This window comes from Chryseobacterium sp. CY350, assembly GCF_027945075.1.
Classification (GTDB): domain Bacteria; phylum Bacteroidota; class Bacteroidia; order Flavobacteriales; family Weeksellaceae; genus Chryseobacterium.
The window spans coordinates 3,287,273-3,402,615 of the sequence record NZ_CP116034.1; the positions used below are offsets into that span (position 1 = coordinate 3,287,273).

Here is a 115,343-nt window from a genome sequence, read left to right on the forward strand (position 1 = left end):
TCGTTTTCAGCATTAAATTCTATCCAGACAAATTTTTGCGAATGATTTTGAAGATTGATCTGAATTTGCTTTAAAATTTCTTCCTCAGATTTCAGTTGTTCTTCAAAAATAGTTTTCCGGTCTAGAATTTTTTCAATTTCCTGATATTTTTTCTGAATTTCCTGCTTTTGAGCTTCGAGATTTTCGATTTGCTTTTGCAATTCATTCAATTCAGAATTCACATCATCAAACTCCACAATATTCGGATGTTCCAGCGAGCCACAAAGCGGACAAGTTTCTCCGTCATGCAGTTCACTTGCAAAATGTGACAGCTTTTGCTGAATTTCTAATTGTTTTTGCTTCTCAGTAAGTTGTTTTTTCTGAGTTTCTAAAGCATCAATTTGAGTTTTAAAATCATTTTTAAAACTTTCAGTACTGATTTCAAAAGGTTTTAATTCTGCTGAAATCTTTGCAATTTCGGCTTTCTTTTGATTTGTTTTTTCGCTTTGTTTTTGATAAGATTCTGTCAGATTTTTCTTATCTAAAAACCAGTTTCCAACGTCAATTACTAATTTTGAATTTAATTTTTTGGGTTTTAAAACGTCAGTTTCTTTTGCTAGTTCGGTAAGTTTTTTTTGAATCAGTTGAATGTTCGCTTCAACTTCCTGTACTTTTTCCGAACCCTTTTTTGTTCTTTCTTTCAGAATTTCAATTTCACCAGAAAACTTCAGCATCTGCAATATTAAATTCAAATCATTTTCCTGAATTTTTGAATGATCTAATGCTTCAAATTTTGGTAAGATCGCAGAAAGTTTTTCCGTTAAAGATTTAAATTCAGTTTCCGTTTCAGATAAAATTTTAGTCTGATCTTCTTTGTCTTTCTGATGAGATTCAATTTCATTTTGAAGTTTGCTCTTCTCAATAATTAATGGATTAAAAATGCGAAAAACCTTGTCAAATAATTCAGTTTTTGTTTCTAATAGATCAACTTCAGTTTTCTGCACAGACAGTTTTTCCAAATCTTCTTTTTTCCTTTTTAAAAGTTCGAAATCTTCTTTTAAATTTTTGAGTTGCTGATATTTTTCGCCAATCTCTTGAAACTGAATCTTTATTGCTTCCAGTTTTTGATTTTCGGTCGATAATTCTTCTTTTTTTAATGAAATCTGTTCTTCATTTACTTCTTCAAAACCTTTCAGCTGACCTTCCAGCTGATCCAGTTCTGATCTGTTTTTGGCATTTAAAGTCGAAACATTATTCTGGAGATCAAAACGCTGAAGATTAAAAATCTCCTTCATCATATTTGTTCTTTCGGTTGCTCCAAGTTCCAGAAATTCTTTGAACTGACCTTGCGGAATAATGATTGTACGTTTAAAATTGGCATAACTTAAACCGATTATTTCCTCGCAATTAGAATGATCCAGAGGAATCCATTTTTCATTTATTTTTTCATAAAATGTAACAGAAGAAGGTTTTACATCATCAAATTTTTTAGAATTTCTTTTAAAATCACGAGTCGCACGAAAGATTTTGTTCTCATGATTGATAAAATCAAACTGAATGTAAGAAGAGTTAGATTTCAGGTTCATCATGTTGTACGCTCTTTTGTCGCGCATATTCAGGCGTTCCGTTTCCCCATAAAGTGCAAACGAAATCGCTTCTAAAATTGATGATTTTCCCGAACCGACAGATCCGAAAATCCCGAACAATCCGGCTTCCGTGAGATTTTTAAAATCAATGGTCTGTCGTTCCTGATAAGAATATAAACCCTCAATGGTTAATTGAATAGGAATCATTTTTTTTATTGGTTTAAAATTTCATTAAACAAACTGATAAGTTCTTCATTGGCTTCCTGACCGCCATTTTTAGATTTAAAATAATCTTTAAACAAAAACTCGATATCCTGATTGAGATTGATTTCGTGTAATTGATTTTCATTAAAACCCTGGCTTTTAACCTTTGGAATAAGATATACAATTCCGCTGTGAGACTGATAAATCTGCTTTCTTTCTTCGGCTTTCAAAAACGTTTCGCTTTCTAAGGTGAGTTCCACAAGTGTATCTTGATTCTCGCGAAGCCATTGTATTGTATTTTCCACAGAATCAAAAGACTTTCTGGAGAGACATTTTCCGTTTTGTATGGCAATCTTTGCGAAGGCAACCGGCTGATTGGGTTCTGCTTCAATTATAGATATATATTTTGTCTGTCCGGCTTCACTGAAGCTGTAGCATAATGGGGAAGATGCGTAGACGACAGGCTTGTCTGCCGTTCCGATATTTTGAAAACCATGCAGATGTCCCAAAGCCGTATATTGTATTTGTGAAGGAATAATATCCGAATAAATAAGGTCTGCATTTCCTATTTTAATCGGTTTTTCACCTTCAGGCTCCTCGATAATTGCTACACCTTTTTTGTTCATATATAAATGTGTAATCAGAAGGTTAACCCCTTTTTGATCACAGAATTCATCAGCGATTTGTTTCCAGCTTTCTTTTAAAACATTGTTGATTTCGTCTTCCTTATTTTCTCCAAGATATTCTTTTAAACGAACTTCATTTGCATAAGGCGTATGTAAAATTCTTATGGGAAACTCTTGATTTTTTAATTGTAATTCAATAAAACCAGCGGCTGAATTTGAAATTTTAAAATGCTCCAGTTCGAAAGGATGAATCGTTGCTTTCGGATGACCGATTAATATAATTCCGCATTCTCTTGCCAGCGGATCCGGAGCGTCAATCAGATTTGGAGAATCATGATTTCCTGCAATAGCAATCACAGGGCGTTTTCCGTTTAATGACAGTCGTTTCAATGTTTTGTAAAACAGTTCTGTTGCTTCTACACTCGGGTTGAAATTATCAAATAGATCTCCGGCAATTAAAACGAGATCAACATTTTGTTCATCGGCAATTTCTACAATTTCGTTCATCACCAAAACCTGTTCTTCCAATCGTGAAAAACGGTCGAGGCGTTTACCCAAATGCCAATCGGCGGTGTGAAGGATTTTCATGATGCTTGAGATTCGTCTTCTTGTTCTGTAGTCAGTTTGGCTTTTGTATTTTCACGCATTTCCTTCAAGCGATTTTTTCTTTTCAGTTCGGCTTCCTGAATTTTGCGCTTTTTGTCAGCAATTTTCTTATTATGTATTTTTTTATTTGCGTCTGTATTTCTACTCATCTCAACTTATTTAGGCAAATTTTTACTTTAAAATTGGTATTGCTAAATTAATCTATTCTTTAGAGAAAACTTTATTTCAGATGGTTTTTCAATATTTAATTCTGCAGTTTATTTATTGTAGAAATATTTTCTTTAACAAGTTTTTGAGATTAAAAAGATCTCCGTCGGTTTAAAACAATCTTGTTTATAACTGCTGGAGGTGTATGTTGGTTTAAAACATCCTTGTTTGTAACCGAAGGAATTCTCGGTTGGTTTAAAACAATACTGTTTGCGACTTCCCGAGCTTGAATTTTATTTAAAATCACCCAATTGGTAATAAAATAGAGTTGTGTTTGGTTTGTTTTTTTGTGTTTTGTAATGAAACAAAGAATACTTTTATTTAAAATTACTTCATTTATAATAAAACGCGGTTGAGATGGGCTTGTTTTTATATGGTTTAGAACCACATAGGCATTCAAAACCAATGAGGTTTAGATGACGTTTAAATAATGTTTAGAAATGAAATAATTACCTTTGTCAAATTATGGAGCAACATTCAAAAGATCCTCTACACGGAAAAAGACTAGACGCCATTCTTGAAGAATTGGTAGAGTATTATCAGGGATTTGAAAAACTGGGCGAACAGATCAATATAAAATGTTTCACAGACAATCCGAGCATCAATTCTTCGCTGAAATTTTTGCGCAAAACCGACTGGGCAAGAGTAAAAGTGGAGAGTTTGTATCTGTATGTTTTGAGACAGAAAAAAAAGGCTGAAGCAAAGAAATAATAGATATTAAATGTCATGTAAATGTGTTTTAATGTGTTTTCGGCATTCACTTCTTTCAAAAATAGTATCTTTGTCAGGTTAATCGTGAGCGTAATCACGACAAAAAATAAAAAATATGACAATTGATCAGAAACACGTTGTAGCTGTAAAATACATTCTTCATACCATAGAAGAAGACGGAACTAAAGTTCTTGTAGAGGAAACAACAGAAGAAAATCCGCTGACATTTTTGTACGGTATGGGAATGATGATTCCAAAATTTGAACAGAACATTCTTGGTTTAAAAGCTGGCGACAAAGCTGACTTTGTAATTCAGCCGGAGGAAGCTTACGGTGAAAAACAGGAAGATGCGATTGCACAATTGCCAATCGATATGTTTGGTGAGGCAGGAATTCCTCCAGTAGGAGCAATTTTACCTCTTACAGATAATGAAGGAAATAATTTCCAGGCTTTTGTGGTAGAAGTTACTCCTGAAGCTGTAATTGCAGACCTGAACCACCCGATGGCAGGTAAAGTTTTAGATTTCCAGGTTGAAATTTTAAATACGCGCCCTGCAACAGAAGAGGAACTTTCTCACGGTCATGCGCATGGCATCGACGGAAACGAGGCTCACTAAGAGTTTTTAGATAAATATAAATGTCCGGCAGAAATGCCGGACTTTTTTTTACACATGTGTCACATAAGTTTAAGTTTTTAAACCAAGAAAAATCTTTGTGACTTATGTGTTAAAAGTTTTTGTGATTAGATAAGTCAATCTAAAAACTCACCGCTTACATAATACCAACGGTTTTGAATCATTTTGAAGGTCGATAATTCGTGATGAATATTTTTTTCTCCCTCTTCATCGGTGTAATATGCCTTGAATTCCACCTTATTCATTGATGGTTTACTGACGATCTCCAATTTTGTCCATTCATTGATTTCTCCCCATTCCTGCAGATCTTTTGTATTGTGAAACTGCCTTTTACCGGGAGACGTAGTTTCCATTAAATATTTTCCATTCGGAATAGCAAAGGCAGAAAACCGCGAACGCATCAAAGCTTCTGCGGTAGGAGCATTTTTTTCTCCTGTGTGAAAAGGTTTGCAACATTCTTCATAGGATTTTCCGGAGCAACAGGGGCAATTCATTCTTTTGATTTTTATTTAAACACAAATTTACACGAATATTTTTTGCGCGAATATCACAAAGCTTGATTCAATAGAGCCGGCTTTAGCTTGTGTTATATTTAAATTTATTCCATTGGCTTTAGCCAAAACCTATCGCACATTTGCAGATAGGGCAGATTTTAAGTTAAAAATAAAAAGCTGCTCAATCAGCAAAATGTGCGATATTATTATTTTACCTTTAAAAGAAAGAAGCACTCAAAAATGAATGCTTCCTAAAAATTATTTAATAAAACCTCTGTTTCTCAACAACGGTTTAATATCAGGATCGTGCCCTGTGAAATCTCGAAATGCCTGATTTAGATCAACAGAATTTCCTACAGATAAGATATATTTTCTGAAACGGTCACCGTTTTCTCTGGTCAAACCGCCGTTTTTCGAAATCCATTCCCAAGCATCGCTATCTAAAGTTTCAGACCATAAATACGCATAGTATCCGGCCGAATAACCACCTCCCCAAATGTGTGCAAAGTATGGCGTGTGGTATCTTGGCGGAACGGTTGATAAAGTAAATCCGTGATTATTTAAAGATTGTTTTTCAAAATCTAAAACCGGAAGCAATTGTCCTTCATTAGTTACAGAATGCCAATCCATATCCAGGGCTGCTGCAGAGACAAGTTCAGTGGTCATGTAACCTTGATTGAAAGTCGCAGCATTTTTAATTTTATCAACCAAAGCCTGTGGAATCGGTTGTTTTGTTTCATAATGAAGAGCGTAGTTTTTCAAAACGACCGGATCTAAAGCCCAATGCTCATTAATTTGCGAAGGAAATTCTACAAAATCTCTAGGGACATTAGTTCCCGAAAGTGAAGGATATTTCTGGCTCGCAAACATTCCGTGAATAGAGTGACCAAACTCATGGAAAATCGTGGTTACATCATCATAACTAATTAATGAAGGCTTTCCTGGCGCTGGTTTTTGATAATTATAACAATTGACAATCACTGGTTTTGTTCCCAAAAGATAAGATTGTTCAACAAAATTGCTCATCCACGCACCACCATTCTTAGAATCACGAGTGTAAAAGTCTAGGTAATAAATAGCCAATGATTTTCCGTCTTGGTCAAAAACTTCGTATGTAACGACATCCGGATGATAAACGGGAAGATCAGTTCTTTTTTTGAAGGTCAATCCGTAGAATTTTTCAGCAGCAAAAAAAACTCCTTTTTCCAGAACGGTTGTGATCTCAAAATAAGGTTTAATTTGGTTTTCATCTAAATCAAATTTAGCTTTTCTCACTTGTTCAGCATAGAAATTCCAGTTCCAAGGTTCTAGTTTAAAACCACCTTTTTGCTGATCTATCAAATCCTGAATGTCTTTTGCTTCACGTTTTGCTGTTTCCACAGCGGGAGTCGCCAGTTGGTTCATCAATTTTACTGCCGCATCGGGAGTTTTTGCCATCTGATCCTGCAACTTCCATTCTGCAAAGCTTTTTTTGCCTAAAATCTGCGCTTTTTTCAGTCTTAATCTTGCGAGTTTTTCAATTGTTTCTCTCGTGTCGCTGCTTCCGCCTTTTTCCGCTCTCATCCATGATGCTTTGAAAACTTTTTCACGGGTTGCTCGGTTGGTGAGGTTTTGAAGAACAGGTTGTTGTGTAGTATTTTGAAGAGCTAAAAGATATTTGCCTTCTTTTCCGGCAGTTTTTGCATCAGCTGCAGCTGCCGCAATTTCGTCTGCGGAAAGTCCGTCAAGTTCCTTTACATTGTCGATGATAATTCCGCCTTCCTTTCTTGCTTCAAGCAATTTATTAGAATATTGTGTCGAAAGTGAGGCCATTTCCTGATTTACCTGCTTCAGTTTCTCTTTGTCTGCTGATGAAAGATTGGCTCCGGCGATCTCAAAATTCTGTTTATAAAATTGTAAAAGTCTTTTGCTTTCAGAATCTAAACCGTTGTCTGAAATAGCTTTAATTCTGTTATATAAATTTTCATTCAGATACATCTTGTCAGAATGTGCCGCAAAAATAGGAGCAAATTCTTCATCTAAAGCCTGTAGCGTAGGATTTGTGTTTGCACTGGTTAAATTTGAAAAAATAGTTACCGCTCTTTTCAAAACTTCACCACTTTTTTCCAGAGCAACGATGGTATTGTCAAAAGTTGCAGTTTCGGTATTGTTAGCGATTTTCAGGATTTCGGCATCATGCTGTTTTAAGCCAAATTCGAATGCGGGTTTGAAATGTTCATTTTTAATTTTATCAAATTCCGGGGCTTCATATTGAAGTTTGCTTTTCTTCATAAAAGGATTTGAAGAAAGCGAAGCATCAGGAACCGGAATTTCCTGCGTTATGTCGTTTGTTTTCATTGTGGTACAAGAGTAATTGAATGCTAAAGCAGAAATTAATAATGCTGATGAAATGTTTTTCATAAATAATTATTATTAAAACATAAAGATATTAAAAGTAATTGAAAAATTAAGGTGAACTTCACAGTCCTTTGCTAAAATATAATCAGGTTTCCAATATTTTGAAAACCTGATATAATTACTGAATTGAAATAAAAAAATATCTTACGTTCTTACCACATTTGTCGTTTTTTTGGTCATTAAAACTGCCCCGATTTCTGCTATTCCTACGATCACATGAGGCAAATAAACGTGGTCGCTGAAACCGAACAGCCAAGGAGAAACAATCAGCAATACTCCTGCCATGAAATCTATGATTAAATGGACATTGAAGGTTAGAATCCTTGCGATGGAATACTCATAATTTGTAACGAGGCTGTAAAGAATTGTAGATGCGCCGAGTGCAACCGGTACAATTGTGGCAGCCGTATTATCGGCAAATCCTAAAATCCATGGAGCTGCAATAAGCAATACCCCCACAAGATAATCTAAAATGGCATGTGCTTTTGATGAAATCATAACTAAAATTTTTATTGGTGTGTGAAATTTAGCACAAATTCTGTACCAGTGTAAAGGTTAAGTGATTGATTGTTAATTAAATATATTATTATTTTAATGATATTTCAATATATGAAATTTAACAGTTATGGTAGGTTTTGTTATAATATTCTAAATGATGTAATGTTTTTTATAAATTAGTTGTTATATTTAAATAAACTAAAAAAAATAATTCCATGCGATCTACTGCAATTTTACTTTTAACAGGATTGGTGGCTTTTTCTGCCTGCAACGAAAAAACCGAAAAATCAAAATGGCTTCCTGATGTCACGAATAAAGATCACGGACCTCTTAAACAAAAAGAATTTAGCGGAGATTTTGACGAAATTGAAGTTTCTCAGGCAATAGAAGCAGAAATTATAAAGTCTGATGTCGAAAAAGTAGTTATCTCTGCACCTGCCAATATTATAGACGAAGTTCTGGTAGAGAGAAGAGGCGGAAAAATACATATTCATTACAACACAGGATTTCGTGTGATGAATACCAATAATGTTACAGCCAAGATTTATGCTAAAGATTTTGTGAAAATTATCGCCAATTCTGCTGCAAGTATCAATGTGAAAGATAAATTTACGCAAGAAAAAACTGACGTTGAAGCTTCAAGCGCTGCAAGTATTACAGGAAATTTAGAAGCAAATGATCTTGAAATTTCTGTCGACAGCAGCAGTAGTTTTGACGGGAAAATCTGGGCTGTAGATCTGGATGTGGATGCATCTTCGGCAGCAAGTATTTCTATTTTTGGGAAATCTAAAAATGCAGAGATGAGTTCTTCCTCAGGAAGCAGTATCTACGGAAAAGATGTCCTGGTAGAAAACCTGAAAGCAGATGCTTCAAGTGGTGCAAGTTTAGAAGTTAGCGTAACTTCAGCTGTTGATGCAGAAGCTTCTTCGGGAGGAAGTGTTAATATCTACAAAAAAGGAAATGTCACTATCGTGAAAAAAGAAGAAAACAGTGGTGGAAGTGTAAATATTCAGTAAAATCAATCTTTATTTTCATCATCTTCTTCCTCGGCGGCTGATGAAGAGCCTTCCCAGTTTTTACCGTCAAAATTGAGATTATCATAAGCTAACAGCTCCTCCTCTCTTTGGAGGAGTTCTTTTGTAGTAAACAGGCGAATTTCGTCATCGTCATCAGATTTTGCCAGTTTCCTGATCGAAGCTTTATCAATCGCCATAAAACGCTGTCCCAGACGTCTGGCTGCATATTTTCGCATTCCGGTCTCGTGTAGAACATCAACAGCCATATCCACAGCGGTTCCTAGAGTTTCGCGGTAAATATTATCAATGCCGTTGTTTAGGTATGAGTAAGCATCGATTCTGTTCTTTGCACGTACAAATATTTTTACGTCAGGGTAATTTTCGCTTACCAATTCTGCAATAAATTTATTATCGCCGGAATTATCAAGACATAGAATTAAAATTTGTGCATCTTCAATTCCTGCCGCCCTTAAAACAGGAATTCTCGTAGCGTCACCATAGTAAACTTTAAAACCATAACCGCGCAGTAGCTTTACCCGATCAGAATCTCTGTCGAGAACTGTCGCTTTAATTTTATTTGCCTTCAGTAGACGCCCAACAGTACTTCCGAAATGCCCAAAGCCAACGATAATAATCTTTTTCTGAGCAATATTATTTTCGAGAATATTAAAATCACTTTGCTCTTCTGGGCTGTCCCCAAGAAATTTTGGAGTAATTAATTTATCATTAATAATTAAAAGAAACGGAGTAATACACATTGTGATTGCTGTAACCGCCATCATCTGAGCATTTAATTCGGCACCAAAAAGATATAAATCTGATCCGTAATTGATCAATACAAAGGCAAATTCGCCAACCTGCGAAAGAGCAAATGCATAGAACAAACGCTGTGGATTATCCATCTTGAAAAATTTTCCTATGGAAAAGAGAACGGCAAATTTCACTGCTAAAACGGTGAAAACAGTAGAAAAAATAAACAAAGGATCTGCTGCTATGACATTGAAATTCATTGTAGAACCCACGCTTACAAAGAAAACGGCTAAAAGTAGTCCTTTAAAAGGATCTATCTGTGCTTCGAGTTCGTGACGAAACTCGCTGTTGGCTAACATGACTCCTGCAAGAAATGCTCCCAATGCAGGGGAAAGTCCGATTGAAACCATTAATTCTGAAACTCCGATTACTAAGAAAAGGGATGATGCAGTAAGCAATTCGGTCATTCCGGCTTTTGAGACATACCTTAAAAAAGGTACAAATACATATCTTCCTAACAGAATTAAAATGACTACACCCATAATAACCGTTCCGGCCTGCAGCCAGTCGGGAAGTTTCTGAATTAAAACCTGAACTTCATTTTCGTTATGCGTTGCTTTAGAATGCGCCAGCAAAGGCAGAATGGCCAAAATAGGAATCACGGCAATATCCTGAAACAAAAGAGTAGAAAATGATGCTTCACCGGCAACCGTTTTGAAACTGTTTTTTTCCTGTAAAGTCTGTAAAACTATAGCCGTCGAAGAAAGCGCAAAACACATGGCAACGGCAATCGCTTTATCGACCTTCCATCCTACGGTAACGAAAATCAGAAATAATAAAGAAATGGTAAGAATCATCTGTGTTAATCCGAGGCCGAGAATTTTTTTTCTCATTTCCCAGAATTTTCTGGGTTCCAATTCTAAACCAACTAAAAACAAGAGCATAATAACTCCAAATTCGCTGGCGTGCATAATATCGTCTACGTCTTTTCCTGTGAGTTTCAGAACGTAGGGTCCGATGATAATTCCACCTAAAATATAACCAATAACCGAACTTAAACCCAATTTCCTGGCCAGCGGAACCATAATTATGGCAACGCCCAGAAAAAGCAGGGTATTCATAGCTAGAGTTGTTTCCATTATTGGTCTAAGAGTTTTGCAAATTTCTGTTTGTGTAAAATAATTTCTTTTTTTGAAAGTTTATTGGCTTCGTAAACGATGATTATGTCTTTGATATCTGCTTTAAAAACCTTTAATGAAACAATCAATCCACTAATCAATTCTTCAACAGTGTAATGATAGGTGCCTTCTCTGCTAAAGGATCTTTCTTTTCCGCCTGTGGTCACCACAATGTAAACTTCTTTCCCTTCTAAAGGATTTTCCTGATCTTCATCTAGCCAACTTCTGTCAAAAACTTCGTCAATCCAAAGTCTTAAAAGTGGAGGCATCCCAAACCAAATGATCGGGAACTGAAAGATAAAACGGTCGTAGTTTTTAAGTCGTTTCCGCTCGCGAAATGCAGCAATGTGAAAGTCAGGATATTCTTCGTAAAGATCGCGTAAGGTAAAATGCTGATGACGAACGTAGAAGTTAATCAACTCTACGTTTGAGTTTGAATGTTCCAGATACGGATGCGCAAAAACTACCAGCGTTTTCTTCATAGAACCTGTTTTTAGTAAATATAATGAAAAAATATTAATAAAAACCGTTTTTAAGCCGTTTTATTGACTTTTTGATATGGCGAAATGTGTTCACTGTTAGAAATTAAATAAAGAAATGTAAATGTTTAGAGTTTTAAATTTTATCAAAAAAAGTCGGTCTAAAAATGACCGACTGTGTATTTTTGTTTAAGTGAATTTAATGATTATATAAATTACGTCCAAAGAAAATATTTTGTTATCATTTGACGGAAACAATACTTAGCATTTAAATATAATTTTGGAGATTCCTCGGAATGACAACATTAAATAAAACTTAATTTTACCATCCTCCCGAAGCACCACCGCCTCCAAAACTTCCGCCTCCGCCGAAGCCACCAAAACCGCCGCCGCCTGAGCTTCCTCCACCGAATCCGCCGCCACCAAAACTTCCGGGAAAAGGAAAAAATCCACCGGGATAATTTCTTCGTCCTCTTCTGCTGAGTATAACGTCTCCGTCGTCATCGCCACCGCCTCTGTTTTTAAAAAGGAAGATAAGAATGATGAAAATGATAAATCCGATAAGGATGATTCTAGACATACTGATTTCTCCAGACTTCTTATGATTGGTCAAAGGTTTGAATTTCCCCTGTACCGCTTCCATAATGGCAGATGTCCCTCCGTTGATACCTTCGTACCACTTTCCCTGCTTAAATTTTGGAGTAACAATATAATCTAAAATCTGGCCGGCAACTGATGCAGTTAAGTACTGTTCCACCGCGCGTCCCTGCTGAATAGACATCGTTCTGTCTTGTGTGGCAATAAGGAAAACAACTCCGTTGTCTACATTTTTTTGTCCGATTCCCCATTTTTCACCAAACATTGTTGCGAGATAATTAATGTCTTCACCTTTTGTTGACGGAATGATAATGACTTCAATTTCCGTGGAAGTAGAATCTGCGAATTTGATGAGTTTTTGATTGAGTTCATTTTTTTCCTGACTGGTCAAAAGATTTCCTTCGTCATAGACAGGATATAATACCGCTGGCTTTTCCGGAATCGTGTATTGTGCCGATACAAAAGAGTAAAGGCAAATCAGTAAAAATGAAAACAGTGTTTTAAGAGAACGTAATCTCATTGGGTAGTTCGTTGTGGTTTTCTCCGGTGATGGGAAAATGTTTTTTGAGCTCGAGACCGGTTTCGAGAATAGCACTTTTTAAAGCTTTATAATAATTGCCTTTTGCAAATTCCGAAGTGATAAAATCATGAAGATGATCCCAGTACGACTGCTTTACTTTTGCATGAATTCCTGTGTCACCAACAATCGTCAGGTATTTTTTTTCAAAATTTATATGAAAGAGAACCGCATTTTTTTCCTTGGTTTTGTCTTTACACAATTCATTGAAAACTTCAAAAGCAGTTTCTGCATTGTTAACTTCTGTTGTAGAATCTATGTGTACCCGGATCTCTCCGGTAGAATGGTCTTCTGCCGACTGAATAGCTTCCACAAGGGAAGCTATTTGTTGATCTGTAAGAAAGTGACTCATTATTCTGTAAAAACTTCCGGTGCTTTTTCTGCTCCTGCAGCTGCCTTGAAGTATGGTTTTTCTTTGAAATTGGTAAAATTCGCGAGAATATTATTCGGGAATGTCTTGATTGAAGTATTGTAATCCTGAGCTGCTCCGTTATAATAAACAGTTTCTGTTCTTATACTGTTTTCGATCGCAGTGTATTCTCTCTGGAAGTTGATGTATTGCTGATCAGCTTTCAAATTCGGATAAGATTCTACAACTGCCATTAATCTGCTCAATGCTCCGGATAATTCTCCCTGTGCCGCCTGAAATTTAGCCAAATCGGCTTCGGTCATATTAGTAGGGTCGATATTGATTGATGTAGCTTTTGAACGTGCCTCCACAACTTTGGTTAAAGTTTCCTGCTCAAATTTAGAGTAAGATTTTACTGTTCTTTCCAGATTAGGAATCAGGTTAGCTCGTTTTTGGTAAACGGTTTCAACATTAGACCATTTTGTATTTACCGTTTGCTCTTTGGTGACGAAATCATTGTATCCGCTTTTTCCCCAAAAAAATAATACCGCAACGATAATTAAAAGAGCAATACCGATCGTTCCGGCGCTCAGGCAACCTTTGTTTTTCATATGTGAGTTTTAATTGTTTATTTTAATAATTGTTTAATAAGTTTATTTTAATTCTTAAAAGTTTTAAACCTATCATAAATATAAGATTTAAATTGTTTTTAAATTTCTTGTGCTACCCAAATATACAAATTATGTGCTAATTTTGCAGAAAATTAATTGAATGACAACAATAGTGGTCGCAATGGGCGAGAAAAACGAAATTGGTGCTGATAACCAATTGCTTTGGCATCTTCCAAAAGATTTAAAACATTTCAAAGATCTCACATCGGGACATCCCATTATTATGGGTAGGAAAACTTATGAGAGTATTGGGAAAGCACTGCCAAACCGTACCAATATTGTGATTTCGAGAAAGAAAAACTGGTTTGAAGAAGGTATTTTAATTGTCGGAAGCATCAAAGAAGCTGTAAAATTTGCAAAGAAAATTGATGAAAATATTTTCATCATCGGTGGCGGAAATATCTACGAACAGACAATGGAAATTACTGACCGATTAGAAGTTACTCTCGTGAAGGCTGAGTTGAAAGCCGATACTTTTTTCCCTAAAATCGATCCTAAAATCTGGAAGTTATCTGAAGAGGTTTTTCATGAAAAAGACGAAAAAAATCAGTACGATTTCTATTTTCAGACTTACGAAAAAATAAAGACGGAATAGTAGTGGTAATTCTGGCTTTCTACATCTAGCTTGTACGTCAAAATTCTTTATATTTGCACTTCGAAAATTTTAATAATGAATAAATACATAAAAATCGCAGCAGCAGCACTTCTGATTTTAGGAGGTCTGTATATGATGATTTTCACAAGAAACTTAGGATGGGGAATCGTAGTTTTCCTTTTATCTGCTCTACCGATTTTCTTATTCTTTAAAAATGAAAATATCCTTTTGGCATTCTGGCAATTAAGAAAACAGAATATGGTAAAAGCTTCAAAGTTTTTAAACAATATTAAAGATTATAAAACGGAACTTCATAAAACGCAATACGGTTATTACCATTACTTACAAGGTTTGGTTTTGGCCCAGGATCATCCTACGAAAGTTGAACCTTTAATGAAAAAAGCTTTGGAATATGGTTTAAATATGAAACATGACAGAGCGATGGCTACTTTAAATTTAGCTGCCGGAGCGATCTCCAAAGGTAGAAGACAGGAAGGGCAGAGACTTTTGGATGAAGCAAAAGCGCTTGATACAGCGGGAATGATGACCGATCAAATCAAAATGATGAAAGATCAGCTGAAAATGCCGACGATGCAGAAACATATTCACAATCCTCATATGAGAAACAGAGGGAAGTTTTAATAAAACAACTTATTTAATAATATAGAAATGCACCAATTTGTTTTGGTGCATTTTTTATGTTTTGTACTCAGTTTACATTTCCGAATTACTTTCATAGCCATAAAATTTCGGGATCTGCCAATGGTATTTCACTGCTAAAGTTCTCACGCTTACAATCATTAAAATAGTGAAGATCTGAATAAAAGTGTAAGAAAGATTGGTAAAATGAGTCAGTAACAAAAAAGTCGAACCGCCAATTATACAAGCACTTGCATAGATTTCTTTTCTGAAAATTAAAGGAATTCTATTGAGTAAAATATCCCTTATAATTCCACCAAAACATCCCGTAATAGTTCCCAAACCAATACAAATTAAAGGATGAATGTCAAGATGTAAACCTTTCTGAACACCAATAATCGTAAATAGTCCCAATCCGAAGCTGTCAAAAATAAATAAAGTGACTTTAAAATTTTTCTCAACAGATTTAAATACCATTGAGAAAACACTTGTTGCTATGATTAAACCACACGTCAAAAGATCATGCATCCAAAAAACCGGGATGTCTAAAAGCAAATCTCTCACCGTACCGCCACCAACGGAAGTTACAAAAGCAATAATTAAAACACCAAACGGATCAAGCCTTTTCTGCATCGCAGCAAAACTCCCCGACATCGCAAATGAGATCGTGCCAAGAATTTCTATAATAAGATTGAATTGTTCGTGCATATATTATTAGTGATGATAGATGATTTATAATTGATAAAAAGTTCAGGTTTATATCAATTATCATCGATCATTTATCAATTATTTTTCAACTCGCACGGCTTCGGGAACCAATAATTCATACTCTCCACCATGATTAATGATTTCTCTTACAATGCTGCTGCTGATAAACGATTTTCCTGATGAGGTCAATAAGAAAACGGTTTCGAGTTTTTTGTGGGCTAACGTTCTGTTGGTGTGTGCAATTGCTTTTTCAAATTCAAAATCTGCAGGATTTCGCAAGCCTCTTAAAATGAATTGAGCGTTTTTCTCAAAACAATAATCAACGGTTAAACCTTCAAAATAATCTACTTCAACATTCGGAAATTCTGCAACGGAGTTTTGTATAAATTCCATTCTTTTTTCGATTGGGAACATATATTTCTTCTGAGAATTTTGTCCGATGGCAATAATTACTTTGTCAAAAAGTGCCGCAGCTCTCTCAATAATATCGTAATGACCTAATGTTATCGGATCGAAAGACCCAGGAAAAACAGCAATTTTCATACGTAATTTAATTATAAGTTATAAGTTAGAAATCATGAATAATTGTACACTACAATCTAACTTCTAATATCTAGTTTTTCTTTTGTAAAGCTTTTTCAACTTCATTTCCGCAAAGATCTTTAATTGATATTCCGTAGATTTTTGCCTGTTGAGGAAGAATGCTTGCCGGTGAAAATCCAGGATTGGTATTCATTTCCAGCATATACGGAATTCCATCCATTAGAATAAATTCACTTCTTGAAAAACCACTCATTCCTAAAGAATCATAAGCTCTTTTTGCAATTTCCTCCACTCGTTTTGTGGTTTCAGTATCAATTCTCGCGGGAGTAATTTCTTCTGAAGCACCTTCATATTTCGCTTCGTAGTCAAAGAATTCATTGGTGGGAACGATCTCTGTAATTCCTAAAACGATGGTTTCTCCTTTGAAATCGATCACACCTACAGAAACTTCCATTCCGTCGAGGAAGCTTTCAATTAATATTTCATCATCTTCTTTAAAGGCAATCTCAGTCGCAGCAATCAGTTCGGAAGAATCTTTTACCTTAGAAATCCCTAATGAAGAGCCTGATTGATTGGGTTTTACAAAAACGGGAATTCCAAGGTTTTCGATGATTTCATCAACATTGATATCTTCTCCTTTTCTTAAATAAACACTTTTCGCTGAAGGAATTCCGTATTTTGATAAAACTGCCAAAGTATCTTTTTTATTAAACGTCAAAGCACTTTGGTAGAAATCGCATCCGGTATAGGCTTGTCCTATTGCGTCCCAATATGCCTGTAGAATACCGTTTTCGCCGGGAGTTCCGTGGATAATATTAAAGCAAACATCAAATTTTAAAGTTTCATTTGTATGTAAATTAACCGAAAAATCTCCTTTGTTTACAGGAAGTTTGTTTTCTTTTTCATCAAAAAAAAACCATTCATCTTTCAGAATAACGATTTTGTATACATTATATAGATCTCTGTCTAAAGAATCGTAGATCAACTGCCCACTTTTCATGGAAACTTTGTATTCTTCAGAATAGCCTCCCATCACCACGGCAACGTGTTTTTTGCTCATATCCGTTTAATCATTTAAGGCAAATTTAATGAAATTATATCACGCACGAATTGAATTCTGAAAAATTTGAAGCTAAATGGTAATTCTGTAAAAAAAAAGTACATTCAAAAATTATTAGCTATCTTTGCCGTTATAATTCAAGTATTTTTAAGTATGCTTAAATCACTTTTCAATTGGAAAGTTTTAGTTAATTTATTAGTAGCGATCGCAGTTTTCGTGGGGTTAGTCTGGCTTACATTTCGTTGGCTGGAGTATCATACAAACCACGGACAAGAGATTCCTGTTCCTAATGTTGTTAATAAATCTGTACATGACGCTGTCAAAATATTGGAAGACACAGGTCTCGATTACGAAGTAGACAGTGCAACCTATAACCCTAAATACAGACCTTTTCAGGTTTTAAAGATGTTTCCTGCGCCAGGATCACGTGTGAAAGACGGCAGAGCGATTACTTTAAAAGTGAACCCGCGAAGCTGGGCTCCTGTTGCGGTGCCTGATGTCATTAATAAGTATTCTGGTCTTGCCTTTCAGAGATTAGATCAGGTAGGACTTAAAGTGGGAGATACCATCTTCGAACCGAGTATTCAGAAGGATGCAGTTCTGAGAATTTTATTTAAAGGAAATTCATTGAAACCTGGAACGAAAATTCCTAGATTCTCTGTGATTGACGTTGTCGTAGGCTCCGGACCGATGAGAAATATCACCATACCAAATGTGGTGGGACTTACGGTAAAAGAAGCAAAAGCGTACATCGCGAGAAATCTTTTTGAAGTCGGTATTGTAGACCATGAAGACGGAGGAAATGATGATTCAGATATAGTTTATTATCAGGATCCTGCTGCAGGTGACGCCCGAGATCAGGGTATGCAAATAGATCTTTGGGCCAGCAAGAAGACTCCTGCTGAGCTTAGAAGCAAAATCGATCAGCTAAATTCTATGTATCGAATGAGAGTTGATACTACATTGCCACCGATAAGATATGAGGAAGTTCCTAACTTTGAGGATGATCCTGTAAATGATGCTCCGCCACCGCCGGTTACTCCAAAACCCGTTACCCCGAAGCCTACAGTGTCAGCAAATCCTAAACCTGTAAATAATACGAAGACATCGGAAACGAAGCCTAAAAGTACAACCGGAGATGCAGTGAAATCATCAACGGTACCTGCAACGGAAAAACCAAAAGCAAAGAAAGCTATTATCAGTTAGTAAATAACTTAATTATAAAATTCGGGCTTCAACTTTAATTATGTTGGAGCCTTTTATGTAAAAAGAATATAATGACAGAAGATAACGAAGATTATTTAGACGAAGAATTATTAGATTCTAATAATATTGATATTGATGAGGAAAATAAAGGTCTGTATGAACACGTGAATATCACAGTTGATGGTAAACAGGAACCTTTACGCATTGATAAATTTCTTTTAAATTTCCGTCAGAATTCTTCAAGAAACAAAATTTCGCAGACTTGTAGAGCCGGAAACGTTGTAGTAAACGGTAATCCTGTAAAACAAAATTACCGTGTAAAACCGGGCGATCAGATTTCGTTACTTCTTGCACATCCACCAAGGTTAAATGTAATAATTCCGCAGGATATACCAATCAATATCGTGTACGAAGATGACGATTTGGTTGTGGTAGATAAAGAACCGGGAATGGTTGTGCATCCGGGATTTGGAAACTGGGATGGCACTTTAGTTAATGCTTTAGCTTTCCACTTTGATAAGAAGGGAGAAAAGTCGGATCTGGACAGAGTAGGATTGGTTCACAGAATCGATAAAGATACATCAGGACTTTTAGTGATTGCGAAAAATGAATATGCCCTGAGTTTTCTGGCAAAGCAGTTTTTTGAACGAAAAACCAAAAGAATGTACTGGGCATTTGTCTGGGGTAATGTGAAGGACGATGCAGGTACTATTACAGGTCATATAGGAAGGCATCCCAAAAACCGAATGCAGATGTATACATATGTAGACGGAAGTGCCGGGAAGCATGCTGTTACCCATTACAAAGTTCTGGAAAGATTTAAATATATGACTTGGGTAGAATGTAAATTGGAAACCGGAAGAACGCATCAGATCAGAGCGCACTTCAAACATATAGGCCATACTTTGTTTAATGATGAGCGATATGAAGGAAATATCGCGCTTCGTGGAGTTAATATGCCTAAGTACAAGCAGTTTATAAAAAATGTATTCGAAATTCTTCCAAGACATGCACTTCATGCACACACCTTGGGATTTATACACCCCACAACTAAAAAGGAATTGTATTTTGAAAGCCCAATGCCCCAAGATATGGCGGATGCCGTAAAAAAATGGAGAAATTATTTAGAAAACTAAAAATATATTGAGAATTTTTTTATATTTGTTGAATTGAAATCAAGATTTGTTATGAGAAAACTATATGCTATCGTATGTTTAGCTCTTTTGTCGAATGCATACAAAGCACAAGAATCATTACCATACTATCAGCAATATCTTTTGGATGGTGAATTCCTGTTCAACCCTGCACAATACGGTAAAACGGACTACGTACAACTCAATCTAAACTATCAACAACAATTTTCGAAATTTAGCGAATCTCCAAACGTTCAGTCGGTAGGGATCAACGCGAATATTTTTGACAGAGTGGGAGCGGGTATTTCCGTTTTTAGAGATAGCAACGGTCCTATTTCTGCAGGTGGTATCACCGCAGGTGCCTCTTACTTCATTCCTTTGAGCAGTGAAGGAGACAGAAAAGATCAGTTTTCTTTTGGTACGAGTGTTAATTTTTACAATATGAATTTTGATTATTCTAAAATTAATACAGAAGACGGTTACGATCCTTTATTGCAAGGAAATGAAAGTAATATCTTTATGGCGTACGCAAACTTCGGTTTGGCAGCTACTTACAAAGGGTTATTCGGAGGAGTTTCTGTGAACGATATTGCATTGAGTAATGACGAATCTATCGTTAACAACTACGAACCATCGCCTATCAAATTCTTCTTAAACTTAGGATATGACTGGAAGATTGCAGATAACATCGCCATTACACCTTCAGCTTTAATCAACTTAAATACCAATTCTACGAGAATGATGGATTTAAACTTGATGGCTACATTCTCAAACGATATCAATGCATTCTCTTTCGGAGTAAGCTACAGAGGTGTTCAAAACAGATTTGATAACCAACAGCTGAGTATTTCTCCAATTGTAAAAGTAAGATTCAACAAATTTATGGTGGGAGCTACTTATAACCTCGGAATGTCTGACATTCAGGAATATGGTGGTAACAGCTTTATGTTGGGAATCGGGTATAACTTTGATAACTTTATTAATCATAGAGGATTTAGATATTAATATGATTTAATTTAAATAAATTTGAGCTCTGAATTTTCAGAGCTTTTTTTATGATTTACATTCACATACCGTTCTGCAAACAGAAATGCAGCTATTGCAATTTTCATTTTTCTACGTCTTTAAATTTTAAAGATGAAATGATTACTGCAATTAAAAAAGAAATATTTCTTCGCAAAGATGAACTTCACAACAAAAATTTAAATTCGCTTTACTTTGGTGGCGGAACTCCTTCCATCCTTTCCGGAGACGAAATCAAGTCTATGATTGACGAGGTTTTAAAATATTTTAACTTTAATTCTGATATTGAAATTACTTTAGAAGCAAATCCTGACGATTTAGACAAGAATTTTTTGAAGCAACTTTCAGATTCTCCGATCAATCGATTATCAATAGGAACGCAAAGTTTTTTTGATGAAGATTTGAGATTGATGAATCGTGCTCATAATGCTTCGGATGCTGAAGGTTCCATTAAAAGAGCTCAGGATTTTGGCTTTGAAAATTTAAGTATTGACCTTATTTATGGCTCACCAACGTCAAATTTAGAAATCTGGAAACAAAATTTAAACAAAACTATAGCACTTGAAGTTCCGCATATTTCGTCTTATGCTTTGACGGTAGAGCCAAAAACGGTTCTGGAAAAATGGATCGCCAACGGAAAAGTTTCATATCCGAAAGAAGATGAGCAAAATAGAGAATTTTATTATATGATTGATTTTCTGAAAGATCATGATTTTGAGCATTATGAAATTTCAAATTTTGCCAAAAAAGGCTTTCATTCAAGACATAATTCTGCGTATTGGAAGTATAATGAATATTTAGGAATTGGTCCTTCCGCACATTCTTACAACGGATTTGATCAAAGAAGCTGGAATGTTACCAATAATCAGCAGTATATTAAAAAATTGAATTCGAATCTTTTAGCTAAAGAGACCGAAATTCTCTCCTCTAAAGATCAGTTTAACGAAATGATCATGATCGGATTGAGAACAATCTGGGGTGTAGATCTTCAAAGTTTAAAAAATAAATTTAAAGAAGAAACTTTAGATCAATTTCACAAAGAGATTCAACAAAAATTGGCTGACGGAATTTTAATCAAAGAAAGTAATCACCTCAAAATCCCTGAGAAACATTGGTTTATGGCAGACGGAATTGCTTCAGATCTTTTTCAGGTTTAAAGTCATTAATGTATATTTGAAATTAAATATAATAACCAATGAAGAAAAATTTATTACTGTTTTTATTATTTCTTGGAGTTTTACATTATTCTCAAAAACCCATATTTGTTAAAGCAAAAGTTAATGCTGTGAATGTCTACAGAAGTTCTGCGGAGCTTCAAAATTCTGCAAATTTTTCTATCCCTTCCGGAGCTTCAGAAATAGTTGTTACAAATATTTCTGACGAAATTTTCGAGAAGTCTTTACAGGTAAGCGTTAATAATAAAAATGTTAGTATTCTGTCTGTTCAATTTACAGATGATTATAGCTCTGAATATGATATGGATAATACAAATCCACGTATCAAAAAAGTCACTGACAGCATTACGCTGCTTGAAGATCTTGTTTATAAAGCAAGTATGGAGCTTGAAGCTAACAACAAAACGCTCGAACTTTTAGATAAAAATCAAACTGTTTTAGTTGGAAGTAATACATCAAGTGTAGCTCAACTGATGCAACTTGCAGATTATTATAAAAGCAAAAGGTTGGAAATCAGTACAGCAATATCTCAAATCACTAAAAAGAATACAGACTTGCAGAGAAAACTGAACCGGTTGAGAAGCAGTCTGAAAATCAATTCTGAAATGGAAGAAGCATCTTCGGACGGAGTTTTAATTTTAAAAGTAATGAGCTCGGCAGCTGCAAATGTGAAAGCGGATATTAGTTATTTGGCAGAAAATGCATCCTGGGAACCTTTCTATGAAGTAAGAGGAAATAAACTTTCTGATCCTTTGGATGTTTTGTTTAAAGCTAAAGTCAGACAAGATACAGGTCTTGATTGGAAAGGCGTAAAACTATCTTTAATCAATGGAAGATCAAGCAGAAATAGTACTGCACCAGTCTTAAACCCGTGGTTTTTAAATTCTTATAAAGCTGAAGATCAAGTATCAGTCAGAGGATACAGCACTCAAAGTGATTCTACAAAAACTAAAGAGATAGAAGAAGTTGTGGTGGTGGGATATGGATTTAAATCTGTTGAAAATCAGTTTAACATCAGCTTTGATGTTGAGGTCCCTTATGATATTCTCTCGAATGATCAGGAAAATTTTATTAATTTGAAACAGGAAAAAATTCCCGCAGTTTATAAATATTTTGTTGCGCCAAAATATAGTAAAGATGCTTTCTTAATTGCTAAAATTAAAGATTTTAATAAATATAATCTGATTTCGGCTACGGCAAATATTGTTTTTGAAAATATGTATATTGGCGAAACCACAATTAAACCCAATCAGACAACAGGTGAATTGAGCATTACACTTGGGGATGATAAGAAAATCAGTGTCAGAAAAGAGATGATTGATGATAAATCAAGTGTGAAAATGTTTTCATCTTATCAGGAAAAGACCTTTACATACGATATTGTGGTAAGGAATAATAAAAAAGAGGCTATTGAGATAGAAATAAAAGATCAGTTTCCTCTTAGTAAAGATGAGTCGGTTAAAATAGAATTATTACAAACCGATAATGCAGAACAAGACAAAGAAAAAGGATATTTAACTTGGTATGTAAAAATTTCACCGTCAGAGACAAAAAAAATCAGAGTAAGTTATAAAGTGAGATATCCGAAAGATTTTTCAATTAGTAATCTTAATTAATTACGATTCTATTCACTATTTTTGCATAAAATTTCATTCGTTTGAAAACTAAAAAACAGGATTATTCGCATCTTTCGCCAAAACAGCCTATCGGTATTTTTGATAGCGGAGTAGGAGGTTTGACGGTAGCTAAAGAAATTAAAAGACTTCTTCCTAATGAAGATCTTATTTATTTCGGCGATACAAAACATCTTCCTTATGGCGAAAAATCTAAAGAGGCGATTATAGGATATTCTACGAAAATAACCAATTTCCTGCTAGAACAGAACTGCAAAGCGATTGTAATTGCTTGTAATACGGCAACAGCAAATGCTTTGAATGACGTAATGGAAGCTGTCTCCGGCAAAGTTCCTGTAATTGATGTGATTAATCCGGTGGCCGAAAAGGTTTCTTACGAGATTCATACCAACGTGGGAGTGATTGCGACGAAAGCAACAGTAAATTCCGGTTTATATAAGAAAAGCATTCGTAAGCATAATAAATTTATCAAAGTTGATGAATTGGCGACTCCGTTGCTGGTTCCTGCGATTGAGGAAGGTTTTAAAAATCACCCGATTACCCATTCGATCATTTATAATTATCTGAGTAATGCTAAATTAAAAAATATCGAAACGCTGATTCTAGGATGTACCCATTATCCGCTGTTGATTGATGAAATCAAGCAATATTACGGAAATAGAGTGCGTGTAATAGATTCACCCAATATTGTTGCCAATCATCTTAACATTATTTTAGATAAATATAATTTGTTAAATCAGAATAATCCGAAACCAAAATACCAGTTTTATCTTTCTGATATCACGAAAAACTTCGAAAAAATCTCAAAAAAATTCTTCGGAAAAACAATCGATCTAGAATTGAAAGTTTTATAAATGAAAAAAGACTCAGAAATGAGTCTTTATCTTTGTATTTATTCTGTGTCTAAATTTGTTTCAGTCTCTTCTTCCTCATTTGGTCTAAAAAAACTGAAGCTTACATTTCCGTATCTCCTCGTGTCGACAAAATTAGGATGATCAAATTTTAATCTGCTTTGATGTTCAATCACCAAAGTGCCATTCGGTTTCAGATATTTATTATTTAAGACCAAAGAAATCAGTTCGTAATATTTTTTCTCTTCCAGTTCGAAAGGAGCATCAGAAAATACGATTTCGTATGATTTTTTGTTTCTGAATTTTTTAAGCCAATCAAAAACATCGCCTCGCTGCACGCTTACATTTAAACTAAAACCCAATTCTGAAGCTGTAGAATTTAAAAAAGAAGTATGTTTCGGGTTCAATTCTACTGAAGTGAGATCTTTGCAACCTCTCGAAGCAAACTCGAAAGTGATAGATCCGATGCCCGCAAAAAGATCGAGAACAGAGATCGACTGCATGTCGTAGGTGTTCTCAAGAATACTAAATAATGCTTCTTTAGCAAAATCAGTGGTCGGTCTTACATCAAAATTTTTTGGAGCTGCTATTTTTTTGGCTTTCCACTTGCCGGCAATTATTCTGTACATTTTTTTTTAATTTGAGATGATAGGCGGAAGATCGCAGTTAGAAATTAAATCCTAAAAGCTTCCTACAACCTAGTTGAGGATGAAATTCTTATTCGGAATGTTATCAAAAACGATCTTTATATTTTTTACAAACTTCTGAAGTTCTGAAATAAAGGTTTCGTTTTCTGTTGTTTCGCCGTACACAAAAAAGTTCGTATCGCTGATTCCAAAACCGATTTTACTTAACGTAAACATTACAAAATATAAGAAATCAACTTCCGAATTCACATCCAGATTATTGTATAAAATCACTTTCTTGTTATCAATGGCAAAAAACTCGCACTGATTATGATAAAGGTTGATATGAATTTCCTTTTTGTTCTTATTTTGAATAGAGTTTAAAAACTTTTCTCCCGAGAAATTAAATCTCACAGGAATCGAAAGTTCTTTTATTTTACGGTAAAAATCTTTCGGAAAAGTATAGTAGAACTGTACGTTAAATTTTTTGTTCACAGAAAGCATAAGTTCCTCATTATCTTTGTCAACAGGCGCGTTGAAAGAGATGAGATCATAACCTGCATCATGTTCAGAAAAGCCTTCAGGCATTAATGTAAAGTGATTTAAAGCTGAGATCACAGCAATTTCATCAAATCTCTGTTTCAATAAAACTTCTTCAAGCTTTTGAGCAATATAATCTTTAGGAGATTCTTCATCAACCAGATAAGATTTCTCTTCCAAAACATTTTTATTCTTGGAAATCTGATAGATCAGACCGTCTTTCGTGAAAAGTAAATTTAGTACGTTCATATGACAATTATTGCAAATTTAGTGAAATTCTACCATTACCGCACCCGATTGGTGATGAAGTATTTCTTTGTTATAAAAATCTAGTCCGGTCTGGCTCTCTAACACGTCCCATACTATTTTCTGAAGAACACCGTCACCAATTCCGTGTACGATTTCAAGCCTTTTCAGGTGATTTTTTCTGCAGAAATTTATGGTCTGAATCAATTTTTCTTTCTGAATAAACAGTCTTTCGAAACTAGCGTAGTCATTCGGGTTTTTAACTAAAAGATGAAAATGCAGGTCAAGAATTAAAGGATTTTTATCATGCTTTTTAGAAGTCACTTTTTTCGGCTCTGCTTTTTGTACAACCTTTATGTTTTCGTAGATCGAAGCATTTTTCGGAACCAGCTTTTCTTTTTGATATTGATAAGTAAAACCATATTCGTCTTTGAAAACTACGATATTTCCGTTTACCGAAGTAATTACTCCGCTCAAATCTTCATCTACCACCGAAATTTTATCGCCAATTTTCATATATTTTCTTTTGTCATTTTGAGGAATAGCCTATCATCGATTTCGGGAAAGCAATCTTTTTGTTAACTAAAGTCTATTTTAAAACATTAAAAACTGCTCAAGAAGTTAGACTACATTAAGAAAATCAAATAGATTCAAAAAAAGTATTCTGCTTAAAGCGAAGCTAAATCTAATATTCTCAACTCCTTAATAAATCTTACTGGTTAAATTTAAAGCTTCTCGTTTTTAGTAAATTAACCTTTCGCTCCCAATTCAATAATTTCCAAATCCTTAATTTCCGTATCATCAATTACGAACCGCATCATCGTTCTCATTTTATGCCAACCTTGTTTTCCGCAAGCTCCAGGATTTAAATGTAAAAAATTATTTTTCTGATCAAACATCGCTTTTAAAATATGAGAATGTCCCGAAATAAATAACTTCGGAGCTTTTTCAGAAATTTCTTTTTGCGCCAAAGGAGTATATTTTCCGGGATATCCGCCGATGTGAATCATTAAAACTTCTACATTTTCGCAAAGAAAACGAGTCACTTCAGGAAATTCAGAACGAATTTTTGCACCGTCAATATTACCATAAACACCTTTTAATGGTTTGATTTTTTCAAGCTGTTCAATGATTTCAAAACTTCCAAAATCTCCGCAATGCCAAATTTCATCAGCTTGTTTGGCATAATCTAAAATTCTATCATCAATATAAGAATGTGAATCGGAGAGGAGGAGGATTTTGGTCATTATTAAATGCGAATTTCTTTAAGACGCAAATTTACTCAATAATCCCGAATTGATTAACTTTGAAAAAATTTAAAAATGAAGCAAAAGCTATCTCTATTCTTTATTCTTGTGTCTTTTATCGCATTTTCTCAGGTCGAAGAAAAGAAATTAGATGAACTAATCAAAAGTACCTTAAAAACTTTCGATGTTCCCGGAATGTCTGTCGGAGTCATCAAAGACGGAAAAATAATTTATTCAAAAGGTTTCGGTGTTCGCTCTCTGACGACAAAACAACCGATGGATGATACAACTTTGGTTGGTATTGCTTCAAATTCGAAAGCATTTACCTGTACCGCTTTGGCAATTTTGGCAGACGAAGGAAAACTGAATTGGGATGATAAGGTCTCAAAATATATTCCTGAATTTCAAATGTATGACCCTTATGTTTCTCAAAATGTTACGATTAAAGATTTGGTGACTCACAGAGCAGGATTAGGTTTGGGACAGGGTGATTTGATGTTCTTTCCTGAAGGAGGAAATCTTACTGTGAACGACATTGTTCATAATGTTAGATATCTAAAACCCGAAAATCCTTTCAGAACGACTTTAGATTATAACAATATCATGTTCATCGTAGCGGGAGAAGTGATTCACAGAGTTTCAGGATTGAATTGGGCTGAATTTATCGAGCAGAGAATTATGAAACCTGTAGGAATGAATTCAAGCTTCGGAAGCTACAATAGAGCAAAAGGTGTTACCAATAAGATTGATGCTCATGCTCCTGTTGACGGAAAAGCAATCGCCGTTCCTCACGACTGGAACGAAACAGGAAATGCAGCCGGAGGAATCATGAGTAATATCAAAGATATGACGGCTTGGGCAGAATTTCTGTTGAATGGTTTTACAACAAAAGAAGGTAAGAAATTGGTTTCAGATAAACATATTCAACAGCTTTGGAATTTGCAGATTGCAAGTCCGGTTGCGATGAAAAATCCTTATGATACTGGTTTTTATGGTTATGGATTGGGTTGGTTTTTGAGCGATGTGAAAGGTCATAAGCAAATTCAGCATACTGGTGGTTTAATCGGAACGGTGACTCAATTTACTTTGATTCCTGATATGAAATTGGGAATTGTTGTTTTAACTAATCAACAGTCTGGTGCGGCTTTCAACACGATTACGAATACTTTGAAGGACTCTTATTTAGGAATTGCCGACAGGAATTGGCTGAAAACCTACGGTGACAGAATGTTGAAAGCCAATGCGGAATACGAAAAACAAAAGAAAGATGCCTTTGCCAAATCTGATGCCTTCAAAAAAGAAAAAAATATTCAGCCGAAACCAGAACAATTTGTCGGGAAGTACAATGATGTCTGGTTTGGTGATGTAGAAATTGCTCAGCAAGGAAATACTTATAAAATTTCATGCAAAAACTCTCCGAGATTAAAAGGTGAATTACTTCCGTATTCAAATAATTCTTTTATCATCAAATGGGATGATAGAAGCTATGATGCTGATGCTTATATTATTTTCAATTATGATGAAAACGGAAAAGCAGAATCTGCGAAGATGAAAGCAATTTCTGATATTACAGATTTTAGTTTTGACTTTGATGATCTGGATTTAAGAAGGAAATAATTTGACAAACATATAGTCACTTGTATCAATAGAAACGGGCTTTAGCCCGTTTTCTTTTTAAAAACAATCGGCTGGCTTTAGCCAAAATTTAAAATCGATAATTATCTCATATTTGTTTACTAAATCTTATTTGGTTCATAATAAAACAAAAACTTTTTCTTCGAACCATCAAATTCAGACCACGAATTGCAATCGATTTCAAAGCCTGCGACACCGCACGTTGAGAAATGAAAGATGGTGTCTGTGATATAATTTGCAAAATTTGAAATTCCGTTGTTGTGAGAAAACAAGGCTACAGAGTTGATGTTGTCATCCAAATCGTAAATAACAGAATTGAAATTATTTTCCGAAGGATTATACAACTTATCATTAGTAGAAAGATCCAGACGATAGGTTTGGTTAAAAATTTTGCACGTACTGAGAGCTCTTACCGCAGGGCTAGACACAAATTGGTCAATCAAAACATTTTGACTTTTCAGAAATTTCGACATTTTCAAGGCATCTTGTAACCCTTTGTCTGCCAGTGGTCTATCAAAATCTTCCATTTCTTCCGGCCAGTCGCTTTTTGCATGTCTTACTAAGATAAGATTCTTCATAGTTTAAGTTTAGATAAATAAAATTATAAAAAAAAAAGTTGTGTTGATACATCATTTTAGAAAAAAAACTGCGTTATGGATAAAATCATTAAAATTTCTTAAATTTGCAGACTTATGGGACAAATCCTTGCGATAGACTACGGAAAGGCTCGCTGTGGCCTTGCAGTAACCGATGATATGAGGATTATTGCAAGTGCACTGCAGACTGTTGAAACCAAGTTTTTAATGGAATTTCTGAAGAAATATTTCAATGAAAACAAAGTTGAGGACATTGTTGTAGGTCTTCCGACAGATTTGAAGGGAAATCTTTCTGAAGTAGAAACTGATATTTTGAAATTTATTGACAATTTTAAAATAGAATTTCCCGATATTATCGTTCATCGTTTAGATGAAAGATTTACTTCAAAAATGGCATCGTTTTTTATCTCCCAAAGTGGGAAAAGTAAAAAGCAGAGACAGGAGAAAGGATTAATAGATAAAGTGAGCGCAACTATCATATTGCAGAATTTTTTAGAACAAAGAACAAGATGATTTTACCGATTAGAGCCTTTGGAGATCCTGTTTTGAGAAAAGTAGGAAAAGATATAGATAAAGATTATCCTGGTTTGCAGGAACTCATCGACAATATGTTTGATACGATGAATAGTGCCAATGGTATTGGTCTTGCAGCACCACAGATTGGTTTAGACATCCGTCTGTTTATTGTAGATGTGAGTCCTTTGGCAGAAGATGAAGATTATGAAGATATTGCTGATGATCTGAAAGACTTTAAAAAAGTATTCATTAATGCTCAGATACTTGAAGAATCTGGCGAAGAGTGGAAATTTAATGAAGGCTGTCTTTCGATTCCCGATGTACGAGAAGATGTGAAAAGAAAAAGTACGATCGTTATAGAATATTATGACGAAAATTTTGTTAAGCATAAAGAAACTTTTTCCGATATTAGAGCCCGCGTAATTCAGCATGAGTATGACCATATTGAAGGCACGCTTTTTACCGATCATTTAAGCTCGTTAAAGAAAAAACTGGTAAAAGGTAAATTGGTAAAAATCTCTCAGGGTGATGTATCGATCAACTATAAAATGAGATTTCCGAAATAATTAAATAAAAAATAAATAATAATAAACTGCGGTTTGTCTTAAACAGATTGCTAAAATTTTAAAAAAATAAGATTATGCTGTTAGAAAAAATAATTTCGATTTCTGGTAAACCAGGTCTTTACAAATTAGTTTCGCAATTGAAAAACGGATTTATTATTGAAGACGTTACAACAAAAAAGAAAGTAAGCATTGGTAATTCAAGCCAGGTGAGCTTATTAGATAATATCGCCATGTTCACATTCGATAAAGAAGTTCCTTTGTTCGAAGTTTTTGAAAATATTGCTAAAAACTACGAGTACAAAGAAACTATTTCTCACAAATCTACTGAAGAAGAATTGAAAGAGTTTATGGGAGCATCTCTTCCAAACTACGATACAGAAAGAGTTTATTTTTCTGATATTAAAAAGTTGGCTCAATGGTATAATATTCTTCACAAAGCTGGCTATATTACGCCGGAAAGCTTCGTAAAAGCTGAGCCGGAAACTGTAGAAGGAGAAAGTGCTGAAGGTGAAATCACTGCTGACAAAGCAGCTCCTAAAAAAGCAGCTCCGAAAGCTGACAAACCTGCAACTCCAAAAGTGAAAGCAAGTTCTGGAGCAAAAGCAGCTACTAAAAGTACACACAGAAAAATGGGATAATTTAGTTTATCTGGATTTATACAAAACCTTATCAGCAATGATGAGGTTTTTTTGTTTTTGGGCTAAAAAATTTGACTTAGGAAAATGGAGCGTTAGGAAATCGAAGATTCGACGAAGTCAAAATTAAAAGTTAATCCGATAAGAAATTACCACTGTTTGAAGCGCGACAATGGTTTTGAACTAAAAAACAAATTTAGAACTCGCTCAAGTTTTGGGAATTTTAGGATTTACTTTTAATTTTTAGAGGAAGTTTCCAAATCTTGAACTTTTGGTTCTTTGTTTGACTTCGTCGAATCTTTGATTTCAAGACAAAAGAACTAATAAAGATTTACTTAAATTTGTACCACTTTTTAATTCTCAATTATGAATACCAGACAGGAAAAACTTGAAGCTTTTGGAAGACTTTTGGATATTATGGATGATCTTCGTGAAAAATGTCCGTGGGATCAAAAACAGACGCTTCAGACACTTCGTCATCTGACGTTGGAAGAATCTTACGAACTTTCTGATGCACTTTTGCAGGAAGATTTAATGGAGATTAAAAAAGAACTTGGAGACGTACTTCTACATCTGGTTTTTTATGCTAAAATAGGCTCAGAAAAAGAAAGTTTTGACATTGCTGATGTTATCAATTCTTTAAACGAAAAGTTGATTTTCCGTCATCCTCATATTTATGGTGATGTCGAAGTGAAGGATGAAGAAGAAGTAAAACAAAATTGGGAAAAGCTGAAACTGAAAGAAGGTAATAAATCTATTTTGGGTGGAGTTCCAAAAGGATTACCAAGTATGGTGAAAGCTTACAGAATTCAGGATAAAGTAAAAGGAATTGGTTTTGAATTTCACGATGCTGAAGATGCCTGGAAGAAAGTAGACGAAGAGATTCAGGAATTTCATGAGGAAACCGATTTGGATAAAAAAGAACTTGAATTGGGAGATGTATTTTTCTCATTAATCAATTACGCCAGAATTTCAGGTTTAAATCCGGATTCGGCATTGGAAAGAACCAATCTGAAATTCATTTCGAGATTTCAGAAAATGGAAAATTTAGCCAAAGAAAATAATTCAAAACTTGAAAATATGACTTTGGAAGAGATGGATGTTCTGTGGGAAAAAGCGAAACTTTTAAATAAAAACTAAAATGAGAATGAATATATTTTGTACAGTATCTGCTATTTTATTAATGAGCTGTAACCCAAAAAATCAAAAAGAAAAAGTGGAGAATGATTCATTAAAAATAGAATTTTCTCTTCCAAAAAAACTGAAAGAGGTTTCAGGAATTGCACTTTCGCAAGACCAGAAAACTATTTGGGCAATTGAAGATGCAGGAAATAAAAATGTGGTTTACGGATTGAACCGACAAGGTGAACTGACTACAGACGTTTTGGTGGAAAACGTAGATAACAACGACTGGGAAGATATTACAAAAGATGCAGCCGGAAATATCTACATTGGAGATTTCGGGAATAATGAAAATGACAGACAGAATCTTTCCATCTTAAAGTTAGATTTAAAAAGTGAATCTCAGAAATCTACAAAGGTCATTCAGATGACGAAATTTCATTACGAAGGGCAAACTGAGTTTCCTCCAAAAAAATCAAATTTACTCTATGATTGTGAAGCTTTTGTAGAGAAAGACGGCAATTTTTATCTTTTCACAAAAAACAGAAGCAAAGGTTTTGACGGAACTTTCCTAGTCTTCCAGATTCCGAATAAAGAAGGAGATTTTGAAGCTAAATTGGTTGGTAAATTAAAATTAGAAGGTGGTTATAATGATGCAGCAATTACTTCAGCAACGATCAATTCAAAAAATCAGATTGTTCTTTTGAATCATAAAAAAATTAATTTGCTTTCAGGATTTACAGCGAATGATTTTAGTTCAGCCAAAATTCAAAAAATATCATTGAATCACAATTCGCAAAAGGAAGCGGTCGTTTTTGTTGATGATAAAACCTTGTTGATTGCTGATGAAAAGGATAAACAAACTGGAGGAAATGTGTATCAGTTTTCTTTAAAATAAACATCTAGTTTGTCCATTCCGGAGGAATCTCAGCAATTCATTCAAATGTTGTAAAGATTCTTTCAGAATGACAAACTTTGTTTTATAAACTACAAAATTTAGTTTAAGAGGGTTAAATAAAGCGTTCAACGACCGTTAAAAACTCAATCCCACACCACCGGAAATCCTTCCGCCATCTTCCCCTGTAAAATAATCGACTCTTGCAGAAAACGTTTCCAAGATATTCATCCAAAATCCTGCACCGACTCCTTGATGCCATTTATCGGACTGCTCACCGTCTTTCCAGACTCTTCCCAAATCATAACCAACTAAAATTCCTAAGTTCGTAGGAACGACATTGTTTTTTATTCTTCCGAAATTCCAGCGGATCTCAGAATTGTTGGCGAAATATGATTTTCCTGCAAATCTTTCATTTCTGTAAGCACGCATACCATTGCTTCCGCCGATTGCTGCAGCCTGATAGAATTCAAAGTTATTATTGTTGATGATCATTGCATTGCTGGAGTTGGCAAATACAAATTTCCCTCTCTTATCAATTCTGTGGAATAGGTTTAACCTTCCATTGAAATTGGCGAAGTTTTGTTTAAATTCTGATAGATTGGTTTTCCAACCTGCATTTAAAATCATTTCCAGACCTAAAGTAGGGAAGGCTTTATTGTCTAAATTTTTAAAACTAAATGTATAGTTTGCCCCTGCAAATTGTTGTCCGTTAAAAACTTCAGGATTCACATCCGGAGAAACAGCCACAAAACGGTCATTATTATACTGTACTTTCGAATGTTCAAAATTCAGCTGGAACTGATGTTTTAAATTCAGCCAGCTTGTTTTCGAAATAGATGGCGCGAATTTAATCTGAGAAATACGCACTCTGTTGTAGTCTCTGCTGTCTTCGTCGACATTATTGATGCTTTCATTACCCAAACCGAAGAATGTTCTGGCAAAAAATGGAGTGGTAAACGTCGCGTCAATTCCGGCATCCCAACCTCCAATAGCTTTTTTGAAAATTCCTTTGTATCCCAAATTAAAACCACCCGTTGCCGTATAGAAATTAGCACTTAAACTATGTTTTTGAGTAAAAGGATCGCGAATGAAATTATTGACCGTGTAATTTGATACAATTCCTAAAATCACGCCGTCATCCGGATTAAAATTCGCCATCGGATATCCTGCAAAGAAGTTATATTTCGGGTGCTTCCAATTGTAGGTATTGACATCGTAATCGTCGGTGATATGTTTTGCGGCAGATTTGGCGTTGTAAGTATTTTTTGAAGATTTAAAGTCGTAAATCTTTACCTTCTTTCCGTTTTCTACATTGTAAGTGTCGTGATTGTAACCACCAATTAATCTGATGTTAATCTTAGATTTTCCTTCACCGGAAACTTCATAAAAATCATCGTCTTCCAAACCGTAGATCCAGAGTTCTTTGGTTTTGCTATCATTGTATTTTTTTTCGAAAACCAATCTTTCACCTTCAATTTTGTCTAGCTGATACTGTTTAACTTCAACAGAATTTTCTGATTTAATGATGACAAATTTATCTTTATTTACCGTGCCTGCTAATGGAATTTTTTCCTGTAAAACATCAAAATATTGTGCAGCATAATCTTCTAATTTATCTTTTCTGAGTTTTAGTTTTCTCTGGATATCTTTAATTGTTTCATCCTGAACTTCTTTGGGTAAATTATCAAAAGCACGGTCGATATCGTTATCTGATAAATGTTCCTGAATGTATTTTGCCTGAGTGATCCAGTCTTCCTGATTGGCGTTTTTTAAGAAAATTAAATCGATAGGAAAAGGTTCCATATTCATCCAACGCACGCTTTTAATATCGTCTTTAAATGTTTTCATATGGCGGATCGCGGGGATATTCATGATGACTTTAAAGGCCGTTCCGTCGTAGTTGCTGAATGCCTGATCTCTGTCCCTGGGAATCGGTTTGTAAACTATTTTATTGCCTACTTTATATTCTGCCCATTTCCATTGATCTTCGTGTCTGTCCCAATCGCCGATCAGCATATCAAAAATTCTTGCTCTGATGTAAAGATCCTGATCTACTGAATATTTCCCGTCTTTTCGCATATTTTTCATAACATCTGAAGTTGAAACAATGTCTGTAGCATTATCCAACGACTGCAAGGTTTTGGGATCAGAAGAAAAACGTTCTTCAATCATATACAGTTCGTCACCATAATTTTGATTATACTTTCCTAATGATTTTTGTTTAGGAATATAAAAAAGTTCCGGATTACTGTGAAAAATACCCAGCTTGTCGATCATATTGTTGACGGCAAAGCCCGTAAAAGGATGATTGGTAGTGTAAAAATCAAGCAAAAATCTTTCAGGAAATGTGTTGTTGAGTTCGCTCCCGAAACTATTTTTCTTGAATGCCTGTGCATTTAAAAAACGGACTGCACTTTTCTTGATTCCGCGCATTACAAATTCCTGCCCGTCGTTGGTTTTCAGACGTAAGCTGTTCGACTGGTTTCCGCCACCTTCTCTTACGGGAGAATATCCGGGATTCATGTCTGAAAGATTTTTAGTCTGAACCTCAATCGGAAGTGCGTAATATTTTCTGTAGTGATTTCCCCAAAGCCAACTGTAGAATTTTCCGGCTTTTGTCTGTTTCTCAGAATAAATTGTTGACTTTACGGTTGCAGGTAACGAATCTGGATAATTATTTATAAAATCTTGAGGTTTTTTAAGGACGGAGATCTGCGTCAGTTTTTCAAGCGTATTATTTTTAGTTGAAAAATATTCAACATCAGAACTCAAATCTTTTCTCATATTTAAAACAGCAAATCCGCTTCCACCATAAGAGAAATCAGTTTTCTCAACAATCGTAGCAGGATCGGTTTTAGATGCTGCACCACTGATAATTTGTTTGATATTTTTGTTCTCGTGATACTGAAGATTGTGGTCATGACCTGAAACCAGAATTACATTTTCTTTATCCTGAATAATACTTTTAATTCTATTGGCAAATTCTGCATAATGTGCATTGCTGATGTCTTCCATGCTTGCGCCAGAAGAACTTCGCAAAACATTGATTAAACTTGCAACTCCCGGAACAGGAAGTTTCCCGTGGAAAGAAGAGATATGTGATTTTGCAGAATTAAAACCCGCATGAACTCCCGAACTGATTACAGGATGATGTAAGGCAACAATAATTCTCTTATCCTGATTTTTTGTGATTAAATCTTTGAATTCTGTGTAAAAATCCTCTTTCGTTTTAATATCGCAGCCTTTGTTGATTCCGGGATACTTGTCCCAGTTGATTAAAGCCCATTCAGAATCTATAACGATCAATTTGATATCTTTGGTTAAATTAATATCATCAATCGGACAAGAATTTTTTGGTAGAAAAGCTTTTTTGTCGTTTAAATAAGATTTTACAAATTCTTCCTGAGCTTTCAAACCTTCCAGACCGTGATACCAATCGTGGTTTCCCGGAATGACCAAAGTTTTTCCCTTAAAATTTTTCGTTATAGCCAGTTGGTTTTCCAGTTTTTGTTTAGCTAAAGGATAACCTTTATCACTTTCTTTAGGCATTCCCAACGGATAAATGTTGTCTCCTAAAAACAAAAGCATTGAATTTTTGTCGGCTGAGTCTAATTTGTTTTTAATGAAATTTAAAGTGTTCTGCGCTTGCGGTTCATCTGCATTTCCAGCATCGCCAACGAGGAATATTTTATAATCATTTTCAGTTTTTATTGCAGAATTTCGTATCTCATGCACGTTTTTTCCTTTTTGTACGTTATAGGTTGCACACGAAAACAGAAATCCGGAAAGAAGGATTGTTCTCACGATTGGTAAGAACATTTTTCGATCAAATTTAAAGGATAAATTCATACATTTACATTAAGAAAAATTCAGAAATGAGCGTTTTAAACAAAGCCAAAAATTATGTAGAAAACTTATTCAAAGATAAGTTATCTTCTGTATATTTTTATCATAATTTTATTCATACAACGTACGCTGTCAACAAGGCTGAAGAGATTATCAGTCACTCTGAAGTTTCTGAGGCAGATCGGGAAAAGATCTTGCTTGCATTGTGGTTTCATGATGTAGGTTTCACAGGTTGCGATGCAGAAGGTCATGAGAAAAAAGGAGTGGAGATTCTTACTGAATTTCTTCTTCATGAAAATGCATCGAGAGAATATATTGATGAGGTTTCAAAATTGATTTTGTCAACAGAAAAATATCATCAGCCACAAAACTTTCTTGAGGAAATCATGAAAGATGCAGATTTCAGTCATTTTGCAAGTCCATTTTATCATGATTCTGCAGAAGCTCTGCGAAAAGAATGGGAACTTACAGGTGGAATGTGCTTTTCTAATGACGAATGGAACGTCATGAATGTAGATTTTCTGAAAAACAAGCATAGATATTTTACAGATTATGCAAAAGAAAACTGGGAGCCTCTAAAAATGAAAAATGTAAAAAAGCTGGAAAAAAAGCTTGAAAAAGAAGAAAAACCAAAAAAGGAAAATTCTGATTCTAAAAAAGATAAAGACCAAAAATCTGACAGGAGTGTAGACACACTTTTTAGGATTACTTTAAATAATCATACGAGATTGAGTGATATTGCCGACAGCAAAGCCAATATTTTGCTTTCTGTAAATGCGATTATTATCTCGGTTTGTCTGTCTGTTTTGGTTCCGAAATTAGATACTCCGAAAAATGCCCATTTAATTATACCTACTTTTTTCCTTTTGATTTCGAGTGTTTTAACAATTATTTTTGCCATTCTCTCGACAAAACCAAATGTGACTAAAACTACATTTACAAATAAAGATATTGAAGATCGAAAAGTGAATCTTTTATTTTTTGGAAATTTCCAGCAGATGAAATTTGATCATTATCTGAGTTCCATGCATGATTTGATAAAAGACAGAGATTATATCTACGATTCTATGGTGAAAGATTTGTATTTCCTCGGGAAGGTTTTAGATAGAAAATATAAATTGCTATCAATTACCTACAACATTTTTATGGCAGGAATTATCATTTCTGTACTGTCTTTTGCGTATGCTTTTCTTAGTCTTTAAAGATAAATATTTAAACGAAAGAAACCCTCAAAGCTAACAAACCTGTAATTCCCTGAAGATCTTCAACTCTTAGAAATTCAACATCAGCTTTCAAGACATTTAGTTTTTGAAGTCTGTTGATATATTGTAAATATTCACGTTGGTTTTCCATTCCGAAATAGACGATTGTGATTTTTCCCGGACAAGTAATTCTTTCTGCGGAATCTTTCACGTGAGCTTTCTCCAATCTTTTCTTAATGATTTCAAAATTAGAATTGAAAGCGCCGTCTACATCAAAACGCTTCTCATCCATTCGGAAGCGGATGTCTATTTTTTCGTTATAAACAAAAATTAAAGATGCAATGTCAAGTGAGATTGGGAGATCTTTTTTGAATAAATCAAACTCATGCTCCATTGTACAGATTGTCTCAAGCTGCCAATATCTCAGTTCGTGAACAAACTTTGATGAATATGGCATTTCCGGAGCAATATTATGACCAATGTAGAGATTGTGCTCTACGCCATCAGATTTAAATCTTTCAAAATAATGCGGAAATATTTCCTGAGCAACAGCCTGTTTTTGATCTAAAATATCTGCCAGCTTACGGTTAAGAAGAGTTATAGAATCATCTAAATTTTTTCGGTTGGCATAAAAAAGATCATTTTGTGTAAAAACCTGACTGAAATAGTTTTTGATTTTAGCTTTGATATTTTCATCAGTTTTTATTTCTAACTGACCTTGGAGAAATGGATGAATTTCTTCTCGTAAAAATCGCTGAAATCTCTGTTCGGTATCTGCTTTGATCTCGTTGTTGAGTTCGTTTTCAAAAATATCCAAAGCCAGAGAATATTTTTCTGTTTCTGATGAATTTAAAAGAATCATAACTTCACAAATTCCGTCGATCTGCTGATTAAGATCTTCAAGCATCAGATTGTAGCGCTTTTCTGAAGACGCACGAATATCTGAGAAACTGAATAAAGGTGTCAGATTTTTAAACGAAATCTCTTTTAAAGTATATATTTTTTTTGAGAGAAAAGCATTAAAATAGCGTTCGGCTTCGTTTCTGAATTTCCAGATTACGCTGTCATGAATGGTTGTATATTCCCGTTGGATAATGGCCTCAATCTGATTATTTCTTTCGTAAGAAAACCTGCTGAGGGAGAAAATAATCATCTCGGCTACAAACTCAAGCTTTTTCAGTTTTAATCCGTTGAGACTGTTATGAATAGGCGAAGTAAACTCCATGATCGCGAGCAGTTCACCATCTTTCATAATAGGAATCACCATGAAACTATTGATCTGATTGTCTTTCAGAATGCTAAATGACGGCAGTTTTTTTATTTCATCATCAAGTTTGTCGACATTAGAAACTACAATTGGTTTTGAGTTGTAAGTTATATTTTCAAAAGCTGTTTTGCGAATTTCTTCATCAAAAGTATTTAGCCAAAAATCTAAAAGATAATTGGTGAAAACATTTTCGTAAATCGGAAGTTTTTCGAGTCTTTTATTTTTCGTATTAAAGAGCATTAAACCAAAATTAAGCTCCGCGACGTCGAAGTACGATTTGAAAATTTCCTGCAGATTTTCATCAGGAGCCGGATTTTGAGGATCGATTCTGATGAGCGTAGATTTCAGATCAGAAAGGGCAACTTCCGAAGTGCAGTCTACTAAAGAAATGATGCTGAAACCATTTAAGATCCAGGATTCAAGAGGGAAATGTTTTTTCCAGAGATGTATATCGTCTAAATTTTCTAAAAGAATATCTAAAATTTCTTCATCAGGAATTACTGTGCCTTCAGCCGGATACACATCACTGAAATCTGAGTTGACAGTGATTTTATAATGTTTAATAATTCCGTCTTTGTTAGGAATGTCGTAATAGAAAGGGATCGTAACTTTGATGTCTTTTTTCAGATAGGTCTGCAAAATAAGGCAGCAGCAGAAAACATAATATTCGTCATCGCTGATGTCTCTGAATTCTATTTCAAAATCTTTTCCGGCATCATTTAAAATATTCTGAAATCTTTCGGTGTAATTGAATGTAATATTGGTAAGAGGAATTCCTGCGGCCTTAATCTCATTCCGAGTCAATCCTGTGGGAAAGAGATCTGCAAGCAAAAGTCTGATTAGGTCGCGATGTTTTTCAAATAGAGACAAATCCTGAAAACCGTCTCGTAATTCTTTAAAATTTCTTGTTTTTTCGATCAGGGATTGTGCGTAAGTTGCTCGATATTCCAGCCGATCGTTATATCGAATATGTTCTAAAACATCCAAATATTTTTTGAACGATATAAAAACCTGAAACGGACTTTCTTTCTTGTAAAGATTTGACAAAATGAAAAAATTGTAAAGGTAAAGGTATGAAAAAAGGATTTTTTAAAGAGGTTGCAAAAGCAAATTAAAGTAGTGATATATTAAATCAATCAATTCTAATTTAGTGCTCAGCTAATCGCACTCCTTATGCAATTATAGTGAATTACTTTTTTGGCTTTAGAGAAAAGTTATCAACGTAAACAGCCTGATGAATTCCATTTAATAAAACTTTCAGACCAAGATTTGAATCCTTCTTTAAGTTAATGTCATAAGTTTTTTTTCCTGATGTTATTTTTGAAGGTTTAGTTATAGAAACAAAAGATTTTACATCGCTGATGTTATGAGTTGAGAAAATATCTAGTGTGGTTTCTCCGCCATTATCTGAAATATCAAAAGTTAATATATACTTACCTGCTTTAATTTTTGGGGTGGTTATATACATGTTCTCTTGTGGATTCGTCACTGAGTAAAATACAATTTTCTTGTCACTTGCATACAGCATCGCTTTTCCTTGGTGAGCAGTCCAGCATTTATTAATTTCTTTCCATGCATCGAAATTTTCTGTAATCGAGCTTACCGTTTTGCATTGTGCGTTTGCTGTCAGAAATCCTCCGAAAGCTATTATTCCTGTGAGTGCAATTATTTTTTTCATAGAGAATTTTTAGATATTGTTCGATATATCTTTACTAATATTATCATTTACAGAGACGTTTGCAAACCTGTAAATACTTTGTAAAGATAAAAAAATACGGTCGTAATTAAACTTTGAAAAATACCGTTGATGTAAGAAAATTTTAAATTATTGTTTGTTTCTGTAGATTGTTGTGAATTGGAAATGTTTATTCTAACTCATTTGATCATCATCAGAATGAAGGACAATATTTTGATATTTGTCAAAAAAAAAGCGCAACCTCAAAGATGCGCTTTTATATATATGAAGATAGTTTTTTATAATCCAAACTGTTTTGCAAACAAATCAGGGTAAACTCCCAAAACTACCAATGAAGCGATAATAAGTACTGCTACGATATTGTAAGTTATGGTTACTTTCTCTGAAGTTTTGAAAGTGGTTTCTTTAAAGAAGAACATTGCAATAATCAGTCTTAAATAATAAGCAATAGAAATTGCCGAACCTAAAACCGCTACGATCACTAAGAAAGTATTGTCATCTTTCGTCAACGCCTGAGCAAACAATGAGAATTTACCCATAAACCCTGCAGTCAAAGGAATTCCTGCCATTGATAGTAAAGAGATAGTTGCTACAACAGCCAATAGAGGTTCTGTTTTTGCCAATCCTTTGAAAGCTCCGAAAGAAGTTTCTCGCTTGATTTTTTCTACCCAAATTAAACACATAAAAACTCCAACTGTGGATAGTGAATATGCGAATAAGTAGAAAGCTAATGTGTACGTCGAAAGTGCATTCATTCCGAAGAAAACCAACCCGATATATCCTGCATGAGATACTGACGAGTACGCCAACATTCTTTTTGCATTCGTTTGTGCAAGTCCCATTACATTGGCAAGAACCAAAGTGATGATTAGGAACACACCAAGAATATTAATCCATTCAGCAGTTACGCCAGAGAATCCGATGGTCATTAATCTGAATAAAGCGAAGAAACCTGAGATTTTCACAACACTTGCCATGAAAGCAGTGATTAATGAAGGTGAACCAGCATAAACATCCGGACTCCACATGTGGAACGGTGCTAAAGCTACTTTAAACGACATCGCACAAAGCATTAGGATCACTCCTAAAATCAACATGATGTTTTTAGGATTCGTAATCGTGAATTCCTGAATTCTATATAAATCGAAAGTTCCTGTACTTCCGTAGATAAATGCGATACCAAACAACAAGAAACCTGTTGCAAATGCACCCATCAGGAAATATTTAATCGAAGCTTCGTTTGATCTTAAATCTGTTTTGTTCGCTCCAGCCATTACATACAACGGAATAGAAAGAATTTCAATGCCTAAGAATAAAGTTACTAAGTTTTGGAAACCGAAAAGGATAATTCCACCACAAAGAGCAAAAAGCATCAAGGCATACAATTCTGACTGATGGCTTCTATGATTGCTGAATGCAAAACCTCCAAGGAAGAACAACAGTAATGTCGTTACCAAAGATATTTTAGTAAACAACGCAGTGTTTGCGGTGTAGTCATACATGTGTCTGTATTGCGCAAAAAATGAAGCTTCCGGTAAGAAACTCACGTACAATGCAATGATTAATCCAAAAATCCCAATGTATCTTGCGAATTTTCCTTGCTCAAAAACTCCCGAAAATAACGCAGCAACTGCAGTTAGGAAAACAATAATTAAAACACTCATAATTTATATTTGAGATTGGAGATCGAAAGGTTTAAAAATCAAGTTGTTAGTTTAAGTTTAAAGTTGTCAAATTCAGTCTTTAAAATCTTTATCTATTTTCTTTTCTCTTTAATCTGTACGCTCTCTGAATAATTCTTAATCTTTTACTATTTAAATTTAGTTAATCATTGAAGTAAAAATAAACTTCAGTGAACTACTTACCATATCAATGACCGGCTGAGGAAAAACTCCTAAGACAATTACAAATACTGCAATACTTGCCAATACCGAAAATTCTACTGCTGACAAATCTTTTGCTGTACTTAAAACTGCTTCGTCACCTTGTCCGAACATTGCTTTTCCGTAGAATCTCAATAAATAAACTGCACAAAGAATAACGGTAAGACCGGCAATTACTGAAGCCAGTACATTAAAGTCGAAAATCGATTTAATCAAAATGAATTCTCCGATGAAACCATTGGTCAATGGAACTCCCATTGAACCTAATATGATAATCAAAAACAAAACGGCAAACTTAGGAGCAACTTTCGCCAAACCTCCCATCTGTCGGATGTCTCTTGATTTAAATCTTTTGTATAAAATATCTGCACAGAAAAATAAACCTGCGACGTTAATACCGTGAGCAAATGTCTGTACCAAAGCTCCTTCAGCTCCTTCAATAGTAAATGTTCCTCTCAATGTAAGAACTGCAGAAGAGAAAATACCCGCCACCATCAATCCAACGTGAGAGAAAGAAGAATACGCAATGATTCTTTTCATATCGGTCTGGATGATAGCGATCAATGCTCCGTGAACAATTCCTACAATCGCTAAGATGATTACAATCTGTCCGGAAATTCCGAAGATTGCAGTTGGTGTGATCGGAATCAGATAACGAAGTACACCGTAGATTGCCATTTTAAGCATGATCCCAGATAACAACATAGATCCTTGAGTAGGAGAGTAGGTATAAGTATCCGGCTGCCAAGTGTGGAATGGGAAAACCGGAAGTTTTACTGCAAATGCAAAGAAAATAAACCAGAAAACAACGATCTGTTGAGTTTCACCGAGGTTTGCGTTATACAAATCTGTTAAAGCAAATGATGCTGAATGATTGTAAACGTAGATTAAACCTGCCAGCATAAACAAAGATCCTACGAAAGTATACACGAAGAATTTTGTAGTGAACTCCAGTCTTTTGTTTTCCTGCCCCCAAAGTGCGGCGATAAACCAGATCGGAATCAAAGTAACTTCCCAGAAAATGTAGAATAATAATCCATCTAAAGCGGTGAAAACACCAACCAGTCCGAATTGCATCAGCAAAATCAGACCGTAGAAAGAATTTTTATAGCTTACATTTTCATTAAAAGATGATAAAATAATGATCGGCATCAAAATATTGGTCAGCAATAAAAGAAGCAAGCTCATTCCGTCAATTCCGAAATGAAGGTTACTTTTTATAAATTGTGACCAAGGATAGTTGATCTCGTACTGCAATACGCTGTCTACGGTTGGATTAAAATCAAAATCCGAAACAACGTAAAATGTAAGCAGCATTTGAATCAAAGCAATTCCTAATGCCAGGTATTTGCTGGAAGTATTCCTCCATGCAAAGACCAATCCCGAACCTACTAGAGGTAAAAGTAATAATGTTAATAGTAAATAAGACATTATTGTAATATAAAGTTAACAATTAATATAATTCCCACAGCTAAAGACATGATCAGAATGTAGTTTTCTACATTTCCGTTCTGTATACGCTTCATCGATCTCCCGCTGTCCTCAGCGCCTTCCCCGATGTAATCAACAAAACGATCCAGAACGCCTTTGTCAAACATTTTTCCGCCACGTCCTAGTCCTTCAACAGTTTTCACAATCAATGCATTGTAAAGTTCGTCAACATACAATTTCTTAGCAGATAGTTTTTCCCATCCTGTATAATCGTCTTCAGCGATAGCTCTTTTTTTCTTATTTACATAAGTGTTTTTCACGACAAACCAAACTGCAAAAAACATGGCAACAGTTGCTCCTAAAAGAATAAATTCAGTGCTTTCTGCTACTCCTGTAAGTGTAGTTTCCATTTGCTTAAAGCTTTCTTCTGTCAAAACAGGTTTCAGCCATTCCATTAATTTAGCATAATGACCGTGACCAATGAAGTGTGGAAGGTTTATAAAACCTCCAAGCACTGAAAGAACTGCCAAAACAATTAACGGTAAAGTCATACTTGTAGGACTTTCGTGTAAATGATGTTTTTGATCATCGGTACCTCTGAAATCTCCGTGGAAAGTCAGGTAATACAGTCTGAACATATAAGTTGCAGTAACAGCTGCTAAAATGAAGAGCATTACCCAGTAAATAGGGTTTTTAGCATAAGCCGCTACCAAAATTTCGTCTTTTGAAATCATCCCTGATAATAAAGGGAATCCTGAAATAGCTAAAGTCCCAATTAGGAAAGTTGCGTGAGTGATTGGAATATATTTTTTCAAACCTCCCATGAAACGCATGTCCTGTTCATTGCTCATTGCGTGGATTACAGAACCTGCACCCAAGAATAACAAAGCTTTAAAGAAAGCGTGTGTCATTACGTGGAACATGGCTGTTGTATAAGCTCCCAAACCTAAAGCGATAAACATAAAGCCAAGTTGTGAAACTGTAGAATATGCCAATACTTTTTTGATGTCGTTCTGACGAAGTGCGTAGAAGCCTGCCAATGCCGCAGTTAAAAATCCGATTAATAAAATTCCGTCCTGTACGGTTGGCGCTAAAGTAAATAAGAAATTAGATCTTACCACTAGATAAATACCTGCCGTTACCATCGTCGCCGCGTGAATCAATGCTGAAACCGGAGTCGGACCAGCCATCGCATCAGGTAACCATGTATATAAAGGAACCTGAGCAGATTTTCCGGTAGCACCGATAAATAAACTCGCTGTGATAAATATGATGATCGTTCCGTCTAATTCAAATTTCCCTGCGTTTTGAGCGACCGTTAAATAATCGACTGCATTTGTCTGAGAAGCAATCATAAAGATTCCGATCAACAAAGCAAGGTCACCAATTCTGTTCATGATGAAAGCTTTTCTTGCTGCTTTTCCATATTCTTCGTTGGTGTACCAAAAACCAATCAATAAATAAGAACACAAACCTACACCTTCCCATCCAATGAATAAGATTAAGTAGTTGCTTCCCATTACCAAAAGTAACATTGAGAAAATAAATAAATTTAGATAAGTAAAAAACTTATAGAAACCTTTATCATGACTCATATATCCGATAGAGTAGAGGTGAATCAAAGATCCGATTCCTGTGATGATCATCACCATCATTAATGACAGCTGGTCAATCTGGAAACCGAAATTAATCTGAATTCCGTTGACTCTGAACCATTCAAAAGCCTTTACGATTACGGGCTGGCTTTCAGAATCGAAATTCAGAAATAAGCTTACCGCAATACAGAACGATCCGAAAACAGCAATGGTAGCCAAGCTTCCAACAACTATTTTTGGAATATTTTTTCCGAATAAACCGTTAATAAGAAAACCTAAAAGTGGTAAAAGTATTATTGCATAGACTAAATTCTCCATTCTTTATCCTCTTAATTTATTAAATATACTTACATCCACAGAACGTGTATTTCTGTAGAGCATCGCAATAATTGCTAAACCTACAGCAACTTCTGCAGCAGCAACCACCATAATGAAGAAAACTAAAAGTTGTCCGTCACTGTTCCCGTTGTATGCTGAAAATGCAGCCAACAAAAGGTTTACAGAATTAAGCATAAGCTCCACACAACCCAAAATTACAATCGCGTTTTTTCTCAGCAATACTCCCAAAACCCCAAGACAGAACAATACTGACGAAAGGATAATGAAATATTCCAAAGGGACGCTTTGCATAAAAGTATTTACTTCTCCCATAATTTATAAATCTTTTTTACCGATTAATACCGCACCTACAATACCTGCTAAAATCAGGATGGAAGCAAGCTCAAACGGCAAAACATATTCGTTGAATAAAAGTCTTCCCAGATTCTTTGTAAGACCAACGCCTTTGTCTACGTTTTCTACGACCACATGCTGCTCCTGAACTCCTCTGAAAACACCTAAAACCCCAATTAATAAAAGACCTGCTGTAAAAACTCCAACAAACTTTAAAGTATTGTTCTTCTTACTTTCGTCTTCTTTATTAAGGTTAAGCATCATCAGGATATAAAGGAATAAAACCATGATCGCACCTGCGTAAACGATGATCTGTATGATGGCCAAAAACTGAGCATTCAGAAGAATGTACATGCCGGCGATTGAAAACATTGTAACAATTAATGACAGAATAGCGTAGAGAGGATTTCTCGCAAATACGAAGTAAACCGCACTTGACACTGCTAAAAATGCCACCAAGAAAAATAAAAACTGATCCATTATTTTACCGCATTTTTTTGTTTCTCGGACTGTCTTTCTGTGATGTCAATCCTTTCATTAATTTTTTCAACCAATTTATCTTTTCCATAAATGAAAGAACCTCTGTTGGTTTCTACATCTACCAAACGGTCTGTCAAATAAATTGCAGATTTCGGACAAGCCTCTTCACACATTCCGCAGAAAATACATCTCAACATATTGATTTCATATACTGATGCATATTTTTCTTCTCTGTAAAGATCTTTTTCTTCTCTTGTTCTTTCAGCAGCGGTCATCGTGATTGCTTCAGCAGGACATGCCACTGCGCACAATCCACAAGCTGTACATCTTTCTCTGCCTTCTTCATCTCTTTTCAGAACATGCTGACCTCTCCAAATTTCGGTTCTCGGCTTTTGTACCTCAGGATAAGAATAAACATTAGGAGCACGTTTTACAACGGTTCTCACAGCATGCTTAAAAGTAATCCCCATTCCCTTGAAAATCGCCGGAAGGTAGATTTTCTCAGAAAAGGTCATTTCTTTATTTGAAACAACTTTTGATCTGTTTGTAAGTTTCATTTATTTATAGATATTAGATGTTAGACATTAGATTTTAGACTAATCTTGTCTTTTATCTTAATTTATATTAAATTAATTAATTTCCAAAAGCTAAAATTACAGCTCCTGTAATCATCAGGTTAACCAATGCCAATGGAATTAATGTTTTCCATCCTAAGTGCATCAACTGGTCATATCTGAATCTTGGCAGCGTCCATCTGATCCACATAAAGATCAAAATTCCGACAATTGTTTTTGTTAAAAATGCTACGATACTTAAAATTCCCGCTGCATTTTCTCCCCAGTTCTGAGTAACCCACTCAATACCAGGATAGTTGTAACCTCCGAAGAAAAGAACAACGATAAATGCATTAGAAATAAACATGTTCACATATTCACCAAACATATACAATCCTAACTTCATTGAAGAATATTCTGTAGAATATCCTGTAACCAATTCAGATTCACACTCCGGCAAATCGAAAGGGTGACGGTTGGTTTCTGCCAAAGCCGATACAAAGAAAATTAAAAATGCTAAAGGTTGGTAAAGTATATTCCAGTTTAATCCGTCTATCTCAAAAAGACCCCAGATTTTCCCTGAAGTCTGCGTTTCGGTAATTACTTTTAAATCTAAACTTCCAGTCATCATGATGATAGAAAGTAGAGCAAGACCCATCGCCAATTCGTAAGAAATCATTTGTGAAGAAGCACGGATGGCACCCAGTAATGAATATTTGTTGTTGGAAGCCCAGCCTCCGATCATAATTCCGTACACTCCGATAGAAGCCATACCAATAATGAATAGAACACCTACATCAATATTAGCTACTTGTAAATCGAAAGATTCACCACCAATATTCAAGGTTTTACCCCAAGGAATGACCGCTCCGGTAATCAATGAAATAAACATCACCAATGCAGGTCCCAATACAAAAAGAAATCTTTCTGCATTTTGAGGTGTAAAATCTTCTTTAAAGAAAAATTTCCCTCCATCTGCAAGAGGCTGCAGCAAACCGAATGGCCCAGATCTGTTTGGTCCGATTCTGTCCTGCATGATTGCTGCCACTTTTCTTTCCGCCCAGGTAGAGTAGGCTGCTATCGTTAATGATAACAGGAAAAGCGCCAGTACAAGTATTAATTTAAATGTAAGTAAATCCATTTTTTATTTTAGATATTAGAAATTAGAATTTAGAAATTAGTGGCTAGATTAAATCTGTTCTCTAATGTCTGAAATCTGATGTCTTTAAAATTATTTTTCGTCTTTTTCGCTGATTTCTTTTGCCATCGGATTGTCTAAAACTCTTAACTCGTCTTTAGGCTTCTCATAATGGTTTAATGAAATAACCGAATGTCTATCGATATGTCTCGGGCCTTCAATGTTCCAGTCTGACAATGATTTTCTCTCGAAACGGCAAGTGTCGCAGATAAATTCTTCAACTTCGCCCCATTGGTCTTTTCTTGCAGTTACTCTTACCACTTCGTCACCTTTTAGATAAACAGTAGCTTTACCTGAACATTTATCACATTTACAAGAACCGTTCATTGGTTTTGTAAACCACACTCTGCTTGTAAAACGTGCAGTTCTGTCAGTTAATGCTCCAACCGGACAAACGTCGATTACGTTTCCGATGAAATCGTTATCCAAAGCTTTATTTAAATAAGTTGAAATTTCCGCGTGATCTCCTCTGAATAAAATTCCGTGCTCACGCTCACCAGTTAACTGATTTGCTGCTAAAACACATCTTGCACACAAGATACAACGGTTCATATTCAATTTAATATTCGGACCTAAGTCGTCTGCATCATACGTATTTCTCTCGAAATCGGTTCTTGTATCCGGATTTCCGTACTCGTAGCCTAAATCCTGAAGGTGACATTCTCCTGCCTGATCACAAACCGGGCAATCTAACGGGTGATTCACCAGCAAAAATTCAGTAACTGCTTTACGGCCTTCCTGTGCTTTATCTGAAGAAAGGTTTTTCACTTCCATCCCGTCCATCACATTTGTTCTGCAGCTTGCTACCAATTTCGGCATCGGTCGCGGATCTGCCTCCGAACCTTTTGAAACTTCTACCAAACATGTTCTGCATCTTCCGCCACTCGCTTCTAATTTGCTGTAATAGCACATTGCTGGTGGTACAGATTTTCCGCCAATTTGTCTTGCCGCCTCCAAAATTGAAGTTCCAGGAAAAACTTCAGCAGTCTGTCCGTCTATCGTTATTTTAAATTTTTTAACTTCTTCGCTCATATTTACAATCTTGTTAATCCATCTGCAATTTCGTCAAAAGCATCTGTAACTTGTTGGACTTTTTCTCTATATTGAGGAGTATTTAAGTTGTGTCTCTGTAATAAAGAATTATTAAATTGAACAATTGGAATTCCTTCAGTTTCTGATAAAACTTTTAATTGATTAAAATCTGCAATCTGACCTATTACAAATGGTTCTTTATCAGGAAAAAGTCTATTAAAATCTGTTTGAGAAATTCCCATATTATTAATTCCTACTAAACTTGTCATTGTTTCTGATGTAGCATCATTTATTTTAATTTCCCAATCACGAAATCTTCTAGCACTTTGAGTCTCATTTCCATTAGGACGAGATGTAAGTCTGAAATTTTGAGAAACAATTCCTAAAAATTTTGGAGCTGGTGGTAGATTAACTAGACTTCTTGTTGATGTTCTGAATCTAGAAACTCTACTTGTCCAATCATTTAAAATTGTAGGAAAAAGTTTAATTGTTTCATGACAAAATAATCCTGGAATAATAGGAGATATTATATAATTAGATGACATTACAAGAACTTGATTTAATGCTCCTGCACTTGGTGAAAGATCAATAAAAACATAATCATAGTTATTTGATATATAATCTCGAAACATGGTAACAAATGCACGTGGAATATGACTCAACGTATCCTCGTTGATGCTTAACGCTAAAGATAGTGAAGATTCTCTTGATGTAAAAGCAATATGCCCCATTAATAAATCTAAATTTTCAGATTTATTATAAAACCTTTTCTCAATGCTTTGATCAGATACAGTAAAATATTTATCTACTATACTGTTGATGTCCCAATATTCATTGCTTTCTATTTTATCATCATAATTTTGATCAGCTTCAAAATTTTCCTCAGCAAAACCTCTTACAAAATAAGTTAGATTGCATTGAGGATCAGCATCAATCATTAATACACGTTGTCCTCTTTTAGCTAAACTTGCTGCTAAGTTATAAGTGAAAGTAGTTTTACCTACACCACCTTTGTGATTATAAATGCTTACAATTTTTGCCATTTTTATTTATTAATTAAAATCAAATTACTTTGATCTTTTTGCTGTATTAAAAGTATATCCGATTCCAAAATTGAATTGTGCATATACAAAATCCTGAGAAGCTTTATCGGGCTTATTGTTCAGGGTAGTTTTAATATCCGGCAGATTGATGTATCCTAATTTTCCTTCTGCCTGAAGTACGATATGTTTAATTAAAATCACACTTAACGCCGCTCTCGCGTCTAATCCAAAACCTGCCAAATGAAATCTGTCACTTCTTTCATTTCCCATCAGCTGAACGTTTGATTTCGGTAATAAAGCACCTAATCCTCCTCCGTAACTCGCAAAAACAGCAATATGTTTTTTATTTAAAACTTCATGATACTTCTGAGCTCCAATATTGATATAATTAAGACCGTCCGTATGTTCAAATGTCAAAAATTCTCCACTGTCCAGGTTTACTTTTCCATCATTCACCATTCCTGCATATTTGGGATCATTGATGTATCCCTTCAAATCTACAATTTGTCTTTGATCCATCACATATTTCATATGATCCATCCCTAAAGTAATTCCTAAATTATCTTTCGGAAAATAGGTGATCCTGTAATTAACCTGGGGAATCGTAATGCTTCCCGGATTAAAATAAGTTCCCCAGTCAAATTTGGTCTGTCTGTCATGTGCCACGACATTATCCAATTGAAAATCATATCCATCACCCTTAAAGTGAATGTCTGATTTTGAATATTTTGCATTATTCCATCCCCAAAACACTAAGAAGCTTCCTTTTTTGAAAACTCTGTTGTTTTCCCCCTGTTGTTGTCCTTTTAAATCAACTGAACTGAATCCGATTAATAGTAAAAGAACGATTATATTTTTCAATTTGTGTCGTTAACTTTAGTTGCTTGCAGCTACCGGAATTGGGTCTGCATAATTAGCCAATCCGTAGTTTTGTGTTAAACATAATTCAGGATTTTTCACATGCCATTCAAATTCATCTCTAAAGTGACGAATTGCTGCTGCTACTGGCCATGCTGCCGCATCACCTAATGGACAAATAGTATTTCCTTCGATTTTTCTCTGAATATCCCAAAGTAAATCGATGTCTTCCATCTTTCCTTCTCCTTTTTCTATTTTCTTTAAAATCTTGTGCATCCATCCCGTTCCTTCACGGCAAGGAGTACATTGTCCGCAACTTTCGTGGTGATAAAATCTCGCCAAAGTCATGGTATGTTCTACAATACACTGGTCTTCATCTAAAACGATAAAACCTCCTGAACCCATCATTGTTCCGGTAGCAAAACCACCGTCAGCAAGAGATTCATAGTTCATATATCTTGGTTCACCATTTACAGTTTTCAATAATAAATTTGCCGGAACAATCGGAACTGAACTTCCTCCAGGAATGCAAGCCTTCAACTTTTTACCATTTGGAATTCCGCCACAGTATTCATCAGAATAGATAAATTCTTCAACCGTAATGGTCATGTCGATTTCGTAAACTCCTGGCTTATTGATATTTCCGCACGCAGAAATTAATTTTGTACCTGTCGATCTTCCAACACCGATTTTAGCATATTCCGCTCCTGTAATATCGATAATAGGAACAATTGCTGCGATAGATTCAACGTTGTTGACAACCGTTGGTCTTTCCCAAAGTCCTTTTACAGCAGGGAATGGTGGTTTCAATCTTGGGTTTCCTCTTTTACCTTCAAGAGATTCAAGCAAAGCTGTCTCTTCACCACAAATATAAGCTCCACCACCTCTCTGAACATAAATTTCACAATCGAAACCTGTTCCTAAGATGTTTTTACCTAAAAATCCTGCAGCTTTAGCTTCTTCAATCGCTTCCTCTAAAATATCAGGAATCCATGAATATTCTCCACGGATGTAGATATATGATACATTTGATCCTAATACAAATGATGAAATCAGCATTCCCTCAATCAAAAGATGAGGAAGAAATTCCATTAAATATCGGTCTTTAAAAGTTCCCGGTTCCGATTCGTCTGCATTCACTACCAAGTGTCTTGGAACTCCTTCAGGTTTTGCCAGAAAGCTCCACTTCATTCCTGTCGGGAAACCTGCACCACCACGACCACGAAGACCTGAAACTTTTACTTCTTCAAGAATTTCTTCGGGAGTCATTTTCAAAGCTTTTTCTGCTGCGGTGTAACCTCCCTGTTTACGGTAAGTTTCAAAGTAGCGAATGCCTTCGATGTGTGCGTCTTTAAGTAAAAGTTTTTTACTCATTTTTAATTATGCTTTTAGCGAATGGCTTCTACACTTCGACAAGCTCAGTGTGACAGCTTTACGCCTTTTTTTAATTAGTTTAAAATTTATTTAGCCTAAATCAACCTGTCCTTCTCTGCAAAGATCAAGGATTTCGTCTACTTTTTCTATGGTTAAATTTTCGTGATAGAATTTTCCTAACTGCAACATTGGAGCGTATCCACATGCACCAAGACATTCAGCTGGTTTCAATGTGAACATTCCGTCTGCAGTAGTTTCACCGTCTTTAATGTTCAGTTTTGTTCTGATGTGGTCTAATATTTTTTCGCTTCCACAAACCATACAAGGTCCGGTTCTACAAACTTCCAAAACATATTTCCCAACAGGTTTCATATTGAACATCGTATAGAAAGTAGCTACTTCATATACCTCGATTGGTTTAATACTCAATAATTCAGCAACATAATCCATCACGGGAACGTCTAACCAACCTCCAAATTCCTTCTGTGCAATATGCAACACAGGAAGAAGAGCAGATTTTTGTCTTCCCTCAGGATATCTTGCCATGATTTTATGTACCTGCTGTAAACTCTCCGGTTTAAAAGCTATTGTTTCGCTCATACTTAAAGATTTTAGATTTTAGATTTTAGATTTTAGATGAAATCTTTGTTCTAATAATCCTATCAATTTTATTATTTTTAATTTGAACTAATTCAAATTTATATTAATGATTTCGATTAATTTATAATTTATAATTCAAAATCTATAATTTTAATTATGCGTCTAATTCTCCCGCAATGATATTCATACTACACATGGTAACGATCGCATCAGAAATTACTGAACCTGTAATCATTTCAGGATAAGCCTGATAATATATGAAGCACGGTCTTCTGAAGTGTAGTCTGTAAGGTGTTCTACCGCCATCACTTACCAAATAGAATCCTAATTCTCCATTTCCGCCTTCTACTGCGTGGTAAACTTCTCCTTTCGGAACATCAGTTTCACCCATTACAATTTTGAAATGGTAAATAAGAGCTTCCATTTTCTGATAAACGTCTGCCTTTTCAGGAAGATAGAAATCAGGAACATCTGCGTGGAATGGCCCTTCAGGAAGATTATCGTAAGCTTGATTAATGATTTTTAATGATTCCCAAATTTCCTGTTGGCGAACCATAAAACGGTCGTAAGTATCACCCGCAGTTCCTACAGGAATGATGAAATCAAAATCTTCGTAAGAAGAATAAGGTTCTGCAACTCTTATATCATAATCAACACCTGCTGCACGTAAATTTGGGCCTGTAAAACCATAGCTTAAAGCTCTTTCAGCTGAAATTGCTCCCGCGCCGATGGTTCTGTCCATAAAAATTCTGTTTCTTTCTAATAATTGACCAAATTCTGCAAATCTAGCTGGGAAAGTTTTTAGGAAGTCTTTCAGTAATTCATGGAATTTTGGAGTGAAATCTCTTTCAAAACCTCCAATTCTTCCCATATTTGTGGTCATTCTTGCACCACAAATCTGCTCGTACATATCGTAAATACGTTCTCTTTCGATGAACATATACGTCAATCCCGTAATTGCACCTGCATCCATTCCGGTAACTCCGTTACATATCAGGTGGTCACCGATTCTTGCCAATTCCATTAAAATAACACGCATATAGTCTACACGTTTAGGAACTTTAATACCAATCAGTTTTTCAACCGTCATGTGCCATCCCAAGTTATTGATAGGAGCAGAACAGTAATTCATACGGTCTGTAAGGGTAGTGATCTGAGAATAATTTCTTCTTTCAGAAATTTTCTCAAAAGCTCTGTGAATGTAACCAACCGTCTGCTCAGCATGAAGAATTCTTTCTCCATCCATCGTTAAAACGTTTTGGAAAATTCCGTGTGTTGCAGGGTGAGTAGGACCAAGATTCAGGGTATATAACTGTCCGTCAATCTGTTCGTTACTTTCGTGCTGGTTAAGTATATTAGATAATGAGTTATCTTTCATATTTTAAATGCTTTAGGCTATAGGCTTTAGGCTCTAAGCTTATGGCTTATTGCTTACTGCTTATTGCATTATTTTATCTTCCGAACATTGCATCGTCTTTGTCGGTTCTTGTACCGTCTTCCAATCGATATTCTTTCAACATTGGGTGGTATCCTAGATCTTCCATATTTAAAATAGGTCTAAGATCCGGGTGACCTTTAAATTTAATTCCGTAGAAATCAAAAGTTTCTCTTTCCATCCAGTTAGCTCCTGCATACAATTCTGTAAGAGAATCTACCTCAATATTTTCTCTTGACATGAAGATTTTCAGACGTAATCTGAAATTGGTCATCATATTTTGTAAGTGATAAACTACACCTATTTCCTTTTCCGGAAATTCTGGGTAATGGATTCCACAAACATCTGTAAGAAAATTAATTTCTAAAGATGAATCTTTCAAATAATGAATGATTTTTTTGATATCTTCTTTTCTAACCTCAATGGTCAGCATTCCGTAAGGTTCTGAACTTGAAATTACTGTTTCAGGAAACTCTCTGGTAATTGCTTCTAATACAAATTCGTTTGTCATTGCCCTCCGTTGCTAATGTTATAAGAGTCTAATAAATGCTGATATTCTGGTGTGTCTCTTCTTCTGATGCTTTCGCTTTCTGCCAAAGCCTGAACCTGCATAACACCTTCAATAATCTGCTCCGGTCTTGGCGGGCATCCAGGAACATAAACGTCTACAGGAATGATTTTATCAATACCCTGCAAAACAGAATAGCTGTCAAAAATACCTCCGCTACAAGCACATGCTCCTACGGCAACTACCCATTTCGGTTCAGCCATTTGAGTATAAACTTCCTTTAAAACAGGACCTAATTTTTTTGAAATTGTTCCGCAAACCATCAGCATATCTGCCTGTCTTGGTGAGAAAGAGTTCCTTTCCATACCAAACCTTGATGCATCATAAGTTGGGTTTAGGGTCGCCATAAATTCGATGCCACAACAAGAAGTTGCAAAAGGTAAAGGCCAAAGTGAAAACTTCCTTGCCATCCCGATTACACTGCTCAGTTTTGTTGCAAAAAAACCTTCTCCTTCAAATCCTTCGGGAGCCGGTGCATCTGTTCTTATAATTGGTTTTTGATCTGACATTTGATTGATTTTAAGATTTTAATTTAGATGATAAATCGCTGTTAACGTTAATTTTGATGTCATTAAGTTTATCTAAATCTCTTATTTAAAATTATGATTGAATTATTTATCCCAATCTAGTGCGCCTCGTTTCCAGACATAAAAAAATGCGAGGAAGAAGATAGCAACAAAAGTAAGAACAGCGAAGAAACCTTCGAGGCCAAACTCTCTGAAATTTACTGCATATGGATAAAAAAATACGATTTCGATATCAAACAATACAAAAAGTACTGCCGTCAAGAAATATTTAATAGAAAATGGAGTTCTGGCATTTCCTTCAACAGGAATACCACATTCCCAGCTGGAGTTCTTTACAGAATTCCCTTTTTTCTGCTGTGGACCCAAAAAATGAGCGCCAAGCAAAGAAATAGCAACAAAACCAATGGCTACACCGGCTTGTATGAGTATCGGAATATAACTTTCGGGTAAATTCATTTTTACATTATTATCTCAAGTTGCAAATTTAGGCAATAAACAATAAAGCATGAAATTAATCAACTTAAAAGTCTGATGAAATTGAGGAAAACCGATAATTTAGAATCAATAAAAATAGCGGCTATTTCTTCATTTTTTTAAGCAGAGCAAATGCCATGAACGCGATGTAACCAAATAAGATGCTTGCATAAAGAATATTAACAACTGTATTTGTGCGGTCATCGTCTATCTCGAAAAATAGGTTGTAAGCGATAAATCCCGCAATCAAAACAGCAAAAAAAATAAGATGAATTTTCATGCTAAAATTTTAAAGAATATGTTCTTCTTCTTTTGTGATTTACAGGATTGTAATCTTGCCACAAAACCTGTACGCTTTTGTTTTCCTCCAGTTCGGGGTTTGTTTCTGCAAAATCGATTCCCATGTTATTGAAACGAACGAAAATCTCTTTAAATATAATAGCAGTCACGCCGCGTCTCTGGTATTCCGGGTGAATTCCTATCAGGTAAAAGTTTGCTCTGTCATTTTTCTTTTGAGCCTGCAGGAAATGCCACCATCCAAATGGAAAAAGTTTGCCTTTTGCCTTTTGCAATGCTTTAGAATAAGAAGGCATCGTTACGGCAAAAGAAACCAACTCGTCATGCTCGTCAACTACGCATATCACATAGTTTTTAGCAATCATAGGGAAAAACTTTTCTTTATAGGTTTTGATCTGTTCTTCGGTAATCGGGGTGTAAGTCGAAAGGTGTTTGTAGGTTTCGTCTAGTAATTTAAACATTGGCTTTACGTAAGGAATAATCTCTTCCTTGTTTTTGAAATTCAATACTTTAAGATTGTACTTTTCCGCTATTAGTTTACTGAATTTTTCAACTTTGGGAGGAAGAATTTTGGGAAAATTCATTTCAAACTCTACCCATTCTTTTTCTTTTGTTAATCCTAAATTTTCAATATGCCTAGGGTAATATTCATGGTTGTAAATCCCTATCATTGTAGCGATTTTTTCAAACCCGAAAGTTAGCATTCCTGCCTTGTCAAGATTTGTGAATCCCATTGGTCCTTCAATGTTGTCGATTTGGTGTGATTTAGCATAATCAATAACGGTATCAATCAATGCTTTAGAAACTTTTTCGTCATCAATAAAATCAATCCACCCGAAACGTACTTTTTTTAGACCAAGTTCTTTTTCTTCTTTACGATTAATGATGGCTGCTATTCGGCCAACTACTTTATTGTTTTTATACGCCAGAAACTGCTTTGCTTCAGAATATTGCAATGCAGGATTTTCCTGAGAATTCCACACATTTAATTCATCTTTAATAAAAGATGGTACATAATAAGGATTGTTTTTGTACAAATCCATCGGTAATCTTACAAATTGTTTTAATTCGGCAGGTGTTTTTACTTCAAGAATTGAAACTTCTGACATAGTATTTCGGGTAAATTCAACCACAAATATAATTAATAATTGTTAATACTTTGGCACAATTATTACATCCCTTTATAGAATTGTTTATATAAAAATTCAGAAAAAATGACAGGTTATTATCTTATTATAGGAATCTCAATGCTCGTCAGCTGGTTTGTTTCCTCAAGATTGAAATCTAAATTTGAGCACTATTCTAATGTACATCTCAGAAACGGACTTTCCGGTAAAGAAGTGGCAGAAAAAATGTTGAGAGACAATGGTATTCATGATGTGCAGGTTATTTCGGTTCCCGGGCAGTTGACAGATCATTACAATCCTGCCGACAAAACAGTCAATCTTTCAGAAGCTGTTTACATGCAGAGAAATGCGGCAGCTGCGGCAGTGGCAGCTCATGAGTGTGGTCACGCAGTGCAACATGCGGTTGGATATTCGATGTTGCAATTACGATCGAAATTGGTCCCCGTGGTAAGTATTAGTTCGAATCTTATGCAATTTGTTATCATGGGAGGTATTGTTCTGATGGTAATGAGCGGAAACAAAATAGTTCTTTTCGTAGGCGTAATTATGTTTGCTTTAACGACTCTTTTCGCATTTATCACTCTTCCAGTAGAGTATGACGCAAGTAACAGAGCGATGAAATGGTTAAAAGACACAGGAACTGTGACCGTTGAGGAATTTGTGGGCGTAAAAGATAGCCTGAAATGGGCTGCTCGTACTTATGTAGTGGCAGCGATTGGCTCTCTCGTTCAGCTCCTTTATTTTGCATCGCTGTTGATGGGTGGCAGAAGAGATTAGAAATCTTTAAAATCGAATACAATATTTTGCATCTCAGATAATTTTTCTGAGATGCTTTCTTTTTGTGCAGTTTTCAAGGTGGCTGTGAGAATGCAATTTTCATTTGCATCAAAATTCAATACTTTTGCATCATATTTTGAAAGTAAAGTAAAAATTACATTTTGCTGATTGAAGCTGAACTTAATTTCAATCTCAGTTTCTAATTCTTTGGTGATGATTTTGGCTTCCTCTAAAGTGATTTTTGCACATTCTTTGTAAGCTTTTACCAAACCGGAAACACCCAATTTCGTTCCACCATAATAACGCACGCTTATTACTAATACATTGGTTATTTCGTTGGCTAATAGCTGATTATAAATTGGCAAGCCTGCGCTTCCGGACGGCTCTCCGTCATCATTTGCACGGTAATTTTCTCCATTTAAGCCCATTCTTAAAGCATAGCAGTGGTGTGTCGCTTTTGGATGTTCTGCTCTTATTTTTTCTAAAGCATTTTTGAGATCAGTTTCATTGTTTATAGGAAAAGCAAAACCAATAAATTTGCTTCCTTTCTCTTTGAGAAGCATATTTTCAACTGGTTTTTCAATGGTCTTATATTCGTGGAGCATGGTTAGTTAAAGAAAAATATTTTTATGAAATTCTATCACATTATCTCTGAATTGCCTTACTTCAGAATATTTGTGAACAAAAGATGGAGCTTTAGTTCCGTTCTCTGCCGTCAGATTTTCATTTTTAATAATCAGAGCTTCATCCCAAAGATTAGCATTAATAAATTGTTGTAAAACCAAACTTCCGCCTTCAACGATAATTGATTGAATTTGTATATCATAAAGTTTTCGAATTAACTTTTCAATGAAATTTTCTCTCTCAGTTTTGATGAATCTGATATTTCCTTCCTGTGTATTTTTTACAGAATTAAAAACCAGAGTTTCAGCCTCATTATTATAAATATTGTAGTTCGTCGGAACTTTCAGATCAATATCAATCAAAATTCTTACAGGATTTCTACCGGTAATTTCGCGTGTCGTCAAACTCGGATTATCACGAAGAGCGGTCATGGTTCCAATTAAAATGGCGTGTTCGCTGTTTCTTAATTCGTGAATATATTGTTTCGTTAAACTATTGCTGATCTGAGTCGGTTTAAAATCTTTATCCATAAATCCGTCTCCGGATTGCGCCCACTTAAGAACAATAAAAGGTCGTTTTTTCTCGTGATAAGTGAAAAATCTTTTATTTAAATCAATACATTCGTCTTCCAAAATTCCGGAAACCACTTCAATTCCGGCATCGTTAATGATTTTCTTTCCCTTTCCATTCACCTTGTCATGTGAATCCATCGCACCTATTACGACTTTTTTAAATCCTAATTCCACGATCTTCAAAGCACACGGCGGAGTTTTTCCAAAATGAGCACACGGTTCCAGCGAAACGTAGATCGTAGATTCGGGAATCAGACTTTTGTCTTCTACTGAATTTATCGCATTGATTTCTGCATGATTTTCACCTGCTATGTGGTGGTAGCCTTCACCAATAATTTTGCCTTTATGCACGATAACGCTGCCAACCATAGGGTTTGGGTAAGTGTTTCCCAAAGCTTTCTTAGCCAATTCTATGCATCTTTTGATGTAAATTTCGTCTTGCATATCATTAAAAAAGCGAAGACAAATTTCTTTGCTTCGCCGTTATCAATTGTTTTAAATATTTTATTCTCCTGCAATAATGCTGTGAAGATTTTGCTTTAGGGTTTCCAGATGAGCTTTTTTATCGTCAATCGTGTTGTAAGTATCTCTCAACATCAGATTTTCTCTCGAAGGATTTTTGAAGAATGATAAGTTGTTTTCCAGTTTTACAATTTCAGCTTCAAGATCAGAAATTTGATTTTTGATTTTTCTCGCTTTATCGGTTAATTGGTTTTCAGACAAACCTTCCTCTTTCAGTTCAAGTTCATTGATTTTGTTGAGCTTTAATTTTTCTCTCAACGTTTTATTAAATTCCGAATTGATCCCGATTTTATCTCTTGGAACTTTCCCGATATTGTTCCACGAAGTCTTAATATTTTCAATTTTTTCAATGCTTCCTTCTTCGTCAGAAATTGTTTTCAGCTCTTCAAGAATATCTTTTTTAAGCTTATAATTTTCTTTCCAGTTATCGGTAGAGGCATTGCTTTTCTCTCTGTAATTGTTAAAAAATGTATTACAAGCTTCACGGAATTCGTCCCAAATCTTATTGGTCATGCTTTTAGGAACGTGGCCGATTTTTTTCCAGTCTTCCTGTAGTTTTTTGAAAAGAGCGACGGCGATATCCCAATCTTCAGAAAGCATGTTATCTTTTGCGGTCTGGATCAGTTTTAGTTTTTCATCTAAATTTTCCTGTTGAGAACCTTTTAATGATTTATAGTAATTATTTTTTGTCGTGTTGAAATTTCTTAAAGTAGTTTTAAAATCATTCCAGTTATTATTGGATAATTTCCTTGGAACGCTTCCTGTTTTTAGAAATTCAGACCGAAGTTCTTCCACTCTTTTGATAGAGTTTTGCCAATAATTATGGTTCGGTGAATCCTTTGGCTCAGAAAGTTTTTGAATCTCTGCAATAAGCTCATTTTTCTTTTCAAGATTTGCAGTTTGCTCGCTTTCAATTGCTGCGGTAAGCTCAGATTTTCTTTCGTGAATTTTATTTGAGATCTCTTTAAATTCATCCCATGTTTTCTCACGAAATTCTTCTGCAACCGGCTCGGCTTCTTCCTTCCAGAGTTTGTGGAGATATTGCAGCTCGTTTAAAGCTTTTTGTACAACAGGTTCATTTTCAAGTTCTTTTGCTCGGGCAATGATGTGCTGTCTTTTCTCAAGATTATGACTGTATTCTTGCTCAAGGAATTCTTTATTCAGATCCAACATCTGATAAAACTGATTCAGATGATGAAAATAGTTATTATTTAGAATTTTAAATTCAGATTTTGCAACCTGTCCGGCTTTAGACCATTCTTCTTTGATCTCTCTTATAGATTTAAAGAGGTTAGTTCCCGGTTCAGAATTGGTATATAGATTTTTTAGTCTGTCAATTAATTCCTGGCGGTGATCAAGATTTTTTTTCTGTTCTTCTTCCTGACCTTTCTGGAAAGCATCATGTTTCTCTTTGTAGATATGAATTAAAGCAGAAAGTTTTGATTGTGCAGGATGCTCAAAGCTGAAATTTTCAGGTGCATTTCCTGCGTCTGTATATTCGTGCTTTTTATCTTCAATCTCATCATGAATAGCGTGATTTGCTTTTTCTTTCAGCAGATTAAATCTTTTAGAATTCTCTCCTGCATTTTTTGAATTGATGATTGTCTCCATTTCTTTGAGGGCGTCATTCAGAGAAATCTCTGCTTCCACATGCTCTTCCGCGTTTTCTGAATCCTCTTCTTGAGTACCCGTATCTTCAGGAGCAGTATTCTCAGGTGTTTCCTGTGGAGTTACCTCGGTAGAAATTTTGTTTTCTTCGTTTTCAGAAAGATTGTTTTCTGTAGTCATAGCAAATCTTTTATGTGAATGGCGTTTATTCTTTAAATATAGCGAAAAGCCAAATAAAGTACTAATTTATGTTATTTTTTTTTAAAATTCCAAATTTCCCATGCTTTTTCTGCCTGTTGTTCAAGCATGTAATATCCATTCACTGTTTTAGCTCCATTTTCAGCAGATTTCAGGATAAATTTCGTGTAATTTGGGTTGTAAATCAAGTCAATAACCAAATGCTCACTTGAAAGCCCTGCAAAAGGAAAATTCAAACAGTCTTCAGTGTTCGGAAATGTGCCAAAAGGCGTACATTGAACGATAATATTATTATTTTTCACTGTTTCCTTATCTAAATTTTCGAAATTTAATTCTGATTTCCTCGAAACGGTTTTAGTAGAAATTCCATTTTTATTTAAGACATACTGTACAGCTTTCGCAGCTCCACCGTTACCTAAAATCAATGCAGATTGCTGATGAGATTTCCTATGAATTTTTAAAGTCTTTTCAAAACCAAAAGCGTCTGTATTATAGCCGATTTTCTTTCCTTCTTGTATCAAAACGCAGTTTACGGCACCTATTTCTCTGGCTTCATCACTTAGCTCATCCAGATAATCAATGATTTTCTCCTTATAAGGAATAGTAACATTAAAACCTAAAAGCTCGGGATCTTTAAATACATTTTCGACTTCGTCAATCTCCTGAAGATCAAAAATACTATATGAATACTGATCTAACATCAGTTTCTGAAACTTCTCTTCAAAGAATTTCTTTGAAAAGGAATAGGAAATATTTCTCCCGATAAGACCTAGTTTTTTTTTGGAATTCATAGTTCAAAAATAAAAAAAAGACCGAAAAAATCGGTCTTTATGTCAAATTATATTTTGTTTATTTAATCAATAATAAATTTTGAAGAAACATTATCTGTTTTCAGAATGTAAACTCCTTTTGCAATACCATGAAGGTTGATTTTGTTAGATTTACTAAAAGGATTTGCGATGCTTCTAATTAACTTCCCTGAAAGATCATAAATCTCAGCTTTCAGAATTTTGTTTAAGTTTTCTCCTTTTGCAAACAATTCATTATTTTTTACCGGATTAGGATAAATGCTGAATGTTTTTTCTTTAACTAAATCATTTGTTGAAAGAGTAGAATTACAAGCCCAGCTAATATCGTCAATCGCAACTCTGTTGCTGCTTACCGGATTGATTAGTTTAATGGTAAAGTTTCCGGTAACATTAATATTGCTGATTGTAGTTGTCGTAACGGTAGAACTGTAAGGTATTGATCCGACATTTACACCATTGATTTCTACATTTAAATTGTTTGAAGTTCCTGAAAATTTCAGCTGAGTAGTCACAGTAATACTTTGAATACCTCCCGAAACAGCAGTACTTGTAAGATTACCATTTCTCACGGTAATTGCTTTTCCGTTAAGCGTTTCATCTGTTCTGGAGTCTGTCGCTGTCCATGTAATGCCATTGTTTGTCCATGCATACGTGTTATAAATTGGGTTTCCTACCGCTGGTACAGTTGAGAAATCTTCAGTTCCACAACTTCCGCTTCCTGGTGGAACAGTAAGTGTAGTTTCAGTTGCAGTGTTACTTTGAGGTGATGCGTTTCCAGAACCGTCTTTTGCGATAACGTAGAAAGAGTAAAGCGTTGCCGGAGCAAGACCAGATACCGTAACAGATGTTCCTGTAACCGATGTTTTTAAAACTCCGTTAGCGTATACATCATATAAAGCAACAGCAATGTTATCTGTTGCAGCCGTCCAAGTCAAAGCAACTGAGTTGGCTGTAGGATTGGCTGCTGCTAAATTAGTAGCGGCAGTCGGTGCCTGATTATCTACAGTTGGTGTTCCCCAGATTGCAGCAACATAATTAGGGTTGTCGATAAAAGGATTTCTGTTGTGTTGGAAATTGGAAGAGGCATTGTTTCTTGCAATTTCTTCTGGCGAAACCGGATCTGCTGCGTGCCATGCCAAAAGTTGGTTAAGTTCCCAAGTCTGAAGTCCTGGAAATGCTGATCCTCCAAGCATATTTCCAGAAGAAAATCCTGAAAGTTGAGATTCATATCTTGTTACAAAATAGAAAATCATTCGGGCAACATCACCTTTGAAAGCATCAATAGGCTCGAATACTGTTCCTGCATATCCGGCAGTAACTGACGTTCCGAGTTTAGATCCGTTTAGTGAAGTATATGAGGCATTTCCTACAACGCCAAATGGGTAATTTGATCTAATCCCATTTACTTTTCCGTCTGTTGCTCTGATAAAATGAATATCATTCTTCATCGGCGAAGCTTCATTAAAAAGACTTTGAGGAACAATGTGCTCTCTGTTGTAACAGTCACCTTCATTTGTATATCCGCTTGATCCACATTGATCTGTTGCCACAGTAAAGTTATAAGGATCTGCAGAACCTGGTTTTTCTGAATAGATATCTAAAATAGATCCGTCATTTTCGTAAAAATAATCTCGATCTGTTGTTTGATAAGCTGTCCAGAGACCGCCATATCCGTTATCCGTTTGGCCGTTTGTAATGATAGCACTTAGTTGGGATTTAAGTGTTGCTCCGGTACCTGTTGCTGTATTGTAATATCCAGCTGGAACTTGTGCAAATGCATTGATGAATGCAAAGCTCAGTATTAAAGAATGTAAAATTCGCTTCATTTTATTTAATTTGAAGGGCAAATCTACGAAAAAAATTAACTGGTATATGTTAACTTTTAGTAATATAATCTTTACTGATTTTGGAGAAAAACCATGAAATGGAAATACCGAAAAGTGAGGCAGTAGCTGCAACCGTCAAATAGTTTTTTGCAACAATTCTTACAGGAAACGGTACATTTTCTACAGCTTTGAATAATTCTGTTTTTTGTTGGAAAAGACAGAGTGCAGTTCCCAAAAGTAAACCTGAAATAACGCCTAGAACAACAATTAAAATACCGGTGTAAAAATAAGTTTTTCTTAAATGACTTAAAGGAAAACCTAAAGAAATTAAAGATTTTGCCTGCTCTTTTTTGTCGAGCTGCAGGATAATAATGGCACCTGCAAGATTAAAAGTGGTGATGAAAATGACAAGACCAAAGATAAGATAGATGAAGAGCTTTTCTGTGTTAATCATTTTCCAGAACGCTGCATTTTCTTCCTGCTTAGTTTTTATTTCGATGTTCTTTCCCAGAGACTTTAGCAAATCACTTTTAATTTTATCTGCGTTCTCGGGGTTTTGAAGTTTAATGACAATCTGATAAGCTGATTTTCGAGGAAGTTGTAACAGCTCTTCAGACAGCTCGATCGGAGCAATAATGTAGTTGTTGAGTTGATCATTTCCGGGGAAAACACCTGTCACCATGATGTTTTTCTTATTGTAAATGTCTTCTTCTTTATTAATAATTCCGGTTCCCGATTTGGGCATAAAAACTGTCGCGAAATCTTTTATGGTATCTACTGGAATTGATAATCTGATATCCAACGAATTTTCCATAATAACCTCATTAGAATATTGGAAACTGGGATATTTTCCATAAAAAATTGCAGTATCAATAGGATTTACCTTAATATATGCCGAATCTACACCTCGCAGATAGGCAATGTCACCTTTTCCGTTGTAATTGAGGTATACTTTTTCTTCTATTACTCTCGAATAATGAAGGATTTCTTTGTTTTTATTTAAAATCTTTGTGACAGATTTCAGATCGTTTATCGTTTTTCCGGATGTACTTTTTACGGTAAGATCAGCATGAAGATTTGAAATGAGATTTTGATTAAACACTTCAAGACCAGAAAAAACCGAGATGATCACAAACATTGCGGCAACTGCTCCCGTCATTGCGCCCACTGCCAGCCACGTGATAAACGTAACGGCTGTGCTGCCTTTCTTTGATAAAAGGTAACGTGAAGCAATATAAAATGCAATGTTTTTCAAATTTTTCTACAATACAGGATTGTCGCCTTCACCTCTAAGTTCTTTCTCTATTTTTTCTACATCATCCAGAGCGGTGTCAAGATAAAAATTCAGATGCGGAATCACACGTACCTGTTTTGCCATTTTCTGACCAATAAAATTTCTGTATTGCGCCTTATTCTCTTCAATTTCTTTCATAATTGAAGCTCTGAATTCCTGAGGGAAAATACTTAAATAAACTTTGGCAACACCTAAATCCGGAGAAATTTTTACATCAGAAACAGATACCATAAAACTCTGTTTGCTTTCCGCTGACTGTTTGCGGAAAAGTTCTGCGAAATCTTCCTGTATAATCTGTGCTACTTTTCTTTGTCTGTTGCTTTCCATAAGTTCTGCAAATTTACTATTTTTGTTTGAATTGCTCACGGAAATTTGGATGATGTATCAAATTTAGGACTTCTGTATTGTTTGTCTTTTAAATTAATATTAACTGTAATCAAATCGTACGTCCTATTCCGTATGCAACACATAAAAAATAACTAAATTATGAAATTAGAACATATTGGTATCGCAGTAAAGAATTTGGGAGCTTCTGATCTACTTTTTGAGAAGCTTTTAGGAAAAAAATCATATAAAAACGAAACCGTGGAGAGGGAAGGTGTTACGACATCGTTTTATAATACGGGTGAGAGTAAAATAGAATTATTGGAGGCCGATAACTCTGAAAGCCCTATCGCTAAATTCATTGATAAGAAAAATGAAGGTATCCATCATTTAGCGTTTGGTGTAGAAAATATTTTGGATGAGATAAAAAGATTAAAAAAAGAAGGCTTTCAATTTATTTCTGAAGAACCGAAAGAAGGTGCTGATAATAAATTGGTTGTCTTTCTACATCCCAAGTCTACAAACGGTGTATTGGTAGAACTTTGTCAAGAAAAGGCCTAAAAAATTTTGTAGTAAAAGAAATTTTACTATTTTTGCAATCACAAAATTTAACCAAATTTTGAGGTCCTATAGCTCAGTTGGTTAGAGCACCTGACTCATAATCAGGTGGTCCCTGGTTCGAGCCCAGGTGGGACCACTTTTTAAATCAAGCACTTACAGAAATGTAGGTGCTTTTTTTGTCAATTAATTTCTTTCTACAAAGTTTATGTGAAAATAAAATCCCCAGTTTACAATAAAACTATGGGGATTTTTCAATTAATATGATGATGATTTGGGTGTCTGTTGACTTTGATTATTATCTGATCAATACGCTGTAATTTTTGTATATAAAACTTTTATTTTTTAAACTTAATCTAATAATTTAATATTAAATTTAAAAGAGTGAATTTTCTCTACATATTCCTCTTATCAAAGATAAAATTTTTTAATGGATTAAAATTTAAAATTGCCTTCATTTTTAGATTATGTTGTAATTATTCGTAAATTTTTACCAATATTTATGGAATGATAATGTATATATTTAATTATGAATGAATATTTTAGAATCATAAATTAAGAATCTTGATAAAATTGCTTTGCACCAAGCTCACATTCTTTTAGCGGTTTTTTTGTGCAGTTAACAGACGGTTTTTTTTAAATCTTTTTTTTATGTTAAGCCAAAAAAGGCTGCAAAATACTGCAACCTGATCCTTATTCAAAAGTTGAAGTCGATGTATTTTATATTTTCGTCCAAATCAATTCGTCGTCAAGTAAAGAAACCTCTATACGATCTCCTTCTTTAAACTCTCCGGAAACAATTTTCTTGGCCAATGGTCTTCTTAATCTTCCTCTGATAACACCTTTTAACGGTCTTGCTCCGTATTTTATGTCATATCCCTCGGTAGATAATTGCTTTTTCACTTCTTCTGTAATAATGAGATCAATGCTTAAACCTTTTGCCAGATCAAGCAGTTCTTTTTTGAGATGAATTTCGAAAATCTTCAGTGCATTATCCTTGCTGATTGGCGCGAAAGGTATTGTTTCCGTCAGTCTTCCTAAAAATTCCGGACGGAAAAAACGGCTCATCATTTCCAGTAATTTTGATGACTGCGGAATTTCTCCTTTGCCAAATGATTCAACGATAAAATCTGATCCTATATTTGAGGTAAAAAGAATAATTGCATTAGAGAAATCTCCTTCTTTACCAAGTCTGTCATGCAATTTTCCTTCATCCATAATCTGCAGGAAAACATCAAAAACAGAACTGTGTGCCTTCTCAATTTCATCAAATAGCACTATAGAATAGGGTTTTTGTCTGATCTTATTAACTAAAAGACCGCCATCTTCATAGCCAACGTATCCGGGAGGCGCACCGTAAAGCAAGGCTGCAGAATGCTCTTCTTTAAATTCCGACATATCAAAACGGATAATCGCGTTTTCATCCTGAAATAAAAATTCTGCCAGTGACTTTGCTAACTCTGTTTTCCCTGTGCCAGTGGGACCTAAAAAGAAAAACGAACCTATCGGCTGACCGGCTTTGCTTAACCCCGAACGCGTTTCTAAAACGGCTTCCGAGACAATCGTGATGGCGTGATCTTGCCCTACAACTCTTTTCGCCAGAACGCTTTCCATTTCGTTAAGTCTTTGCTTTTCTTCTTCTTTTAATTTACCAATCGGGATATTTGTTTTCTGAGAAATGATGAGTGCAAGGTCAAAATCTGTAATATTGGTTCGTTTTTCCTGAGCAATTTTTTCTGTTTTCTCGATTAAATTTCTCGAATATGATAACAATGTTTCTGTATCATCAAACCCTGGCAACTCTTTTTCCTGCTCACTGTTTTCAGCAGTACTGATGAGGTATTTTGTTTTTTGTATTAAATCTTTCAATAGCCAGTCTGCATGCATCTTTCTTTCATGTTCAGCATAATTATTGGTGTTGTCTTCAAGATGAATTATTCTCGTTACGAGATGATTTCGTTCTTTTAAAAATGATTCTCCGGCTGTTTTTAAAACCGACATCGTATGATCAATCAAATCTATAGCAGATGCGGGAAGACTTTTTTCTTTCATGTACCTTTGCGAAAGTCTTATTGCCTCTCTCATCGTCTGATCATCTATACTTATTTTGTGGTGAATCTGATAATCTTCCAAGGTCTGCTTCAGCATTCTGAAATGAATTTCATCGGTAGTTTCTACCAGTTTCAAAAGCTCAAACATTCCTGCAAGACCCTGTTCTTTTTCGATTTTTTTTGTGTATTCTTCTACTGTTGACGTTGCAATCAATGTAAGGCCGTTTGAAAGCTCACTTTTCAAAAGATTGATAATTCCCGAATCTGAGCCGTGATTTCCAAATAATGAATGAAATTCTTCAATAATTAAAACTGATTTTGGAATTGCTTTCATTTCCTGCGCAATATTCTTGATGCGATCTTCGATTTCACCTTTATATGAAGCTCCGGCTATGAGCGCTCCCATATCAAGTTCGAAAATTTCCATTCCGCCTAAAATATCAGGAATCTGTTTTAGTATAACTTTCTGAACGAATCCTTCAATCAGAGCGGTTTTTCCAACACCGTGATCGCCCATTATCAGAACATTTTGCTTACTGTATCTGCATAATATTTCTGTGATTGTATTGATTTCTGTATCTCGCCCAACCAATAATTCTTTTCTGTTTTTTTTCTTTACTTTTTCTTTTATATTGATACAATATTTCTGGATAAATCCTTTGTTTGTTTTCTTTGCCTGAAGAGTATTTTCGGTCATCTGATCATCCCCGAATAAGTTGATGTCTTTTAATAATTCGTTTCGTGTAACTGGAAACGTTTTCATTTGATCAAAAGTAAATGCTACTCCTGGCGAACTGATTGCTGTTATTACTGCAAAAAGCGAGATCTCCTGTTCCTGCAAAATTTCTCTGATCTGATCAGCCTCTGCAAATATTTCATCAATTACCTCATCCGGCTCACAAGAATATTTGTTTGGAGATTTTGGCAGTTCCTCAATTCGTACTTCTGCCCATTCTTCGAGATAAAATACATCAATACCGAGATTTTCCAGATATTTTAAGAGAGACAGATCTCTGTTGAGCATTGCTTTAAGCAAGTGAGCTCCAGTATAGTTTGCGTTAAGATTTTCTCTTCCTATTTTTTGCGCAATATTCAGAGCCTTGGTGACTTCCTGGCTGTATGTAATTTCTTCTTGGTTCATCGTTTTGTATTTGTGTTTTTATTCTTTGATCCAGATCATCATTTTTTTGACTTTATACTGAATATTTAAATTCTGAATACAGTTTTTTTGATCTTTATTCATTCTTAATGCCGTTATTTTTATCTTTTTTCCGGCTATCATTTGGCAGAACTGGCCAAAAGGAATCAGTTTTTTGTCATTGGCAACAACAGGAATATCGTACTTTCCGCATACGAAATCTTTAAAGTCATCTTTAGTTTTTAATTGCGCGGCTACCTGATTCAGAAGAAGTTGCATTTGTTCGTTTGAGATTTCCGGAGCCTTCTTTTCGGATTGTAGAGAATCGTTTTTTAATTTAGATTTCGGGGAAACCGGAATGTATTGCAACATGTCTACCAGAGGATCTTTCTGTGCAGTTCCTACCGGTAAAGAAAAGGCGATGTGAGGTTTTTCAAATTCATAAGATTTGATGTCTAAATTTTGCTTTGCTCTTATTGTTTTTGGTGCTACATAAATTGTTTTTACGGCCGTGTGTTCTACATCACCGTTTACAATAAGCGTTATTTTTTTTTCGCCAACGGATTTAAATTTATATGACGGATTTTTTTCTAAAGCATCTGTGGTTGTAGTTTCACCAAAACTCCATTCCCAAGATTCGCCGTCTTCTTTCGCTGCATCAAAACTGATGGTTTCTCCTACTGTAACCACATTTGGGCTTATAATTGTTGGCAGATAACCTATTTGTTGGCTGATGCTGTTGATTGTAATCAGTTTTTCATGCGTACAATTTCCGTTGATCTTCAGTTTTACGATATAGTCGCCGGGTTTTTTATATTTGTGCAACGTTCGTTGTCTTGTGTCAATCGCCGTACTGTCTCCGAAATCCCACTCCCAAGACTTGGCGCCTTCTGTGTTATCATAATATTCTACAACCCGATTGGTCATAAACTCGTCAGAATGGATGATGAATTTTGCGTTTTCACAGTCTACATGTCTTGTGTACTGATACGACAGTACGATGAGACTGATGATAAAAAGGATTCCTAAACTTGTGTATACTTTGGGATCAATATTCGAAAATAAATTAATTTTAGTTTTCTTCATTGTGTTTTTTGTGTAGGCTACAAATATATTTATCATTTTAGTCACAGGCAAGTGTTTTTTTTTAGAAAACTGTTTTTCGTATTGATTTTTTAAATACATTTGTAAAAAACACATAAAGACCATTGATGATCAATTTTAAATACTTTTACAGGTGGGGAACGGCTTTTGGCTTAATCCTTATTTTATTTGCCTGCACTTCTCAAAAATATATTCAGGAAATCCCTTACAACTTTTCTTCAGATGAGTTTAATAAATCGTCTTTTGGATTAAAAAATAGTGTAGATGCACAATATTCTGATCTTGATGATAATTTGGAGCAACTTACTGATGAAGAGCTGAGAGTTAAAGAGAAATATTCCATAATCATGGAAGTGATGCCGAAAGAAGTGACCAACTATAAGTTATATTCGTACATCGATCGTTGGGTAGGAACTCCTTATAAAAAACAATCTCTAGATGAGAAAATAGGTGTCGACTGCTCGTATTTTATGCAATCGTTGTTTAGTGATGTATATGGGGAAACTTTTCAGAAAACACCCGACGGCATTTTTAGGGCAAAATCAATTCAATTGTTTACTGGTAGAACATTTTTAAAAGAAGGCGATATTCTTTTTTTCAGATATGATAAAGAGCATCCGATTTCAGATGTTGGTATGTATCTTCATAATGATAGAATATTGGCCTGCACTGAAAAAGGATTGAATATCTATAATTTCAATGACGAGTATTTTCAGTTGAGATATGTTGCCGCAGGACGATTAAAGCCCAAAAATTAATCATGGAAAAGATGAGAAATCTCGCGAAAGAGATAACCTCGCTAAAGCATGATATCAAAGCGGAGGTGATCATCAATAATTTGCTGAAAAGCAATGATATTGATGAATCTGAATATGTGATTTTTAAGAACGGCCAGTTTTCCCGAGCTTACCGCTACGACATTTTAGATTCTGATGTGATCGATTACGATTTTGATACGAAGCAAATGCTAAAAATTGCTCTTTGCAGAGATGGCTTATATGATGTGCTTCCTCAGAATCTAATTCACGCAGCGCGAAATGATTCACCGGAAAAAGAGGTGGATAGTATGATTCGTGAATATAAACTTCAGAAAAAGCAGCAGAAAGAATCACGATTGTTTTTTCAGCCTTTTGAGAACGAAATTTTCACTTACGGAGTGAAGATTGAAGGCTTCGAGCAAGATTTTTTATCTGATCTGAATGGTATTTTGGTACCCGATATGTTTTACGATTTTTGGGGAATAAGCAGAGAATTGCCATCCTTGCTGGTTTCAAAGTTTATAAGAATTCTACCATTTGCATATAAAATTGTTGCTGATATCGATTTGGCTTGCGAAATACTTTCTACACTTTTAGAAGAAAAAGTAACCTCTAGCATAAGAACTTATCAAAAATATCAGGATGAAGACCAAAGTATTTTATTAGGAGAGTCCAGGTTGGGATTAGAACTTATTACAGGTAACAGTTATGATGATTATTCAAGTCACTTTAATCTCCAGATAGGTCCGCTTAAAAATTCAAATTTCTCAGAATACATTCATGAAGGTACGTTGAAAAGATTTGTAGATCTTTTTTATGAATATTTTTTTCCGATTGAAGTAGAAATAGAAACCACGATTTTACTTTCAGATGAAAAAGAAACTTTCGAGTTTACGTCACAACAAAATTCAATATTAGGATATAACACCCGTATATGATGCAACTTAAAAAATATTTTCTCCATTTACTAGAGCCTCAAATTTTGGCTGCACTTGTGATTTTGCTGGCAATCAGTATAATCCTTACGATGGTATTTTCGCAGAAAGTGCCGGAATTCAAACAAAAGTACAGAGGCAAATTTTACACTTACTTATTTTCTGTCGTATTTGTGTACGCAATTATTGCTTTTTTGGGGTACAATAAATTATTCTTAAATAACAATCTGTACGAATTTATTTTTTACCAGTTCTGCTCTTTGATCATCGGAATCTTTCATTGCCTGATGTACAGAACTTATTTTTCTAAATTCGGAACTAAAAATACAATTAATGAATACTTGTTTGCCCTCATAACAATTATGTATTCTGCCTTACCTTTTGTACTGATTTTCACCTTTCTGAACGGCGTAGACTTTACTTTTCTTATGTTGGGTCATTATCTGGTTTTCTTCGTTTCAACATTTCTGAATGACACTTTTAACAAGGCAATGGCAATTCCGCCAAAAATATATAAAACATGGCAATTTCCGGTAAATTATAAAGAACTCGCCGGAGTTAGCGATGAAGAAATGAGGGATCTTGTGGTATTTACTTTCCTGATGGATAAGGATCGTCATGCTAAAAAGTACAGTGCTTACCGTGCTAAAGGCCCTACAAGAGTAGACTTCGGAAGATTATTTTACAATTTCGTGATTGATTATAACGAAAAGCATACAGAAGATCAGATAGAAATTGAAGGCTCAACCGGACTTTACAGCTGGGTTTTCTTTTTGCAACCCAAATGGTACGAAGCTACCAAATATATTGACCCCAATTATACGCTTTACATGAACGGAATTGAGGAAAATAGCGTGATTTTCTGCATGCGTACCAACGATTTGTCACTTCCGGCAGGAAGAACAGATAATGACGCTCCGGATTTTGAATATGATAAGGAGAAAGATGATAAAAGAGTAGAACAAAATGATCAAAAGGAGGATGATCACGCAGAAACAATCGGCTAAAAATAGGATAAGATGGATTATAAAACTTGCAAAATAACTCCGGGAAAGGTTGGTTTATCAGAACTCGCTGAACATTTTGGATTGCAGCCAGAAGAACTCCGGTGGTTTCATAATCGGTTTTGCCCGATAAAGGATTTGATAGATCCCGATATTCAGTCGCACGTAGAGGTGGTTTATATCCCAGTTCCGGGCTTAGAAACTGGATATTTTGCTAGCATTAAAAAAAAGAAACCGCTTTATCAAAAAGCAAACTGCCTGAATGTCCCAAGAGTATTTAAAAAAAATTATGGCATCATACAAACTGCGCAGGAAAATGAAGGAGAAAAACTGACAATTTATTATGAAACTGAGCTTAAGAAAATCGATAAAAACCAACTTTTTATAACGAGAAAGCCAATTTATATTAACCAAAAAAGACCGGATATGGTTATGGAGCAGATCGCGGATGAGGTAGGGAGTGTTTTTTATCCTCTACAATTAGAGTTATATGAAAATGCAAAATTAAAGCGTATCGCCAATTTTCCGGAAATACAGAAAAGATGGAAAACAAAAAAGCAGCAGTTAGCTTCTTATTATAAGGGTGAAATTGCGGAAAAATTACTCAACCGAATAGATAAGCAGCTTGATTACCGTGGCAAAACTCAGCGTGGTATTTTAGATAGTTTGTTTTTTACACTGTATTTTTTTCCGCTGTATGAGTTGTTCAGCGATAATAAAACAAACACCTTTCAGGTATCAATTCCTGTTTTTCCTAAAGAGCCAAGAGTTTTATTTGAAATTACGCTTAGAATTGACGAAGAAATTTCGGAAACTCAAAAATTTGTCATTATGGCAAAAGGAAAATGTATAGATCCAAGAACCGAAACCGAAATAGCCAGTGGAAAAAACATGCATAACCCTATAAATACAGGTGAAATGGCGGAGGGAAATTTAGACTTTACCTATAGACTTAATGCAAAAGATAACAGCATTTATTCGATATGGGGACAATTAGAATTAAAAATTGCCTCCAAAACAAGGAAGATTTCCTTTGAATGTTATGAGCAACAGTGATCAATTAAAGAAATAACTAAACACTAATGATATGGCACTAGAAAACTTAATCAGCTTATACCAGTTGCTACCATTTGGTGTAATTTAAAATTAAACGTATGAGCGAAAAACATCTCGTATGTCAGGGAGCATTGTGTAAATGTAACTTTGGGACAACACCCGATAAGTTGAAGGTGCTTACCCAAAGCAAACGCTACATTAATGATAAAGAGGGAAGCAAAAAACTTATTGCTACTCACAAAGATCTCGGCAAAACTTTTGAGAAAAATACCTTTGGCTCTTGTGCCAAGATGAATAATAACCCTTGCCAAGCCGTAGTAACCGAATGGAGTGGGTATTATGAGAAAATTACTTTGGAAGACAACGGCGGAAAAGCCCTCTTGGAAGACAGCAAAGCAACCTGCCCCATTGGTGGTAAAGATTGTATTACGATTATAGACCATGGGCAGATCTGTGAAGTCTCTAAACAAAACCTAAAAAATGCCAGCCCCGAAGCATTGGCAGAGTTGTGTCCGTTTGTGGATTTTTATGCAGAAGAGGATGAAAGTATAACCCATTTAAGTATCCAGAAATAATTATGAAACCAGAAATACAAATAACTTATAAAGGGCATTACGAAACGGGATTAAAACATTTTATCATAGAGGAAGAAGATTGCGAATTCAAAGTTAGAATTAATAATTGGGACAAATTCTCCCCCGAAGAGCAGAAAAAAATGTATTGGATATGGACCATGATGGGACGCTCTAAACCCAATTTTATGGCAAATGATTATAACAGAGAAATTAATGTTGGTTCTGGAGATATAACCCCAACTGTTCCAAAAATTTACCGTGGCGGTGCTATGGCGTGGCTTGAACCTTTTCTATCAACAGAAGGACCTACCAATTTAGTCGGAAATGGAGTTTTGATTTCGTTGAAAGGAACTCCCAAAGTATTGTTTTATGAATGGAGAGAGTACAGTAAAGAAAATGACGGAAATATTATAGACAGGACTGTAGAATTTGGTGAAACCATACAATTGCATATCTATACCAACAACTTGTACGGTGACGAAATAGAAATACAATTTTATAATGATATTTTAATTAATGATGAACTTCCTCTCCATGAAAAGAAAAATGATCAATGGCCATCTTCTAAAACCGGAGAATCTGGTTCCGAATGGGATGCGATAAAAAAAGAAAATCTACCGCCGTCATTTACAAGGCTAACTCGGGAAGTAAAAAAGCATGAACTGAAATTTACTCCGGAACATGAATGCAACAAACTCATAGTGTCAAATGCTGTTGATGATTCTTCAAAAGTATTCACTCAAAAATCTGTGGTTGATCTATACATAGATCCTGTCTGGAGTTTCTACGCCAGAGATAAAGACGGCAATTTGTTAAAAACCATAGGATTGTGTGCAAAAATTTTCTTTAAAGGACAATATCTGAAACCCAAGGAAGGTAAGCCCGCTGTAAGGATAGTAGGAGGAGAGTTTAAGGGCAGATCTGTATTAGATTCTACAGGAAACAAGCCTGTCTTGGTAGGCGAAATAGAGACCAACGCTGCTGTTTACCAACATTGCAAATACATGACTGTGGAAGCGGTATATGATGGAAAACCCTCAAAAATTTTCGATTATGCCGGAAATCCTCAACCGGTAGGTAGCTTAGTTTACCAGATTTTAGCCACTGATGAACTAAAGCTATTAGAAATTAAACTTCCGGATCTAGAAACTGAGCATTGCAATTTTGAAAAAAAGCAGGATTCTTTTCATAAGAATACAGCAATGAAAGTCAACGATTTTGACCGTCCGCGTTTTCAGGAACTTGATATTAAAATTCCGGATAAGCATATGACCTTTAAAACAAGTTTTCCTAAACCCTCAAGAGAAACTGCCATTAATTGGGCTTGGCTTCCTAATATTGAAACAATAGATTATAATGTTAATCTCAGCTCATGTGCCTTTCAGCATCCGTTGAAAATAGAGGTTTATCCGGATATTTATTACGAGGCGGGTTTTAAGCTTGCAACGGAAAACCCATTCTTTACAGGGCAGACAAAATCATATACCAAGAAAAAATATTTGGGAAAATCTGGTTTTTTTGATAAAAAAACAAATAAAGCTGTTCGCAAAAACCAACAGAATGCAAGAGAAGAAAACTACAAAAATAAAAAACAGGAGGTAAAAGAAGGGAGATTAAGTTACGACCAGTTTGAAATTGCTTTAGAATGGGGCTTTGGTGATAAAAAACAAGAAGCGATTACTTTTCCGGGAGAACATCCTGTCATAAATATTATTGATACCACGATGTGGATTATTAATAAGATTGGTAAGCTTTGTTTTAAAGAAGAAGCGGATGAAGCTGAAAGAGAACATACTGCTAATAGATCAAGACAAGTTAGTAATAGACGTGAAGGAAGAACTGCTTATCTAAGTAATAAACTTAAAAAGAAATTAAAAAATGTCCCTTTCAAAATAGAAATCGGTCAACCCGTATTTGCGGGAGCCGTAAAGTGGAAGTTGGATCCAAGTACAAAAGAAGAAGGTAAGTTAGGTACACTTTATCAAGTGAAATTTAAAGCAGATCCCTTAATTGAAATAAAAGGAAGTCTTGATCTTCTTTTTGTAGCGACTAAGATACCATATGTAGGACAAGCCGTAAAAGCTATTACTGCTGTAGCAGATACTGTAGGTTCGGCAGATGATTTTTGGAATTCTATAGTGAAATTTTTTGGAGGTGGAGAAAAGTATGAAATAAAGATTGATGTAGATTATTATCTTGATCTTTTTGTATCGAGTGCATTTAAGGTAGAAGCTATGGCTCTGCATTATCATACTATTGATGGTTTTAGAAGTAATGATATCGAGCCTTCTGTAGAATTGAAATTTGGTGTTGAATGCGGTGGAAGTTTAGTTTTTAAATACGGAGAAATTAAATCATTTTCTGCAGAAATTAATGGATCTGCATATGCAGTTTGGAATATTACAAAAAATGGTGATACTAATTCTATTGAATGTAAATATGGTGGATTGTACGCGACAATAAAAACAAAAATAAATTCTTCAGATAATAATAACGATACTCGAAATAATGGTGAAGAAGCTAATAATTCTCCAAAAAAGTTCTTATTACATGACGGATTTTCGTATGAATTTAAATTAGATTAAATGAGAAAAATTATTTTAATGTTTTGCTTGGGAATTATCTCGACAGCATGTTCTAAAAATTTTGATGATACAAAAAAAGAAACAAAAAATATGAATATAATTAATTCAACTATAAATGTAGAAAAACAAATTACCTATGGTGTACAACTTAATATGAGATTACCCTATGAACTTTATATCAATGATATTAAAGCAAAATATGACTATACAGGTGGTAATGTCGGGGTAGATTTAAATCCATATTTATTAAAAAATGGGAAATGTAAGATTCGGATAAAAATTTTCTCAGCTTTTAAAGCTGGAAAAACAGAAATACCTTTAGATGATTTGGAAGGTTGTACCATTTTATTTGGTAAATATATTAAAGGAGAAAAAGAAAATGATATTTATAAATATAATATTGAAGATTTTTCAAGATTAGACTTTAAAATTCCAAATAAACAAATTGCCACATTTGAACAAGAATGGGAAGTAGATATTACAGAATTACCTTATGAACTGGATGGATGGAGTAAAGGACAGGATTTAAGAAAGCTTAATCAACAACAGTTAGAACAAAAAGTAGTCAATTATCACAAAAAGCTTTTAGTAATTTTAAATGAAGGCGATTATAATTCGTGGAGTAAATTAACGAGTTTAAGATTTAAGGAATATTGTATTTATAATTATTTGTCAGAAGAAAGTATTAAGATTAACTTAACAAATAATGAAAAAGACATTACTAAATATGCTAAAAATACGATGATTTCATTAGAAGATTATGAAATGAAAATTTATGCAGATGGAAAATTGGTAACCTTAGAAAAAAATACCCATACTGATAATTATAATAATCAATCTCCTTTGGATATCTATAGTTGGAATCCTCTAATAAGCAAAGGGAAAATATCTGGTGCAGCTGATTATCCCATTTTATTATACCTTCCGGAAGGCAGTGATGATTTTGTAATCATAAGGAAATAAATTTATGAAGAGTAAGCTTTTTATATTTTTCTGTTTAATTATTTTAAATTTTGGATGTAGTCAAAGCAGTAAATCTCAGGGTTCTTTTACAGCGCAAGTTCCTTTAGAAAAACAAATTACTTATGCGTTGCAACTCAATATGAGATTGCCTTTCGAACTATACATTAATGATATTAAAGCTAGTTACAACTATGTTGGGACTAATGTTGGTGTTGATTTAAATCCTTATTTATTAGGAAATGGAAAATGTAAAATTAGAATTAAAATATTTCCTGCCTTTAAAGCTGGAAAAACAGAAATACCATTAGATGATTTAGAAAATTCTACTGTCCTTTTTGGTAAATATATTATGGATAAAGAAAAAAATGATATTCATAGTTATAATATTAATGATTTTACTAAACTTGATTATAAACTTCCAAATAAACCTGTAGCATCATTTGAGCAAGAATGGGAAGTAGATATTAAAGAATTACCTTATGAATTAGAAGGATGGAGCAAAGGGCAGGATTTAAGAAAATTTGATAAAAAAGTACTTGAACAAAAGGTAGTTTCTTATTATAAAAATTTATGGAATATACTTAATGATGGAAATAGTGAAAAGTATCAACAACTTTGGAAATATGCCGATCAAGATTTAATTAAATACAATTATGAATCTGTAAATACATATGAAAAAGCTGAAATCAACAATGAGAATGATATAAAAAAGTGTAAAAACATGATGATTCCTTTTGAAGATTATGAGATGAAAATTTATGCAGATGGAAAGTTAATAACTTTAGAAAGAAAAACCAATACTAAAGACTTTAATAATGAATCTCCACTTGATATTAAGAGTTGGAGTCCGTTAATTAGAAAATATAAAATTTCAGGAGGAGCCTCTTATAGCGTAAAACTTTATCTCCCCGAAGGCAGTGATGATTTTGTAATCATAAGGAAATAGACTATGAAAAAGTTTTTTTTGTTCTCTTGTTTGATGATTTTAGTTTTAGGATGTAGCCAAAATGGCAAATCTCAGGATTTAATTATAAAGCAAATTCCTATTAAAAATCATGTTGTTTATGGCATTAATACAAGTATTCAATGCAGATTTGATTTATTAATTAATGATATTTCAGCTGTTAACAACAGCTTAGGATATGCAACATATGATATAAATCCTTATGTTCTTAAAAACGGAAAATATAAAATTAAGATAAAACTTCATACGAAAGGGATTCCTCAAGATATTTTGGAAAAAACAAGAATACACTTAGTAAAGTACTTAAAAAATGATGAGGGTGAATTTGTGGAAAATAGTAAAGAAACAATTGAAGAGCTTGTATTTAAATTAAATTTTAATAAAGATTCAATAATTCAAGAACAAGAATGGGAGGTGTATATAAAAGAACTTCCTTATGAATTAGAAGGCTGGAATAAGGGTCAAGATTTAAGAAAATTAAATCAAAAAGATTTAGAACAAAAAGTTATGAACTATTATAAGAAGGTTTGGAGTATTCTAAATAACGGAGATGGAAATATGTGGTCTAATCTTACACAAAAAAGAAGTTATGAAACTGCTATTTTTGATTATAACTCTAAGGAAGAATTGGAAAGATTTATGAAGGAAAATGAAGATGTAGTAAGCAAAAAAGCTAAAAATATGCTGATTCCTTTAGAAGATTTTGAGATGAAAATTTATGCTGATGGAAAATTAGTTACTCTTGAAAGAAAAGCACATACTAGAGATTTCAATAATTCATTTCCTTTAGATATCAAAGGTTGGAGTCCATTAATAAGAAAGTATTCCACGGGTGGAGGATCTGATTATCCTATATTGCTCTACCTTCCAGAAGACAGTAATGAATTTGTAATCATAAGGAAATAGACTATGAAAAAGTTTTTTTTGTTTTCTTGTTTGATTATTTTAAATTTTGGATGTAGTCAAAGCACTAAATCTAATGACTTTAATATAAAACAAGTTGCTCAAGATAAGCAAATTTTATATATGATTGAAGGCATAGCAGGAATCCCTATTGTAGTTTATTTTAATGATATTAAAATTTCAGAGGAGAATACTCCTCTGAATACGGCAATTGATCTTAATCCTTATGTTCTTAAGAATGGAAAATATAAAATCAGAATTAAAATTTTTCCAGTTTTTCGAAGTGGTCAGACTATTATTTCGCCAGAAGATATTAAAACATGTAGATTTTCTTTTGGAAGTTATATAAGAAACAAAAAAACAGATGATATCACAAATTATAACGCAGGATTGTCTCTACCAATAACAATACCTTCTAAGTCTCTACCTTACTTTGAACAGGAATGGGAAATAGAAATAAAGGATTTACCATACGAATTAGAAGGATGGAGTAAGGGGCAGGATTTGAGAAAATTAGATCAAAAACAGTTAGAGAATAAAGCTATCTCTTTTCATGAAAAATTAAGAAAAATTTTAAATGATGGGAATGCTGATGAATGGATAAAACTTACTAATAAGAGGTCATTGGAAACATCAATATTTTACTATAGTGATACTCAAGATTTTGAAAAAGCTTTGACAAATAATACAGAAGATGTAACAAATCGTTGCAAAAATAATATGATTTCTTTAGAAGATTATGAGATGAAAATTTATGCAGATGGAAAATTGGTCACATTAGAAAGAAAAACTCACACTAAAGGATTTAATAATAAATCTCCCTTGGATTTAAAAGGTTGGGGAGCCTTAATAAGAAAAGGACAAAAATCAGGAGCAGCAGATTATAGAGTTTTATTATATCTTCCAGAAGACAGTAATGATTTTGTAATCATAAGAAAATAGATTATGAAAAAGTTTTTTTTGTTTTTTTGTTTGATGATTTTAGTTTTAGGATGTAGCCAAAATGGCAAATCTCAGGATTTTAATATAAAGCAAGTTCCTTTAGAAAAACAAATTACTTATGCGTTGCAACTCAATATGAGATTGCCATATGAACTTTACATTAATGATATTAAGGCACAATAAAATTATATTGAGGTATATTAGCTTAATCCTGATAAGAGAAAAAACAAATGAAAAATAGAATGAGATAATCTGTAATTAATAAACAAAACAAAATGATAGAAAAACTAAACCATTTCCCGGTAAACTGGATCGACGGGATGAAAATTAACAAGAATCACTTCGCAGATGTTCAGAATTTTATCAGTGATTCTATACGTGATTCGGTAGGGATTCATACCTCGATGATCAATTACGGACTGTTGCCCGGAAATGACTCTATAAATCTAAGCCTGATTATAGATAATCATAAATTACTGAGAATTAAGGTAGAAGAGTGTCATGCCATTACGCCAAGCGGAGCAAGAGTAGATATTGGTGCAGGATCATCTGAAGCAATTAATCTATCAATTCCGTATCCCGAGGCGGCGTACGAAATAAAAAATAACGAAAGTGTGGTTTTAATGGCGTGTCTTTCTGTAAATCATTTTAAAAGAACACCTTTTGGTGAGCCAGATCCGGAAGAAAATCCGCCAAGATATCCCTACACGCAACCTGAATATACGCTAAATCTGGTTCCCGAAAATGAATTGAAAAATACATTGGGTTTCGGAGCAAGTTATTTAACGATAGGAAAAATATTAGTAAACGGCGGCGAATCTAAAATTGATGAAAACTATATTCCGCCCTGTGTTAGCGTGTTGAGTTATAAAAAATTGCAGGATTTGTATGTAGAAATTGATCGTTTCTATGGGCAGATTGAACTGTACGCTGTTCAGATTGAACAAAAAATTCACGTCAAAAAGCAGAATAATTCTTTAGCATTGATGATGGGATTAATGTCTGATAAAACATTGAATTATCTTGGTAACGAGATCAATAGCTTCAGGTGGCTTTCTCCGCATTCTTCGCCTGCGAATATGTTGTTGTCGGTGGTAGCACTTGCGCGAGTTCTCAAGAATTTCATCGATGCAAGATCTGGAGCGGGTAAAGAAGAGTTGCTCAATTATTTTGCAGAATGGTGCAATGTGAGTCAGGGGCATTTTGAGACTATTTTTTCAAAGGTCATCAACGCAGATTACAATCACAATCATATGGATCTTACGATTGCGAAAGTCAAGACTTTTATGAAGACTCTCGAAGATCTTTATTCTGTTCTCAACAGGCTCGATTATATTGGTAAAAAACGCGACGGAAGCATCTTCGTATCTGAAAATACTGACGACAGAGATTCGGTAATTCACGCAAAAAGAAGCCGTACTTTTTTAGCAGATTAATTTAATAAAAACAAAAATATCATACATTTCTATGGAAGTCCTTAATAAAAAAGAACGGTCGAGAGCCTTTTCATTTTTCATTTTATTCTTTGTAATTACAGTAATTGTATTGCTTGTTGCAGTATTTTTCAATGCATATTTTCCTTTTAAAGAAAACAGTCTGCTGAAAACTGAAAATGCCAAAATGAAAAAAGAAATGGAAAAGCAGGATGAATTTTCCTTTCAGTTGGAAAAAGTGAAGGCTGCTGTAGATTCTATCGGTGTACCGGGGCAGAATGATTTTTTTAATGAAAAATTATCGCTCTCTATACTTGCGGATATGTATAAACAGCTTCCCAAAGACACTTTGAAGAATAGAATCATGTATAATAATACGATTCTCACCTTCAAAGATCTTATTGACTCAAAAAAGCAGATCAAACAATTATCAGGAAACCAGGCAACAATGGACAGTTTGAGTACGATTAACAAAACGTTGAAAGCTGAATATGATAAAATGAGAACAGATCTCGATGTCTGCCGTCAATTATATCAGGCCCAATAATTTACACAGATGAAAAGCTACATTTTCTTTATTTTATTTTTTCTTATCGGGAAAAATTTTGTGACAGCCCAGGAAACAAGTGTTTCAGACAGTTTATCAGTTGTAAGTTTTGATTGCGGAATCGCTCAGACCAAACAGAAGCTCAGCAAAAAAGAATTTGCAAGCACCACACCTTTGCATCTGAGAGTGAATAACAGCAATTACGTTTATGCAACACTGCAGCTCGGAAAAAGAAAAAACAAGGTTTTCCTGTACATACAGATTTTAGACAAAAATGTCTGTTTGAAAAAAGATAAAATTCTGGATGTTTTTTTCAAAACCGGGGAAGTCGTAACGTACAAAAATCGTTTTGCGCTCAACTGTGATGGTTTTTTTGCTAAACAACTCACTAAGAAAGAGTTTCAAAAGCTGAGGTTAAATGATATCGACATGATCAAACTGTATACCTACGACAAAAATTATGAATTGTATGTGACTGAAGTTCAGAATATTGATATTGACAATCAGCTGGATTGCTTATCTGCCTACAAAATAAAAAAAACTGACGAAGTAAAAATAAAGAAGAATAAAAATGAGCCCGCTTCCGGAACTTAATCTGAATCTTGGTATCAGCAACCGAAACTTAACCTCTTTTGAAGAAGAAATTATTGTTACGCGTACAGATTCAGCACTTCGAAAATATACGATTTCTATGATAATGTCTGATCAGGAAGTTGGGCATGTTCTTGTGAAAATCAATAATAAAGAAATACAGGTTCCGACGTATAAACTGATCGTTACGGATGATAAAACAAACGAAACTGAAGTATATCAGGTAACAAGGGATACCTTAAATTTTGTGAAGTCAACAACTAAAAAAAGTTTTCTTTCATTTTTGGGAATCAAAAAGTTCGATAAGACTTCTCATCTATTTGAGAATATTGCATTTGAGCCACGTTTGGAGAATATTGAAAAATTTGATATTTCAAATCACAGAATGTTATCTGAAGAAAAGTTGATTTATCGATTATCTGGAAATCAACAAAATATAATGCTTTACGCTGGTTCTGTAAATGAATTTGCAAAACCTCCCGACGTATCACAGTATTTTATTATTGTAGATCATCATGATGGAAAAAGTTTTATAGGAGATATTTTGTATCGTGAAAAGTTTTTAAAGCTGACTCCAAAAGTTGAAATGCAGATCATAAGGAGAAAAAAAGTTTCCAGAAGTTTCGAGTATGATGATAAAGGAAATATTAAGAAAACAATTTATTTTTAAAAGAAATGAAAGGAATTTATTATAAAACACCCATGAATTTTGAAGCGATTGTCAGTAAAAAAGACGCAGAAAAAATATCGATTGATCATTCTATAAGTCAGCAGATTTTTCTGATATCAACTACGGCAATGGGCGAATGTAAGTTTGATGAAACTTTCGGGACAGAGATTTGGGAGATGGATTTTGATCTGCTTAAAAGTGATAACACCTTGAAAGAATTCATTGCAGGCTCCATGAAAAAATCTATTTCAATGCACGAAAAAAGACTTTTGCTGGAAGATGTAGAGGTTATTGTAGTCGATTACAATTTTGGAAGCATGGGAAAACGAAAAATGAAAAAAAGAGTAGTTATATCTGTGAGAGGTCAGGTTTTGGAGACCAACAGACCGTTTTTTTTTCAGAATTCCTTTTTTGTAGGACCTCTATCTTATTAGTAAAAACACAAGAAAAAAATGAATCAGGAAAGAATAAAAGACAGAATTTTACGCCGCGCAGCCAGACTTTGGGGATACAGTGAGTTGGAGGCCGAGACATCCTTCGATCCGGTTGTGAGTTTACTTTTGTCTGCAACAGCTTCAGAATTGGAGAAACTGGGTTTTGAATTAGAAAGTTCTAGATCACGCATTATAGAGCGCATTCTTGAGATCATGTTTCCGGAAGAAGTTTCCGGAGTCGTGCCTTCAAGATCGCTAATTCAGGTTTTTCCTGTAGAAAATCAAGCGAAAGTATCATTAAAAAATCATTTTAAAACCAGTAAAAGGATTCATAACGTTTTTAATCCGGCTCAGAGCGGAAGCAAAGATATCTTCTTTTCTCCTACACTCGAGGCGAAGGTTACTACCGCAAAAGTGGAATTCCTTGCTTTTGGAAATACTTTGAACCATGTCGAAAGTTACTTTTTCACAGATGTTTTAGCGAAAAGCGAACAACATATTCCTTCAGGAGAAATGTGGGTGGGAATTCGGTGTTCCAACAAAATTGATCTGGAAAATCTGATGCTTTATATAGACATCAATAATACCTATCAGAAAGAGCTGTTTTTTTATTATCTCAGACAGGCAAAAATTTATTTTGGTGACAAAGAACTGTCTCTTCATGAAGGCTATAACGTCGAACAGGAAAATATTAATCTCGAAAATATCATTACCAAAAATTACTCTGATCTTGAGCATATTTATACTGATGTTAATGAGTTTTATTTTTCGAATTTCTTTACCATTAAAGAGAAAATTTCTCACATAGAAAAATCTAATAACGAAAAACTTTTTGAGAATTATTTTAAAGGAAACCGTCTTTCTGAAGAAGATGACATTATTTGGTTAAAATTTAAATTTTCTGAGGCAGTTGTGAGCGAAGTTCTGGAAAATGTAAGTGTCACATTAAACTGTATTCCTGTTGTGAACGTTTACAATGCTACTTCTTATCACAGAGTTACAGGACGGTTGAATATCATTCCTATAAAGTCAGACGACTTTTTTTTAGATTTAGATTACGTAGCAGATAACAGCGGGAAAAGATTTGACCTTAAAAATTACGCCGCCGAAAGCAACGGAACTTCTGCTGTGCTGCGAAAGGGTGGCGTTTCGAGATTTGATCAGCGAGGAGCTTCAGAGTTGCTGCAATATCTTTTGGAATTGATAAAGGATGAAACTGCTGCATTTTCCGGAATTGGAGGAGATTCTGCAACAGAAACCCTGCGACAGATCAATCAGAATGTTGCGGCTCTTCATCAGCTGGCGAAAGAGAAAAGTTTTGCACAGGCAAATAATCCTTATCTGGTCATTACTTCAGATTCTCAAAATTCAGAAACTGTCTGTAATATATCTTACTGGCTTACGCACGCTGAAGAAGGAAACGACATAAAACCGGCGACAACTCTTACTGTAGAAGGTTCTGATTCTGCCATTTTAGATAAAACTGCAGTGATGATGAAACCATCGGCTGGAGGGCGCAAAAGCCTTTCGCCACAGGATAAAATTTTAGAATACAGGAACTCTTTATTGACGAGAGGCAGAATCGTTACCGTTGCTGATATTAGAATTTTTGGCTTGAATCATTTTAAAAATACAATTAAAGATATCGAAGTTTCTAAAGGAACAAAAAAGGAAGTCTCATTAAAAGGAGGCTTCAGCAGAACGATTGATGTCTTTCTCATTAGAAATACCGACTTAAAGGAAACCATAAAAGATTCTGAATGGGAATATCTGTGCGAAAGTTTTTTACTTAAACTAAAAAAAGCTTCAGCAAATATTTATCCTTACCGGATTTTTGAAAAATAAATATCAATAAATAATGAATGATATTTTAAATAAAAACAATTATTAACCCTTAAAAAAACACTATGTTAACAAACAAAGGAATTGGTGGAAATGAAGTTCCCATCGATGCAAGTGAGGCGATTTTTGAAATCCCTCAAAACAGAACGCTTTTAGCACAAAAACTTACAGCAGATGATCCTGTGAAACCTGAATTGGTGGAAGGACTGAATACTATTGATAAAGTTTTTGAGCATTTTAAGCCGGAGATCAAAGTTGATTTTGAAGATGCAGAAGGATCTGTGAAAATGGAAAATCTTAAATTCGAAAATCTTGGCGATTTCGGAACAAAAGGTATTACCGGGCAAAGCGGATTCTTAAGCGGTCTCGAAACTGAAAAAGATCAGTATCAGAAAATCATCAAACAACTTAAAACGAACAAAATTCTGAAGGCAGCCCTTGAAGATCCGGATGCCAAAAAAGGTTTGCTCGATACTTTGCAGAATCTGATTAAAGAATTGGAAGGTAATACGGTAAATAATAACTAAAAAAACACAAATTATGGCAAAACAAGAAGAATCTTTGCAGACTGTAGCTCCAGCTTTGGAGCAGAAAAGAGGAGCAGTATCCTTAGATAGCAGTTTAAATAAATTAGCTCGTTACGGAGGTTTTGATCTTCTGGAAACTTCTATTGAAGGCGTTCAGAATATCAATCCGGAAAGAAAGGCGAGACGGAAAATTTTCTTGACCGAGATGGGAAAAGAAAAAGAAAGAGAAACTCTGAAGAAAACTCTTGAGCTTTGGGCGAGCGTTATCAGCAAAAGCGATTCTCTGACGGATATGGTGGCAAACTGTGAAGACCAGAGAAAATCTTCTGAAGATTTACTTTCAAAAAACCTTTCAAAGGCTGTGGATATTACCAGAGAATTGGAAGCGAACTACAGAACAGCAGCTTTATTCTACAAAAATACTGAAGCTGAGAAGGTGAAAAATATTACCATCGTAAATGCCAATCTTGAGCAGTTGAAAGATCTTGATAATACAAGATTTATTGATACAATTCATGCAGAATTATCAGATAATTATGACAGACTTGATCTTAAAGGTAACTATGGAATTTTAGTTATTCCGGGATATCTGGGATCAAATAAAGTTGTAGAAAAGTGGGCAAAATTAGCGCATGAGAATAAAGTGATGTTGGTAACAGATTTCGAACATCTTGATGAGCCGGATGATGTGATGGAAATGTTTGATCAGGCTTACTTAACTGGTGGTGATGTCTACAGAGCTAACGTTTTGATGACGTGTAATTGGTTGGTTGGTAGAGGAAGATTTGAAGATATTAATGAAACCGAAGATTTATTTATTCCGCCTTCTGCAGCTTTGGCAGGGAAAATCTATCATACACTGATGTCTCAGGTAACGGCTGGAAAAAAATTCGGTGGTATCAACGAAGTAGACGGGGTAAAATTTGATCTGAAGAAAAGTGAGATCGCAAATCTTGAAAACCTTGGACTGATCCCAATGGTGAATGAATATGGAAAAGTGATGGCGTTTTCAGGAAAAACTTTATTCAACGGAGATAATTTAGGTTTGCAGACTTACTCTGTGGTGAGAGTTTTCGATTATGTAACCAAAGTTTTGATGGATTTCTTAAACAGAAGAGCATTCGAAAATTTCACGGCTGTTACCAGAAAAGAAATCATGAACCAAATTGTTCGTTTTCTTGACGGAATCACCGGTCCCGGTAAACTGATTGAAAATTTCGAAATCAGAAAATTTGAGCAAGATCCTGTTCAAAAAGACAGAATTCATTTAGACATTCATATGAAACCTTATTTCCCGGCAAAAAATTTCCTCATCAAAATGGATGGCCACAAAGGGGACGATGGAAATGAATGGGAAACAGAATATGAACAAAAATAAACTGGGTTGCAAAAGAATTGGAAAAACTGTTCGCGGATAGTTTAACTTCTTTTTCTTATTTGAAATTCGTTATATGTGTTTTGAACGCGGAAAATTATTTTCCGCGTTTTTTGTTTATACGGTTTTTGTGATGATAATATTGTTTTAGATTCATAACAAAATGAAATTTTTAAAGACTTTTACTTATTTTATAATCCATTTTACGGCAGTTTTTATTTTAGTCTGATTATTAATAAAATATAATTAGTGATCATATCTTAATTGTTATTGATTATGAATAATTGGGGTGTAAAAATAAAGCCAATGAGCATTTTATTATTGATTTATATAATTAAAATTAAATTGGAAAATTTTACATAAATATATGTTTAATTTAGAATATTAAATTTTTTATAGTTGATAATGATTTAATATTTATTATTTAAAGGTTGGTGAGGTGAAATTTAATTTATAAATTTGATAGCGTGATGTTTTTCCGTACCGCTAACATAATAGGTAGAAGATAGAATTTAGCATATAGTAATGCCGAACAATTTATTCTGATAATTTAATTTCAAAAATTGAATAGGAAGGGATTGAATTACTGGTCATAGAAAATTATTAGTGTGTGCTAGACAGTTAAATGGCTTAAATAAAGCGATAGAATATGTCAAATAAATCAAAAGTTAAAGTTGAAAAAAAAGATTCTCAAATCAACAAAACTGTTCAGGCGAGAAAACCTACTCATTTGGAAGAAAAAACGCAGATATTATTTTTTATAGGAGAGATCATAATGCTGTTTCTATGAAAATTTAACAATCGTTTATTAACATCAATATTTTAATTAAAACTCAACAATCATAAACTAATGGAAAACCAAGATTTCTCGACGATATTCGGTACGTCGCGCAGATTTGAAGACTGGCTTCACGACAAAACGAATCCTTTGGTGTATTGCCTTCTGACTTTAGACGGGAAAGATTTTATCCGAAAAAACAGCTATACGGTAGAGCTGAGCCAAAAAACTAATGACCATGACCGATTTACGATCGTGGTTCCGGATGATGCCTTAGATACTTTCAAAGGCTACGTGATGGAAAATTCTAAAAATCTGCTCGGAAAAGAGATAGGAATTACGTATTGGCGTTTTGGTAAAAGTCAGCATTACTTTAGGGGAATTATCGGAAATGTCCGCAATAAAAAAGATGAAGGCGGTGGTTACGGCGAACTTTATATTACCGGTTTTGCGCTAAGCATTTTACTGGAAAGCGGAAAAGACTGCCAGAGTTTTGAAGACAAAACCCTCGAGCAGATTGTAAAACAGGTAACTGAAGGTTATCCGCAGGAAGCCAAAGTAGAAATAGCTTCTGCTACGCTGAGTGAATTCAACAAAAAAAACCTTCCCTACACGGTTCAGTATAAGGAATCAGATTATCAGTTCATTAAAAGACTGGCAATCCGTCACGGAGAATATTTTTATTACAACGGCGAAAAACTCATCTTCGGAAACACTGTGCAGCCAATTCTGAAACTCAGCGAAAATATAGATCTGATTGATATTGAATTCGAAATGCGGATTCAGGCTCAGGATTTTACCTTCACGGGTTACGACACCGAAAGCGGGGCCAGAATAGAAAAAGACAGCAGCAACGCAAGAAGCCAATACAAAGAAAATCTGTTTCAGGTAATTGCAACGAATGCCTCAAAAAGTGTGTTTAAAAAGAAGCCAAAAATGCACTTCAACCATACGGGAATCCAGAATTGGTCAGAAGGTCAGTTGGCGGAAGCGGTACGACTGGAACGTGAAAAGCGTGAGAATCTGATGCAGGTAAAAGGCAGAAGTAAAACTCCCGAACTGAAGATTGGCGGGCGCGCAAAACTCTCCGACATTAATGGCAAGGCGATGGAAACCTACCGAATTATAGAAATCAAGCACGTTTACGAACCAGGCGATTATTACAACGAATTTGTAGGAATCCCGGATATATTCAGTGCCGTGCCTTATCTTGACACAGAAGCCGTACCAAAAGGCGAAGAACAGCCTGCAAGAGTGATGGATAATAATGATCCGATGGGAATGGGAAGAGTTCGCGTGCAGTTTCCGTGGCAGGAAAATAAAGGAGAGAAAACACCGTGGGTAAGGTTGATACAGCCACATTCGGGATCGGGAAAGGGTTTCCATTTTATCCCTGAGATTGGGGAAGAAGTTTTGGTGGGTCACGAAAGCGGCAATGCTGAGAAGCCTTTTGTGATGGGAACGCATTATAATGGTGGGGAGACGAGTTCTTATCACACAAGTGGAAACGATAAGAAAGTGATTCACACGAGAAGCGGAACAAAGATTATTTTAAACGATGCGGAGGGAAGTGTTTTTATAGAAGATCCGAGTGGGAATACTTATCTGATGGATGGACAGGGAAATATTAATGTGAATGCGCCTAAAAACTTCACATTAAATGCAGGAGAAAACATTACGATGACAGCAGGCAAAGATGTATCGGTAAGTGCCGGAAATAACATTTCAAATTCTGCCAATGATAATATTACTTCCGTTGCAGGGACTGATATTATGCAGACTGCTTCTGGGGAAATACGAGAAACATCTGATATGAGAACAGAAGTTGTAGCAAAAGATTTTAAAAGACAAGCCCAAATTTCTAATGAAGTTGCAGGAGAAGTTTCTGTCTTTAGCGCGAAAGAAAATATGACCATGCAAAGTGGGAAGATCGTAGAGTTTAACAGTGCCGAAAAATCTAAACTTTTCTAAAATTTAAAATATGGCTATACGAAAAAATGCAAAAAATATGACAATTATAGTAACAAACGATTATAAACTATATGTTGGAGGAAAGTTAGAGAAAATAGCGGAGAAGATCAATATGGAAGCAACAAAAGAGAATATGGTTTTGGCTAGTAATAAAAAAATAATCGCAGATGGCAACAAACGTTAGTTTCGGAGAATATACCCCACCACCGCCACCAAAAGGCACTGTAGATATAAGAATAGGCGTTTTTTTTGACGGAACTCAGAATAACCGCAGAAATACACAGGCTGGAGGAAATCTATCTGGCTACAAACCGACTCAAGAGGAAAAAGATGCTTACAGGAAATATTCTAATAAGGAAGATGATAGTTACATGAATGATCTTTCTAATGTGGCTCGTAAAGAACTGCATTATAAAAAAGAAAAATATGTAGACAGTGTATATATTGAAGGTATTGGTACTGATGATTTGGGTGCAGATACCGATGATAAATTAGATCATCTCGGTGTCGCCTTTGGTGCTGGTAAACAAGGAGTTATTGCAAAAGTAAGAAAAGGGTGTGAGTTGATTGCTAAAAAAATAAAAAAATTAAATGACAGAGATAAAATAAACACCCTTACTCTTGATGTTTTTGGATTTAGCAGAGGATCGGCAGCAGCCAGAAACTTTATTTATGAAATAAGCAAAAACAAATACTTACCATTGGATGGAACTAAAATAGTGGGAACAGGAAGTGTAAAGATTAAAACAGATGATTACAAGGTAGAAACTACTGAAAAAGAATTTCCAAAAAATGGCCACTTGGGATTACAGTTAAAACTAAAAAAAATTGAATATTCACGAATTAATATAAGATTTGTAGGTCTTTATGATACGGTTTCTTCTTATGATCCCAATGCGACAAATACAACGATAAATCCAGATTATACAAATGATGTTAAAGAATTGCATTTGAATAGTCTTAATTTAGAAGTCAATGATTTGTATAAAGCAAAAAAAATAATACATTTTTGTGCTGCCGATGAGCACCGCAAAAATTTTATGCTTACCCCAACAAAGCGGGCAGGCGGTCAGGATTTTTATTTACCCGGTGTGCATTCTGATGTTGGCGGTTGCTATACCGATAAGATGGATGAAGATGATGTTCAGATTATGGATTTTGATAATGTATCGGGAGGTCGCAGTGATGAAGAATGGGATGAAATACTCAACAACGATTTAAACGATTTAATTGCTCAGGGCTGGTTTAAAGAATTAGAAGTTGTACGCCCCAACTATTGGCACGAAACTCATATCAATCGCAAAGGTATTCGCAATACCTATAGTTTTGTTACGCTACATCTTATGGCAGAAAAACTCAATAAGGAATATGCTGGAACTATAAAAATGACTGATTTGAATAAATATTTTGGGATTCCAAAACAGGGCAAACCAGACGAGTTAGATTTAAACAAAGTAAAACAGCGTTTAGAAAAGTATATTAATGGTGAACTACCGAAAATGACCTACCATACCAAACCAGAGATTGAAAAAATGCGAAAAAAACTCGATTTAAAAAATGCAAAAGAGGTAGAAAATTTCAATTTAAAAGTATATGACCATAATATGCTGAACCGATTGAGAAGCAAATATATTCACTGGAATTCTCAATTTGGAGCTATTTCCGGGGCTTATTTGCCCAACTACAAAATTGTAGGCAAAACCATTGTTAGATTTCGTAAAATAGAACCCAACTCATGAAAAAAATAATTGTACTAACCTTACTATTTCTAACCTTATTAATCTCTTGTCAAGCAAAAATGGAAAAATATGAATGGCTACCTACAGCTAATGCACCAGAACTTTACCCAACTTACATTCATAACGGTCATTTTTATTTGGAAGATGGTAAAAGTGTTTATATTCCTACAGCGGGTGTAAATTCTAATGGCTGGGGCAACGATGGTTCTACACATTCCCAAGGCGAAGACTTAAAAGCACTTCCTGTAAAAATGGATATTACATGGGCATCCTATATGGAGAAGAAATTTTATACAGGCAGTTGGGATATGCCAATAGATACCCTAAAAAAACTTTTTGAAAAAGGAACTATAGACTGGCGAACCGGTAAAATTTCAAATTATGATGAAATAATAGTGAACTGTGCGCCTGGTGGCATTGTGGTGGTTTGGGTCTATGGTGATAGCCAGCAAATAGAAGTGGCACGTTTTCAGGCAAAAGAAACCCATGTCGCCATGGAAGATTTAATTCCTGGTAATCCAACTCTCTCTTATGAAGAGTATTTTGATATAAAAGAATCAGTTCCTGAAGCCTATGAGAATCTAAAAAAGAAAAGCATCCAATATGATATTTGGGATATTTACAGGAAAAAATACAATTGGCGTGCAACAACTGAAATTGAGGGGCATCAATTGATGAACACAGGCTTTAAGATGTTTAATGGGGAAGAAGAAACTATTTTTAATAAGAATATTATTGAACCCATTAAAGAAAATCCTTTTAAACCAAGAGCTGTACCCAAACAGTTAAATTTTCTTTTTGAAGACAACAAAAAAACTCAAACCGTTTTTGAAGTCAAACCCTTTGACGAAGAAGAAATCATGGGTTTATTCAGACAAGCAGATCCCGACAAGCCGATAGAAATCATTTTACGCATGAAGGCAGATTTTAGCAATCGCAGTTTAATTTTCAAACAGGGAGAGAAAGAAATTCCGATCAAAAAAGTTGATTTTGATAATATGTGGGAGTATTAGGATTAAAAAATGCTCGATTTAAAAAACACAAAAGAGGTAGAAAGTTTCAATCTAAAAGTTTATGACCACAATATTGACACGATCAAGAAACAAATACATTCACTGGAATTCTAAATTTGGAGATATTACCGGGGCTTATTTGCCCAACTACAAAATTGTAGGCAAAACCATTGTTAGATTTCATAAATAGAACCCAACTCATGAAAATATTAACATTTTTATTATTAATAATTCTAATATCCTGTAAGCCCGAAATGAAAAAATACGAATGGTTACCCACAGCTAATGCTCCCGAATTATATCCAACAAGAATCCATGATGGTCATTTTTATTTAGAAGATGGTGGTAGTGTTTATATTCCTACTGCCGCTATTAATCATAATGGCTGGGGCAATGATGGTTCTACACACTCCCAAGGCGAAGACTTAAAAGCACTTCCTGTAAAAATGGATATTACCTGGGCATCTTATATGGAGAACAAATTTTATACAGGCAGTTGGGATATGCCAATAGATACCTTGAAAAAACTTTTTGAAAAAGGAACTATAGACTGGCGAACCGGTAAAGCTTCAAATTACACTGAAATAATAGTGAACTGTGCGCCTGGTGGCATAGTCGTGGTTTGGGTCTATGGTGATGATCAGCAAATAGAAGTAGCACGTTTTCAGGCAAAAGAAACCCATGTAGCAATGAAAGATTTTGTGCCGGGAAATCCAACCATAACACAAGAGAAATATTTTGACAAATCAGAATCGGTTCCTGAAGCTTATGAGAATCTAAAAAAGAAAGGCATCCAATATGATATTTGGGATATCTACAGGAAAAAATACAATTGGCGTGCAAAAACTGAAATTAAGGGACATCAGTTAATGAATACAGGCTTTAAAATGTTTAATGGAGAAGAAGAAACTATTTTTAATAAGAATATTATTGAACCCATTAAAGAAAATCCTTTTAAGCCAAGAGCTGTACCCAAACAGTTAAATTTTCTTTTTGAAGACAGCAAAAAAGCTCAAACAGTTTTTGAAGTCAAACCCTTTGACGAAGAAGAAATAATGGGTTTATTCAGACAAGCAGATGCCGATAAGCCGATAGAAATCATTTTACGCATGAAGGCAGATTTTAGCAATCGCAGTTTAATTTTCAAACAGGGCGAGAAAGAAATTCCGATCAAAAAAGTTGATTTTGATAATATGTGGGAGTATTAGGATTACAAAGCTTGATTTAAAACGATAAGGATGTAGAGAGTTTTAATTTGAAAAAACAGGTTAACTTTCATCAGAATCACAAAATGACTACTGATTTTAAATTTATAAAAATTAAATATGTATAAATTTGAAAAATAATTACTCTTTATAATTACAAAAATCAAATTCTTTTCATATTATTAGGTATGAAAAAGTTATCCCAATTTACACTCGCTTGCGCCATAAGTTTTTTATTTCATCAAAGTTTAAATGCTCAAAAAATATCAAAAGTTCAGGATTCTACAAAATATACTATTGAAAACTGTGTCAATAAATTTGATTTAACCAAAGCGAAAAAGTCCAATTCTGGTTATCAATATTGGTTTGCTGATAAAAAGTTCACCGAAGAAAATACTTTAAAGATGAGCATTGTACAACCTGGAAAATCTACACATGCGCCACACCGCCATACTGAGGAAGAATTTTTTTACATTCTTGAAGGGAAAGCTTCTTTTTATCTGAATGGCAAAACGGTGGTAGTGAGTCCGAACACAAGTTTGTACTGCCCGCCCAATTCGGAGCATGGTATAAGTAATGCTGGAGATCAGGATTTGAAATATTTGGTGATAAAGAAGGATTTGAAGTAACACAGATCTGACATTGAGTTTTTGATTTCAAATCAATCAATTACAAAATAGAAATCTCGTGAATAATATTACTGTGGTAAGCAGCAGAAGAATAGAAGCATGAAAGATACGGTTTGCTGTTTTTTTTGTTTTAACTTTAACAACAATAATATTTAAAATAATCTGTACTGGTAAAAAAATAATCATTGTCAGTATTGGCAAAATCCCGCAATGCCAATCTGGTTTATTTTTGTTCAGTATCACGGTTAGGATGAGTAATAAGAGTACGATCACTGATACTAAGGTGGAGTAATTCTTCAGGTCTTTTTCGATCACGGCGTTAATTTTTTGTTCTTTAAAAACTGCTTTATTTCTGCTGATTTTTGCGTCCCTATCAATAACCTTTTACCGTCTTTAAAAACCAGTTGAAGTCCGATATTTCCGGAAATGTTGTAAGCTTTTCCTCTTCCAAACATACCAATTCTTAGTCCCCAACCACTATATTCTGTAATCGGTGAATAGCTTCTGATCGATACTTTCTTAATCTTCTTCCAGGGAAAATATCTATATTGTAGATGAAATGGGAAAAATCTTACCTGTATTCCCAAATCATCGATTTTAGTTTAAAGTTTAATCATGAAGAACAGTGTGAAAATGATTGCTGTGACCGCAGATGAGGCAATCAATTCTCCGGTTGAGAAATATTCATGATTATCAATGAAATTATAAATGGTAATTCCTAAAATGAAGATGAGAATAAGCCAAAGCCACCATTGCCTGAACCGTTGTATTTCGTAAAAGTTGGAATTCTCATTCATAGGTTTAATTTTATCTCAAAATAGAAAATTTTGTTCAAAAAGTGAACATACTTATGTTTTAAGAAACTTTTAAGGTTTAAAAATGCTTTTTTATTGATAATATTTATACTTTTGAGAAAATAACATTTCATGTTTTTAAATAAAATATTAAAATTTGGGGCATGTTGTGCAATCGTTTGCATAGCTTCAAATTATGTCGGTGCTCAAACTACAATTCAGGTTAAAAACACCCAGGGTTTTGCCAGAAATGAAGTTGTTTCTGTTTCAACAAAGCAGTTGAAGGCATTTTTAGGAAAAAATAAAGCGGAAGATTTAAGAATAAAAGATGCCCAAAACCAATATCTTCCCATTCAGTGGATTGATAACGATGGCGACGGAAAAAATGACGAACTTCTTTTTCCGGCAAAACTGGATGCCAAGAAAACAAACTCATATACGATTTCAGCTGATGCCAATACACCAGTTCCCGAAAGTAAACTGACAACTTATTCGAGATTAGTTCCGGAAAGAGTAGATGATTATACGTGGGAGAATGACAAAATTGCTTTCAGAGTGTATGGTCCGAAAGGTCAGGCAGAAGCTTTGGCAAAAGTAAAAGGAAGTACACTTTCCAGCGGTGTCGATATTTGGCTGAAGAGAACTGAAAAATCCGTGATCAACGAATGGTACAAAGGCTATCTCACCGATCCGATGTATTATCACAAAGACACAAGAGGTGAAGGCTACGATCCTTATCATGTTGGAGACAGCCGTGGAACGGGAGGAATCGGAATCTGGAAGGATGAAAAACTACAGGTTTCGCAAAATTTTGTTACTTCAAAAACCATTGCAGAAGGTCCGTTGAGAACTGTTTTTGAACTGACCTATGCGCCGTGGAGCGAATTTAGCGTGAAAGAAACCAAAAGAATTTCTCTTGATTTAGGTTCAAATTTTTCTAAATTCGAATCGACTTTTGAAGCTGAAAAACCTGTTCCAAACTATACCATCGGAATTTCTCTGCATAAAAATGAAGGCGAATCTAAGCTGAATGACAAAAACGGATATTACCTGCACTGGGAAAAAATTGATGATGCTTTTGTTGGTGAAGGAATTGTTGTGGATCCGAAAATCGTTCAGAAATCTGTAGCTTTTAAATCTGAAACCCCCGACCAGAGTAATTTGCTGGTTGTAACAAAACCACAAAAGAAACTGACTTATTACGCAGGATTTGCATGGCAGAAAAGCGGACAGATTCAAACTCATGAAGATTGGGAAAATATTCTGCAGAAGCAGGCGAAAACTGTTGCCAATCCGTTAATTATCACTATTAAATAAATTCAAATGATCATAAAATCAAAACTTTCAATTGCTGTATTTTGTCTGGCTTTTTCAGCAGTTTCGGCACAGGTAAAAGATACTTTAGCCGAAAAAATGATGATCTATCAGCTTCCGAATGGTGGCTGGGGAAAACACATGAGCGACAAAAAAGATGTGGATTACAGGAAAAAGATTGATCCTAAACTTTTAAAAATAATTAAAGCCAACGATAATAATCTTGCGACGATTGATAACAATGCGACTTCAAGGGAGATTAACGGTCTGATAAAAGCCTACGGAACTACAAAAAATCCGGCGTATCTGAAATCAGCAGAAAAAGGAATTGAATATCTGCTGTCAATGCAGTATGATAATGGCGGATTTCCGCAATATTTTCCAAATACATCGGTTTACAGAAAACAGGTGACGTACAATGACAATGCGATGATTAATGTGCTGATGATTTTGTACAACATTTCAGAAGGAAAAGAAGGGTTTGATGTGGTCAGTTCTCAATTAAAGGACAAGTCAAAAGTTGCCTTGCAAAAAGGAATTGCCTGTGTTTTAAAAACTCAGGTTCTTCAAAACGGAAAGTTATCGATCTGGGCAGATCAGTACAATGAAGTTACTTTGGTTCCTGAGAAAGCAAGAGCTTTTGAACCGATGTCACTGGCTACGGGAGAATCTGTGAACATTGTCAAATTTCTCATGATGCAGCCTTTAACTCCGGAGATTGAAAAATCAATTAGATTAGCCATTCAGTGGTTTAAAGAAAGCAAAATTGACGGTTATACCTACAATGTTTCGAAAGAAAGTGATAAAGCAGTCCGTATGTTAAGCAAGAAAGAAGGTTCTGCTGTCTGGGCGAGATTTTATGATATTCCGACGAATAAACCGGTTTTCGGTGACCGTGACGGAAGCGTAAAATTCAATTATGAAGATGTTTCTGAGGAACGCAGAATGGGCTATAGCTGGTACAATGAATCTGGTACAAAACTGATTGAAAATGAATTTCCGAAATGGCTGAAGCGAAATAAACTGACCCAGTAATAAAACAACTGGTAGGTTTAATAAAAAGGAAATCCTGACGCATAAAGTGTCAGGATTTTTTGTGTTTATCTCCCACAGATTACTCAGGTTTTCACAGACTTCTGTAAGCAATACATTTCGGAAATCTGAATAATCTTTGGGAAACTATTTTGCTTCAAAAGTATAAACTTTGCCTTTTTCTGTTTTAAAATCAAACATCTCCGTCTTCGGGACAGCAAAACCTTTCAGCTCTGCTTTGTCAGATTTTAAAGGTGATTTAATAAGGTTAAGCTGATAGTATTCGTTGATGTTTTCTCCTTTTGATAATGTGAAACTGGTTTTAGATTTTAAATTTAAACCTTTCGCCACTCTTATTCTCGCATTTCCACCCAAAGCAGATTTAACGGTCAATTTCGTCAGTTTGGAATTTTTCCACTCCATATTGATTTCAAAACCGCCTCTTGCTTTCAATCCTTTCACAGACCCGTTCGGTAAAGCATCGGGAAGGGCGGGTAATAGATAAATGTATCCGTCATAACTCTGGAGCAACATTTCAGCGATTCCGGAAGTGCAGCCAAAATTTCCATCGATTTGAAACGGCGGATGCGCATCCAAAAGATTCGGATAGGTTCCTCCGGATTCGCCTTTGTTATCAGTTGGAGCAGGAGATAATTGATCTGAAATCAATTTAAAAGCACGGTTTCCATCCAGTAATCTTGCCCACCAGTTTACTTTCCAACCCATCGACCAACCTGTGGATTTATCGCCTCTGTAAGTCATTGAATTTTTTGCGGCTTCCGTTAAATCAGGATTTCTGAAAGGTGAAATCTGTCCTGATGGAAATAAACCGTACAAATGAGAAATATGTCTGTGCTTGTCATTGGTTCTGTCCATATCAGTCAGCCATTCCTGCAATTGACCGTGTTGCCCGATTTGCATTGGCGGAAGTTTTGACAAAGCTGATTTCACTTCATCAGACAGGTTTTTATCCTGATTTAAAATTTTTGAAGCATTGATAAAATTATTAAACACATCAAAAACCAACTGATTATCCATCGTAGTTCCTGCGGTGATGCTTACGTTTTTAAAGTATTTATTTTCTGGCGACATCGATGGCGAAACCACCAGGTATTTTTTTGAAGGATCCTGTTGCAAAACGTCTAAATAGAACAATGCACAACCTTTTAAAGCCTCATAATTTTTCTTTAAAAATTCTCTGTCTCCTGTGTATAAGTAATGATTCCAGACGTGTTGGGTCAGCCACGCTCCGCCCATCGGCCACATTCCGTAAAAACCTCCGTCAACAATTCCTGTAATTCTCCAGAGATCGGTGTTATGATGCATATTCCAGCCTCTTGCATGGTACATTTCTTTGGCAGATTCTTTTCCAGTCACCGACAAATCCTGGATCATATCAAACAAAGGCTCGTGCATTTCGCTGAGGTTGGTATTTTCCGCAGGCCAGTAATTCATTTCGGTATTAATGTTGACCGTGTATTTGCTGTCCCATGAAGGATTAAGCTGATAGTTCCAGATTCCCTGAAGATTGGCAGGCTGAGTTCCCTGTTGCGATGAGGAAATGAGAAGATAACGGCCAAACTGGAAATATAAAGCCACCAAATCCGGGTCTTGTGAATTTCCAAATTCCTTGATTCTGACGTCGGTTGTTTTTTGAGCTTGTTCACTTGTTCCAAAATCTAAATTGACACGTTTGAAATATTTCTGGTATTTTTCAATGTGTGCCTTTAATTCAGCATCATATTTTTTGTTTAAAGCTGATCTTAAATATTCTGAAACTCTTGCAGCAGGATTTCCGGAAAGATCATTGTACTTTTTAAAATTCGTGGCAATGGAAACGTAAACTACAACTTCATCTGCATTGGTAATTTCAAGCTTGTCTTTTGTTGAGGTTAATTTTCCGCCTATTAAAACGGGCACAGCAACGGTTTTAAAATTAATTTTCCCGGTTTTATTGTCTGCAGAACCACTTGTTCCATTGATCACCAATTGATTTTTTTCTGTGAAAATAGAATTGATTTTATGTGGAGTAGAAGCATTTAAAGCAAAATTCAGGCTTCCTTTTTTACTGGAAGTTAATTTAATCACCATAACATTATCGGCAAATGAAGAAAAGATCTCGCGCTTAAAAGTCACGCCATTCACTTCATAAGTAACGGTGCTGACTGCTTTTTCAATATCTAAAGTCCGGTTGTAATTTTTAAAATTTTCATGCCCTTTAAAGTCCAAAAACAGATCGCCCATTGTCTGATAAGGCATTCCGTAGTTCAGGTCTTTTGGAGACTGTCTCGGATAGGTTTTATTCGTTAAATCCTGTGCTTTTTCAAACTGCCCTTCATTGATTAACCGCCGCACTTTCTGAATGCTGTCAAACGTATTTTTGGGAACATTGTTTCCCGGTTCACCGGCCCAGATTGTTTCTTCATTCAACTGAAGATGCTCCTGAATTGCACCGCCAAAAACCATCGCTCCCAATCTTCCGTTCCCGATCGGTAAAGCTTCATTCCAGTTTTCTGCGGGTTTGCTGTAGGTAAGTTTTAAATTCTGCTGAGCAAAAGCCGAAACAGAAATGACTGTTCCGCAAGCCAGTATTAAGATTTTATGTTGAATTAGTTTTAGCATATTATTTTGTTAGAAGTGTAAATTAATCATGATTTAAAATATTAAAGCTGTCGTCAATTCGAGTGTTTCTTTAAGAAATTAAAGAAAATGGATCGAGAATTTTTCTTGGAACTCAACTTCTCGATACGATTTTTTTTCAAAAATCTACTCGAAGTGACGATGTTGTATCAATAAATTTTTATCCCAAATTTAGATTTTTATTTAATTATTGTTTTGAGCCAGTCTGCACAGATTTTCTTCCAGTTATCCGTCAGCTCTGTCTTATTGAAAATTCCAATATTATGTTCACCTTCAGGGAAAATAAACATCGCTCCTTTCACTTTATTTTTGATCATGGCTTCGTAATATAAAATTGAATTGATTACAGGAACGGCGTTGTCATTCTGTGCATGAAAAAGAATCGTTGTAGGCGTTTTTTCCGTCACCCGATTCTGCATAGAGTACTCTTTAATTTTTTCTGAAGAAGCATTTTCTCCCAACAGATTGTCTCGGCTTCCTTTGTGCGCAAATTCACCTAAATCAATAACTGGAGAAACCAGAATAGCAAAATTAGGAACTGTTGAAATACTTGTCCAATCGCCTTTTAATTCGGTATAATCTGTCGAAATATTACTTGCCATAGCGGCCAAATGACCACCCGCTGAAGTTCCCAAAACTCCAATTTGGTCAGGAGAAATTCCATATTGAGCGGCATTTTTTCTGATTAATTTTATGGCAGCCTGAATATCCTGTAGAGGACCGATTTCCCGTTGCTTTAAATCCGGAGAAGTTGGCAAGCGGTAATTCAGAACAAAAGCTGAAATTCCCAAAGTGTTAAGCCATTTTGCATAGGAATATCCGCCCAAATCGTAGGTCAAATGTCTGTAACCACCGCCAGGAATAACGATGATGGCTATTTTTTTTCGTTCTTCTTTGGCTGGAAGAAAAGAGAACAGTTCAGCCTCCTGAATCTGCGTTATTCTGCCTTCTTTTTCTTCAACGATGTTTAATTTCAAGCCTTTGGAATTGGGCATTTCTCCTTTCTGCCAAACCGTAATTTTTTGCTGGGCTGAAATATGAATTCCAAGAAAAATGATGAAAATTAAAATGAACTTTTTCATTGTTAAAAAATTAAGAAACAGAATTGTATTACTCATTACCCATTACTTATTACCAATAGTCAAAAGCCAGTCTGCACACAGTTTTTTCCAGTTTTCGTTCAGTGGATCTTTGTCGGTAACGAAAAATCGGTGTCCACCTTTAGGAAAAATGAATAGTGAACCTTTTACTTTATTTTTCGTCATTTCCTTGAAATATAAAATACTGTTCATCGGCGGGACGGCTGTATCGTCCTGATTATGAAACAAAATTGTTGGCGGTGTTTTTTCAGTCACAGAATTTTGCATTGAATATTCCCTGATTTTTTCTGGAGAAGCGTTTTCACCCAGCAAACTGTCACGACTTCCTTTGTGAGCATATTCGCCCAGATCAATGACCGGACAAAACAGAATCGCAAAATCAGGAATCGTGGAAATGTTTTCCCAATCACCTTTTAATTCTGTATAATCTCTAGAAATATTGCTGACCATTGTCGCCAAATGTCCGCCTGCTGAAGTTCCCACAACGCCGACCTGACCGGGTGAAATTCGCCATTGTGAAGCATTTTTTCGGATGTATTTAATGGAAGACTGAATATCCTGCAGTGGCGCAATTTCTTTCTGAATTAAATCTGTTGAGGTAGGCAATCTGTAGTTTAAGACAAATGCTGAAATGCCCAAACTGTTCATCCATTTAGCAATCTGAAACGCTCCTTCATCGTAAGTGAGTTTTGAATATCCACCGCCTGGAATGATGATAACGGACTTTTGGTTTCTTTCTTTTACGGGAGGCAGAAAAGCGAAAAGTTCAGGTTCTTTTAATTCCGCCAGTTCTTTTTTCTTCTTGGTTTTTGAAGCTAAAATTTTAGAATTGGGCATTTCACCTTTTGGCCAGAGAATTATTTTTTCCTGAGCTGAAAACTGAATGAAAAAGAAAATTGTATAAAGGAAAATTACTTTTTTCATAGTCTTAAAATGATAAACCTCACAGGTTTCTAAAACCTGTGAGGTTTGATTTTGTAAAATTTAATCTTTCAGAAAATCTTCTCTAAACGGAGTAAATGAGTCAATCAGTTTTCCTGCTTCAAGACATTTCACGCCATGGAAAATATTCGGCTGCGCAAAAAATCCGTCACCTTTCTGTAAGATTTTGGTTTCTCCGTCGACCGTTACTTCAAATTTTCCTTCGGTAACATATGTGATTTGCGAATGAAAATGCTGGTGTAAAGTTCCGATTGCATCTTTCTCAAATTGAACGATGACCATCATGACCTGAGAGTTGTATCCTACAAACTGTCGGGAGACACCGCCTCCTAAATCTTCCCATTCGGAATTGCCGTCGAAAAAAGGTTCTTTTTTGAAATTCATAGTATTCTTTTTGATTTTAAACTTGTTTTACCCAGTTTGTCATGCTGTAAGCATCTAAACTGCGAAAAGTAAGCATAGATCCTTGCAGGATGACAAATTAGGTGTTATTTTCTCTCGTAGATTTTACAGATTAAGCAGATTTTTTAATTTTCATCTGTGAAGATCTGTGTTATCTGTGCAACCTTTATTTAATATATTTCTCCAAACCGGTTTTTAATTTCTTCAAATCTTTGACTGCGAGTTTAGCAACAGTTTCAGCGCCTAATCTTGATAAATGCGTGTCATCAGCTTTGTCTTTGTCGTAATACGGATTTTCGCCAGCTTTAAAGTACAAATGCAAAAGTTTAGATTTCTCCGGGCCTGCAGCAATTTCCATTTGTTCGGTCAGTAACTGCATGTCGACGAATGCGACTTTCATATCGTCGGCAACTAATCTGACCATCAAAGGATAATCGGTGTGTGTGTCAATTAAAACTCCATTTTCGTTGAAGTTTCTTCGTGTAATGGAAGTCATTAAAATCGGTGTTGCGCCTTTCGCTCTTGTTTCGTTCACATATCTTTCCAGATTGGCTCTGTATTGCGTATGCGGATTGGTAAATTTCGTTGAATCTTTCAGTTTCTGATCATTATGACCGAACTGAATGATGACGAAATCACCTTTTTTCAGTTGTTTTTCCACTTTGTCCCAACGTCCTTCAGTTCTGAAACTTTTTGAGCTTCTTCCATTCATGGCGTGGTTTTGAAGTTCAATATTTGGGGTTAAAAACTGTCCCAAAACCTGACCCCAACCATGTTCCGGATTTTTATCGGGATTGTCTTTGTTTGACATAGTGGAGTCACCGATTAGAAATAGAGTTGGTTTTTTCTGAGCTATCGATAATGCTGAGATTATGATGCTTAGAATTAAAAGTATTTTTTTCATTTTAAATAATTTTTATTAATATGTTCTTTTGTCTTGAAATCGCAGATTCGGTGTAGTCAAACAAAAGAACCAATCCCGAAGTTTCGGGACAAGACTTGGAAACTTCCGCTAAAAATTAAATTTTAATCCTAAAATTCCCAAAACTTGCGCGAATTCATAATTTCTGCTCTAATTCAAATCTGTCTCGCGCTTCGAACAGTGGAAATTTTTTAACGGAATAAATTTAAATTTTCTTAATGCTCCATTTTCCTATGTCATTTTATTGTGGTCTTAATTACTCATATTCGGATTCCAGTCTCCGAGAATATTTTTGACCGTGTATTTTTTTGCCTCTTTTTTTGTCACCTGATGTGACCACGCGACACGGTTTTCTGTTTTTCCGCCTTCGCCTTTGCTGTTGTATTCTGCATAGTAGGCGGTTTTGTCTTTGTCGGGAAACATTTTGTCGCCTTTCCATGGGTTCCAGCCTTCGGGAACGATATGACTGCCCATTTCGGTGTTGATGAAAACCGTTTTTGCGTACGGTCTCCATGGTCTGCCCAAAAATACTTTGTTAATATCTTCTTTAGCAATCAATTTACAGTCGAAAAATACATAACCAAAACTTTTTGACTGATCGGTTGATGCTGCTGTAATGTAAGAATTGGCTAAACTTTTTATCGTACAGTTTTTGAAAACCACGGTCGCCGAACCAAATAGGAAATCAGTTGTTCCTTCAATATAACAGTTTTCATAATACTGTCTGCTGTGATTTCCGCCAGTGTAAACCGTGTCTTGGCAGCCTAAAATTTTAGAATCTCTGATGATAAAACGGTCGCCTTCCACGTGAAGCGCAACGGCTTGTCCTTGGTTGCAGGATGAGTTTTGAATGGTCAGATTTGAAATCTTAATATCATCCGACATCACCAAAAGCGTGTACGAATTGAATGTTGTCATTTTCTCATTCAGAGCATCCAGTTTTCCGGAATAGTCGTCATTGGTAATGATGGTGTTTTCCTTACTTTCACCCTGCAGAGTGATTTTATGTTTTGACGAAGGAATCACAATTTTTTCGTGATACGTACCTGCTTTTATTTTTACCAAAGCTTCTCCCGGACCGAGATCTCTGATGGAGGTTATGGCTTTTTGAATGGAAGTGAATTGGCCGCTGCCGTCTAGCGCCACGGTAACGGTGATGTACGGATTGCTTTGTGCCAATACAAAATTGGTTACTGAAAAGAGAATGATTAAAAATATTTTTTTCATAAATATATTTTATGATTGATTCTTATTTTTTTAAACGCAAAGGTTTTAATTTAAAATCTGTAAAAATTAAGGAGCAAAGAATGCAACGAGTTGCTTAAGCTTGAAAATATGTGTTCGCTTAAAATCAATTTATTGATTATTCTTTGCTCCTTAAATGTTTTCAATCAAAATAAATCTTTGCGTTTTAATTTTACCTAAACCTAAACCTAAACCTAAACCTTACTTCAAATTTTTATCTAAAAACTGAAGTGTTAAATCTAAAGTTTCTGTAAACCAAGGTTCGGCAGACCAGAATGAGTGCGGAGTATCTTTGATTTCATGATATTCTGTAAAGATATTGTAGCTTTTTAATATTTTCATCATATCGTCTCGTCCTGCATGAAAACGGGGTTGAGAAGAATTGATAAATAGGGTAGGAGGCGTATTTTTATCTACAAATTCCAACGGCGAAGCATCTGTCCAGTTTTTCAGATTGACATTTCTGTCTCCAGCAAGCCAATAAGATGCATACGTACTTTCTTCGGCTTCAGGGTGAATGAAAGAAACAATTCCGTCCACATTGACGATGGCTTTTATTTTTCCTTTAGATTTTACACCAACCAAAGTGGCAATCTGTGCTCCCGCTGATTCACCTAAAATTCCGATTTTTTTAGTATTTAAAGAATATTTCTTCTTGTTTTTCTTTAAATATTTAATAGCATTTTTTACGTCATCAATCGCTGCGGGATATTTTGCCACTTCGCTCAGACGGTAACCGACGGCAATGGCTACATAACCTTTCGCCGCTAATTCCTGAGCCATATATTTTTCATTTTCCTTACTTCCGGAAATCCAGCCGCCACCGTGAACCAGTGCCACTGCAGGATATTTTTTGGATTTGTCGAGAGGATAGTAGATGTCGGCCTTCAGGGAAAGTCCGTGGATATTGGTGTATTCTACATCTTTATCGATCCCGATGTTGGGCGGAACTGTTCTGTTCAAAGGCGTGATGAACGGATGTTTCTTTTTTAATTTTTCATATGTTGCTTCGTTTGTGTAAGGAGTAGCATTCGGCTTTGTCTGACCGAATGCTGTTGCTCCTACAAAAAAAACAAAAAGAAAATATAGTTTGTGAAAACTCATTTTTATAATATTTGGTGCTTTAAGCAAAACTTTTAACCACAAATCTTTAGATTCGACGGAGTCAAAAGTCACAAAAGTTTTTGACACATTAGAAACTTTTAAGTTTACATGTTTGAGAATATTTCAGACCACATAAGTTGAAAAATTAAAATTTTTCTTGTGCGCTGATCTCGCATCGAAATTTCAAGTCTAATATTCTTAATCCTGATAGGATTACATCCTATCCTAAGAAAATCGTCCCTTTGGGACTTTGATTCCCAAACTTCCAATTTCTTCTGAGCTTAAATCCCGAATTACGAATTTCAAATCTCAAACTTCAAATCTCAAATTACTTCACTGCATTCTTTGCTATCTCTTTTGAGATGCTCAGCTGCTCGCCTTTTACGTCTTTCGGAAGTTTTACCGAAGTGGTTTTTGCTCCTAACACTTTGATAGTTGGCTTCTGAGTAGATTCCAGTTTTAAACCTGCCAAATCAATGTTTTTACTGTTGTAAATCGTAGCTCCCGTTCCTTCTGAATATTTCAGTTTTACGTTTTTAAGCTGAATTCCGTCTGCATCGACGATGCTTAAACCTTTTTTAGTCTCAAACTGAGAATCTTCAATCACGATATTTTTAAGGTTCATTTCTGCCAAGCCGAATAAAGTAATTGCTTCATCAGAATTGGTTGCAGTAATATTTTTAAAGTAAATATTTCTGAAGACTGGCGTTTCTTCAGTTACTGGATATGTTTTTTCCGGAGCTTTGTTTCCTTCCGCTTTCTGTCCGTCTTCCAGAACCGGCGAAGCACCTTCGTAGAACATATTAAAACCAATGGTCTGCGTCGGAATGTTGATCATATCAATGTTTTTGATATAAATATTTTCAACAACACCACCTCTTCCACGGGTTGTTTTGAAACGGAGACCAATATCTGTTCCGATGAAAGTACAGTCTGACACATGCATGTTTCTTGCTCCACCAGACATTTCACTTCCGATTACAAAACCTCCGTGACCGTGGTACACCATATTGTTTTTGATGATGACATTTTCAGTCGGCATTCCTCTTTTTCTTCCGTCTTCATTTTTTCCCGATTTAATGCAGATTGCATCGTCACCCACGTCAAAAGTATTGTCATAGATCAGAACATTTTTGCAGGATTCCAAATCTACACCGTCACCGTTTTGAGAATACCAAGGGTTTCTAACGGTAAGATTTCTTAAAATTAAATTGGAAGTCATCAGTGGATGAAGGTTCCAGGCGGGCGAATTCTGGAAAGTCGGGCCATCCAGTAAAACCTGATCGCAACCTACGATGCTCACCATCACCGGACGAAGAAAATCTTTCACAGATTCCAGTTCAGCCTTGTCGATTTTATCGGGAACATTGAAATTTGAGCTTCCTTCAAATCCTTTTTTATAGCTTTCGGATGGATACCAGGTTTTTCCGTCTTTAGAAACGATTCCGCCTGATGCAACGAATTTTTTCCATTCAGTTTCGGATAATTTTCCTTTTTTTACAGCTCTCCATGCATCACCGCTTCCGTCGATAACGCCTTTTCCTGTGATCGCAATATTTTTAGCATTTCTAGCCGATATCGGAGACTGGCAACGGATCGTATTTAAACCTTCAAAACTTACGTCTACCAAAGGATAATCGCTTTTATCTGTGCTGAAAATAATCATCGCGCCGTCTTCCACATGAAGGTTGATGTTGCTTTGCAAAACGATAGGTCCGGTTAACCAAAGGCCTCTCGGAACAACCAATTTTCCGCCACCTTTTTTCACCAATGCATCGATTGCTTTTTTAAAAGCTTCGGTGTTTTTTACACTTCCACCGGCGACACCTCCAAAATCTTTGATGGATACAGTATTTGCGGCGAAAGAAGTTTCAGTCACTTTTGGCATTTTAAACTCAATGCCTTTGTAAATATCTGTATTTTGAGCATAGATCTGTCCCGAAAACATCATTGCTGCGACAAGACCTAGTATTTTGATTGACTTCTTCATTATATATATTCTTATTATTTTTCTGTTGATGATTGTGTTTAAACCTAACGGGTTTCGAAAACCCGTTAGGTTTGGTATTTTATTTTTTGTTCCCAACAATTTCAGCGACTTTCAAAAATTTTATTGAAATTTAAATTTCAATTGATGTGCAATCATCTTTGAAAATCCGTGAAATCTGTAGCAAATATTTAATTTTTTGTTATTCTGAAATATTCAAAATCTGCGTAGCCACCGCGGTTTGCTTTCTGAGTGCTTACCGAATATAATCCTACTTTTGCACCGATCCATTTTCCGGGTTTTGCCTGAAATGGTTCGCCGGCTTTGATGAAATTTTTACCGTTTTCGCTGTAGCTGAAAGTGCAAATTCCGTTCGGTTCGCTGACGTTAACTTTAAAATACGCTTCGTTACCTTTTAATTTGGTTTCAAACAAAACTTTTTCTTCACCACCTTTTTCAGCCTTTTCAGCTTTTCTCAACTGAACGTAATATCCGTCTGTTTTATTAGTGATGACAATCGAGGCGTGATCCATTCCCATAACTAACAGTCCCGCAGTTTTTCCTTCTTTGGCATCTTCGGGAGTCAACTTAACTTTTGTGGAAGCCACAAAATTCGGAGCCGGAAATTTTTGAGTCAGAAGATTCGGAACGTTCCAAAGGTTTTTATCGTTTTCACCAATTTTCATGGAGAATAATCTCAGAAATTTCTGTCCGGGAAGTTTGGAAGACCATACTATATTTTCGTTGGCACTCCATTGCCATTGCAGACCTAATTTTTCACCATCAAACTCATCCGTTTCAGCTGGAGTTACAATAGGATAAGTTTTCCCGACGTTTGGTTTTTTATAAGTTAAAACCGGTTCACCAATTCCGTTTTTATCGTTATCGATTCCCATTACAGGCCAGTCTTTTTCCCATTTCATTGGCTGCAAATGCACGATTCTTCCTCCTGCATCCACATCCTGAAAATGATAGAACCAGTTTTCACCGGATGGAGTATCAACCCAAGCTCCCTGATGCGGACCGTTTATTTTTGTTTTTCCCTGTTCGAGAACAATTTTCTCTTCGTAAGGACCATAAATATTTTTTGATCTTAAAACCAATTGCCAACCCGTCGCCACACCTCCCGCCGGAGCGAAAACGTAGTAATAGCCGTTTCTTTTGTACATTTTTGGACCTTCAACTGTCGGATGAGCATCGTGACCATCGAAAATATGTACCCCTTTATCCAAAACTTTCGTTCCCTCGGGATTCATTTTATTTAATGACAAGAGACTTTTCACTCCGGCGCGGCTTCCTGCCCAACCGTGAACCAAATAAGCTTGTCCGTCTTCATCCCAGAACGGACAGGAATCAATTAAACCTTTCCCTTTCATTACCAAAACGGGTTCGTCCCATTTTCCCAAAGGATCTTTGGTTTTTACCATGTAAATTCCGAAATCAGGATCGCCCCAATAAATATAGAATTCTCCTTTATGGAAACGGATTGCCGGAGCCCAAACCGCATCACCTCTTCTTGGAACAGCGAAATGTTCTTTTGGTAAAACATCCTGAATAGCGTAGTTCACCAATTTCCAGTTGACCATATCTTTTGAATGAAGGATTGGCAATCCCGGAGCCTCGTTGAAACTTGAAGCGGTCATATAATAATCATCGCCAAAGCGCGTAACGTCCGGATCTGAGTAATCTGCATACAAAATCGGGTTTCTGTAGTTTTTTCCGTGATCGGCTGTCCAGACTTCTGAAACGTAAGGTTTTTCCTGTGCATTTAAATAAGTTGATGCAATAGAGAATGCGGTTATTGAAAGTATATTTAAAATTTTGTTTGTCATAAAATCAGATTTTTGATCTGGTTTGTGTAATGTTAGAATGAAATATTTTTTTCACCATTAAGGATTTAAGAAAATACCAAAGCTTTATTTAAGAAATCAATAAATTGATTTTGATTAAGATCATTAAGGATTACGCTTAAAGCGATCGGCTTCATAAAATCTTAGATTTTACCTTAAAAAAAACTTAATCCTTTAATTCCCTTAATGTTTTAAAATTTATTTTTCAAATTCCAAACTTGCCAGAATAAACGGTCCTGTTCCTTTTCCGTCATTCGAACGGATTTCTTCATTGACATAATATTCGTAAGAACCGTCTCTGTAAGGTTTTCCTCCTAATCCGGCAACGGCACAACATTTATTTAAATTAACAACGCCGTTTTCATCAACGGTAATCAGATTTTTGATGATTCCGTCATAGCCTTTTTTAGCGGCAGCTTTGTATGATTGTGGTAAATAACCTTTGTTTACTGATTTAATCATGGTGTAAACAAACATCGCCGAGGCCGTTGCCTCTTCGTAATTACCATTCGCCAAAGGCTTATCTAAAACCTGGTACCAAAGACCGGATTTTTTATCCTGATATTTGATAACCGCGTCCGAATACGATTTGATGTAAGAAATAATTCTCGCTCTTCCCGGATGGTCTTTAGGCAAATAATCGAGAACATCTACCATCGCCATTCCGTACCAACCCATTGCTCTTCCCCAGAAATTGGGTGAAAGTCCGGTTTCTTTGTTTGCCCAGGCTTCTTTTTTGCTCTCGTCCCAAGCGTGATACAGCAATCCTGTTTTTTTATCTAAAAGATTTTTCTGAACCGAGTCAAACTGAAAAACAATATCATCATACGCTTTTGTAGCATCTGTACCTTTGGTGAAATCTTTCGTATAATGCGTATAGAAAGGCATTCCCATGTATAAACCATCTAACCAAACCTGATTAGGATAGATTTTTTTGTGCCAGAAAGAACCTTCATTCGTTCTAGGCTGTCCGTCGATTTGTAAACGAAGTGTTTGAAGCGCTTCCAGGTATTTGTCTTTTTTCTCTTTTTCGTAAAGATAAAGCAATACGTTTCCACTGTTCAGAAGGTCGATATTGTATTTTTCAAGATCATAGGTAAGAATTGTACCGTCTTCTTTGATCAGAGTTTCACCGAAACCGCTGATGTAGTCGTAGTATTCTTTTTTTCCTGTTTTGATGTACAATTGTTCAGCTCCGTCCAAAACAATTGCAGATGGATAGGTCCATTTCGGGCTTTTGCTGAAATCCAGCATCCACGCTTCCGGGAATCTTTGCATTTCAGAAAGCATCATTCTTTCAGACCATTTCAGATTTGTTGGAACTACTTTTCCTGATTTTGCCGTTTGACTTGTCGGTTTTGCAGCAGTTGCAGTTTTTGTCTGTGCACAAGCCAGAAACATTCCTGAACCTAAAACCGCAACAGCGTATATTTTTAATTTTTGATTAATAAAACTCATTGTAAGTCAATTTTAAAGTTGATTGTTATTATCTAAAATTTCTAATTTTTTATCTAAATCTTTGTAAAATTCTTCTTCCGTTTTTATTCCGTTCGGTTCCTGTGACCAGGCTCCCATAAAGTAATACGAAACATTTTTTGTCTTTTTGAAAACCACCACGTGAGTCGATTTTGTTTTTACAATTTTATCTAAATAACCGATAGGGTAGAAGATGACCATTCCTAACTGATCTTCTTTTTTAGCTAAAGTCTGCGTTCCGTACGTTGCAATGTAGCCCCATTTTTTGTTTTTACTGACCGCCTCTTTCATGGGAATGTCTTTAAACGCAACAATTCCGGTACATAATCCTGAAAGTGTTTCATTTAAATTTAAATCAACCTTTACAAAACGGTCTTTGTTGAAAATCGTCAGCTTCGATTGAAGATCCACCGCTTTTCCCCACGTTTTCCAGCCTTTGTAATCGATGGTTGCAAAAGATTTATCGCTTTCGTTCACCACTTTTGCGTTGGTACTTTTTACAGTTTTAAAAGTTTCCACAAAATCGTTCTGCTCATCATATCTTCCGTAGGAACCAACACCGATGGTACGGCCGGATTTTAAAATATCCTGTCCCCAAGGTGCGTCATGATGGTATGTTTCAAAGCCGTCTTGTCCGACTTCCGGCAACACCAAAGTATTCACTTTCTTGCCGAAAATATCTGTGGCATTTCTCCAGTCCAGATATAATCGATAGGCAATTTGATTGTTCTCTAAGCCGATTCCTTCGTATCTGATATAGTAAGAATGGTCGGTATGTTCGGCCGGAAGTTGTAATTCATTGACGTTTTTGAAAGTTCCGCCAATGTATTCATTGCCCTGCCATTTTCCGCCGTCTTTAATAGATAATTCTGCGTAGGAGAAAGGAGTTTTAGGATTTTTACGGATATTTTCGATGACGTTTTTCTGTGCGAATGACGAACCGGTTGCAAAAACAGCTCCCGCTAATATAAGTTTGATAATTTTTGATTTTAATTTTTCTGACATAATACTTTCGTTTTAGATAACCATTTAAGGTAAAAGTTCAGTGACTTTCTACTGTTTTTCGGTTATTTTTTTCACAAGGTCATTTATGTAAACCTCGATATTGTCATAGTTTTTATCTAAATCTCTTCCGTTGGCATTGGTTGTTTTCGGGTCTAGATTATTTTTGATTTCCCAGTCATCGGGCATTCCATCGTTGTCTGAATCGAGTAGAGCTTTTCCGGGTTTTAAATCAGGAAATCCTCCGACGTCTTCCTGCGAATCGATGATTCCGTTGTCGCTTCCGAGCGAACCTTTATGAGAAAATGTTCCGTTTTTTACATGTTCCAAAACACGTAGATCTACCGCATCTCTTACCAAACTCGCCCCTCCGATTTTTAATATTTTTTCATACGCCTCTTTCGGAGAATCAGTTTTTACGTTATTCTTTATATCGTGCGGCTGATTGATTTTAATTGAATTTTTATCGGTATCTGTTAAATTGTAAGCAGATTTCATCTGATTGAAAACACCTAAATTCCAATTGTCTGCGGTAACTTCAGGATTTCCTTCTGAAACATTTCCATTGATGTAATATTTGCCCCAAATGTTATAAACTTCAGTTTCAGGCTTTTCGTTTTTATCGATGGCAGCAATTCTTTTTTTGTTCATCGATGCAGGTCCGGGTTTGTAATAATTGTTGACGAGATTTACATTCATTCCTTCGCCACCGTAAATATTATTGTGACCCCAATTGTAGATTACATTATTTCTGAAATCGGTTAAATCCGTCAGTGC

At 35.2% G+C, this 115,343-nt stretch carries 111 protein-coding genes and 1 tRNA gene (2 of these 112 running past the window's edge); 49 read left to right on the forward strand and 63 right to left on the reverse strand.

Annotated elements, in window-relative coordinates; translation table 11 throughout:
- The 3 genes in view from PGH12_RS15350 to PGH12_RS15360 are tightly spaced (at most 5 nt apart) and all read right to left on the reverse strand, a layout consistent with a single transcriptional unit that may run on beyond the window.
- Window positions 1–1,772 carry the 5' portion of an AAA family ATPase gene (locus tag PGH12_RS15350; protein ID WP_267598328.1) on the reverse strand. Its footprint begins 1,267 nt before the window's first position, so only the first 1,772 of its 3,039 coding nucleotides appear in the window; the start codon lies at window positions 1,770–1,772; the stop codon falls past the left edge of the window.
- Between the two features lie 5 nt (window positions 1,773–1,777).
- Complete coding sequence (locus PGH12_RS15355) at window positions 1,778–2,983, reverse strand: metallophosphoesterase family protein (protein WP_267598329.1); 1,206 nt, start codon at window positions 2,981–2,983, stop codon at window positions 1,778–1,780.
- The gene (locus PGH12_RS15360; protein WP_267598330.1) at window positions 2,980–3,150 is read right to left on the reverse strand and encodes a hypothetical protein; all 171 of its coding nucleotides are present in this window, start codon (window positions 3,148–3,150) and stop codon (window positions 2,980–2,982) included. The genes PGH12_RS15355 and PGH12_RS15360 overlap by 4 nt, the downstream gene beginning before the upstream one ends.
- Before the next feature lie 523 nt (window positions 3,151–3,673).
- On the opposite strand from PGH12_RS15360, the gene PGH12_RS15365 reads away from it, so the two are divergent.
- Both PGH12_RS15365 and PGH12_RS15370 read left to right on the forward strand, forming a co-directional pair.
- Window positions 3,674–3,919 carry a VF530 family protein gene (locus tag PGH12_RS15365; RefSeq protein WP_267598331.1) on the forward strand — a complete coding sequence of 82 codons (246 nt, stop codon included), beginning with the start codon at window positions 3,674–3,676 and terminating at the stop codon, window positions 3,917–3,919.
- Between the two features lie 115 nt (window positions 3,920–4,034).
- Complete coding sequence (locus tag PGH12_RS15370; RefSeq protein ID WP_267598332.1) at window positions 4,035–4,535, forward strand: FKBP-type peptidyl-prolyl cis-trans isomerase; 501 nt, start codon at window positions 4,035–4,037, stop codon at window positions 4,533–4,535.
- A 134-nt stretch (window positions 4,536–4,669) separates the two neighbouring features.
- Here the strand turns inward: PGH12_RS15370 and PGH12_RS15375 are convergent, their stop codons facing one another.
- The 3 genes from PGH12_RS15375 to PGH12_RS15385 form a co-directional block, all read right to left on the reverse strand.
- A complete protein-coding gene (locus tag PGH12_RS15375) occupies window positions 4,670–5,047 on the reverse strand; it encodes a YchJ family protein (RefSeq protein ID WP_267598333.1) in 378 nt (125 codons plus the stop codon).
- Between the two features lie 258 nt (window positions 5,048–5,305).
- Complete coding sequence (locus tag PGH12_RS15380) at window positions 5,306–7,447, reverse strand: M3 family metallopeptidase (RefSeq protein ID WP_267598334.1); 2,142 nt, start codon at window positions 7,445–7,447, stop codon at window positions 5,306–5,308.
- A 141-nt stretch (window positions 7,448–7,588) separates the two neighbouring features.
- On the reverse strand, window positions 7,589–7,942 hold the full coding sequence (locus tag PGH12_RS15385; RefSeq protein WP_420710286.1) for an SPW repeat protein: 354 nt from the start codon (window positions 7,940–7,942) through the stop codon (window positions 7,589–7,591).
- A gap of 215 nt (window positions 7,943–8,157) precedes the next feature.
- Between PGH12_RS15385 and PGH12_RS15390 the strand changes: the two genes are divergently transcribed.
- Window positions 8,158–8,958, forward strand: coding sequence for a head GIN domain-containing protein (locus PGH12_RS15390; protein WP_267598336.1), 801 nt, complete (start codon window positions 8,158–8,160; stop codon window positions 8,956–8,958).
- A gap of 2 nt (window positions 8,959–8,960) precedes the next feature.
- On the opposite strand, the gene PGH12_RS15395 is transcribed toward PGH12_RS15390, so the two are convergent.
- From PGH12_RS15395 to PGH12_RS15415, 5 genes are all read right to left on the reverse strand, one after another.
- Window positions 8,961–10,847: a monovalent cation:proton antiporter-2 (CPA2) family protein gene (locus tag PGH12_RS15395; protein ID WP_267598337.1), complete on the reverse strand. Its 1,887-nt coding sequence runs from the start codon at window positions 10,845–10,847 to the stop codon at window positions 8,961–8,963.
- Complete coding sequence (locus PGH12_RS15400; protein WP_267598338.1) at window positions 10,847–11,368, reverse strand: NAD(P)H-dependent oxidoreductase; 522 nt, start codon at window positions 11,366–11,368, stop codon at window positions 10,847–10,849. Before PGH12_RS15400 ends, PGH12_RS15395 begins: the two co-directional genes overlap by 1 nt.
- Before the next feature lie 319 nt (window positions 11,369–11,687).
- Window positions 11,688–12,482 carry a TPM domain-containing protein gene (locus PGH12_RS15405; RefSeq protein ID WP_267598339.1) on the reverse strand — a complete coding sequence of 265 codons (795 nt, stop codon included), beginning with the start codon at window positions 12,480–12,482 and terminating at the stop codon, window positions 11,688–11,690.
- Entirely contained in the window at window positions 12,463–12,891 is a 429-nt protein-coding gene (locus PGH12_RS15410) for a TPM domain-containing protein (RefSeq protein WP_416258856.1), read from the reverse strand. The genes PGH12_RS15405 and PGH12_RS15410 overlap by 20 nt, the downstream gene beginning before the upstream one ends.
- The gene (locus PGH12_RS15415; RefSeq protein WP_267598340.1) at window positions 12,891–13,499 is read right to left on the reverse strand and encodes a LemA family protein; all 609 of its coding nucleotides are present in this window, start codon (window positions 13,497–13,499) and stop codon (window positions 12,891–12,893) included. The genes PGH12_RS15410 and PGH12_RS15415 overlap by 1 nt, the downstream gene beginning before the upstream one ends.
- 160 nt (window positions 13,500–13,659) lie before the next feature.
- Between PGH12_RS15415 and PGH12_RS15420 the strand changes: the two genes are divergently transcribed.
- Together PGH12_RS15420 and PGH12_RS15425 are read left to right on the forward strand one after the other, a co-directional pair.
- Complete coding sequence (locus PGH12_RS15420; protein WP_267598341.1) at window positions 13,660–14,154, forward strand: dihydrofolate reductase; 495 nt, start codon at window positions 13,660–13,662, stop codon at window positions 14,152–14,154.
- Window positions 14,155–14,229: 75 nt separating this feature from the next.
- Entirely contained in the window at window positions 14,230–14,796 is a 567-nt protein-coding gene (locus tag PGH12_RS15425) for a DUF2892 domain-containing protein (RefSeq protein ID WP_267598342.1), read from the forward strand.
- 72 nt (window positions 14,797–14,868) lie between these two features.
- Here PGH12_RS15425 and PGH12_RS15430 read toward each other — a convergent pair whose 3' ends face one another.
- The 3 genes from PGH12_RS15430 to PGH12_RS15440 form a co-directional block, all read right to left on the reverse strand.
- The gene (locus tag PGH12_RS15430) at window positions 14,869–15,501 is read right to left on the reverse strand and encodes a trimeric intracellular cation channel family protein (RefSeq protein WP_267598343.1); all 633 of its coding nucleotides are present in this window, start codon (window positions 15,499–15,501) and stop codon (window positions 14,869–14,871) included.
- Between the two features lie 78 nt (window positions 15,502–15,579).
- The gene (gene coaD, locus PGH12_RS15435) at window positions 15,580–16,044 is read right to left on the reverse strand and encodes a pantetheine-phosphate adenylyltransferase (RefSeq protein ID WP_076557705.1); all 465 of its coding nucleotides are present in this window, start codon (window positions 16,042–16,044) and stop codon (window positions 15,580–15,582) included.
- Between the two features lie 70 nt (window positions 16,045–16,114).
- Window positions 16,115–17,104, reverse strand: coding sequence for a D-alanine--D-alanine ligase (locus PGH12_RS15440; RefSeq protein ID WP_267598344.1), 990 nt, complete (start codon window positions 17,102–17,104; stop codon window positions 16,115–16,117).
- A 153-nt stretch (window positions 17,105–17,257) separates the two neighbouring features.
- Between PGH12_RS15440 and PGH12_RS15445 the strand changes: the two genes are divergently transcribed.
- The 6 genes from PGH12_RS15445 (at window position 17,258) to murI (ending at window position 24,129) form a co-directional block, all read left to right on the forward strand.
- Window positions 17,258–18,310, forward strand: a complete 1,053-nt coding sequence (locus PGH12_RS15445) for a PASTA domain-containing protein (protein ID WP_267598345.1) — start codon at window positions 17,258–17,260, stop codon at window positions 18,308–18,310.
- A 71-nt stretch (window positions 18,311–18,381) separates the two neighbouring features.
- On the forward strand, window positions 18,382–19,446 hold the full coding sequence (locus tag PGH12_RS15450) for an RluA family pseudouridine synthase (RefSeq protein WP_267598346.1): 1,065 nt from the start codon (window positions 18,382–18,384) through the stop codon (window positions 19,444–19,446).
- 51 nt (window positions 19,447–19,497) lie between these two features.
- On the forward strand, window positions 19,498–20,448 hold the full coding sequence (locus PGH12_RS15455) for a PorP/SprF family type IX secretion system membrane protein (RefSeq protein ID WP_267598347.1): 951 nt from the start codon (window positions 19,498–19,500) through the stop codon (window positions 20,446–20,448).
- Between the two features lie 50 nt (window positions 20,449–20,498).
- Window positions 20,499–21,623, forward strand: coding sequence for a radical SAM family heme chaperone HemW (hemW, locus tag PGH12_RS15460; protein ID WP_267598348.1), 1,125 nt, complete (start codon window positions 20,499–20,501; stop codon window positions 21,621–21,623).
- 38 nt (window positions 21,624–21,661) lie between these two features.
- The gene (locus PGH12_RS15465) at window positions 21,662–23,257 is read left to right on the forward strand and encodes a DUF4139 domain-containing protein (protein WP_267598349.1); all 1,596 of its coding nucleotides are present in this window, start codon (window positions 21,662–21,664) and stop codon (window positions 23,255–23,257) included.
- A 41-nt stretch (window positions 23,258–23,298) separates the two neighbouring features.
- Window positions 23,299–24,129 (forward strand): glutamate racemase, encoded by an 831-nt coding sequence (gene murI / locus PGH12_RS15470; protein WP_267598350.1) that lies wholly within the window; start codon window positions 23,299–23,301, stop codon window positions 24,127–24,129.
- 38 nt (window positions 24,130–24,167) lie between these two features.
- Here murI and PGH12_RS15475 read toward each other — a convergent pair whose 3' ends face one another.
- The 4 genes from PGH12_RS15475 to PGH12_RS15490 form a co-directional block, all read right to left on the reverse strand.
- Window positions 24,168–24,755, reverse strand: coding sequence for an RsmD family RNA methyltransferase (locus PGH12_RS15475; RefSeq protein ID WP_267598351.1), 588 nt, complete (start codon window positions 24,753–24,755; stop codon window positions 24,168–24,170).
- Window positions 24,756–24,824: 69 nt separating this feature from the next.
- Complete coding sequence (locus tag PGH12_RS15480) at window positions 24,825–25,541, reverse strand: DUF3822 family protein (protein WP_267598352.1); 717 nt, start codon at window positions 25,539–25,541, stop codon at window positions 24,825–24,827.
- An 18-nt stretch (window positions 25,542–25,559) separates the two neighbouring features.
- Window positions 25,560–26,054, reverse strand: a complete 495-nt coding sequence (locus PGH12_RS15485) for a DUF8465 domain-containing protein (RefSeq protein ID WP_267598353.1) — start codon at window positions 26,052–26,054, stop codon at window positions 25,560–25,562.
- 233 nt (window positions 26,055–26,287) lie between these two features.
- The gene (locus PGH12_RS15490) at window positions 26,288–26,785 is read right to left on the reverse strand and encodes a metallophosphoesterase family protein (RefSeq protein WP_267598354.1); all 498 of its coding nucleotides are present in this window, start codon (window positions 26,783–26,785) and stop codon (window positions 26,288–26,290) included.
- Between the two features lie 75 nt (window positions 26,786–26,860).
- Here PGH12_RS15490 and PGH12_RS15495 point away from each other — a divergent pair, with 75 nt between their 5' ends.
- Window positions 26,861–28,402, forward strand: coding sequence for a serine hydrolase (locus tag PGH12_RS15495; protein ID WP_267598355.1), 1,542 nt, complete (start codon window positions 26,861–26,863; stop codon window positions 28,400–28,402).
- A gap of 119 nt (window positions 28,403–28,521) precedes the next feature.
- Here PGH12_RS15495 and PGH12_RS15500 read toward each other — a convergent pair whose 3' ends face one another.
- Window positions 28,522–28,998 (reverse strand): SixA phosphatase family protein, encoded by a 477-nt coding sequence (locus PGH12_RS15500; RefSeq protein ID WP_267598356.1) that lies wholly within the window; start codon window positions 28,996–28,998, stop codon window positions 28,522–28,524.
- Window positions 28,999–29,112: 114 nt separating this feature from the next.
- On the opposite strand from PGH12_RS15500, the gene ruvX reads away from it, so the two are divergent.
- The 5 genes from ruvX (at window position 29,113) to PGH12_RS15525 (ending at window position 32,753) form a co-directional block, all read left to right on the forward strand.
- On the forward strand, window positions 29,113–29,529 hold the full coding sequence (gene ruvX / locus PGH12_RS15505; RefSeq protein ID WP_267598357.1) for a Holliday junction resolvase RuvX: 417 nt from the start codon (window positions 29,113–29,115) through the stop codon (window positions 29,527–29,529).
- Window positions 29,526–30,098, forward strand: a complete 573-nt coding sequence (gene def / locus PGH12_RS15510; RefSeq protein ID WP_267598358.1) for a peptide deformylase — start codon at window positions 29,526–29,528, stop codon at window positions 30,096–30,098. Before ruvX ends, def begins: the two co-directional genes overlap by 4 nt.
- A gap of 74 nt (window positions 30,099–30,172) precedes the next feature.
- Window positions 30,173–30,736 (forward strand): DUF5606 family protein, encoded by a 564-nt coding sequence (locus PGH12_RS15515; protein ID WP_267598359.1) that lies wholly within the window; start codon window positions 30,173–30,175, stop codon window positions 30,734–30,736.
- A gap of 363 nt (window positions 30,737–31,099) precedes the next feature.
- Entirely contained in the window at window positions 31,100–31,873 is a 774-nt protein-coding gene (gene mazG / locus PGH12_RS15520; protein ID WP_267598360.1) for a nucleoside triphosphate pyrophosphohydrolase, read from the forward strand.
- A 7-nt stretch (window positions 31,874–31,880) separates the two neighbouring features.
- Window positions 31,881–32,753, forward strand: coding sequence for a hypothetical protein (locus PGH12_RS15525; RefSeq protein WP_267598361.1), 873 nt, complete (start codon window positions 31,881–31,883; stop codon window positions 32,751–32,753).
- A 135-nt stretch (window positions 32,754–32,888) separates the two neighbouring features.
- On the opposite strand, the gene PGH12_RS15530 is transcribed toward PGH12_RS15525, so the two are convergent.
- A complete protein-coding gene (locus PGH12_RS15530; protein ID WP_267598362.1) occupies window positions 32,889–36,602 on the reverse strand; it encodes a metallophosphoesterase in 3,714 nt (1,237 codons plus the stop codon).
- Window positions 36,603–36,628: 26 nt separating this feature from the next.
- Between PGH12_RS15530 and PGH12_RS15535 the strand changes: the two genes are divergently transcribed.
- The gene (locus PGH12_RS15535; RefSeq protein WP_267598363.1) at window positions 36,629–37,801 is read left to right on the forward strand and encodes a Pycsar system effector family protein; all 1,173 of its coding nucleotides are present in this window, start codon (window positions 36,629–36,631) and stop codon (window positions 37,799–37,801) included.
- A gap of 10 nt (window positions 37,802–37,811) precedes the next feature.
- On the opposite strand, the gene PGH12_RS15540 is transcribed toward PGH12_RS15535, so the two are convergent.
- The 20 genes from PGH12_RS15540 to PGH12_RS15635 all read right to left on the reverse strand — a co-directional run bounded on the left by PGH12_RS15540 (window position 37,812) and on the right by PGH12_RS15635 (window position 57,894).
- Window positions 37,812–40,115: a GAF domain-containing protein gene (locus tag PGH12_RS15540; protein WP_267598364.1), complete on the reverse strand. Its 2,304-nt coding sequence runs from the start codon at window positions 40,113–40,115 to the stop codon at window positions 37,812–37,814.
- Between the two features lie 142 nt (window positions 40,116–40,257).
- Window positions 40,258–40,746, reverse strand: a complete 489-nt coding sequence (locus PGH12_RS15545; protein WP_267598366.1) for a hypothetical protein — start codon at window positions 40,744–40,746, stop codon at window positions 40,258–40,260.
- 296 nt (window positions 40,747–41,042) lie between these two features.
- Complete coding sequence (locus PGH12_RS15550) at window positions 41,043–42,428, reverse strand: NADH-quinone oxidoreductase subunit N (RefSeq protein ID WP_267598367.1); 1,386 nt, start codon at window positions 42,426–42,428, stop codon at window positions 41,043–41,045.
- Window positions 42,429–42,584: 156 nt separating this feature from the next.
- Window positions 42,585–44,078, reverse strand: coding sequence for a complex I subunit 4 family protein (locus PGH12_RS15555; protein ID WP_267598368.1), 1,494 nt, complete (start codon window positions 44,076–44,078; stop codon window positions 42,585–42,587).
- A complete protein-coding gene (gene nuoL, locus PGH12_RS15560) occupies window positions 44,078–45,991 on the reverse strand; it encodes an NADH-quinone oxidoreductase subunit L (protein WP_267598369.1) in 1,914 nt (637 codons plus the stop codon). The genes PGH12_RS15555 and nuoL overlap by 1 nt, the downstream gene beginning before the upstream one ends.
- Window positions 45,992–45,994: 3 nt before the next feature.
- Window positions 45,995–46,324, reverse strand: coding sequence for an NADH-quinone oxidoreductase subunit NuoK (gene nuoK, locus PGH12_RS15565; RefSeq protein WP_047447237.1), 330 nt, complete (start codon window positions 46,322–46,324; stop codon window positions 45,995–45,997).
- A 3-nt stretch (window positions 46,325–46,327) separates the two neighbouring features.
- Window positions 46,328–46,825, reverse strand: a complete 498-nt coding sequence (locus PGH12_RS15570) for an NADH-quinone oxidoreductase subunit J family protein (protein ID WP_047447235.1) — start codon at window positions 46,823–46,825, stop codon at window positions 46,328–46,330.
- Complete coding sequence (locus PGH12_RS15575; RefSeq protein ID WP_267598371.1) at window positions 46,825–47,382, reverse strand: NuoI/complex I 23 kDa subunit family protein; 558 nt, start codon at window positions 47,380–47,382, stop codon at window positions 46,825–46,827. The genes PGH12_RS15570 and PGH12_RS15575 overlap by 1 nt, the downstream gene beginning before the upstream one ends.
- A 76-nt stretch (window positions 47,383–47,458) precedes the next feature.
- Window positions 47,459–48,520 (reverse strand): NADH-quinone oxidoreductase subunit NuoH, encoded by a 1,062-nt coding sequence (gene nuoH, locus PGH12_RS15580; protein ID WP_229985866.1) that lies wholly within the window; start codon window positions 48,518–48,520, stop codon window positions 47,459–47,461.
- Window positions 48,521–48,610: 90 nt separating this feature from the next.
- Window positions 48,611–49,609, reverse strand: coding sequence for an NADH-quinone oxidoreductase subunit G (locus PGH12_RS15585; RefSeq protein ID WP_267598373.1), 999 nt, complete (start codon window positions 49,607–49,609; stop codon window positions 48,611–48,613).
- 2 nt (window positions 49,610–49,611) lie between these two features.
- Entirely contained in the window at window positions 49,612–50,652 is a 1,041-nt protein-coding gene (locus PGH12_RS15590) for a ParA family protein (protein ID WP_267598374.1), read from the reverse strand.
- Between the two features lie 24 nt (window positions 50,653–50,676).
- On the reverse strand, window positions 50,677–51,513 hold the full coding sequence (locus PGH12_RS15595; RefSeq protein WP_267598375.1) for a hypothetical protein: 837 nt from the start codon (window positions 51,511–51,513) through the stop codon (window positions 50,677–50,679).
- A gap of 15 nt (window positions 51,514–51,528) precedes the next feature.
- Entirely contained in the window at window positions 51,529–52,884 is a 1,356-nt protein-coding gene (nuoF, locus tag PGH12_RS15600; protein ID WP_267598377.1) for an NADH-quinone oxidoreductase subunit NuoF, read from the reverse strand.
- A 90-nt stretch (window positions 52,885–52,974) separates the two neighbouring features.
- A complete protein-coding gene (locus PGH12_RS15605) occupies window positions 52,975–53,484 on the reverse strand; it encodes an NADH-quinone oxidoreductase subunit NuoE family protein (RefSeq protein WP_047447219.1) in 510 nt (169 codons plus the stop codon).
- Window positions 53,485–53,638: 154 nt separating this feature from the next.
- Window positions 53,639–54,862 (reverse strand): NADH dehydrogenase (quinone) subunit D, encoded by a 1,224-nt coding sequence (gene nuoD, locus PGH12_RS15610; protein WP_267598378.1) that lies wholly within the window; start codon window positions 54,860–54,862, stop codon window positions 53,639–53,641.
- Window positions 54,863–54,935: 73 nt separating this feature from the next.
- Window positions 54,936–55,430, reverse strand: a complete 495-nt coding sequence (locus PGH12_RS15615) for an NADH-quinone oxidoreductase subunit C (protein WP_267598379.1) — start codon at window positions 55,428–55,430, stop codon at window positions 54,936–54,938.
- Window positions 55,427–55,996 (reverse strand): NADH-quinone oxidoreductase subunit B, encoded by a 570-nt coding sequence (locus tag PGH12_RS15620; protein WP_267598380.1) that lies wholly within the window; start codon window positions 55,994–55,996, stop codon window positions 55,427–55,429. The genes PGH12_RS15615 and PGH12_RS15620 overlap by 4 nt, the downstream gene beginning before the upstream one ends.
- Window positions 55,997–56,098: 102 nt before the next feature.
- A complete protein-coding gene (locus tag PGH12_RS15625) occupies window positions 56,099–56,470 on the reverse strand; it encodes an NADH-quinone oxidoreductase subunit A (protein WP_267598381.1) in 372 nt (123 codons plus the stop codon).
- A gap of 121 nt (window positions 56,471–56,591) precedes the next feature.
- A complete protein-coding gene (locus tag PGH12_RS15630) occupies window positions 56,592–56,768 on the reverse strand; it encodes a hypothetical protein (RefSeq protein ID WP_267598382.1) in 177 nt (58 codons plus the stop codon).
- Window position 56,769: 1 nt separating this feature from the next.
- On the reverse strand, window positions 56,770–57,894 hold the full coding sequence (locus PGH12_RS15635; protein WP_267598385.1) for a GTP cyclohydrolase: 1,125 nt from the start codon (window positions 57,892–57,894) through the stop codon (window positions 56,770–56,772).
- Between the two features lie 105 nt (window positions 57,895–57,999).
- On the opposite strand from PGH12_RS15635, the gene PGH12_RS15640 reads away from it, so the two are divergent.
- On the forward strand, window positions 58,000–58,689 hold the full coding sequence (locus tag PGH12_RS15640; protein WP_267598386.1) for a zinc metallopeptidase: 690 nt from the start codon (window positions 58,000–58,002) through the stop codon (window positions 58,687–58,689).
- Here PGH12_RS15640 and PGH12_RS15645 read toward each other — a convergent pair.
- The 7 genes from PGH12_RS15645 to rbfA form a co-directional block, all read right to left on the reverse strand.
- On the reverse strand, window positions 58,686–59,294 hold the full coding sequence (locus tag PGH12_RS15645; RefSeq protein ID WP_267598387.1) for an IMPACT family protein: 609 nt from the start codon (window positions 59,292–59,294) through the stop codon (window positions 58,686–58,688). The two genes, PGH12_RS15640 and PGH12_RS15645, sit on opposite strands and share 4 nt — an antisense overlap.
- A 6-nt stretch (window positions 59,295–59,300) precedes the next feature.
- Window positions 59,301–60,329: a bifunctional diaminohydroxyphosphoribosylaminopyrimidine deaminase/5-amino-6-(5-phosphoribosylamino)uracil reductase RibD gene (gene ribD / locus PGH12_RS15650; protein ID WP_267598389.1), complete on the reverse strand. Its 1,029-nt coding sequence runs from the start codon at window positions 60,327–60,329 to the stop codon at window positions 59,301–59,303.
- A 60-nt stretch (window positions 60,330–60,389) separates the two neighbouring features.
- Window positions 60,390–62,195: a DUF349 domain-containing protein gene (locus PGH12_RS15655; protein ID WP_267598390.1), complete on the reverse strand. Its 1,806-nt coding sequence runs from the start codon at window positions 62,193–62,195 to the stop codon at window positions 60,390–60,392.
- Window positions 62,196–62,266: 71 nt separating this feature from the next.
- A complete protein-coding gene (locus tag PGH12_RS15660; protein ID WP_267598392.1) occupies window positions 62,267–63,004 on the reverse strand; it encodes a shikimate dehydrogenase family protein in 738 nt (245 codons plus the stop codon).
- A 62-nt stretch (window positions 63,005–63,066) separates the two neighbouring features.
- Window positions 63,067–64,848 carry an endonuclease gene (locus PGH12_RS15665; protein ID WP_267598394.1) on the reverse strand — a complete coding sequence of 594 codons (1,782 nt, stop codon included), beginning with the start codon at window positions 64,846–64,848 and terminating at the stop codon, window positions 63,067–63,069.
- A 49-nt stretch (window positions 64,849–64,897) separates the two neighbouring features.
- Window positions 64,898–66,103 (reverse strand): ABC transporter permease, encoded by a 1,206-nt coding sequence (locus tag PGH12_RS15670; protein ID WP_267598395.1) that lies wholly within the window; start codon window positions 66,101–66,103, stop codon window positions 64,898–64,900.
- Window positions 66,104–66,109: 6 nt separating this feature from the next.
- Window positions 66,110–66,469, reverse strand: coding sequence for a 30S ribosome-binding factor RbfA (rbfA, locus tag PGH12_RS15675; protein WP_267598396.1), 360 nt, complete (start codon window positions 66,467–66,469; stop codon window positions 66,110–66,112).
- Window positions 66,470–66,628: 159 nt separating this feature from the next.
- Between rbfA and mce the strand changes: the two genes are divergently transcribed.
- Window positions 66,629–67,027: a methylmalonyl-CoA epimerase gene (mce, locus tag PGH12_RS15680; protein WP_267598397.1), complete on the forward strand. Its 399-nt coding sequence runs from the start codon at window positions 66,629–66,631 to the stop codon at window positions 67,025–67,027.
- 62 nt (window positions 67,028–67,089) lie between these two features.
- Window positions 67,090–67,163: transfer RNA gene (locus PGH12_RS15685), tRNA-Ile, on the forward strand.
- 581 nt (window positions 67,164–67,744) lie between these two features.
- Here PGH12_RS15685 and PGH12_RS15690 read toward each other — a convergent pair.
- Window positions 67,745–70,216 (reverse strand): AAA family ATPase, encoded by a 2,472-nt coding sequence (locus PGH12_RS15690; RefSeq protein WP_267598398.1) that lies wholly within the window; start codon window positions 70,214–70,216, stop codon window positions 67,745–67,747.
- Window positions 70,217–70,234: 18 nt separating this feature from the next.
- Window positions 70,235–71,299 carry a PKD domain-containing protein gene (locus PGH12_RS15695; RefSeq protein WP_267598400.1) on the reverse strand — a complete coding sequence of 355 codons (1,065 nt, stop codon included), beginning with the start codon at window positions 71,297–71,299 and terminating at the stop codon, window positions 70,235–70,237.
- A 125-nt stretch (window positions 71,300–71,424) separates the two neighbouring features.
- Here PGH12_RS15695 and PGH12_RS15700 point away from each other — a divergent pair, with 125 nt between their 5' ends.
- From PGH12_RS15700 to PGH12_RS15825, 26 genes are all read left to right on the forward strand, one after another.
- Window positions 71,425–72,075, forward strand: coding sequence for a C40 family peptidase (locus PGH12_RS15700; protein ID WP_267598401.1), 651 nt, complete (start codon window positions 71,425–71,427; stop codon window positions 72,073–72,075).
- Between the two features lie 2 nt (window positions 72,076–72,077).
- Window positions 72,078–73,013, forward strand: coding sequence for a type VI secretion system baseplate subunit TssG (locus PGH12_RS15705; RefSeq protein ID WP_267598403.1), 936 nt, complete (start codon window positions 72,078–72,080; stop codon window positions 73,011–73,013).
- Window positions 73,010–74,017 (forward strand): TssN family type VI secretion system protein, encoded by a 1,008-nt coding sequence (locus PGH12_RS15710; RefSeq protein WP_267598404.1) that lies wholly within the window; start codon window positions 73,010–73,012, stop codon window positions 74,015–74,017. Before PGH12_RS15705 ends, PGH12_RS15710 begins: the two co-directional genes overlap by 4 nt.
- 12 nt (window positions 74,018–74,029) lie before the next feature.
- A complete protein-coding gene (locus PGH12_RS15715; RefSeq protein ID WP_267598405.1) occupies window positions 74,030–75,070 on the forward strand; it encodes a hypothetical protein in 1,041 nt (346 codons plus the stop codon).
- Window positions 75,071–75,168: 98 nt separating this feature from the next.
- Window positions 75,169–75,645: a DUF4280 domain-containing protein gene (locus PGH12_RS15720; RefSeq protein ID WP_267598406.1), complete on the forward strand. Its 477-nt coding sequence runs from the start codon at window positions 75,169–75,171 to the stop codon at window positions 75,643–75,645.
- Window positions 75,646–75,647: 2 nt separating this feature from the next.
- The gene (locus PGH12_RS15725; RefSeq protein WP_267598407.1) at window positions 75,648–78,230 is read left to right on the forward strand and encodes a hypothetical protein; all 2,583 of its coding nucleotides are present in this window, start codon (window positions 75,648–75,650) and stop codon (window positions 78,228–78,230) included.
- On the forward strand, window positions 78,231–79,193 hold the full coding sequence (locus PGH12_RS15730; RefSeq protein WP_267598408.1) for a hypothetical protein: 963 nt from the start codon (window positions 78,231–78,233) through the stop codon (window positions 79,191–79,193).
- 4 nt (window positions 79,194–79,197) lie between these two features.
- The gene (locus PGH12_RS15735) at window positions 79,198–80,139 is read left to right on the forward strand and encodes a hypothetical protein (protein ID WP_267598409.1); all 942 of its coding nucleotides are present in this window, start codon (window positions 79,198–79,200) and stop codon (window positions 80,137–80,139) included.
- A 3-nt stretch (window positions 80,140–80,142) separates the two neighbouring features.
- Complete coding sequence (locus PGH12_RS15740) at window positions 80,143–81,063, forward strand: hypothetical protein (protein WP_267598410.1); 921 nt, start codon at window positions 80,143–80,145, stop codon at window positions 81,061–81,063.
- A gap of 3 nt (window positions 81,064–81,066) precedes the next feature.
- Window positions 81,067–82,002, forward strand: coding sequence for a hypothetical protein (locus PGH12_RS15745; RefSeq protein WP_267598411.1), 936 nt, complete (start codon window positions 81,067–81,069; stop codon window positions 82,000–82,002).
- Window positions 82,003–82,005: 3 nt separating this feature from the next.
- On the forward strand, window positions 82,006–82,185 hold the full coding sequence (locus tag PGH12_RS15750; protein ID WP_267598414.1) for a hypothetical protein: 180 nt from the start codon (window positions 82,006–82,008) through the stop codon (window positions 82,183–82,185).
- A 92-nt stretch (window positions 82,186–82,277) separates the two neighbouring features.
- Window positions 82,278–83,438 (forward strand): hypothetical protein, encoded by a 1,161-nt coding sequence (locus PGH12_RS15755; RefSeq protein WP_267598415.1) that lies wholly within the window; start codon window positions 82,278–82,280, stop codon window positions 83,436–83,438.
- 31 nt (window positions 83,439–83,469) lie between these two features.
- Entirely contained in the window at window positions 83,470–83,982 is a 513-nt protein-coding gene (gene tssO / locus PGH12_RS15760) for a type VI secretion system TssO (RefSeq protein WP_267598416.1), read from the forward strand.
- A 9-nt stretch (window positions 83,983–83,991) separates the two neighbouring features.
- Window positions 83,992–84,576 carry a hypothetical protein gene (locus PGH12_RS15765; RefSeq protein ID WP_267598417.1) on the forward strand — a complete coding sequence of 195 codons (585 nt, stop codon included), beginning with the start codon at window positions 83,992–83,994 and terminating at the stop codon, window positions 84,574–84,576.
- Window positions 84,554–85,243: a hypothetical protein gene (locus PGH12_RS15770; RefSeq protein WP_267598418.1), complete on the forward strand. Its 690-nt coding sequence runs from the start codon at window positions 84,554–84,556 to the stop codon at window positions 85,241–85,243. The genes PGH12_RS15765 and PGH12_RS15770 overlap by 23 nt, the downstream gene beginning before the upstream one ends.
- A 5-nt stretch (window positions 85,244–85,248) precedes the next feature.
- The gene (locus PGH12_RS15775) at window positions 85,249–85,677 is read left to right on the forward strand and encodes a GPW/gp25 family protein (RefSeq protein WP_267598420.1); all 429 of its coding nucleotides are present in this window, start codon (window positions 85,249–85,251) and stop codon (window positions 85,675–85,677) included.
- A gap of 18 nt (window positions 85,678–85,695) precedes the next feature.
- On the forward strand, window positions 85,696–87,522 hold the full coding sequence (locus PGH12_RS15780; protein WP_267598422.1) for a type VI secretion system baseplate subunit TssF: 1,827 nt from the start codon (window positions 85,696–85,698) through the stop codon (window positions 87,520–87,522).
- A gap of 62 nt (window positions 87,523–87,584) precedes the next feature.
- Complete coding sequence (locus tag PGH12_RS15785) at window positions 87,585–88,046, forward strand: hypothetical protein (protein ID WP_267598424.1); 462 nt, start codon at window positions 87,585–87,587, stop codon at window positions 88,044–88,046.
- Window positions 88,047–88,059: 13 nt separating this feature from the next.
- Entirely contained in the window at window positions 88,060–89,424 is a 1,365-nt protein-coding gene (locus PGH12_RS15790) for a DUF5458 family protein (protein WP_267598426.1), read from the forward strand.
- 646 nt (window positions 89,425–90,070) lie between these two features.
- Window positions 90,071–90,211, forward strand: coding sequence for a hypothetical protein (locus PGH12_RS15795; protein ID WP_267598427.1), 141 nt, complete (start codon window positions 90,071–90,073; stop codon window positions 90,209–90,211).
- 60 nt (window positions 90,212–90,271) lie between these two features.
- Window positions 90,272–92,170 (forward strand): type VI secretion system Vgr family protein, encoded by a 1,899-nt coding sequence (locus tag PGH12_RS15800; protein WP_267598431.1) that lies wholly within the window; start codon window positions 90,272–90,274, stop codon window positions 92,168–92,170.
- 10 nt (window positions 92,171–92,180) lie between these two features.
- The gene (locus PGH12_RS15805; protein ID WP_267598433.1) at window positions 92,181–92,354 is read left to right on the forward strand and encodes a hypothetical protein; all 174 of its coding nucleotides are present in this window, start codon (window positions 92,181–92,183) and stop codon (window positions 92,352–92,354) included.
- Window positions 92,338–93,909: a phospholipase effector Tle1 domain-containing protein gene (locus PGH12_RS15810; RefSeq protein ID WP_267598435.1), complete on the forward strand. Its 1,572-nt coding sequence runs from the start codon at window positions 92,338–92,340 to the stop codon at window positions 93,907–93,909. Before PGH12_RS15805 ends, PGH12_RS15810 begins: the two co-directional genes overlap by 17 nt.
- Entirely contained in the window at window positions 93,906–94,922 is a 1,017-nt protein-coding gene (locus PGH12_RS15815; protein WP_267598436.1) for a DUF2931 family protein, read from the forward strand. Before PGH12_RS15810 ends, PGH12_RS15815 begins: the two co-directional genes overlap by 4 nt.
- Before the next feature lie 254 nt (window positions 94,923–95,176).
- The gene (locus PGH12_RS15820) at window positions 95,177–96,130 is read left to right on the forward strand and encodes a DUF2931 family protein (protein WP_267598438.1); all 954 of its coding nucleotides are present in this window, start codon (window positions 95,177–95,179) and stop codon (window positions 96,128–96,130) included.
- 185 nt (window positions 96,131–96,315) lie between these two features.
- On the forward strand, window positions 96,316–96,756 hold the full coding sequence (locus PGH12_RS15825; protein WP_267598439.1) for a cupin domain-containing protein: 441 nt from the start codon (window positions 96,316–96,318) through the stop codon (window positions 96,754–96,756).
- A gap of 311 nt (window positions 96,757–97,067) precedes the next feature.
- On the opposite strand, the gene PGH12_RS15830 is transcribed toward PGH12_RS15825, so the two are convergent.
- Complete coding sequence (locus PGH12_RS15830; protein WP_267598440.1) at window positions 97,068–97,343, reverse strand: hypothetical protein; 276 nt, start codon at window positions 97,341–97,343, stop codon at window positions 97,068–97,070.
- Between the two features lie 15 nt (window positions 97,344–97,358).
- Window positions 97,359–97,553: a hypothetical protein gene (locus PGH12_RS15835; RefSeq protein ID WP_267598441.1), complete on the reverse strand. Its 195-nt coding sequence runs from the start codon at window positions 97,551–97,553 to the stop codon at window positions 97,359–97,361.
- A 129-nt stretch (window positions 97,554–97,682) separates the two neighbouring features.
- Here PGH12_RS15835 and PGH12_RS15840 point away from each other — a divergent pair, with 129 nt between their 5' ends.
- A complete protein-coding gene (locus PGH12_RS15840; RefSeq protein WP_267598443.1) occupies window positions 97,683–98,867 on the forward strand; it encodes a BT3233 family polysaccharide utilization protein in 1,185 nt (394 codons plus the stop codon).
- 6 nt (window positions 98,868–98,873) lie between these two features.
- Window positions 98,874–99,899, forward strand: a complete 1,026-nt coding sequence (gene pelA / locus PGH12_RS15845) for a pectate lyase (protein ID WP_267598444.1) — start codon at window positions 98,874–98,876, stop codon at window positions 99,897–99,899.
- A gap of 144 nt (window positions 99,900–100,043) precedes the next feature.
- Here pelA and PGH12_RS15850 read toward each other — a convergent pair whose 3' ends face one another.
- From PGH12_RS15850 to PGH12_RS15905, 12 genes are all read right to left on the reverse strand, one after another.
- Window positions 100,044–102,518, reverse strand: coding sequence for a glycoside hydrolase family 95 protein (locus PGH12_RS15850; RefSeq protein ID WP_267598446.1), 2,475 nt, complete (start codon window positions 102,516–102,518; stop codon window positions 100,044–100,046).
- 197 nt (window positions 102,519–102,715) lie between these two features.
- The gene (locus tag PGH12_RS15855; RefSeq protein ID WP_267598447.1) at window positions 102,716–103,618 is read right to left on the reverse strand and encodes an alpha/beta hydrolase; all 903 of its coding nucleotides are present in this window, start codon (window positions 103,616–103,618) and stop codon (window positions 102,716–102,718) included.
- A 42-nt stretch (window positions 103,619–103,660) separates the two neighbouring features.
- Complete coding sequence (locus PGH12_RS15860) at window positions 103,661–104,560, reverse strand: alpha/beta hydrolase (protein WP_267598449.1); 900 nt, start codon at window positions 104,558–104,560, stop codon at window positions 103,661–103,663.
- 60 nt (window positions 104,561–104,620) lie between these two features.
- Window positions 104,621–104,962 (reverse strand): cupin domain-containing protein, encoded by a 342-nt coding sequence (locus PGH12_RS15865; RefSeq protein ID WP_267598450.1) that lies wholly within the window; start codon window positions 104,960–104,962, stop codon window positions 104,621–104,623.
- 184 nt (window positions 104,963–105,146) lie between these two features.
- Window positions 105,147–105,884 carry a rhamnogalacturonan acetylesterase gene (locus PGH12_RS15870; protein ID WP_267598451.1) on the reverse strand — a complete coding sequence of 246 codons (738 nt, stop codon included), beginning with the start codon at window positions 105,882–105,884 and terminating at the stop codon, window positions 105,147–105,149.
- A 270-nt stretch (window positions 105,885–106,154) separates the two neighbouring features.
- Window positions 106,155–107,129, reverse strand: a complete 975-nt coding sequence (locus PGH12_RS15875; RefSeq protein ID WP_267598452.1) for a pectinesterase family protein — start codon at window positions 107,127–107,129, stop codon at window positions 106,155–106,157.
- A 219-nt stretch (window positions 107,130–107,348) separates the two neighbouring features.
- Window positions 107,349–108,251: an alpha/beta hydrolase gene (locus PGH12_RS15880; RefSeq protein ID WP_271286775.1), complete on the reverse strand. Its 903-nt coding sequence runs from the start codon at window positions 108,249–108,251 to the stop codon at window positions 107,349–107,351.
- Window positions 108,252–108,579: 328 nt separating this feature from the next.
- A complete protein-coding gene (locus PGH12_RS15885) occupies window positions 108,580–110,241 on the reverse strand; it encodes a glycoside hydrolase family 28 protein (protein WP_267598454.1) in 1,662 nt (553 codons plus the stop codon).
- 188 nt (window positions 110,242–110,429) lie between these two features.
- On the reverse strand, window positions 110,430–112,070 hold the full coding sequence (locus PGH12_RS15890) for a glycoside hydrolase family 43 protein (RefSeq protein WP_267598455.1): 1,641 nt from the start codon (window positions 112,068–112,070) through the stop codon (window positions 110,430–110,432).
- Between the two features lie 216 nt (window positions 112,071–112,286).
- Entirely contained in the window at window positions 112,287–113,546 is a 1,260-nt protein-coding gene (locus PGH12_RS15895) for a glycoside hydrolase family 88/105 protein (protein ID WP_267598456.1), read from the reverse strand.
- A 12-nt stretch (window positions 113,547–113,558) separates the two neighbouring features.
- Window positions 113,559–114,569 carry a DUF4861 family protein gene (locus PGH12_RS15900; protein ID WP_267598458.1) on the reverse strand — a complete coding sequence of 337 codons (1,011 nt, stop codon included), beginning with the start codon at window positions 114,567–114,569 and terminating at the stop codon, window positions 113,559–113,561.
- 48 nt (window positions 114,570–114,617) lie between these two features.
- Window positions 114,618–115,343 carry the 3' portion of a pectate lyase family protein gene (locus PGH12_RS15905; RefSeq protein ID WP_267598460.1) on the reverse strand. The gene runs 720 nt beyond the window's last position, so 726 of the gene's 1,446 nt are visible here — the last part of the coding sequence; its start codon lies beyond the right edge, outside the window — the gene reads right to left on this strand; its stop codon occupies window positions 114,618–114,620.

Coding starts and splice junctions, on each gene's coding strand:
- PGH12_RS15355 (WP_267598329.1), bottom strand. CDS start 2,983: ATGAAAATCCTTCACACCGCCGATTGGCATTTGGGTAAACGCCTCGAC.
- PGH12_RS15360 (WP_267598330.1), bottom strand. CDS start 3,150: ATGAGTAGAAATACAGACGCAAATAAAAAAATACATAATAAGAAAATT.
- PGH12_RS15365 (WP_267598331.1), top strand. CDS start 3,674: ATGGAGCAACATTCAAAAGATCCTCTACACGGAAAAAGACTAGACGCC.
- PGH12_RS15370 (WP_267598332.1), top strand. CDS start 4,035: ATGACAATTGATCAGAAACACGTTGTAGCTGTAAAATACATTCTTCAT.
- PGH12_RS15375 (WP_267598333.1), bottom strand. CDS start 5,047: ATGAATTGCCCCTGTTGCTCCGGAAAATCCTATGAAGAATGTTGCAAA.
- PGH12_RS15380 (WP_267598334.1), bottom strand. CDS start 7,447: ATGAAAAACATTTCATCAGCATTATTAATTTCTGCTTTAGCATTCAAT.
- PGH12_RS15385 (WP_420710286.1), bottom strand. CDS start 7,942: ATGATTTCATCAAAAGCACATGCCATTTTAGATTATCTTGTGGGGGTA.
- PGH12_RS15390 (WP_267598336.1), top strand. CDS start 8,158: ATGCGATCTACTGCAATTTTACTTTTAACAGGATTGGTGGCTTTTTCT.
- PGH12_RS15395 (WP_267598337.1), bottom strand. CDS start 10,847: ATGGAAACAACTCTAGCTATGAATACCCTGCTTTTTCTGGGCGTTGCC.
- PGH12_RS15400 (WP_267598338.1), bottom strand. CDS start 11,368: ATGAAGAAAACGCTGGTAGTTTTTGCGCATCCGTATCTGGAACATTCA.
- PGH12_RS15405 (WP_267598339.1), bottom strand. CDS start 12,482: ATGAGATTACGTTCTCTTAAAACACTGTTTTCATTTTTACTGATTTGC.
- PGH12_RS15410 (WP_416258856.1), bottom strand. CDS start 12,891: ATGAGTCACTTTCTTACAGATCAACAAATAGCTTCCCTTGTGGAAGCT.
- PGH12_RS15415 (WP_267598340.1), bottom strand. CDS start 13,499: ATGAAAAACAAAGGTTGCCTGAGCGCCGGAACGATCGGTATTGCTCTT.
- PGH12_RS15420 (WP_267598341.1), top strand. CDS start 13,660: ATGACAACAATAGTGGTCGCAATGGGCGAGAAAAACGAAATTGGTGCT.
- PGH12_RS15425 (WP_267598342.1), top strand. CDS start 14,230: ATGAATAAATACATAAAAATCGCAGCAGCAGCACTTCTGATTTTAGGA.
- PGH12_RS15430 (WP_267598343.1), bottom strand. CDS start 15,501: ATGCACGAACAATTCAATCTTATTATAGAAATTCTTGGCACGATCTCA.
- coaD (WP_076557705.1), bottom strand. CDS start 16,044: ATGAAAATTGCTGTTTTTCCTGGGTCTTTCGATCCGATAACATTAGGT.
- PGH12_RS15440 (WP_267598344.1), bottom strand. CDS start 17,104: ATGAGCAAAAAACACGTTGCCGTGGTGATGGGAGGCTATTCTGAAGAA.
- PGH12_RS15445 (WP_267598345.1), top strand. CDS start 17,258: ATGCTTAAATCACTTTTCAATTGGAAAGTTTTAGTTAATTTATTAGTA.
- PGH12_RS15450 (WP_267598346.1), top strand. CDS start 18,382: ATGACAGAAGATAACGAAGATTATTTAGACGAAGAATTATTAGATTCT.
- PGH12_RS15455 (WP_267598347.1), top strand. CDS start 19,498: ATGAGAAAACTATATGCTATCGTATGTTTAGCTCTTTTGTCGAATGCA.
- hemW (WP_267598348.1), top strand. CDS start 20,499: ATGATTTACATTCACATACCGTTCTGCAAACAGAAATGCAGCTATTGC.
- PGH12_RS15465 (WP_267598349.1), top strand. CDS start 21,662: ATGAAGAAAAATTTATTACTGTTTTTATTATTTCTTGGAGTTTTACAT.
- PGH12_RS15475 (WP_267598351.1), bottom strand. CDS start 24,755: ATGTACAGAATAATTGCCGGCAAGTGGAAAGCCAAAAAAATAGCAGCT.
- PGH12_RS15480 (WP_267598352.1), bottom strand. CDS start 25,541: ATGAACGTACTAAATTTACTTTTCACGAAAGACGGTCTGATCTATCAG.
- PGH12_RS15485 (WP_267598353.1), bottom strand. CDS start 26,054: ATGAAAATTGGCGATAAAATTTCGGTGGTAGATGAAGATTTGAGCGGA.
- PGH12_RS15490 (WP_267598354.1), bottom strand. CDS start 26,785: ATGACCAAAATCCTCCTCCTCTCCGATTCACATTCTTATATTGATGAT.
- PGH12_RS15495 (WP_267598355.1), top strand. CDS start 26,861: ATGAAGCAAAAGCTATCTCTATTCTTTATTCTTGTGTCTTTTATCGCA.
- PGH12_RS15500 (WP_267598356.1), bottom strand. CDS start 28,998: ATGAAGAATCTTATCTTAGTAAGACATGCAAAAAGCGACTGGCCGGAA.
- ruvX (WP_267598357.1), top strand. CDS start 29,113: ATGGGACAAATCCTTGCGATAGACTACGGAAAGGCTCGCTGTGGCCTT.
- def (WP_267598358.1), top strand. CDS start 29,526: ATGATTTTACCGATTAGAGCCTTTGGAGATCCTGTTTTGAGAAAAGTA.
- PGH12_RS15515 (WP_267598359.1), top strand. CDS start 30,173: ATGCTGTTAGAAAAAATAATTTCGATTTCTGGTAAACCAGGTCTTTAC.
- mazG (WP_267598360.1), top strand. CDS start 31,100: ATGAATACCAGACAGGAAAAACTTGAAGCTTTTGGAAGACTTTTGGAT.
- PGH12_RS15525 (WP_267598361.1), top strand. CDS start 31,881: ATGAATATATTTTGTACAGTATCTGCTATTTTATTAATGAGCTGTAAC.
- PGH12_RS15530 (WP_267598362.1), bottom strand. CDS start 36,602: ATGAATTTATCCTTTAAATTTGATCGAAAAATGTTCTTACCAATCGTG.
- PGH12_RS15535 (WP_267598363.1), top strand. CDS start 36,629: ATGAGCGTTTTAAACAAAGCCAAAAATTATGTAGAAAACTTATTCAAA.
- PGH12_RS15545 (WP_267598366.1), bottom strand. CDS start 40,746: ATGAAAAAAATAATTGCACTCACAGGAATAATAGCTTTCGGAGGATTT.
- PGH12_RS15550 (WP_267598367.1), bottom strand. CDS start 42,428: ATGAGTGTTTTAATTATTGTTTTCCTAACTGCAGTTGCTGCGTTATTT.
- PGH12_RS15555 (WP_267598368.1), bottom strand. CDS start 44,078: ATGTCTTATTTACTATTAACATTATTACTTTTACCTCTAGTAGGTTCG.
- nuoL (WP_267598369.1), bottom strand. CDS start 45,991: ATGGAGAATTTAGTCTATGCAATAATACTTTTACCACTTTTAGGTTTT.
- nuoK (WP_047447237.1), bottom strand. CDS start 46,324: ATGGGAGAAGTAAATACTTTTATGCAAAGCGTCCCTTTGGAATATTTC.
- PGH12_RS15570 (WP_047447235.1), bottom strand. CDS start 46,825: ATGGATCAGTTTTTATTTTTCTTGGTGGCATTTTTAGCAGTGTCAAGT.
- PGH12_RS15575 (WP_267598371.1), bottom strand. CDS start 47,382: ATGAAACTTACAAACAGATCAAAAGTTGTTTCAAATAAAGAAATGACC.
- nuoH (WP_229985866.1), bottom strand. CDS start 48,520: ATGGATTTACTTACATTTAAATTAATACTTGTACTGGCGCTTTTCCTG.
- PGH12_RS15585 (WP_267598373.1), bottom strand. CDS start 49,609: ATGAGCGAAGAAGTTAAAAAATTTAAAATAACGATAGACGGACAGACT.
- PGH12_RS15590 (WP_267598374.1), bottom strand. CDS start 50,652: ATGGCAAAAATTGTAAGCATTTATAATCACAAAGGTGGTGTAGGTAAA.
- nuoF (WP_267598377.1), bottom strand. CDS start 52,884: ATGAGTAAAAAACTTTTACTTAAAGACGCACACATCGAAGGCATTCGC.
- PGH12_RS15605 (WP_047447219.1), bottom strand. CDS start 53,484: ATGAGCGAAACAATAGCTTTTAAACCGGAGAGTTTACAGCAGGTACAT.
- nuoD (WP_267598378.1), bottom strand. CDS start 54,862: ATGAAAGATAACTCATTATCTAATATACTTAACCAGCACGAAAGTAAC.
- PGH12_RS15615 (WP_267598379.1), bottom strand. CDS start 55,430: ATGACAAACGAATTTGTATTAGAAGCAATTACCAGAGAGTTTCCTGAA.
- PGH12_RS15620 (WP_267598380.1), bottom strand. CDS start 55,996: ATGTCAGATCAAAAACCAATTATAAGAACAGATGCACCGGCTCCCGAA.
- PGH12_RS15625 (WP_267598381.1), bottom strand. CDS start 56,470: ATGAATTTACCCGAAAGTTATATTCCGATACTCATACAAGCCGGTGTA.
- PGH12_RS15630 (WP_267598382.1), bottom strand. CDS start 56,768: ATGAAAATTCATCTTATTTTTTTTGCTGTTTTGATTGCGGGATTTATC.
- PGH12_RS15635 (WP_267598385.1), bottom strand. CDS start 57,894: ATGTCAGAAGTTTCAATTCTTGAAGTAAAAACACCTGCCGAATTAAAA.
- PGH12_RS15640 (WP_267598386.1), top strand. CDS start 58,000: ATGACAGGTTATTATCTTATTATAGGAATCTCAATGCTCGTCAGCTGG.
- PGH12_RS15645 (WP_267598387.1), bottom strand. CDS start 59,294: ATGCTCCACGAATATAAGACCATTGAAAAACCAGTTGAAAATATGCTT.
- ribD (WP_267598389.1), bottom strand. CDS start 60,329: ATGCAAGACGAAATTTACATCAAAAGATGCATAGAATTGGCTAAGAAA.
- PGH12_RS15655 (WP_267598390.1), bottom strand. CDS start 62,195: ATGACTACAGAAAACAATCTTTCTGAAAACGAAGAAAACAAAATTTCT.
- PGH12_RS15660 (WP_267598392.1), bottom strand. CDS start 63,004: ATGAATTCCAAAAAAAAACTAGGTCTTATCGGGAGAAATATTTCCTAT.
- PGH12_RS15665 (WP_267598394.1), bottom strand. CDS start 64,848: ATGAAGCGAATTTTACATTCTTTAATACTGAGCTTTGCATTCATCAAT.
- rbfA (WP_267598396.1), bottom strand. CDS start 66,469: ATGGAAAGCAACAGACAAAGAAAAGTAGCACAGATTATACAGGAAGAT.
- mce (WP_267598397.1), top strand. CDS start 66,629: ATGAAATTAGAACATATTGGTATCGCAGTAAAGAATTTGGGAGCTTCT.
- PGH12_RS15690 (WP_267598398.1), bottom strand. CDS start 70,216: ATGAACCAAGAAGAAATTACATACAGCCAGGAAGTCACCAAGGCTCTG.
- PGH12_RS15695 (WP_267598400.1), bottom strand. CDS start 71,299: ATGAAGAAAACTAAAATTAATTTATTTTCGAATATTGATCCCAAAGTA.
- PGH12_RS15700 (WP_267598401.1), top strand. CDS start 71,425: ATGATCAATTTTAAATACTTTTACAGGTGGGGAACGGCTTTTGGCTTA.
- PGH12_RS15705 (WP_267598403.1), top strand. CDS start 72,078: ATGGAAAAGATGAGAAATCTCGCGAAAGAGATAACCTCGCTAAAGCAT.
- PGH12_RS15710 (WP_267598404.1), top strand. CDS start 73,010: ATGATGCAACTTAAAAAATATTTTCTCCATTTACTAGAGCCTCAAATT.
- PGH12_RS15715 (WP_267598405.1), top strand. CDS start 74,030: ATGGATTATAAAACTTGCAAAATAACTCCGGGAAAGGTTGGTTTATCA.
- PGH12_RS15720 (WP_267598406.1), top strand. CDS start 75,169: ATGAGCGAAAAACATCTCGTATGTCAGGGAGCATTGTGTAAATGTAAC.
- PGH12_RS15725 (WP_267598407.1), top strand. CDS start 75,648: ATGAAACCAGAAATACAAATAACTTATAAAGGGCATTACGAAACGGGA.
- PGH12_RS15730 (WP_267598408.1), top strand. CDS start 78,231: ATGAGAAAAATTATTTTAATGTTTTGCTTGGGAATTATCTCGACAGCA.
- PGH12_RS15735 (WP_267598409.1), top strand. CDS start 79,198: ATGAAGAGTAAGCTTTTTATATTTTTCTGTTTAATTATTTTAAATTTT.
- PGH12_RS15740 (WP_267598410.1), top strand. CDS start 80,143: ATGAAAAAGTTTTTTTTGTTCTCTTGTTTGATGATTTTAGTTTTAGGA.
- PGH12_RS15745 (WP_267598411.1), top strand. CDS start 81,067: ATGAAAAAGTTTTTTTTGTTTTCTTGTTTGATTATTTTAAATTTTGGA.
- PGH12_RS15750 (WP_267598414.1), top strand. CDS start 82,006: ATGAAAAAGTTTTTTTTGTTTTTTTGTTTGATGATTTTAGTTTTAGGA.
- PGH12_RS15755 (WP_267598415.1), top strand. CDS start 82,278: ATGATAGAAAAACTAAACCATTTCCCGGTAAACTGGATCGACGGGATG.
- tssO (WP_267598416.1), top strand. CDS start 83,470: ATGGAAGTCCTTAATAAAAAAGAACGGTCGAGAGCCTTTTCATTTTTC.
- PGH12_RS15765 (WP_267598417.1), top strand. CDS start 83,992: ATGAAAAGCTACATTTTCTTTATTTTATTTTTTCTTATCGGGAAAAAT.
- PGH12_RS15770 (WP_267598418.1), top strand. CDS start 84,554: ATGAGCCCGCTTCCGGAACTTAATCTGAATCTTGGTATCAGCAACCGA.
- PGH12_RS15775 (WP_267598420.1), top strand. CDS start 85,249: ATGAAAGGAATTTATTATAAAACACCCATGAATTTTGAAGCGATTGTC.
- PGH12_RS15780 (WP_267598422.1), top strand. CDS start 85,696: ATGAATCAGGAAAGAATAAAAGACAGAATTTTACGCCGCGCAGCCAGA.
- PGH12_RS15785 (WP_267598424.1), top strand. CDS start 87,585: ATGTTAACAAACAAAGGAATTGGTGGAAATGAAGTTCCCATCGATGCA.
- PGH12_RS15790 (WP_267598426.1), top strand. CDS start 88,060: ATGGCAAAACAAGAAGAATCTTTGCAGACTGTAGCTCCAGCTTTGGAG.
- PGH12_RS15795 (WP_267598427.1), top strand. CDS start 90,071: ATGTCAAATAAATCAAAAGTTAAAGTTGAAAAAAAAGATTCTCAAATC.
- PGH12_RS15800 (WP_267598431.1), top strand. CDS start 90,272: ATGGAAAACCAAGATTTCTCGACGATATTCGGTACGTCGCGCAGATTT.
- PGH12_RS15805 (WP_267598433.1), top strand. CDS start 92,181: ATGGCTATACGAAAAAATGCAAAAAATATGACAATTATAGTAACAAAC.
- PGH12_RS15810 (WP_267598435.1), top strand. CDS start 92,338: ATGGCAACAAACGTTAGTTTCGGAGAATATACCCCACCACCGCCACCA.
- PGH12_RS15815 (WP_267598436.1), top strand. CDS start 93,906: ATGAAAAAAATAATTGTACTAACCTTACTATTTCTAACCTTATTAATC.
- PGH12_RS15820 (WP_267598438.1), top strand. CDS start 95,177: ATGAAAAAATACGAATGGTTACCCACAGCTAATGCTCCCGAATTATAT.
- PGH12_RS15825 (WP_267598439.1), top strand. CDS start 96,316: ATGAAAAAGTTATCCCAATTTACACTCGCTTGCGCCATAAGTTTTTTA.
- PGH12_RS15835 (WP_267598441.1), bottom strand. CDS start 97,553: ATGAATGAGAATTCCAACTTTTACGAAATACAACGGTTCAGGCAATGG.
- PGH12_RS15840 (WP_267598443.1), top strand. CDS start 97,683: ATGTTTTTAAATAAAATATTAAAATTTGGGGCATGTTGTGCAATCGTT.
- pelA (WP_267598444.1), top strand. CDS start 98,874: ATGATCATAAAATCAAAACTTTCAATTGCTGTATTTTGTCTGGCTTTT.
- PGH12_RS15850 (WP_267598446.1), bottom strand. CDS start 102,518: ATGCTAAAACTAATTCAACATAAAATCTTAATACTGGCTTGCGGAACA.
- PGH12_RS15855 (WP_267598447.1), bottom strand. CDS start 103,618: ATGAAAAAGTTCATTTTAATTTTCATCATTTTTCTTGGAATTCATATT.
- PGH12_RS15860 (WP_267598449.1), bottom strand. CDS start 104,560: ATGAAAAAAGTAATTTTCCTTTATACAATTTTCTTTTTCATTCAGTTT.
- PGH12_RS15865 (WP_267598450.1), bottom strand. CDS start 104,962: ATGAATTTCAAAAAAGAACCTTTTTTCGACGGCAATTCCGAATGGGAA.
- PGH12_RS15870 (WP_267598451.1), bottom strand. CDS start 105,884: ATGAAAAAAATACTTTTAATTCTAAGCATCATAATCTCAGCATTATCG.
- PGH12_RS15875 (WP_267598452.1), bottom strand. CDS start 107,129: ATGAAAAAAATATTTTTAATCATTCTCTTTTCAGTAACCAATTTTGTA.
- PGH12_RS15880 (WP_271286775.1), bottom strand. CDS start 108,251: ATGAGTTTTCACAAACTATATTTTCTTTTTGTTTTTTTTGTAGGAGCA.
- PGH12_RS15885 (WP_267598454.1), bottom strand. CDS start 110,241: ATGAAGAAGTCAATCAAAATACTAGGTCTTGTCGCAGCAATGATGTTT.
- PGH12_RS15890 (WP_267598455.1), bottom strand. CDS start 112,070: ATGACAAACAAAATTTTAAATATACTTTCAATAACCGCATTCTCTATT.
- PGH12_RS15895 (WP_267598456.1), bottom strand. CDS start 113,546: ATGAGTTTTATTAATCAAAAATTAAAAATATACGCTGTTGCGGTTTTA.
- PGH12_RS15900 (WP_267598458.1), bottom strand. CDS start 114,569: ATGTCAGAAAAATTAAAATCAAAAATTATCAAACTTATATTAGCGGGA.